This window comes from Pantoea sp. SGAir0418 (genome assembly GCF_043529865.1).
In genome coordinates, this window is sequence record NZ_CP027911.1 from 1,376,307 (window position 1) to 1,491,649 (window position 115,343).

General features: G+C 57.5%; 102 protein-coding genes, 1 tRNA gene, 1 pseudogene and 1 riboswitch (1 of these 105 only partly in view). Of the genes and pseudogenes, 56 read left to right on the top strand and 48 right to left on the bottom strand.

Annotated elements, in window-relative coordinates; genetic code table 11:
• Positions 1-121: the beginning of an MBL fold metallo-hydrolase gene (locus C1N84_RS06250; RefSeq protein ID WP_058769904.1), read on the bottom strand. 749 nt of this gene lie to the left of the window's left edge; 121 of the gene's 870 nt are visible here — the first part of the coding sequence; it begins with the start codon at positions 119-121; its stop codon lies beyond the left edge, outside the window.
• Between the two features lie 168 nt (positions 122-289).
• Between C1N84_RS06250 and C1N84_RS06255 the strand changes: the two genes are divergently transcribed.
• Positions 290-1,177 carry a LysR family transcriptional regulator gene (locus C1N84_RS06255; protein ID WP_211725180.1) on the top strand — a complete coding sequence of 296 codons (888 nt, stop codon included), beginning with the start codon at positions 290-292 and terminating at the stop codon, positions 1,175-1,177.
• Positions 1,178-1,194: 17 nt separating this feature from the next.
• Here C1N84_RS06255 and C1N84_RS06260 read toward each other — a convergent pair whose 3' ends face one another.
• Positions 1,195-2,091, bottom strand: a complete 897-nt coding sequence (locus C1N84_RS06260) for a TIGR01777 family oxidoreductase (protein WP_211725181.1) — start codon at positions 2,089-2,091, stop codon at positions 1,195-1,197.
• 204 nt (positions 2,092-2,295) lie between these two features.
• Here C1N84_RS06260 and yfcF point away from each other — a divergent pair, with 204 nt between their 5' ends.
• Positions 2,296-2,937, top strand: coding sequence for a glutathione transferase (yfcF, locus tag C1N84_RS06265; RefSeq protein WP_058758433.1), 642 nt, complete (start codon positions 2,296-2,298; stop codon positions 2,935-2,937).
• Between the two features lie 105 nt (positions 2,938-3,042).
• Positions 3,043-3,588 carry an NUDIX hydrolase YfcD gene (gene yfcD / locus C1N84_RS06270; protein ID WP_021509200.1) on the top strand — a complete coding sequence of 182 codons (546 nt, stop codon included), beginning with the start codon at positions 3,043-3,045 and terminating at the stop codon, positions 3,586-3,588.
• Positions 3,589-3,633: 45 nt separating this feature from the next.
• On the opposite strand, the gene C1N84_RS06275 is transcribed toward yfcD, so the two are convergent.
• The 3 genes from C1N84_RS06275 to ackA all read right to left on the bottom strand — a co-directional run bounded on the left by C1N84_RS06275 (position 3,634) and on the right by ackA (position 8,456).
• On the bottom strand, positions 3,634-4,893 hold the full coding sequence (locus tag C1N84_RS06275; protein ID WP_058769908.1) for a 4-aminobutyrate--2-oxoglutarate transaminase: 1,260 nt from the start codon (positions 4,891-4,893) through the stop codon (positions 3,634-3,636).
• Between the two features lie 146 nt (positions 4,894-5,039).
• Positions 5,040-7,184 (bottom strand): phosphate acetyltransferase, encoded by a 2,145-nt coding sequence (pta, locus tag C1N84_RS06280; RefSeq protein ID WP_176428128.1) that lies wholly within the window; start codon positions 7,182-7,184, stop codon positions 5,040-5,042.
• A gap of 69 nt (positions 7,185-7,253) precedes the next feature.
• Complete coding sequence (gene ackA, locus C1N84_RS06285) at positions 7,254-8,456, bottom strand: acetate kinase (RefSeq protein ID WP_021509203.1); 1,203 nt, start codon at positions 8,454-8,456, stop codon at positions 7,254-7,256.
• 339 nt (positions 8,457-8,795) lie between these two features.
• Here ackA and yfbV point away from each other — a divergent pair, with 339 nt between their 5' ends.
• From yfbV to C1N84_RS06300, 3 genes are all read left to right on the top strand, one after another.
• Positions 8,796-9,248 (top strand): terminus macrodomain insulation protein YfbV, encoded by a 453-nt coding sequence (gene yfbV / locus C1N84_RS06290; protein WP_021509204.1) that lies wholly within the window; start codon positions 8,796-8,798, stop codon positions 9,246-9,248.
• Between the two features lie 150 nt (positions 9,249-9,398).
• Positions 9,399-9,893, top strand: coding sequence for a YfbU family protein (locus C1N84_RS06295; RefSeq protein ID WP_021509205.1), 495 nt, complete (start codon positions 9,399-9,401; stop codon positions 9,891-9,893).
• 14 nt (positions 9,894-9,907) lie between these two features.
• Positions 9,908-10,567, top strand: coding sequence for a sugar phosphatase (locus C1N84_RS06300; protein WP_264442558.1), 660 nt, complete (start codon positions 9,908-9,910; stop codon positions 10,565-10,567).
• A 25-nt stretch (positions 10,568-10,592) separates the two neighbouring features.
• Here the strand turns inward: C1N84_RS06300 and yfbR are convergent, their stop codons facing one another.
• A complete protein-coding gene (yfbR, locus tag C1N84_RS06305) occupies positions 10,593-11,192 on the bottom strand; it encodes a 5'-deoxynucleotidase (RefSeq protein WP_021509207.1) in 600 nt (199 codons plus the stop codon).
• Between the two features lie 70 nt (positions 11,193-11,262).
• Positions 11,263-12,480, bottom strand: coding sequence for a pyridoxal phosphate-dependent aminotransferase (locus tag C1N84_RS06310; RefSeq protein WP_058769910.1), 1,218 nt, complete (start codon positions 12,478-12,480; stop codon positions 11,263-11,265).
• A 965-nt stretch (positions 12,481-13,445) separates the two neighbouring features.
• Here C1N84_RS06310 and lrhA point away from each other — a divergent pair.
• Complete coding sequence (lrhA, locus tag C1N84_RS06315; protein WP_021509211.1) at positions 13,446-14,369, top strand: transcriptional regulator LrhA; 924 nt, start codon at positions 13,446-13,448, stop codon at positions 14,367-14,369.
• A 48-nt stretch (positions 14,370-14,417) separates the two neighbouring features.
• Here the strand turns inward: lrhA and C1N84_RS06320 are convergent, their stop codons facing one another.
• Positions 14,418-14,552: a hypothetical protein gene (locus C1N84_RS06320; protein WP_021509212.1), complete on the bottom strand. Its 135-nt coding sequence runs from the start codon at positions 14,550-14,552 to the stop codon at positions 14,418-14,420.
• A gap of 477 nt (positions 14,553-15,029) precedes the next feature.
• Between C1N84_RS06320 and C1N84_RS06325 the strand changes: the two genes are divergently transcribed.
• The 14 genes and pseudogenes from C1N84_RS06325 to C1N84_RS06390 all read left to right on the top strand — a co-directional run bounded on the left by C1N84_RS06325 (position 15,030) and on the right by C1N84_RS06390 (position 30,809).
• Positions 15,030-15,473 carry an NADH-quinone oxidoreductase subunit A gene (locus C1N84_RS06325; RefSeq protein ID WP_021509213.1) on the top strand — a complete coding sequence of 148 codons (444 nt, stop codon included), beginning with the start codon at positions 15,030-15,032 and terminating at the stop codon, positions 15,471-15,473.
• A gap of 15 nt (positions 15,474-15,488) precedes the next feature.
• Entirely contained in the window at positions 15,489-16,166 is a 678-nt protein-coding gene (locus tag C1N84_RS06330; protein WP_021509214.1) for a NuoB/complex I 20 kDa subunit family protein, read from the top strand.
• A gap of 116 nt (positions 16,167-16,282) precedes the next feature.
• Positions 16,283-18,082, top strand: a complete 1,800-nt coding sequence (gene nuoC / locus C1N84_RS06335) for an NADH-quinone oxidoreductase subunit C/D (RefSeq protein ID WP_031280036.1) — start codon at positions 16,283-16,285, stop codon at positions 18,080-18,082.
• A pseudogene (gene nuoE / locus C1N84_RS06340) lies at positions 18,057-18,600 on the top strand (NADH-quinone oxidoreductase subunit NuoE). The gene nuoC and the pseudogene nuoE overlap by 26 nt, the downstream one beginning before the upstream one ends.
• A 2-nt stretch (positions 18,601-18,602) precedes the next feature.
• Positions 18,603-19,943 carry an NADH-quinone oxidoreductase subunit NuoF gene (gene nuoF, locus C1N84_RS06345; RefSeq protein ID WP_031280037.1) on the top strand — a complete coding sequence of 447 codons (1,341 nt, stop codon included), beginning with the start codon at positions 18,603-18,605 and terminating at the stop codon, positions 19,941-19,943.
• Between the two features lie 100 nt (positions 19,944-20,043).
• A complete protein-coding gene (gene nuoG, locus C1N84_RS06350; protein WP_058780305.1) occupies positions 20,044-22,767 on the top strand; it encodes an NADH-quinone oxidoreductase subunit NuoG in 2,724 nt (907 codons plus the stop codon).
• Positions 22,764-23,741 carry an NADH-quinone oxidoreductase subunit NuoH gene (nuoH, locus tag C1N84_RS06355; RefSeq protein ID WP_021509219.1) on the top strand — a complete coding sequence of 326 codons (978 nt, stop codon included), beginning with the start codon at positions 22,764-22,766 and terminating at the stop codon, positions 23,739-23,741. The genes nuoG and nuoH overlap by 4 nt, the downstream gene beginning before the upstream one ends.
• An 11-nt stretch (positions 23,742-23,752) precedes the next feature.
• Positions 23,753-24,295: an NADH-quinone oxidoreductase subunit NuoI gene (gene nuoI / locus C1N84_RS06360; RefSeq protein WP_021509220.1), complete on the top strand. Its 543-nt coding sequence runs from the start codon at positions 23,753-23,755 to the stop codon at positions 24,293-24,295.
• A gap of 10 nt (positions 24,296-24,305) precedes the next feature.
• On the top strand, positions 24,306-24,857 hold the full coding sequence (gene nuoJ / locus C1N84_RS06365) for an NADH-quinone oxidoreductase subunit J (protein ID WP_264442576.1): 552 nt from the start codon (positions 24,306-24,308) through the stop codon (positions 24,855-24,857).
• Positions 24,854-25,156: an NADH-quinone oxidoreductase subunit NuoK gene (nuoK, locus tag C1N84_RS06370; RefSeq protein WP_013509877.1), complete on the top strand. Its 303-nt coding sequence runs from the start codon at positions 24,854-24,856 to the stop codon at positions 25,154-25,156. The genes nuoJ and nuoK overlap by 4 nt, the downstream gene beginning before the upstream one ends.
• Entirely contained in the window at positions 25,153-26,988 is a 1,836-nt protein-coding gene (gene nuoL, locus C1N84_RS06375) for an NADH-quinone oxidoreductase subunit L (RefSeq protein WP_058775806.1), read from the top strand. Before nuoK ends, nuoL begins: the two co-directional genes overlap by 4 nt.
• A 208-nt stretch (positions 26,989-27,196) precedes the next feature.
• Positions 27,197-28,717, top strand: coding sequence for an NADH-quinone oxidoreductase subunit M (nuoM, locus tag C1N84_RS06380; protein WP_031280038.1), 1,521 nt, complete (start codon positions 27,197-27,199; stop codon positions 28,715-28,717).
• Positions 28,718-28,723: 6 nt separating this feature from the next.
• Entirely contained in the window at positions 28,724-30,181 is a 1,458-nt protein-coding gene (gene nuoN, locus C1N84_RS06385) for an NADH-quinone oxidoreductase subunit NuoN (protein WP_031280039.1), read from the top strand.
• 175 nt (positions 30,182-30,356) lie between these two features.
• Positions 30,357-30,809, top strand: a complete 453-nt coding sequence (locus tag C1N84_RS06390; RefSeq protein ID WP_021509225.1) for a GNAT family N-acetyltransferase — start codon at positions 30,357-30,359, stop codon at positions 30,807-30,809.
• Positions 30,810-30,837: 28 nt separating this feature from the next.
• Here the strand turns inward: C1N84_RS06390 and C1N84_RS06395 are convergent, their stop codons facing one another.
• Positions 30,838-32,496 (bottom strand): glucan biosynthesis protein D, encoded by a 1,659-nt coding sequence (locus C1N84_RS06395; protein ID WP_264442590.1) that lies wholly within the window; start codon positions 32,494-32,496, stop codon positions 30,838-30,840.
• Between the two features lie 288 nt (positions 32,497-32,784).
• On the opposite strand from C1N84_RS06395, the gene elaB reads away from it, so the two are divergent.
• Positions 32,785-33,093 (top strand): stress response protein ElaB, encoded by a 309-nt coding sequence (gene elaB / locus C1N84_RS06400; RefSeq protein WP_021509227.1) that lies wholly within the window; start codon positions 32,785-32,787, stop codon positions 33,091-33,093.
• A gap of 153 nt (positions 33,094-33,246) precedes the next feature.
• Complete coding sequence (locus tag C1N84_RS06405) at positions 33,247-34,443, top strand: nicotinamide mononucleotide deamidase-related protein YfaY (protein WP_264442593.1); 1,197 nt, start codon at positions 33,247-33,249, stop codon at positions 34,441-34,443.
• A gap of 363 nt (positions 34,444-34,806) precedes the next feature.
• Here the strand turns inward: C1N84_RS06405 and yfaE are convergent, their stop codons facing one another.
• From yfaE to ubiG, 4 genes are all read right to left on the bottom strand, one after another.
• Positions 34,807-35,067 (bottom strand): class I ribonucleotide reductase maintenance protein YfaE, encoded by a 261-nt coding sequence (gene yfaE / locus C1N84_RS06410; protein ID WP_059009141.1) that lies wholly within the window; start codon positions 35,065-35,067, stop codon positions 34,807-34,809.
• 2 nt (positions 35,068-35,069) lie between these two features.
• Positions 35,070-36,200: a class Ia ribonucleoside-diphosphate reductase subunit beta gene (gene nrdB, locus C1N84_RS06415; RefSeq protein WP_394541798.1), complete on the bottom strand. Its 1,131-nt coding sequence runs from the start codon at positions 36,198-36,200 to the stop codon at positions 35,070-35,072.
• Between the two features lie 74 nt (positions 36,201-36,274).
• Entirely contained in the window at positions 36,275-38,560 is a 2,286-nt protein-coding gene (gene nrdA, locus C1N84_RS06420; protein ID WP_021509231.1) for a class 1a ribonucleoside-diphosphate reductase subunit alpha, read from the bottom strand.
• A gap of 627 nt (positions 38,561-39,187) precedes the next feature.
• On the bottom strand, positions 39,188-39,913 hold the full coding sequence (ubiG, locus tag C1N84_RS06425) for a bifunctional 2-polyprenyl-6-hydroxyphenol methylase/3-demethylubiquinol 3-O-methyltransferase UbiG (protein WP_021509232.1): 726 nt from the start codon (positions 39,911-39,913) through the stop codon (positions 39,188-39,190).
• Positions 39,914-40,089: 176 nt separating this feature from the next.
• Between ubiG and gyrA the strand changes: the two genes are divergently transcribed.
• Together gyrA and rcsC are read left to right on the top strand one after the other, a co-directional pair.
• On the top strand, positions 40,090-42,729 hold the full coding sequence (gene gyrA, locus C1N84_RS06430; protein WP_021509233.1) for a DNA topoisomerase (ATP-hydrolyzing) subunit A: 2,640 nt from the start codon (positions 40,090-40,092) through the stop codon (positions 42,727-42,729).
• A gap of 167 nt (positions 42,730-42,896) precedes the next feature.
• The gene (gene rcsC / locus C1N84_RS06435) at positions 42,897-45,749 is read left to right on the top strand and encodes a two-component system sensor histidine kinase RcsC (protein WP_394541800.1); all 2,853 of its coding nucleotides are present in this window, start codon (positions 42,897-42,899) and stop codon (positions 45,747-45,749) included.
• 42 nt (positions 45,750-45,791) lie between these two features.
• On the opposite strand, the gene rcsB is transcribed toward rcsC, so the two are convergent.
• Genes rcsB through C1N84_RS06450 form a run of 3 tightly spaced genes read right to left on the bottom strand, consistent with a single transcriptional unit; the run spans position 45,792 to position 50,280 of the window.
• The gene (gene rcsB, locus C1N84_RS06440; protein ID WP_013509853.1) at positions 45,792-46,442 is read right to left on the bottom strand and encodes a response regulator transcription factor RcsB; all 651 of its coding nucleotides are present in this window, start codon (positions 46,440-46,442) and stop codon (positions 45,792-45,794) included.
• A 1-nt stretch (position 46,443) separates the two neighbouring features.
• Entirely contained in the window at positions 46,444-49,101 is a 2,658-nt protein-coding gene (rcsD, locus tag C1N84_RS06445) for a phosphotransferase RcsD (RefSeq protein WP_264443628.1), read from the bottom strand.
• A 24-nt stretch (positions 49,102-49,125) separates the two neighbouring features.
• Positions 49,126-50,280 (bottom strand): MFS transporter, encoded by a 1,155-nt coding sequence (locus tag C1N84_RS06450; protein ID WP_264442607.1) that lies wholly within the window; start codon positions 50,278-50,280, stop codon positions 49,126-49,128.
• Positions 50,281-51,172: 892 nt separating this feature from the next.
• On the opposite strand from C1N84_RS06450, the gene ompC reads away from it, so the two are divergent.
• Positions 51,173-52,282, top strand: a complete 1,110-nt coding sequence (ompC, locus tag C1N84_RS06455; protein ID WP_394541802.1) for a porin OmpC — start codon at positions 51,173-51,175, stop codon at positions 52,280-52,282.
• A gap of 22 nt (positions 52,283-52,304) precedes the next feature.
• Here ompC and C1N84_RS06460 read toward each other — a convergent pair whose 3' ends face one another.
• Positions 52,305-52,868 carry a TetR/AcrR family transcriptional regulator gene (locus C1N84_RS06460; protein ID WP_264442611.1) on the bottom strand — a complete coding sequence of 188 codons (564 nt, stop codon included), beginning with the start codon at positions 52,866-52,868 and terminating at the stop codon, positions 52,305-52,307.
• 97 nt (positions 52,869-52,965) lie between these two features.
• Between C1N84_RS06460 and C1N84_RS06465 the strand changes: the two genes are divergently transcribed.
• Positions 52,966-53,421 carry a nuclear transport factor 2 family protein gene (locus C1N84_RS06465; RefSeq protein ID WP_058758444.1) on the top strand — a complete coding sequence of 152 codons (456 nt, stop codon included), beginning with the start codon at positions 52,966-52,968 and terminating at the stop codon, positions 53,419-53,421.
• A 1-nt stretch (position 53,422) separates the two neighbouring features.
• Here the strand turns inward: C1N84_RS06465 and C1N84_RS06470 are convergent, their stop codons facing one another.
• On the bottom strand, positions 53,423-53,578 hold the full coding sequence (locus C1N84_RS06470) for a hypothetical protein (protein ID WP_164861051.1): 156 nt from the start codon (positions 53,576-53,578) through the stop codon (positions 53,423-53,425).
• Positions 53,579-53,979: 401 nt separating this feature from the next.
• Here C1N84_RS06470 and apbE point away from each other — a divergent pair, with 401 nt between their 5' ends.
• The 3 genes from apbE (at position 53,980) to C1N84_RS06485 (ending at position 57,409) form a co-directional block, all read left to right on the top strand.
• Positions 53,980-55,011: an FAD:protein FMN transferase ApbE gene (apbE, locus tag C1N84_RS06475; RefSeq protein WP_021509242.1), complete on the top strand. Its 1,032-nt coding sequence runs from the start codon at positions 53,980-53,982 to the stop codon at positions 55,009-55,011.
• A 17-nt stretch (positions 55,012-55,028) separates the two neighbouring features.
• Positions 55,029-55,670 (top strand): DNA oxidative demethylase AlkB, encoded by a 642-nt coding sequence (gene alkB / locus C1N84_RS06480; RefSeq protein ID WP_264442621.1) that lies wholly within the window; start codon positions 55,029-55,031, stop codon positions 55,668-55,670.
• Between the two features lie 86 nt (positions 55,671-55,756).
• Complete coding sequence (locus C1N84_RS06485; RefSeq protein ID WP_159378542.1) at positions 55,757-57,409, top strand: multidrug ABC transporter permease/ATP-binding protein; 1,653 nt, start codon at positions 55,757-55,759, stop codon at positions 57,407-57,409.
• Positions 57,410-57,562: 153 nt separating this feature from the next.
• Here C1N84_RS06485 and C1N84_RS06490 read toward each other — a convergent pair whose 3' ends face one another.
• Together C1N84_RS06490 and C1N84_RS06495 are read right to left on the bottom strand one after the other, a co-directional pair.
• Positions 57,563-58,288: a 4'-phosphopantetheinyl transferase family protein gene (locus C1N84_RS06490; protein ID WP_264442625.1), complete on the bottom strand. Its 726-nt coding sequence runs from the start codon at positions 58,286-58,288 to the stop codon at positions 57,563-57,565.
• A gap of 76 nt (positions 58,289-58,364) precedes the next feature.
• The gene (locus tag C1N84_RS06495) at positions 58,365-58,568 is read right to left on the bottom strand and encodes a hypothetical protein (protein WP_264442628.1); all 204 of its coding nucleotides are present in this window, start codon (positions 58,566-58,568) and stop codon (positions 58,365-58,367) included.
• Between the two features lie 394 nt (positions 58,569-58,962).
• Here C1N84_RS06495 and C1N84_RS06500 point away from each other — a divergent pair, with 394 nt between their 5' ends.
• Both C1N84_RS06500 and C1N84_RS06505 read left to right on the top strand, forming a co-directional pair.
• Positions 58,963-59,466 (top strand): hypothetical protein, encoded by a 504-nt coding sequence (locus tag C1N84_RS06500; protein WP_264442631.1) that lies wholly within the window; start codon positions 58,963-58,965, stop codon positions 59,464-59,466.
• Between the two features lie 142 nt (positions 59,467-59,608).
• Entirely contained in the window at positions 59,609-59,881 is a 273-nt protein-coding gene (locus C1N84_RS06505; RefSeq protein ID WP_031280046.1) for a hypothetical protein, read from the top strand.
• Positions 59,882-59,914: 33 nt separating this feature from the next.
• Here the strand turns inward: C1N84_RS06505 and C1N84_RS06510 are convergent, their stop codons facing one another.
• From C1N84_RS06510 to C1N84_RS06525, 4 genes are all read right to left on the bottom strand, one after another.
• On the bottom strand, positions 59,915-60,241 hold the full coding sequence (locus tag C1N84_RS06510) for a four-helix bundle copper-binding protein (RefSeq protein WP_159378540.1): 327 nt from the start codon (positions 60,239-60,241) through the stop codon (positions 59,915-59,917).
• A gap of 162 nt (positions 60,242-60,403) precedes the next feature.
• Positions 60,404-60,480: transfer RNA gene (locus C1N84_RS06515), tRNA-Pro, on the bottom strand.
• A gap of 72 nt (positions 60,481-60,552) precedes the next feature.
• Positions 60,553-62,301 carry an LPS biosynthesis-modulating metalloenzyme YejM gene (yejM, locus tag C1N84_RS06520; protein WP_021509248.1) on the bottom strand — a complete coding sequence of 583 codons (1,749 nt, stop codon included), beginning with the start codon at positions 62,299-62,301 and terminating at the stop codon, positions 60,553-60,555.
• A gap of 23 nt (positions 62,302-62,324) precedes the next feature.
• Positions 62,325-62,552 carry a YejL family protein gene (locus C1N84_RS06525; protein WP_021509249.1) on the bottom strand — a complete coding sequence of 76 codons (228 nt, stop codon included), beginning with the start codon at positions 62,550-62,552 and terminating at the stop codon, positions 62,325-62,327.
• A gap of 158 nt (positions 62,553-62,710) precedes the next feature.
• On the opposite strand from C1N84_RS06525, the gene yejK reads away from it, so the two are divergent.
• Entirely contained in the window at positions 62,711-63,715 is a 1,005-nt protein-coding gene (yejK, locus tag C1N84_RS06530) for a nucleoid-associated protein YejK (protein WP_021509250.1), read from the top strand.
• Between the two features lie 64 nt (positions 63,716-63,779).
• Here yejK and rplY read toward each other — a convergent pair whose 3' ends face one another.
• The gene (gene rplY, locus C1N84_RS06535; RefSeq protein WP_010618083.1) at positions 63,780-64,064 is read right to left on the bottom strand and encodes a 50S ribosomal protein L25; all 285 of its coding nucleotides are present in this window, start codon (positions 64,062-64,064) and stop codon (positions 63,780-63,782) included.
• A gap of 131 nt (positions 64,065-64,195) precedes the next feature.
• Positions 64,196-65,950, bottom strand: coding sequence for a DEAD/DEAH box helicase (locus C1N84_RS06540; RefSeq protein WP_394541806.1), 1,755 nt, complete (start codon positions 65,948-65,950; stop codon positions 64,196-64,198).
• A 225-nt stretch (positions 65,951-66,175) separates the two neighbouring features.
• On the opposite strand from C1N84_RS06540, the gene rsuA reads away from it, so the two are divergent.
• The 3 genes from rsuA to C1N84_RS06555 all read left to right on the top strand — a co-directional run bounded on the left by rsuA (position 66,176) and on the right by C1N84_RS06555 (position 68,761).
• Positions 66,176-66,898: a 16S rRNA pseudouridine(516) synthase RsuA gene (gene rsuA / locus C1N84_RS06545; protein WP_021509252.1), complete on the top strand. Its 723-nt coding sequence runs from the start codon at positions 66,176-66,178 to the stop codon at positions 66,896-66,898.
• Between the two features lie 11 nt (positions 66,899-66,909).
• The gene (locus tag C1N84_RS06550; RefSeq protein ID WP_021509253.1) at positions 66,910-68,103 is read left to right on the top strand and encodes a Bcr/CflA family multidrug efflux MFS transporter; all 1,194 of its coding nucleotides are present in this window, start codon (positions 66,910-66,912) and stop codon (positions 68,101-68,103) included.
• A gap of 331 nt (positions 68,104-68,434) precedes the next feature.
• Positions 68,435-68,761: a YejG family protein gene (locus tag C1N84_RS06555; protein ID WP_021509254.1), complete on the top strand. Its 327-nt coding sequence runs from the start codon at positions 68,435-68,437 to the stop codon at positions 68,759-68,761.
• Here the strand turns inward: C1N84_RS06555 and yejF are convergent.
• The 9 genes from yejF to yeiP form a co-directional block, all read right to left on the bottom strand.
• On the bottom strand, positions 68,755-70,344 hold the full coding sequence (yejF, locus tag C1N84_RS06560; protein ID WP_394541808.1) for a microcin C ABC transporter ATP-binding protein YejF: 1,590 nt from the start codon (positions 70,342-70,344) through the stop codon (positions 68,755-68,757). The genes C1N84_RS06555 and yejF overlap by 7 nt on opposite strands.
• Complete coding sequence (locus tag C1N84_RS06565) at positions 70,345-71,367, bottom strand: ABC transporter permease (protein ID WP_058757524.1); 1,023 nt, start codon at positions 71,365-71,367, stop codon at positions 70,345-70,347.
• Positions 71,367-72,458 carry a microcin C ABC transporter permease YejB gene (locus C1N84_RS06570; RefSeq protein WP_058757245.1) on the bottom strand — a complete coding sequence of 364 codons (1,092 nt, stop codon included), beginning with the start codon at positions 72,456-72,458 and terminating at the stop codon, positions 71,367-71,369. Before C1N84_RS06570 ends, C1N84_RS06565 begins: the two co-directional genes overlap by 1 nt.
• A gap of 10 nt (positions 72,459-72,468) precedes the next feature.
• On the bottom strand, positions 72,469-74,277 hold the full coding sequence (locus C1N84_RS06575) for an extracellular solute-binding protein (protein WP_336698129.1): 1,809 nt from the start codon (positions 74,275-74,277) through the stop codon (positions 72,469-72,471).
• Between the two features lie 65 nt (positions 74,278-74,342).
• Complete coding sequence (locus tag C1N84_RS06580) at positions 74,343-75,908, bottom strand: cyclic di-GMP phosphodiesterase (protein ID WP_058757525.1); 1,566 nt, start codon at positions 75,906-75,908, stop codon at positions 74,343-74,345.
• A 226-nt stretch (positions 75,909-76,134) separates the two neighbouring features.
• Positions 76,135-76,710, bottom strand: coding sequence for a bifunctional murein DD-endopeptidase/murein LD-carboxypeptidase (gene mepS / locus C1N84_RS06585; protein WP_031280047.1), 576 nt, complete (start codon positions 76,708-76,710; stop codon positions 76,135-76,137).
• Between the two features lie 514 nt (positions 76,711-77,224).
• Positions 77,225-77,932, bottom strand: coding sequence for a phosphatase PAP2 family protein (locus C1N84_RS06590; protein WP_058769930.1), 708 nt, complete (start codon positions 77,930-77,932; stop codon positions 77,225-77,227).
• A gap of 45 nt (positions 77,933-77,977) precedes the next feature.
• On the bottom strand, positions 77,978-78,952 hold the full coding sequence (locus tag C1N84_RS06595) for a CobW family GTP-binding protein (protein WP_021509262.1): 975 nt from the start codon (positions 78,950-78,952) through the stop codon (positions 77,978-77,980).
• Positions 78,953-79,051: 99 nt separating this feature from the next.
• A complete protein-coding gene (yeiP, locus tag C1N84_RS06600; protein WP_394541811.1) occupies positions 79,052-79,624 on the bottom strand; it encodes an elongation factor P-like protein YeiP in 573 nt (190 codons plus the stop codon).
• A 152-nt stretch (positions 79,625-79,776) separates the two neighbouring features.
• Between yeiP and C1N84_RS06605 the strand changes: the two genes are divergently transcribed.
• The 4 genes from C1N84_RS06605 to fruA all read left to right on the top strand — a co-directional run bounded on the left by C1N84_RS06605 (position 79,777) and on the right by fruA (position 84,097).
• A complete protein-coding gene (locus C1N84_RS06605) occupies positions 79,777-80,031 on the top strand; it encodes a YkgJ family cysteine cluster protein (protein ID WP_058757250.1) in 255 nt (84 codons plus the stop codon).
• A 277-nt stretch (positions 80,032-80,308) separates the two neighbouring features.
• Positions 80,309-81,439, top strand: a complete 1,131-nt coding sequence (gene fruB / locus C1N84_RS06610; protein WP_058769932.1) for a fused PTS fructose transporter subunit IIA/HPr protein — start codon at positions 80,309-80,311, stop codon at positions 81,437-81,439.
• Entirely contained in the window at positions 81,436-82,374 is a 939-nt protein-coding gene (fruK, locus tag C1N84_RS06615; RefSeq protein WP_021509266.1) for a 1-phosphofructokinase, read from the top strand. Before fruB ends, fruK begins: the two co-directional genes overlap by 4 nt.
• Positions 82,375-82,390: 16 nt before the next feature.
• Positions 82,391-84,097 carry a PTS fructose transporter subunit IIBC gene (fruA, locus tag C1N84_RS06620; RefSeq protein ID WP_132465072.1) on the top strand — a complete coding sequence of 569 codons (1,707 nt, stop codon included), beginning with the start codon at positions 82,391-82,393 and terminating at the stop codon, positions 84,095-84,097.
• A 70-nt stretch (positions 84,098-84,167) separates the two neighbouring features.
• Here the strand turns inward: fruA and nfo are convergent, their stop codons facing one another.
• Both nfo and C1N84_RS06630 read right to left on the bottom strand, forming a co-directional pair.
• The gene (gene nfo, locus C1N84_RS06625) at positions 84,168-85,013 is read right to left on the bottom strand and encodes a deoxyribonuclease IV (protein WP_058775787.1); all 846 of its coding nucleotides are present in this window, start codon (positions 85,011-85,013) and stop codon (positions 84,168-84,170) included.
• A gap of 56 nt (positions 85,014-85,069) precedes the next feature.
• Positions 85,070-86,116, bottom strand: a complete 1,047-nt coding sequence (locus C1N84_RS06630) for a YeiH family putative sulfate export transporter (protein WP_125309752.1) — start codon at positions 86,114-86,116, stop codon at positions 85,070-85,072.
• A gap of 106 nt (positions 86,117-86,222) precedes the next feature.
• Between C1N84_RS06630 and C1N84_RS06635 the strand changes: the two genes are divergently transcribed.
• From C1N84_RS06635 to C1N84_RS06655, 5 genes are all read left to right on the top strand, one after another.
• Positions 86,223-86,600, top strand: a complete 378-nt coding sequence (locus C1N84_RS06635; protein WP_058757253.1) for a YkvA family protein — start codon at positions 86,223-86,225, stop codon at positions 86,598-86,600.
• A gap of 9 nt (positions 86,601-86,609) precedes the next feature.
• The gene (gene yieE / locus C1N84_RS06640) at positions 86,610-87,476 is read left to right on the top strand and encodes a DNA-binding transcriptional regulator YeiE (RefSeq protein WP_264442667.1); all 867 of its coding nucleotides are present in this window, start codon (positions 86,610-86,612) and stop codon (positions 87,474-87,476) included.
• A gap of 136 nt (positions 87,477-87,612) precedes the next feature.
• Positions 87,613-89,079: an amino acid permease gene (locus C1N84_RS06645; protein ID WP_021509272.1), complete on the top strand. Its 1,467-nt coding sequence runs from the start codon at positions 87,613-87,615 to the stop codon at positions 89,077-89,079.
• Between the two features lie 270 nt (positions 89,080-89,349).
• Positions 89,350-90,429 carry a FecCD family ABC transporter permease gene (locus C1N84_RS06650; RefSeq protein WP_058757255.1) on the top strand — a complete coding sequence of 360 codons (1,080 nt, stop codon included), beginning with the start codon at positions 89,350-89,352 and terminating at the stop codon, positions 90,427-90,429.
• A complete protein-coding gene (locus C1N84_RS06655; protein ID WP_141495207.1) occupies positions 90,429-91,217 on the top strand; it encodes an ABC transporter ATP-binding protein in 789 nt (262 codons plus the stop codon). The genes C1N84_RS06650 and C1N84_RS06655 overlap by 1 nt, the downstream gene beginning before the upstream one ends.
• 47 nt (positions 91,218-91,264) lie before the next feature.
• Here the strand turns inward: C1N84_RS06655 and fghA are convergent, their stop codons facing one another.
• From fghA to C1N84_RS06670, 3 genes are read right to left on the bottom strand one after another with little or no spacing between them, the layout of a single operon-like run.
• Positions 91,265-92,107: an S-formylglutathione hydrolase gene (gene fghA, locus C1N84_RS06660; RefSeq protein WP_276557012.1), complete on the bottom strand. Its 843-nt coding sequence runs from the start codon at positions 92,105-92,107 to the stop codon at positions 91,265-91,267.
• A 12-nt stretch (positions 92,108-92,119) separates the two neighbouring features.
• Positions 92,120-93,244 (bottom strand): S-(hydroxymethyl)glutathione dehydrogenase/class III alcohol dehydrogenase, encoded by a 1,125-nt coding sequence (locus tag C1N84_RS06665; protein ID WP_021509276.1) that lies wholly within the window; start codon positions 93,242-93,244, stop codon positions 92,120-92,122.
• Positions 93,245-93,289: 45 nt separating this feature from the next.
• On the bottom strand, positions 93,290-94,201 hold the full coding sequence (locus tag C1N84_RS06670) for a putrescine utilization regulator PtrR (RefSeq protein WP_264442676.1): 912 nt from the start codon (positions 94,199-94,201) through the stop codon (positions 93,290-93,292).
• Between the two features lie 103 nt (positions 94,202-94,304).
• Between C1N84_RS06670 and C1N84_RS06675 the strand changes: the two genes are divergently transcribed.
• The 7 genes from C1N84_RS06675 to mglC all read left to right on the top strand — a co-directional run bounded on the left by C1N84_RS06675 (position 94,305) and on the right by mglC (position 102,547).
• Positions 94,305-95,435, top strand: coding sequence for an MFS transporter (locus tag C1N84_RS06675; RefSeq protein ID WP_264442678.1), 1,131 nt, complete (start codon positions 94,305-94,307; stop codon positions 95,433-95,435).
• 124 nt (positions 95,436-95,559) lie between these two features.
• Entirely contained in the window at positions 95,560-96,225 is a 666-nt protein-coding gene (gene folE, locus C1N84_RS06680) for a GTP cyclohydrolase I FolE (protein ID WP_021509279.1), read from the top strand.
• 54 nt (positions 96,226-96,279) lie between these two features.
• Positions 96,280-97,440 (top strand): DUF418 domain-containing protein YeiB, encoded by a 1,161-nt coding sequence (gene yeiB, locus C1N84_RS06685; RefSeq protein ID WP_159378523.1) that lies wholly within the window; start codon positions 96,280-96,282, stop codon positions 97,438-97,440.
• Between the two features lie 141 nt (positions 97,441-97,581).
• The gene (gene galS, locus C1N84_RS06690) at positions 97,582-98,622 is read left to right on the top strand and encodes an HTH-type transcriptional regulator GalS (protein WP_058757261.1); all 1,041 of its coding nucleotides are present in this window, start codon (positions 97,582-97,584) and stop codon (positions 98,620-98,622) included.
• Between the two features lie 308 nt (positions 98,623-98,930).
• Entirely contained in the window at positions 98,931-99,926 is a 996-nt protein-coding gene (gene mglB / locus C1N84_RS06695; RefSeq protein ID WP_021509282.1) for a galactose/glucose ABC transporter substrate-binding protein MglB, read from the top strand.
• Between the two features lie 71 nt (positions 99,927-99,997).
• Positions 99,998-101,518, top strand: coding sequence for a galactose/methyl galactoside ABC transporter ATP-binding protein MglA (mglA, locus tag C1N84_RS06700; RefSeq protein ID WP_021509283.1), 1,521 nt, complete (start codon positions 99,998-100,000; stop codon positions 101,516-101,518).
• An 18-nt stretch (positions 101,519-101,536) separates the two neighbouring features.
• Positions 101,537-102,547: a galactose/methyl galactoside ABC transporter permease MglC gene (gene mglC, locus C1N84_RS06705; RefSeq protein ID WP_021509284.1), complete on the top strand. Its 1,011-nt coding sequence runs from the start codon at positions 101,537-101,539 to the stop codon at positions 102,545-102,547.
• Positions 102,548-102,611: 64 nt separating this feature from the next.
• Here the strand turns inward: mglC and sanA are convergent, their stop codons facing one another.
• The 5 genes from sanA to C1N84_RS06730 all read right to left on the bottom strand — a co-directional run bounded on the left by sanA (position 102,612) and on the right by C1N84_RS06730 (position 107,416).
• The gene (gene sanA / locus C1N84_RS06710) at positions 102,612-103,331 is read right to left on the bottom strand and encodes an outer membrane permeability protein SanA (protein ID WP_104093252.1); all 720 of its coding nucleotides are present in this window, start codon (positions 103,329-103,331) and stop codon (positions 102,612-102,614) included.
• Between the two features lie 139 nt (positions 103,332-103,470).
• Complete coding sequence (locus tag C1N84_RS06715) at positions 103,471-105,168, bottom strand: NAD-dependent malic enzyme (protein ID WP_058757262.1); 1,698 nt, start codon at positions 105,166-105,168, stop codon at positions 103,471-103,473.
• 158 nt (positions 105,169-105,326) lie between these two features.
• Positions 105,327-106,223, bottom strand: coding sequence for a cytidine deaminase (gene cdd, locus C1N84_RS06720; protein ID WP_264442692.1), 897 nt, complete (start codon positions 106,221-106,223; stop codon positions 105,327-105,329).
• 124 nt (positions 106,224-106,347) lie between these two features.
• On the bottom strand, positions 106,348-107,040 hold the full coding sequence (locus C1N84_RS06725; RefSeq protein ID WP_021509288.1) for a CidB/LrgB family autolysis modulator: 693 nt from the start codon (positions 107,038-107,040) through the stop codon (positions 106,348-106,350).
• Complete coding sequence (locus C1N84_RS06730; RefSeq protein ID WP_264442695.1) at positions 107,033-107,416, bottom strand: CidA/LrgA family protein; 384 nt, start codon at positions 107,414-107,416, stop codon at positions 107,033-107,035. Before C1N84_RS06730 ends, C1N84_RS06725 begins: the two co-directional genes overlap by 8 nt.
• A gap of 151 nt (positions 107,417-107,567) precedes the next feature.
• Here C1N84_RS06730 and C1N84_RS06735 point away from each other — a divergent pair, with 151 nt between their 5' ends.
• Complete coding sequence (locus C1N84_RS06735; RefSeq protein ID WP_104188493.1) at positions 107,568-107,915, top strand: endonuclease domain-containing protein; 348 nt, start codon at positions 107,568-107,570, stop codon at positions 107,913-107,915.
• 482 nt (positions 107,916-108,397) lie between these two features.
• On the opposite strand, the gene metG is transcribed toward C1N84_RS06735, so the two are convergent.
• On the bottom strand, positions 108,398-110,431 hold the full coding sequence (metG, locus tag C1N84_RS06740) for a methionine--tRNA ligase (RefSeq protein ID WP_264442700.1): 2,034 nt from the start codon (positions 110,429-110,431) through the stop codon (positions 108,398-108,400).
• 162 nt (positions 110,432-110,593) lie between these two features.
• Between metG and apbC the strand changes: the two genes are divergently transcribed.
• Positions 110,594-111,706 (top strand): iron-sulfur cluster carrier protein ApbC, encoded by a 1,113-nt coding sequence (gene apbC, locus C1N84_RS06745; protein ID WP_058757266.1) that lies wholly within the window; start codon positions 110,594-110,596, stop codon positions 111,704-111,706.
• A gap of 3 nt (positions 111,707-111,709) precedes the next feature.
• Here the strand turns inward: apbC and C1N84_RS06750 are convergent, their stop codons facing one another.
• Positions 111,710-112,153 carry a GNAT family N-acetyltransferase gene (locus tag C1N84_RS06750; protein WP_058757267.1) on the bottom strand — a complete coding sequence of 148 codons (444 nt, stop codon included), beginning with the start codon at positions 112,151-112,153 and terminating at the stop codon, positions 111,710-111,712.
• 290 nt (positions 112,154-112,443) lie between these two features.
• Between C1N84_RS06750 and ahpC the strand changes: the two genes are divergently transcribed.
• Positions 112,444-113,007, top strand: coding sequence for an alkyl hydroperoxide reductase subunit C (ahpC, locus tag C1N84_RS06755; protein WP_010617942.1), 564 nt, complete (start codon positions 112,444-112,446; stop codon positions 113,005-113,007).
• A 70-nt stretch (positions 113,008-113,077) separates the two neighbouring features.
• Positions 113,078-114,646 (top strand): alkyl hydroperoxide reductase subunit F, encoded by a 1,569-nt coding sequence (gene ahpF / locus C1N84_RS06760; RefSeq protein WP_211727179.1) that lies wholly within the window; start codon positions 113,078-113,080, stop codon positions 114,644-114,646.
• Between the two features lie 52 nt (positions 114,647-114,698).
• Here the strand turns inward: ahpF and C1N84_RS06765 are convergent, their stop codons facing one another.
• Positions 114,699-114,896, bottom strand: coding sequence for a hypothetical protein (locus C1N84_RS06765; RefSeq protein ID WP_021509295.1), 198 nt, complete (start codon positions 114,894-114,896; stop codon positions 114,699-114,701).
• 345 nt (positions 114,897-115,241) lie between these two features.
• Positions 115,242-115,338: riboswitch (TPP riboswitch) on the top strand.
• Positions 115,339-115,343 lie beyond the last annotated feature (5 nt).

Here is a 115,343-nt window from a genome sequence, read left to right on the forward strand (position 1 = left end):
GGCGGATCGCGTTATCCTGATGAATATCTGTTAATAAACTCAGACTGGCCTGCATGGTGCCATCGCTGATGGCGCTGACCCGATATTTCCCGATGGTACGTGAATATATTTTCTGGCTCATGATGATCTCAGTGCGTTAATTATTCGCTCAGGTTAAAAGGGTAATTTCCGCAGCGACTTACTCTCTGCGCGATAATAATCATCTGTCGGTGGCTGTTAACGCGATAATGACGCTAAGATAGCGCACGTGCCTAGCGTCATTTTCGACTGATTTGAGACCAAAATTGTCATGGACATCAAAATTTTGCGCGCCTTTGCCACTGTCGCGGCGCTGGAGCATATTGGTCAGGCTGCGGAACGGTTACATATTTCGCCGTCACCGCTTAGCCGGCAAATTCAGCAGCTGGAAAGCGAACTGGGCATGGTGCTGTTTCACCGTGAAAAGAAACGTCTGCGCCTGACGGACGAGGGTAAGCGCTTTCTCACCGAGGTGACGCCCTTTTTGCAGCATCACGAACGGCTAAAAGAGTATGCGCAGCATCTGCAGCAGGGTGACGTCGGCCGGCTGGATATAGGATATGTGGAGGCGGCTATTCACTCGCGCCTGCTGCCCGCGGCACTGGCGCGGCTGGCACCGGGGGCGGGCATTGATGTCCGGCTGCATGCGTTACGTTCTGCACAGCAAATTGCCCGGTTAGAGGCGGGGGCGATCGATATTGCCATTGTGCATACGCTGCCGCACGATGACGCGGATTTTGTGCATAAGAAGATCGCGACCGAACCGGTGCTGCTGGCGATGCCGGCATCCAGTGCGCTGACCGCGCCCGTGGCGGCTGATTTGCACGGCCGGGCGTGGATTGCCGACCAGGAAAATCTCAACCCTGCCGCGCGGGCGCGATTGCTGGCAGCCTGCCAGCGCGCCGGCTTCCAGCCGGATATTCGTTTTGAAGTGAATGGTCCGCTGGCCGCGCTTGCCTGTGTCGAAGCCGGGCTGGGCTTCACCCTGATCCAGCATAGCCTGGCGCGCATCGTACCGGATAACGTTGTGCTGATGCCGCTACCCGATCTGGCGCTGGAGATCGTGCTGTATGCCGTCTGGCGCAGGCAGGATACCCGACCGTTAACGGCGCGTTTTCTGCAGCAGCTTTGCCACACGCCCGCCGTGGCGCCGCGGTAAGCCTGAGCGGAGATGCGTCAGCCGGCGACATCCTGCAGCGCTTCCTGCAAATCGTACCAGCGGAAACCAAAGCCGGACTCCTCCAGCCGCTTCGGCAGCACGTGCTGCCCGCCCAGCACCAGCACGGCGGATTCTCCCATCATCAGTTTGATGGCGCTGGCCGGGGTGCGCATAAAGGCCGGACGATGCATCACCTGGCCCAGCGTGGCGGCGAACTGCTCGTTGCGCACCGCGTAAGGCGCCACCATGTTGAACGGGCCCTGCAACTGATCGTTATCGATCAACCACAGGATGGCGTTGACCAGATCGTCCACGTGGATCCACGGCAGATACTGTTTGCCGCTGCCAATCGGTCCGCCGACGCCAAGTTTGAACGGCAGCTTCATTTTGCTCAGCGCGCCACCTTCGCGCGCCAGCACCACGCCGGTGCGCAGCAGGCACACGCGGGTGTGCTCGCTTTGCGCCTTCAGCGCCAGCTGCTCCCAGCGGGCGCACAGGGTGTGAGTAAACTCCTCGTGGCCCGGATCGTCCTCGGTCACCACCACATCGCCGGTATCACCGTAAAAGCCGGTGGCCGAGCCGGAAATCAACAGGCGCGGCGGATTGCTGCTGGCGTGGATCAGCGAGACGATCTGTTCAGTGATTTGCCAGCGGCTTTCGCACAGGCGCTGCTTCTGCTGCTCGGTCCAGCGCTTGTCGGCAATCGGTTCTCCCGCCAGATTGATGACGCCGTCAATAGCATTGAGATCGGACTGCTGGTTAATGCCCGACCACAGCATCACGCGCGCATCGAGTTTTTCCCGCGCGGCCGCCACGTCACGCGTTACCACATTCACCTGATGGCCCAGCTGCAGCAGGCGCGGAATTAAATGGCGACCTATCAAGCCGGTACCACCGGTAATAAGCAGGTGCATGTTTAGTCTCCCTGTCATTAATTATCTGCTCTGAATTGAGCATAGAAGAGAAGTGCCGCTGCGGCGTGACAGCGCTTACGCTTATGATGAAAAACCGCCAGTTTGCCGTGGTCCTGCGGCAAAACATCGGACCAGCGCGCCATTGCCTTAGCCGGCAAAAATCGGTAAACATGATGCACACCTGACGCTTAGCCGAGGCAGCTGATGAACTATCCCGCCATTACCTTGTGGTCCGATTCCTGTTTTTTTAGCCCGTATGCCATGTCAGTTTATGTTGCGCTTACCGAGAAGGGCATTCCTTTTACTGTCAGGCGCGTTGACCTGTCGCGCAATGCACAGCTTGACGAGGAATACCGCGGCCTGTCGCTGACCTGCCGTGTGCCCACGCTGCAAATTGATGATGTCAGCCTGAATGAATCCTCGGCCATCGCCGAATACCTCGAAGAGCGTTTTCCGGCGCCGGAGTTTGAGCGCCTCTATCCGCGCGATCGCGAAAAACGTGCCCACGCGCGCGAAGTGCAGGCGTGGCTGCGCAGCGATTTACTGGCGCTGCGCACGGAGCGACCTACCGAAGTGCTGTTTGCTGCTGAACGCTTTGCTCCGCTCACGCCCGCTGGCGAACAGGCCGCCAGTAAACTGATAGCCGCGGTGCAGCGCCTGCTGCCGGACGGCCAACAGAACCTGTTTGGCGAGTGGTCGATTGCCGACACCGACCTGGCGGTGATGATTAACCGGCTGGCGCTGCACGGCGATCCGCTGCCGGTGAAGCTGCAGCACTATGCAGAATTCCAGTGGCAGCGCGCCTCGGTGCAGCTGTGGCTGGCCGAGTCGGGTAAAGCACGCTAAAACCTTGCGGCGACGAAAAGAACGCTTTACCTTAGCGCTCATTCTAATAAAGCATCGCAAACAGGCGCGTGCTGGGCACGCCGAAAACAGAGAAAGGGTTACCGGATGGTGGATCAAACGGCAGGTGACGGTATCGAGTGGGTGGATATCGTTAGCGAAGAAAACGAAGTGATTGCGCAGGCCAGCCGTGCGCAGATGCGTGCGCAATGTCTGCGCCATCGCGCTACCTATATTGTGGTGCACGACGGCATGGGCAAGATTCTGGTGCAACGCCGTACCGAGAGCAAAGATTTCATGCCGGGTATGCTGGATGCCACTGCGGGTGGCGTAGTGCAAAGCGGTGAAGACCTGCTGGAATCCGCCCGTCGTGAAGCGGAAGAGGAGCTCGGCATCGCCGATGTCCCGTTCGCCGAGCACGGCAAATTCTACTTCGAAGACCAGCACTGCCGCGTATGGGGTGGGCTGTTCAGCTGCGTGTCGCACGGTCCGTTTGCCATGCAGGAAGAGGAAGTGGATGAAGTGTTCTGGATGACGCCGGAAGAGATCACCGCCCGCTGTGATGAATTCACCGATGATTCACTCAAAGCCCTGTCGTTGTGGCTGAGTCGCAACAGTGACGCGGTGCGCAGTAAGCAAAGCAGCGAAGCCTGATTCCTGCGCTTCCACAGCTAGGCACCCTAGGGGTGCCTTTTGTGTTTAATGCTGGCTGAGAATGCGGGTGAGAATGTTCAGCGCCGTACTGAACTGGGCGTCCGGAATGGTTAGCGGATAAAGAAAGCGGATCACGTTGCTGTGCACGCCGCAGGTCAGCAGAATCAATCCTTCGGCCAGCGCCTGCTGCTGAATCGCTTTAGCGATTTCCGCCGAGGGCCGGCCGCTGGCGTCATGAAACTCCGCCGCCATCATCGAGCCATAGCCGCGCACCTCGGCCAGCGCACGGCATCCGGCGCCATTCAACGCTTCCGCCAGCTGCGTACCGAGCCATTGCGCACGCTCGCACAGGTTTTCCTCACTGATAATATCCAGTACCGCATGCGCGGCGGCAATTGCCGGCGGATGGCCGGCATAGGTGCCGCCCAGACCGCCCGGCTCCGGTGCATCCATCACCGCGGCCCGGCCGCTCACCGCCGACAGCGGAAACCCGCCTGCCAGACTTTTCGCCAGTGTGATCAGATCCGGCTGCACCTCATAATATTCGCTGGCAAACAGCCTGCCGGTGCGCGCAAAACCGCTCTGTACTTCATCGGCGATCAGCAGGATGCCGTGGCGATCGCACAGCTGGCGCAGCGCCGTCACAAACTCTGGCGGCGCGACATAGAATCCGCCTTCGCCCTGAACCGGTTCAAAGATGATGGCCGCCACCTGCTGTGGCGCGATATCGCTGCGGAAAATCGTCTCCAGACTGTCGAGCGCATCGTGCACGCTGACGTTATGCAGCGCATTGGGGTAGCGCGCGTGAAACACCGGGCTGGCAAACGGGCCGAAGCCGGTTTTGTAAGGCAGCACTTTGCCGGTCAGCGCCATGGTCATATTGGTGCGACCGTGGAACGCGCCGCTGAAGGCGATAATCCCCGGGCGGCCGGTGGCTGCGCGCGCGATTTTCACCGCGTTCTCAACCGCCTCGGCGCCGGTAGAGAAGAAGGTGGTTTTCACGGCGCCTTCAATCGGCACCAGCGCATTCAGACGCTCCGCAAGGTGAATGTAGTTCTCATAGGGCACGATTTGAAACGCGGTATGGGTGAAGCATGTCAGCTGCTGCTGTACCGCCGCCAGCACTTTGGGATGCCGGTGTCCGGTATTGAGCACCGCAATGCCGGCGGCGAAATCAATATATTCCCGCCCCTGCTGGTCCCACAGCGTGGCGTTTTCGGCTTTCGCCGCAAAGAAATCACACATCACGCCCACGCCTCGCGGCGTGGCCTGTAACCGACGGCTGTGCACATCACTGTTGCTCATTGCTGACCTCGTAAGTCGCGGGAGAGTGTAATCAGTGTTAGCGCGCAGGCGGGATTTTGCCAGTGCGTTTATACGGGCAGGGTTGTGGCGCAGGATAAAAAAAAGCACGCCCGGGCGGGCGTGCTGATGCGGAGCGGGGAAGGGGATTAGCCTTCAGCCTGCTGCGACTGAATCGCCGTCAGCGCAATGGTGTAGACGATATCATCGACCAGCGCACCGCGTGACAGGTCGTTAACCGGTTTGCGCATGCCCTGCAGCATCGGCCCGATGGAGATCAGGTCGGCAGAACGCTGCACCGCTTTGTAAGTGGTGTTACCGGTGTTGAGATCCGGGAAGATAAATACCGTCGCACGTCCGGCCACCGCTGAGTTCGGCGCTTTAGACTTGGCGACGTCTTCCATGATCGCGGCGTCGTACTGCAGCGGGCCATCGATCACCAGATCCGGGCGTTTTTCCTGCGCAATGCGCGTTGCTTCACGCACTTTCTCTACGTCACTACCGGCACCGGAGTTACCGGTAGAGTAGGAGATCATCGCTACGCGTGGATCGATGCCGAAGGCTTTGGCGGAGTCGGCAGACTGAATCGCGATCTCGGCCAGCTGTTCCGGATTAGGATCCGGGTTGATGGCGCAGTCACCGTACACCAGCACCTGTTCTGGCAGCAGCATGAAGAACACTGAGGAGACCAGCGAGCTGTTCGGCGCGGTTTTGATCAGCTGCAACGGCGGACGAATGGTGTTGGCGGTGGTGTGAACCGCGCCCGAGACCAGACCGTCAACTTCGCCGCTTTCCAGCATCATGGTGCCCAGCACCACGTTATCTTCCAGCTGCTCCTGCGCGACCACTTCGGTCATGCCTTTGCTCTTACGCAGCTCAACCAGGCGCGGCACGTAGTTGTCACGCACCACCTGCGGATCGACAATTTCAATGCCTTTGCCGAGCTCAACGCCCTGCGCTGCGGCCACGCGCTGAATCTCATCCGGATTGCCCAGCAGCACACAGGTGGCGATGCCGCGCTCGGCACAAATCGCCGCCGCTTTAACGGTGCGCGGTTCGTCGCCTTCCGGCAGGACGATGCGCTTGCCGGCTTTACGCGCCAGCTCGGTGAGCTGATAACGGAATGCCGGCGGTGACAGACGACGGCTGCGTTCGGATGTGGCGGTCAGTGATTCAACCCAGTCAGCATTGATAAAGCCGGCCACGTACTCCTGCACTTTTTCAATGCGCTGCGTGTCGTCAGCCGGCACTTCCAGATTGAAGCTCTGCAGGCTGAGCGAGGTTTGCCAGGTGTTGGTTTTTACCATGAACACCGGCAGGCCGGTCTGGAAGGCGCGTTCGCACAGACGGGCGATCGGCGCTTCAATCTGATAGCCGCCGGTCAGCAGCACTGCACCAATTTCGATGCCGTTCATCGCCGCCAGACAGGCCGCCACCAGCACGTCAGGACGGTCGGCTGAGGTCACAAGCAGCGAGCCCGGACGAAAGTGCTCCAGCATATGCGGGATGCTGCGCGCGCAGAAGGTGACGGATTTGACGCGACGCGTGTGGATTTCACCTTCGTTGATGATCTCCGCGTTGAGATGGCGGCACATATCAATGGCGCGCGTCGCGATCAGATCAAAGCTCCACGGCACGCAGCCCAGCACCGGCAGCGGGCTGTTGGCGAACAGTTGCTTAGGATCGATGTTGGCGATGCTGGCTTTCGAGGAGTCGTCGAAAATTTCTGACAAATCCGGACGGGTGCGGCCCTGCTCATCCACCGGCGCGTTGAGTTTGTTGATGATGACGCCAGTGATGTTTTTGTTTTTGCTGCCGCCGAAGCTGCTCTGCGTCAGTTCGATGCGCTCTTTCAGCTGTGCCGGTGAGTCGTTACCCAGCGACATGACGAAGACGATTTCCGCGTTCAGCGTTTTGGCAATTTCATAGTTCAGCGCCGAGGCAAACTGATGTTTGCGCGTCGGAACCAGGCCTTCCACCAGCACCACTTCCGCATCTTTGGCGTTGGCGTGGTAGTTGGCGATGATCTCTTCCATCAGCACATCCTGCTGGTTAGAACCCAGCAGCGACTCAACGCGAGACATTGGCAGCGGAACCGCGGCCGGAATAGCGGAGTTTTTGCGAATGATGGTGGTGGTCTGGTCTGGCGCATCGCCGCCAGCGCGCGGCTGGGCGATCGGTTTGAACACGCTCAGGCGCACGCCTTTGCGCTCCATGGCACGAATCACGCCAAGGCTGACGCTGGTCAGGCCGACGCTGGTGCCGGTAGGAATAAGCATAATTGTACGTGACACTATAGAAACCTCGCGGTGTTACAGGGTGTCAAAAACAACACCGTCAGCCGAAGCTGACGGAGAGAAACATTACGCGGTGAGGCGCGCGGCGTCCTGGGCGATGACCCACTCTTCATTGGTTGGAATCACCACCGCCGGGCGGGTACCTTCTTTATTGATGAAGCCGGATTTGCCGAAGCGTGCAGCCAGGTTGCGCTCGTGGTCAACCTCGAAGCCAAGCAGACCCAGTTTGTCCAGCGCCAGCTCACGCACCATCGCCGCGTTTTCACCGATACCGCCGGTAAACACTACCGCATCCAGACGGCCTTCCATCAGCGCGGTGTAGCTGCCGATGTACTTCGCCAGGCGGTGACAGAACACATCCATCGCACGTTTGGCATCGTCTTTGGTGGCGTAGTTATCTTCCACGTAACGGCAGTCGCTGGTGACTTCGGTCAGGCCCAGCAGGCCGGACTCTTTGGTCAGCAGTTTGTTGATCGCATCGACGCTCATGCCCAGCGTATCGTGCAGGAAGAAGACGATAGCCGGATCGATGTCACCGCTGCGGGTGCCCATCACCAGACCTTCCAGCGGCGTCAGACCCATTGAGGTATCTACGCACTGGCCGTTACGGATGGCCGCCACAGAACCGCCGTTGCCGAGATGGCAGGTGATGATGTTCAGCTCGCTGACCGGCTTGTTCAGCATTTTGGCGGCTTCCTGCGTCACATAGTAGTGACTGGTGCCATGCGCGCCGTAACGACGTACGCCGTGCTCTTTATACAGGTTGTACGGCAGGGCATAGAGATAGGACTCTTCCGGCATAGTCTGATGGAAGGCGGTGTCGAAAACGGCGACATTTTTATCCGACAGGTGCGGGAAGTTTTTCATGGCTTCGTCGATGCCGATCAGGTGCGCCGGATTGTGCAGTGGCGCGAAGGACGACGCGTCTTTGATGCCCTGAATGACGGACTCGTCAATCACCACCGATTGCGTCAGCTGCTCGCCGCCGTGAACGATACGATGGCCGATTGCAGCGATTTGTGCCGAAAGCTCTGGTTTTTGTGCCAGAATAGTTTTAACGATGAAGTTCAGCGCTTCGCTGTGCGCTGCGCCCGCGCCGAGCGGGGCTTCCTGTTTGCTGCCGTCCAGTTTCCACTTGATGCGCGCTTCCGGCAGGTGGAAACACTCCGCCAGACCGGAAAGGTATTCGTCACCGCTGGCTGGATTGAGAATGGCAAACTTAAGAGAGGAGCTGCCGCAGTTGAGGACCAGTACTAACTTCGTCGACATGGAAGTACCTATTTTGTTAAATAGTGGCTAAAAATAACGCAATCAGACTAACAGCGTAGCCTATGAAAGCTGGTAGATTAATGATTAACATCATGCGCTAGTCAAAAAAGAAACGACACGCAAAAAATTTCGGTAATTTTACGCAGATTTTTGAAATCCACGAAGCGAAACATGGCTCCAGCGCGCTCTTTTATTGAGCTGCGGCTTCCGGTAATGTTGCAAAAACGGCGTCAGAATACCCACTGTGACCCGCAAAGACAAAATCTTTTGAAGGATGTCACGTAAAGTTGTGTAGTTATAAAATTTTTTTAAATGTTGCAGTAATAGTTGAGGTCTACCATGGCGAATGACGCAGGCAATCCAGGCTGGTTCGGCTTATTTCAGCGCGGCCAGCACTACATGAAAACCTGGCCCGCCGACAAACGTCTGGCGCCGGTGTTTCCTGAGAACCGTGTGGTGACGGCAACCCGCTTTGCGATTCGCTTTATGCCACCGCTGGCCATTTTTACGCTGACGTGGCAAATCGCGCTCGGCGGGCAACTCGGCCCGGCGATTGCCACCGCGCTGTTTGCCTGTAGCCTGCCGATGCAGGGATTATGGTGGCTGGGTAAACGTTCCGTCACGCCGCTGCCGCCAACGCTGCTGCACTGGTTCCACGAAGTGCGCGCCAAACTGGAAGAGGCCGGACAGGCCATTGCCCCCGTCGACGGCAAGCCGACTTACCAGGCGCTGGCGGATGTGCTCAAGCGTGCTTTTAAGCAGCTCGACCGTACTTTCCTCGACGATCTTTGATCAAATGGCGCTTTTCTCTGCCAGAGAATTTGCGCCCAATCCCGGTTCAAATCAAAGAATAGTGATGCGGACATACACGCATCGCTTTCGTTGTGTAATCATTTCTGCATTGTTTAAATCTTAAGCGGCCCTGCGGCCCGGGAGTAAACCATGGAAATGACCCATGCACAGCGACTGATTCTTTCTAATCAATACCAGATGATGGCGATGCTTGAGCCGGATAACGCCGAGCGCTATCGCCGCTATCAGACCATCATTGAACGCGGCTACGGACTGCAATTGCGCGAACTGGACAAAGAGTTCGGCGAACTGAGCGAGGCGACCTGCCGTACGCTGATCGACATTATGGAAATGCATCATGCGCTGCATGTTTCCTGGTCCAATCACAAAGCGCCGTGCAACATTGAAGAGCGTCGCCTGGCGTTTCTCGGCTTCGACGCGGCCACCGAAGCGCGTTACCTCGGCTATGTGCGCTTTATGGTTAATGTGGAAGGGCGCTATACCCATTTCGATTCCGGCACCCACGGCTTCAATGCGCAAACCCCGATGTGGGAAAAATACCAACGCATGCTGGCGGTGTGGCACACTTGTCCGCGTCAGTATCACCTCAGCGAGAATGAGATCGCGCAAATCCTCAATGCCTGAATAAGGAGCAACGTGTGAAGTACAGGGGTTTTCTGTTTGATTTAGACGGGACGCTGGTGGATTCACTGCCTGCCGTGAATCGCGCCTGGTCACGCTGGGGCGCGCGCCACGGCCTGGCCGCGCAGCAGGTGCTGGACTACATTCACGGCAAACCGGCGATCAACTCGCTGCGCCACTTTATGGCGGGCCAGTCTGAAGCAGCGATCCAGGCCGAATTTCGCTGGCTGGAGCAGCTGGAAGCAGAAGACACAGCAGGCGTGCAGGCGATTGCCGGTGCACACGCGTTGCTGGCCACCCTGAACGCACTCGACATTCCCTGGGCGATTGTGACCTCGGGATCGATCCCGGTGGCGCACGCCCGTCATAAAGCGGCCGGCTTACCGCTGCCGGAAGTGTTTATTACCGCCGAGAACATTAAATTCGGCAAGCCTAATCCTGAACCTTATTTACTGGGTGCTGAGCGGCTCGGGCTTTCTGCGCCAGAATGCGTGGTGGTAGAAGATGCCCCGGCGGGCATTATCGCCGGGCTGGAAGCGGGCAGCGCGGTGGTGGCGGTCAATCCGCCGGCCGATACTCCGCGCCTGAGCGAAGTGGCGCTGCAGGTGGAAAATCTGCAGCCGCTGCGCATCAGTAAACAGCCGGACGGTTATTTCAGCGTGACGCTCCGCGCCTGAAACAGTCTACGCTGAGCGGCGCAGGTTACAGCGGCGTATCCTGGGAAATTTCATCCAGCGACAGGCTGAAGCTGGGGATGAAGACTTCAACAAAGTAATCCATCTCCGGCGATCGCCGCTGCGCCAGCGTCTTCTCCAGACGGGCTTTGGCCAGCAGAAACTCGTTGTTGCCGGCCGACAGTTCTTCAAGGCACTTGAGGTAGGCGCACAGCGCATCAGCCTGTTTCACCACCGCCTGCTCGCTCTCGCTATGCAGGTGCTCATCCAGCAGCGGACGATACGCGTCCTGCAATTCAGGCGGCAGCATCTCAATCAGCTTGTGCTGCGCAATCTTTTCGATCTTCTTGTATTCATGGGCAATCTGCGCGTTGTAGTACTTCACCGGCGTGGGCAGATCGCCGGTCAGCACTTCGCTGGCATCGTGATACAGCGCCAGCATGGCGATGCGATCGGCATTCAGATTGCCGTTAAATTTTTTGTTTTTAATGATGGCCAGCGCGTGCGCCACCATGGCGACCTGCAGACTGTGCTCGGAGACATTTTCCGTGCGCACATTGCGCATCAGCGGCCAGCGGTTGATGAGTTTCAGGCGGGAGAGGTGGGCGAAAAAGTGGCTACGGGTCATGGACGGTTCCTGTTGCACGGCGGGGAGCTTGTGCGGCTCCCCGAAAGTCAAACAGTATACGCGTCACAGATTACTGGCGATAGCCTTGCAGGAAGCGACCAAACTTGTTGATCGCCATCTCGAGGTCGTCCACGCGCGGCAGGGTAACGATGCGCACGTGATCCGGCCACGGCCAGTTAAAGGCGGTGCCCTGCACCAGCAGCACTTTTTCCTGCAGCAGGAAATCCAGCACCATTTTCTGGTCGTCCATGATGTTGAACTTCTTCGCATCGATGCGCGGGAACATATACAGCGCGCCCTGCGGCTTCACGCAGCTGACGCCGGGAATATCGTTGATCAGTTCCCAGGCGCGCTGGCGCTGCTCGAACAGCCGTCCACCCGGCGCGATAAACTCGCTGATGCTTTGATAGCCGCCCAGCGCAGTCTGAATGGCATGCTGCGCTGGCACGTTAGCGCACAGACGCATCGAGGCCAGCATCTCCAGACCTTCGATATAGCCTTTGGCGTGCTTCTTCGGTCCGTTCAGAACCATCCAGCCCTGGCGGAAACCGGCCACGCGGTAGGTTTTGGACAGCCCGTTGAAGGTCACGGTTAGCAGATCCGGTGCCAGCGCGGCAATCGAATGATGCTGGGCTTCGTCATACAGAATCTTGTCGTAGATCTCGTCGGCGAAGATGATCAGGTTATGCTGGCGGGCGATCTCCACGATCTCCAGCAGCAGCTCTTTGCTGTACACCGCACCGGTCGGGTTGTTGGGGTTGATGATCACGATCCCGCGGGTACGCGGTGTGATTTTGCTGCGGATATCATCCAGATCCGGGAACCAGCCCGCGGATTCGTCGCACAGATAGTGCACCGCTTTGCCGCTCGACAGCGAAACCGCCGCCGTCCACAGCGGATAATCTGGCGCGGGCACCAGCATCTCATCGCCGCTGTTCAGCAGCGCCTGCATCGCCTGTACGATCAGTTCAGACACACCGTTGCCAATATAGATATCTTCTACCGTAACGTCGCGCATGTCGCGCGCCTGGTAGTGCTGCATGATGGCTTTACGTGCTGAATAGAGGCCTTTCGAGTCGCAATAGCCTTGCGCGCCCGGCAGGTTACGAATCACGTCTACCAGGATTTCATCAGGGGCTTCAAAACCAAACGGGGCAGGGTTGCCGATGTTGAGTTTGAGAACTTTGTTGCCTTCTTCTTCGAGACGTTTAGCTTCTTTCAGTACCGGGCCACGAATGTCGTAACAGACATTTTCCAGCTTGCCGGATTTATCAATTTGAAAATTCATCGTTACCGCCTTAATGGGCAGAGTCCTTTTAACCTGCCACTAAAATCAAACCTGCTCAATTTACTCCTCTCACCGTAACAAAAGAAGGGCAGCGCTGGGTTTTGGCGCGATAGCCAGGCTTTGCCGGATTCAGTGGCGCGAAACGCATTTTTAACTATTAAAACTGGTTTAATTATCTATTAAAATGGCAGGAATCAACATTAAATGCTTACGCTGATCGGGTCGCCTGTAAACCGGGATATCCAGCCGCGCGCCGCGCCATTCAGCAATTTTTCATTTAACTGCGGTCTGAGGAATGGTTAGCGACTTGATGAAATAGTTAAAGGAATCTTGTTAGATGCCGAAAAAATGTGCAGCAATGATTAAGCACTATCTGGCATGAGGCGATGACGACGGTTATTTGCTTTGCCAGGCGGTTGAAACCAGGCCCCGTCAGCCGGGGATAAAACCGCGTGGCAGCGGCTTAAATAGCATTTACGCTGTCACTTTAACGCTTATCATTCAGTTTAAGAACCAGGCGGGTTAAAAAATCAGCAGCGTTGTGGCAGGATGTGCCGGAAATGGCTTTTGGTCAAAAATTACGATGTTTTGAACAAAAACATTTCCATTTATAGCGTAAAAATGATTAAGTATAATTTATTATTTGATGCACTTTATCGCTTCGCATCAGCATAACAAGATGTTATTCCTTTTTGCCCCGCAGGACAGTTTGGCGGGAAACCAGGCAACTACACAGCTTCCAGCAACGTTCTACTGACGTCCCTGGCCCAGGAAGTTGTTCTGACTTTTACGACGCCATTGCCCGTTTTGCGGTGATGTGTTCGTCGGCATCCGCCTGACTCGATTTTTTCATGAGCGCCTTCACACAGGGCGATCATTAAGCACCATTACCACTTATCTCATTGATAAGTATGGTAATACACCAGGGTAGTAGTTTCAAAAAATCTTATAAGTGAAGAAATAACATGACTAATGCAAATCGTCCGATACTGAATCTCGACCTCGATCTGCTGCGTACTTTTGTCGCCGTTGCTGACCTGAATACCTTTGCAGCCGCTGCTGCAGCAGTATGCAGAACGCAATCAGCCGTAAGCCAGCAGATGCAACGTCTGGAACAATTGGTAGGTAAAGAGCTGTTTGCCAGACATGGACGTAACAAATTGCTGACTGAGCATGGCATTCAGCTGCTTGGCTACGCCAGGAAGATCCTGCGTTTCAACGATGAAGCCTGCACTTCTTTAATGTACAGCAATATCCAGGGCGTGCTGACGATTGGCGCGTCTGACGATACCTCTGATACCATTCTGCCGTTTCTGCTTAACCGCGTAACGTCAGTGTATCCGAAACTGGCAATCGACGTCCGCGTGAAGCGTAATCCGTTTATGATGGAGATGCTGAACCAGGGCGAAGTGGATCTGGTGGTGACCACCTCCAGTCCGGGTAACTTCACCTACCAGGTGCTGCGCACCTCACCAACACTGTGGTACTGCGCGGCAGACTATATTTTCCAGCGTGGTGAAGCCATTCCGCTGGTGCTGCTGGATGAGCCAAGCCCGTACCGTGACATGGCGATCGATCATCTCAACGAAGCGGGTATCCCGTGGCGTATCTCCTACGTGGCTTCCACGCTGGCGGCGGTACGTGCGGCGGTAAAAGCGGGGCTGGGTGTCACCGCGCGTCCGGTTGAAATGATGAGCCCGGAGCTGCGCGTGATGGGGGCGGCAGAAGGCCTGCCGGTGCTGCCGGATACGCAATATCTGCTGTGCCGTAATCCGGACAGCGATAATGAGCTGGCACTGGCCATCTTCAACGCGATGCAGTCCACTAACGATCCTTACAATCTGAGCGCGAATCCGGACGGTACGCTGCTGCTGGATGATGAAGAGTAAGGTTGACCGTTACTGGTAATCCGTCACAACCGGCATGCCAGATAATTGTTAAAAGTTAGAGAAAAGAGCCTTAGCCTGATGAAAATCAGCTAAGGCTTTTTTTATGGCGGTTATTTCCGCTTTTTTAGCACGATTAGCACCTGATAATTTCACTAACTTCCTGAAAAGTGAAATGTGTTTCATTTTCATCCTGCGCGGAATTTATTTATCATTTCGTGCCAACTTTATCTCCGTCTTTCGTCAGACCGCCTGCCGGTTTTTCCAGCAAAAAACGTCAATATGTGTTCTGGATCAAAAAAATACCCCCGATAAGGGGGGGGAAATCCGCGCAAGACCTGTCAAACTATGATTGTTAAACGCACGATCCATGCATGTGAATACCCGCTACACTGAAATTAACCGTACAAACTGAAGCGATTTAGCTGGCGCTCAGGGGTGCATATGTTAATAATATGATGCGGGTGTAAATTAATGTTTGGATACTTTTGTCAAAGTTGACAAAAGGTTATAGAAAGGAGTAAAAAACCCCATAAAATTGCTGCTTAATTGATAAAGACAGCAAAGTTTATAAGGTTTTTTATCCTTCCCTTGAATCGATGTGGTGTGTTTGCTGCGACAGTGCAGGATGCCATCGCCACTTTTGATGAGTAAGCAAAGAGTATGTCAACAACCACAGAAGTCATCGCTCATCACTGGGCGTTTATTGTTTTCATTGTTATCGCGTTTGGCCTGTGTGCCTTTATGTTAACCGGTGGCTGGTTGTTAGGTGGACGTGCACGCGCGCGCCATAAAGACACGCCGTTTGAATCCGGTATCGAATCCGTCGGTGATACCCATATCCGCCTCTCGGCAAAATTCTATCTGGTTGCGATGTTTTTCGTCATTTTCGACGTCGAAGCCCTCTATCTATACGCATGGTCGACCTCCATTCGCGAAAGCGGCTGGGTCGGCTTTGTCGAAGCCGCAATTTTCATTTTGGTGCTCCTGGCAGGCCTGGTTTATCTGGTGCGCATCGGTGCGCTGGATTGGGCGCCTGCGCGTCGTCGCGTAGTCGTCAAATCGAGCCCGGTCAGCCACAGTCACACCAACCCTCATAAGCAGTAAAAGCGAGGCAATAAGATGGACTACACGCTGACACGCGTAGACCCGAACGGGGGCGATAACGACCGTTATCCCCTGCAGAAACAGGAGATTGTTACCGATCCTCTGGAGCAGCACGTTCATCGCAGCGTCTATATGGGCAAGCTCGAGCACGCCCTGCATGACATGGTGAACTGGGGTCGTAAAAACTCTCTCTGGCCGTATAACTTCGGCCTTTCCTGTTGCTACGTGGAAATGACCACGTCATTCACCGCAGTACATGATGTGGCGCGTTTCGGTGCGGAAGTAATGCGCGCCTCGCCACGTCAGGCTGACTTTATGGTGATCGCCGGTACGCCGTTTACCAAAATGGCGCCGGTGATTCAGCGTTTGTATGATCAGATGCTGGAACCAAAATGGGTGATTTCGATGGGGGCCTGCGCCAATTCCGGCGGCATGTATGACATCTATTCGGTGGTGCAGGGTGTGGATAAATTCCTGCCGGTTGATGTGTATATCCCGGGTTGTCCGCCACGTCCGGAAGCTTACATGCAGGCGCTGCTGCTGCTGCGTGAGTCCATCGGCAAAGAACGTCGTCCACTCTCGTGGGTGGTTGGCGATCAGGGCGTGTATCGCGCCAATATGCAGTCTGAGCGTGAAAGAAAGCGCGGTGAGCGTATTGCCGTCACCAACCTGAGAACCCCAGACGAAGTTTAAGCACCCCGTACACGGATGGAGCCACGGCCGCAGCAGATAATGACAACGTAGTGTGTGCCGCCATCCTGACGCCTTCTTTTGAGTGCCTGATTACAGGCCGGAATGGTGAGTAACGTATGACAGATTTAACCACGCAAGATCTCGCTCAGCCTGCATGGCAAACCCGGGATCACCTGGATGATCCGGTGATCGGCGAGCTGCGTAACCGTTTTGGGCCGGATGCCTTTACCGTTCAGGCCACCCGCACCGGCATTCCGGTCGTCTGGGTGAAGCGTGAACAGCTACTGGAAATTATTGAATTCCTGCGTAAGCTGCCGAAGCCGTACGTCATGCTCTATGACCTGCACGGTTTCGATGAGCGTTTACGTACCCACCGCGCCGGTCTGCCCGCCGCGGATTTTTCCGTTTTCTATCACCTGCTGTCGATTGAACGCAACCGCGACATCATGCTCAAGGTGGCGCTGTCTGAAAACGATCTGAATGTGCCCACCATCACCAAAATTTTCGCCAACGCCAACTGGTACGAGCGCGAAACCTGGGAGATGTTTGGTATCACCTTCAACGGCCACCCGCACCTGACGCGCATCATGATGCCGCAGACCTGGGAAGGGCACCCGCTGCGTAAAGACTACCCGGCGCGCGCCACCGAGTTCGATCCTTTCACGCTGACTAAGCAGAAAGAAGATCTGGAGATGGAGTCACTAACCTTCAAGCCGGAAGACTGGGGCATGAAGCGTGGCACCACCAATGAGGACTTCATGTTCCTCAACCTCGGTCCGAACCACCCTTCAGCGCACGGTGCGTTCCGCATCATTCTGCAGCTGGATGGCGAAGAGATCGTCGACTGCGTTCCGGACGTGGGTTACCACCATCGCGGCGCGGAGAAGATGGGCGAGCGTCAGTCGTGGCACAGCTATATTCCGTATACCGACCGTATCGAGTACCTCGGTGGTTGCGTAAACGAAATGCCGTACGTACTGGCGGTGGAAAAGCTGGCGGGCATCACCGTGCCGGATCGCGTGAATGTGATTCGCGTGATGCTGTCAGAGCTGTTCCGTATCAACAGCCACCTGCTGTACATCTCCACCTTTATTCAGGACGTCGGTGCCATGACACCGGTGTTCTTTGCCTTTACCGACCGTCAGAAAATCTATGACGTAGTGGAAGCGATCACCGGTTTCCGTATGCACCCGGCGTGGTTCCGCATCGGCGGTGTGGCGCACGATCTGCCGAAAGGCTGGGAGCGTCTGCTGCGCGAGTTCCTAGACTGGATGCCGAAGCGTCTGAAAGAGTACGACAAAGCTGCGCTGCGCAACACCGTGCTGATGGGCCGTTCGCAGGGCGTGGCCGCCTATAACATGGACGAAGCGCTGGCGTGGGGCACCACCGGTGCCGGTCTGCGCGCCACCGGTCTGGACTTCGACGTGCGTAAATGGCGTCCCTATTCCGGCTATGAAAACTTCGACTTCGAGGTGCCGGTCGGCGCCGGTATCAGCGACGCTTACACCCGTGTGCAGTTGAAGATGGAAGAGATGTGGCAGTCGCTGCGTATCCTTGAGCAGTGCCTGAAAAACATGCCGGAAGGGCCGTTTAAAGCCGATCATCCGCTGACCACGCCGCCACCGAAAGAGCGCACGCTGCAGCACATTGAAACCCTGATTACGCACTTCCTGCAGGTTTCGTGGGGCCCGGTAATGCCGGCCAACGAATCGTTCCAGATGATTGAAGCGACGAAAGGGATCAACAGCTACTACCTGACCAGCGATGGCAGCACCATGAGCTACCGCACCCGCGTGCGTACGCCGAGCTTCCCGCATCTGCAGCAGATCCCTTCGGTGATCCGCGGCAGCCTGGTATCCGACCTGATCGTGTACCTCGGTAGTATCGATTTTGTTATGTCAGACGTGGACCGCTAATTATGCACGATCAAAAAATTGCCATTCAAACCATCGACCCGACTGAGGTCTTTGTGCTGAGCGAGGCCGAGCACCACGCTATTGAGCATGAAAAACATCACTATGAAGATGCGCGCGCGGCGTCGATTGAAGCGCTGAAGATCGTGCAGAAGCAGCGCGGCTGGGTGCCGGACGGTGCCATCAACGCGATTGCTGAGGTACTGGGCATTCCGGCCAGCGACGTAGAAGGTGTGGCGACGTTTTACAGCCAGATCTACCGTACGCCGGTTGGCCGCCACGTGATTCGCTACTGCGACAGCGTGGTGTGCCACATCACCGGTTACCAGGGCATTCAGGCGGCGCTGGAGCAAAACCTGAACATTAAGCCAGGACAAACCACGCCGGATGGCCGCTTTACGCTGCTGCCAACCTGCTGCCTCGGCAACTGTGACAAAGGCCCGACCATGATGGTGGATGAAGATACCCACGTTCACCTGACGCCGGAAGGCATCGCCAACCTGCTGGAGCAGTATCAATGACCATTAAACAGATCATTCGTACTGCGGAAACCCATCCGCTGACCTGGCGTCTGCGTGACGACAAACAGCCAGTATGGTTCGATGAATACCGCAGTAAAAACGGCTACGTTGGCGCCGATAAAGCGCTGAAGGGCATGAGCCAGGACGAGATCGTCGCTGCAGTGAAGGATTCCGGCCTGAAAGGGCGCGGCGGTGCGGGCTTCAGCACCGGCCTGAAATGGAGCCTGATGCCCAAAGATGAATCCATGAACATCCGTTACCTGCTGTGTAACGCCGATGAGATGGAACCTGGCACTTATAAAGACCGCCTGCTGATGGAGCAGTTGCCGCACCAGTTGGTGGAAGGCATGCTGATCAGTGCGTTTGCGCTGAAAGCCTACCGTGGCTACATCTTCCTGCGCGGTGAATACATCGAAGCCGCGGAAAATCTGCGTCGTGCCATCGCCGAAGCTACTGCCGCGGGCTATCTCGGTAAAAACATTCTCGGTACCGGCTTCGATTTCGAACTGTTTGTTCACACCGGTGCGGGCCGCTATATCTGCGGCGAAGAGACCGCGCTGATCAACTCGCTGGAAGGGCGCCGCGCTAACCCTCGTTCCAAGCCGCCGTTCCCGGCCAGTGCTGGCGTCTGGGGCAAACCGACCTGCGTCAACAACGTTGAGACGCTGTCCAACGTGCCGGCGATCTTCCTGAATGGCGTGGAGTGGTACAAAAACATCTCCAGCAGTGAAGACACCGGCACCAAGATGATGGGCTTCTCCGGCCGGGTGAAAAATCCGGGCGTATGGGAGCTGCCGTTTGGTACCACCGCACGCGAAATCCTTGAGGATTATGCCGGCGGTATGCGCGATGGCCTCAAGTTCAAAGCCTGGCAGCCGGGCGGAGCCGGTACCGACTTCCTGACCGAGCAGCACCTCGACCTGCCGATGGAATTTGCCAGCATCGGCAAAGCCGGCAGCCGTCTGGGTACCGCGCTGGCGATGGCGGTCGACCACGAAATCAATATGGTGTCGCTGGTACGCAACCTCGAAGAGTTCTTTGCGCGCGAGTCGTGCGGCTGGTGTACGCCGTGCCGTGACGGTCTGCCGTGGAGCGTGAAGATCCTGCGTGCGCTGGAGCAGAAAAAAGGCCAGCCGGGGGATATCGAAACCCTGCTGCAGCTGTGCCGCCAGCTCGGTCCGGGCAAGACGTTCTGCGCCCACGCACCGGGTGCCGTTGAGCCACTGCAGAGCGCGATTAAATATTTCCGTGACGAGTTTGAAGCTGGCATTGCGCCGCAGGTGTTTGGCAATACCCGCGCCATTGGCGGGATTCAGCCTAACCTGCTGAAAGCGCGCTGGTAAGCCGCCGTCGTACACGGAATAGCCCGGGCCTGAGGCTGCGGGGCAGGAATTAGATGTTTAACGCTCGTCTGCGGACGAGCCTTACGGAAGCATGTTCACTATGGCTACAATCCATGTAGACGGTAAAGAATATGATGTGAACGGAGCGGACAACCTGCTGCAGGCGTGTCTGTCTCTGGGCCTTGATATTCCTTATTTTTGCTGGCATCCGGCGCTGGGAAGCGTGGGAGCCTGCCGCCAGTGCGCGGTGAAGCAATTCCAGAATGCCGAAGATACCCGTGGTCGTCTCGTCATGTCCTGCATGACGCCTGCGTCTGACGGCACCTTTATCTCCATCGACGATGGCGAAGCGAAAGAGTTTCGTGAAAGCGTGGTGGAGTGGCTGATGACCAACCACCCGCACGACTGTCCGGTGTGCGAAGAGGGCGGTAACTGTCACCTGCAGGATATGACGGTAATGACGGGACACAGCTTCCGTCGCTACCGTTTTACCAAGCGTACCCATCAGAATCAGGATCTCGGGCCGTTTATCTCGCATGAGATGAACCGCTGTATCGCCTGTTACCGCTGCGTGCGCTACTACAAAGATTACGCCGATGGCAAAGATCTCGGCGTGTACGGCGCGCATGACAACGTCTACTTTGGCCGTCCGGAAGATGGCACGCTGGAGAGCGAATTCTCCGGTAACCTGGTAGAAATCTGCCCGACCGGCGTGTTCACCGATAAAACCCACTCTGAACGCTATAACCGTAAGTGGGATATGCAGTTTGCGCCCAGCATCTGCCAGCAGTGCAGCGTGGGTTGTAACACCAGCCCGGGCGAGCGCTATGGCGAGCTGCGTCGTATCGAAAACCGCTACAACGGATCGGTGAACCACTACTTCCTGTGCGACCGTGGCCGTTTCGGCTATGGCTACGTGAACCGTAAAGATCGTCCGCGTCATCCGGAACAGCTGCGCGGCACTGACCGTATCACGCTGAACGCAGAACAGGCGGTTAATGCCGCCGCGGATATCCTGCGTCAGGCGAAGAAGGTGATCGGTATCGGTTCGCCACGCGCCAGTATCGAAAGCAACTTCGCGCTGCGCGAACTGGTGGGCGCGGAAAACTTCTCAACCGGTATGCCGGCAGCTGAGCAGGCGCGGGTTGAGCTGATGCTGAAAGTGCTGCAGCAGGGCGGCATTTACACGCCATCGCTGCGTGAAATTGAAAGCTATGACGCCGTGCTGGTGCTGGGTGAAGATCTGACTCAGGTCGGTGCCCGCGTGGCGCTGTCGGTGCGTCAGGCCGTTAAAGGTAAAGCACGCGAAATGGCCGCCGCTCAGAAAGTCGCGGACTGGCAGATCGCCGCCATCCTCAACATTGGTCAGCATGCCAAACATCCGCTGTTTGTCACTAACGTTGATGAAACCCGTCTCGATGATATCGCCGCATGGAGCTATCGCGCACCGGTGGAAGATCAGGCGCGCCTGGGCTTCGCCATCGCGCATGCGCTGGATGACAGCGCACCGGCGGTTAGCGACTTTGACAGCAGCCTGAATGGCAAGCTGGACGTGGTGGTACAGGCGCTGGCCGGCGCGAAAAAACCGCTGATCATTTCCGGCACCCACTCAGGCAGCACGGCAATGATTGAAGCGGCAGCCAACGTGGCTAAAGCGCTGAAAGCGCGCGGTGCCGACGTGGGTATTACCTTCCTCGCCGGCGCGGCCAACAGCTTTGGTCTCGGCCTGATGGGCGGCCAGTCGCTGGACAGCGCGCTGGAGCAGCTGGACAAAGGCGAAGCGGAAGCGCTGGTGGTGCTGGAGAACGATCTCTACCGTCACGCACCGAAAGCCACCGTCGATGCAGCACTGCATAACACCGCGCACGTGATCGTGGTTGATCATCAACGCACGGCCACGCTGGAGAAAGCCGGTCTGGTGCTCTCCACCGCCAGCTTTGCCGAGAGCGACGGCACCTCCATCAACCATGAAGGTCGCGCCCAGCGCTTCTTCCAGGTTTACGATCCGGCCTACTACGACGATAGCGTGGTGATGCTGGAGAGCTGGCGCTGGCTGCATTCGCTGCACAGCGCTGTCGAGAGCCGCCAGATTGACTGGACGCAGCTCGATCACGTGATTGATGCCGCGATTGTGGCGCTGCCGCAGCTGAAAGGGATTAAGGACGCGGCGCCGGACGCCAGCTTCCGTATTCGTGGCCAGAAACTGGCGCGTTCACCGCATCGTGCCAGTGGCCGTACCGCCGCGCGCGCCAACATCAGCGTGCACGAACCGCGTCAGCCGCAGGATAAAGACACCATGTTTGCCTTCTCCATGGAAGGTAACAACCAGCCGTCGGCACCGCGTTCGCAGATTCCTTTTGCCTGGGCACCAGGCTGGAACTCACCGCAGGCGTGGAACAAGTTCCAGGCGGAAGTGGGCGGTAAACTGCGTCATGGCGATCCGGGCGTGCGTCTGTTTGAAGCCAGCGAAAGTGCACTGGACTGGTTCAGCCAGGTTCCGGCACGCTTCGTGGGCGGCAGCCAGTATCGCGTGGCACCTTACTATCAGCTGTTTGGTAGTGAAGAGATGACGCAGCGCTCGCCAACCTTCCAGAAACGCATGGCACCGGCCGCGCTGGTGATCAACCCGGCAGATGCTGAGAAGCTGGGCGTTAACAACGGTGCGTCCGTGGAACTGGTTTGCGCCGGTGAAACGCTGCGTCTGCCGGTGCGCTTCTCTGCGGCACTGCAGGCGGGGCAGGTGGGTCTGCCGCTCGGCATGCCGGGTGTACCGCCGTTCCTCGCGGGTGCGCAAATTGACAAACTGCAGGAGGCAGCGCAATGAGCTGGCTGACACCGGACGTTATTGACATCATCCTGCAGGTGGTGAAAGCCATTGTGATCCTGTTGGTGGTGGTGGCCTGTGGTGCCTTCATGAGCTTTGCCGAGCGTCGTCTGCTCGGCCTGTGGCAGAACCGTTATGGACCGAACCGTGTAGGCTGGGGCGGCTCGCTGCAGCTGGCGGCGGACATGATCAAAATGTTCTTTAAAGAGGACTGGGTTCCGCCGTTTACCGATCGCTTCATCTTTACCCTGGCACCGGTCATCGCCTTCGTTTCGCTGCTGCTGGCGTTTGCGATTGTGCCGGTTTCGCCGAGCTGGATGGTCACCGACCTGAACATCGGTCTGCTGTTCTTCCTGATGATGGCGGGTCTGGCGGTATACGCCGTACTGTTCGCGGGCTGGTCGAGTAACAACAAATACTCGCTGCTCGGTGCAATGCGTGCCTCCGCGCAGACCCTGAGCTACGAAGTGTTCCTTGGCCTGTCACTGATGGGCGTGGTGGCGCAGGCAGGTTCCTTTAACCTGAACGCCATCGTTGAGAGCCAGACGCACCTGTGGAACATCATCCCGCAGTTCTTTGGCTTCGTGACCTTCTGTATTGCCGGCGTCGCGGTGTGCCACCGTCATCCGTTTGACCAGCCGGAAGCGGAACAGGAACTGGCCGACGGTTACCACATCGAATATGCCGGGATGAAGTTCGGCCTGTTCTTTGTCGGTGAGTACGTGGCCATTACTACCGTATCGGCGCTGATCGTCACCCTGTTCTTCGGTGGCTGGCACGGTCCGTTCCTGCCGCCGTTCATTTGGTTCGCCCTGAAAACGGCGTTCTTTATGGTGATGTTTATCCTGATTCGTGCTGCGCTGCCGCGTCCACGCTATGACCAGGTGCTGTCGTTCGGCTGGAAAGTATGTCTGCCGTTGACGTTATTGAACCTGCTGGCCACTGCCGCAGTGATTCTGTACAACGCGCAGTAAGGGGTTTTGAGATGACTTTAAAAGATATTGTCGTTGGCTTCGGCACGACAGTGCGCAGTATCTGGATGATTGGCATGCATGCCTTCGCCAAGCGCGAAACCCAGATGTATCCGGAAGAGCCGGTTTATCTGCCGCCGCGCTACCGTGGCCGTATCGTGCTGACGCGCGATCCGGACGGCGAAGAGCGCTGCGTGGCCTGTAACCTGTGCGCCGTTGCCTGCCCGGTCGGCTGTATTTCGCTGCAGAAAGCGGAGATGCAGGATGGCCGCTGGTATCCGGAATTTTTCCGCATCAACTTCTCGCGCTGCATCTTCTGTGGTTTATGTGAAGAAGCGTGCCCGACCACCGCGATTCAGCTGACGCCGGACTTCGAACTCGGTGAGTTCAAGCGTCAGGATCTGGTGTATGAGAAGGAAGACCTGCTGATTTCCGGTCCGGGTAAATATCCGGAGTACAACTTCTACCGCATGGCAGGTATGGCGATCGACGGTAAAGACAAAGGCGACGCGGAAAACGAAGCCAAACCGATCGACGTTAAAGGCTTATTACCTTAAGGAGCCAGGTATGGAATTTGCGTTTTATCTTTGCGGACTGGTGGCGGTGCTGACGACATTGCGCGTCATCACCCACACCAATCCGGTACATGCGCTGCTGTACCTGATTGTTTCGCTACTGTCGATTGCCGGCGTGTTCTTTTCAATGGGTGCCTATTTTGCCGGTGCGCTGGAGATCATCGTCTATGCCGGTGCCATCATGGTGCTGTTTGTGTTCGTAGTGATGATGCTCAACCTGGGCAAAACCCAGCAGGATCAGGAGCGCGAATGGCTGAAGCCGTCGCTGTGGATCGGTCCGGGCATTGTCTCGCTGCTGCTGCTGGTGGTGATGATCTACGCCATCCTGACCGCAACCGATCAGGGTATTGACGGCACCGTCATCGATGCCAAAGCGGTGGGCATCAATCTGTTTGGCCCGTATGTTCTGGCGGTTGAGCTGGCGTCAATGCTGCTGCTGGCCGGTCTGGTGGTGGCGTTCCATATCGGACGTGAAGATCGTCAGGGCGAAGTGCTGAGCAACCGCGTGTCAGACGCGGCGGCCAATAAGGAGGAGCACGCATGATCCCGTTACAACACGGCCTGATTCTGGCTGCTGTGCTGTTTGTTCTCGGCCTGACCTCGCTGGTACTGCGCCGCAACCTGCTGTTTATGCTGATCGGTCTGGAGATCATGATCAATGCCGCGGCGCTGGCGCTGGTGGTGGCAGGCAGCTACTGGGGACAAGCCGACGGTCAGGTGATGTATATCCTGGCAATCAGCCTCGCGGCGGCGGAAGCCAGTATTGGTCTGGCGCTGCTGCTCCAGCTCTATCGTCGTCGTCAGACGCTGAACATTGACACAGTGAGCGAGATGCGCGGATGAATCTTCTCTATTTAACCGTATTATTTCCGCTGATTGGCTTCCTGCTATTGGCGTTTTCCCGTGGTCGCTGGTCGGAGAACCTGTCGGCTGCGGTGGGGATGGGTTCAGTGGGCCTTGCGGCGCTGACCACCGTATTTGTGGGTGTGGACTTCTTTAGTCATGGCCAGCAGCCATTTACTCAGGCGCTGTGGACCTGGATGCACGTGGGTAACTTTGACATCAAAGTGAACCTGGTGCTGGATGGTCTGTCGCTGACCATGCTGTCGGTGGTCACCGGCGTCGGCTTCTTCATCCACATGTTCGCTTCGTGGTACATGCGCGGTGAAGAGGGTTATTCACGCTTCTTCGCTTACACTAACCTGTTCATCGCGAGCATGGTGGTGCTGGTGCTGGCCGATAACCTGATGCTGATGTACCTGGGCTGGGAAGGGGTAGGGCTGTGTTCCTACCTGCTGATTGGCTTCTACTACAGCAATCCGGAAAACGGCAAAGCGGCGATGAAAGCCTTCATCATCACCCGTGTCGGTGACGTGTTCCTCGCCTTTGCGTTGTTCATTCTCTACAACGAACTGGGTACGCTGAACTTCCGTGAGCTGATGGAGCTGGCCCCGGCGCACTTCGCGGCGGACAACCACATGCTGCAGTGGGCGACGCTGATGCTGCTGGGCGGTGCCGTGGGTAAATCGGCACAGCTGCCGTTGCAGACGTGGCTGGCCGATGCGATGGCCGGTCCGACGCCGGTCTCCGCGCTGATCCACGCTGCCACCATGGTAACCGCAGGCGTCTATCTGATTGCCCGCACCCACGGTCTGTTCCTGCTGACGCCGGAAGTGCTGCATCTGGTGGGTATCGTTGGTGCGATTACGCTGGTGCTGGCGGGCTTCGCCGCGCTGGTGCAGACCGACATCAAACGCGTGCTGGCTTACTCCACCATGAGTCAGATCGGCTACATGTTCCTGGCGCTGGGCGTACAGGCGTGGGACGCTGCGATTTTCCACCTGATGACCCATGCGTTCTTCAAGGCGCTGCTGTTCCTCTCCTCCGGTTCCGTGATTCTGGCCTGTCATCACGAGCAGAACATTTTCAAAATGGGCGGTCTGCGTAAGAGCATCCCGCTGGTGTATGTCTGCTTCCTGGTGGGCGGTGCTGCGCTGGCCGCGCTGCCGCTGATTACCGCCGGCTTCTATAGTAAGGACGAGATTCTGTTCGGTGCGCTGGCTAACGGTCACATCAATCTGATGGTCGCCGGTCTGGTGGGTGCATTCCTTACCTCAATCTACACCTTCCGCATGATCTTCATCGTGTTCCACGGCGAAGAGAAAATTCATGCGCATGCCGGTAAAGGCATTACGCATCATCTGCCGCTGATTGTGCTGCTGGTACTCTCGACCTTCGTTGGCGCGCTGATTACGCCTCCGCTGGCGGGCGTGCTGCCACAGAACGAGTTTGGTGAAACCGGCAAAGTGGCGCTGGAAATCACCTCGGGTGCCGTGGCGATTATCGGAATCCTGATTGCCGCCGCGCTGTGGCTGGGCAAACGTCAGCTGGTCACCCGCATCGCCAACAGCGCGCCGGGCCGTTTCTTCGGCACCTGGTGGTTTGCGGCCTGGGGCTTCGACTGGCTGTACGACAAGGTATTTGTTAAACCGTACCTTGGCATTGCCTGGCTGCTGCAGCGCGATCCGCTCAATTCACTGATGAACCTGCCGGCGCTGCTGTCGCGCATCGGTAATAAAGGTCTGGTGGTGAGTGAGAACGGCTATCTGCGCTGGTATATCGCGTCGATGAGCGTCGGTGCCGTGGTGGTGCTGGCGCTGATGCTGGTGATTTAACGATTGATGAGCGGGGCGCGCGATGGTTTAGCGCCCCACGTAAGAATGTTCAAAATTGTCTGATGCACGGGTGAGATCAACGCAGTCAGTTTGGTGTTCGTCAGCGCAGCAACCGGCGCGTAGTAATACGTGAACGTTGCCCGCGCGGGCGAGGCGAAACAGGCGCGTCCGATAGCCTGAACGAAGACGAAAATAGGGAATGTACGCCGTGTTATTACCTTGGCTAATAATTATACCCTTTGTTGGGGGCTTGCTTTGCTGGCTGGCTGAGCGCCTTGGCGCGAAGGTGCCGCGCTGGATTGCCCTGATCACCATGGGGCTGACGCTGGCGCTGGGCCTGCAGCTGTGGCTGCAGGGCGGCTATTCGCTGACGCAGGCTGCGGGCCTGCCGCAGTGGCAGTCGACTTTCCTGGTGTCGTGGATCCCACGCTTTGGCATTAATTTCCATCTGGCGCTGGATGGCCTGTCGCTGCTGATGGTGGTGCTGACCGGCCTGCTGGGTCTGATGGCGGTTCTCTGCTCGTGGAATGAAATCGAAAAGTATCAGGGCTTCTTCCACCTCAACCTGATGTGGATTCTCGGCGGCGTGATCGGCGTGTTCCTCGCCATCGACATGTTCCTGTTCTTCTTCTTCTGGGAAATGATGCTGGTGCCGATGTACTTCCTCATCGCGCTCTGGGGTCACAAAGCGTCTGACGGGAAAACCCGTATCAGCGCGGCAACCAAATTCTTCATCTACACCCAGGCGTCAGGTCTGGTGATGCTGATTGCCATTCTGGCGCTGGTGTTCGTGCACTACAACGCCACTGGCGTCTGGACGTTCAGCTATGAAGAGCTGCTGAAAACGCCGATGTCACACACCGTTGAGTATCTGCTGATGCTCGGCTTCTTCATCGCCTTTGCGGTGAAAATGCCGGTGGTACCACTGCACGGCTGGCTGCCGGATGCCCACAGCCAGGCACCGACCGCCGGTTCGGTTGACCTTGCCGGTATCCTGCTGAAAACTGCGGCTTACGGCCTGCTGCGTTTTAGCCTGCCGCTGTTCCCGAATGCCTCGGCGGAGTTCGCACCGATCGCCATGTGGCTCGGCATCATCGGTATCTTCTACGGCGCCTGGATGGCGTTCTCGCAGACCGATATCAAACGCCTGATCGCCTACACCTCGATTTCGCACATGGGCTTCGTGCTGATTGCCATCTACACCGGCAGCCAGCTGGCGTTCCAGGGCGCGGTGGTGCAGATGATTGCGCACGGCCTGTCGGCCGCGGCGCTGTTCATCCTGTGCGGTCAGCTGTATGAACGTCTGCATACCCGTGACATGCGCCAGATGGGCGGCCTGTGGTCGCGCATCAAGTGGATTCCGGGCCTGTCGCTGTTCTTTGCCGTGGCCAACCTCGGTATGCCGGGCACCGGTAACTTTGTGGGTGAGTTCATGATTCTGACCGGCAGCTATCAGGTGGTGCCGTTGATTATCGTGATTGCCACCTTCGGCCTGGTATTTGCCTCGGTGTACTCGCTGATCATGATGCAGCGCGCTTACTACGGCGAAGCCAAATCAAAAGAGCCGCTGGCTGGAATGTCGCCGCGCGAATTCCTGACCATCGGTGTACTGGTCGTGCTGCTGGTGCTGCTGGGCGTTTATCCGCAGCCAATCCTCGACACGTCCCATGCTGCGATGAGCAATATTCAGCAGTGGTTTACCGCTTCAATTTCAACTACAAGGCCGTAATTCGCCATGACAATAACTCCTCAACAATTGATCGCGTTGCTACCGCTGTTAATCGTCGGATTGACGGTGGTGGTTGTGATGCTGTCCATTGCGTGGCGACGCAACCACTTTGTTAATGCCACGCTGACGGTCATCGGTCTTAACCTCGCGCTGCTGTCGCTGTGGTTTGTGGGCCACGTGGGCGCCATGGATGTCACGCCGCTGCTGCGCGTGGATGGCTACTCGATGTTCTATACCGCGCTGGTGATGCTGGCGAGTCTGGCAACCTGCACCTTTGCTTATCCGTGGCTGGCCGGTTTCCCGGACAACAAAGATGAGTTCTATCTGCTGGTGCTGATTGCGGCGCTGGGCGGGATCGTGCTGGCCAGCGCCAACCATCTGGCGGCGCTGTTCATCGGTATCGAACTGCTGTCGCTGCCGCTGTTTGGTCTCATCGGCTACGCCTTCCGTCAGAAGCGCTCGCTGGAAGCGGCGCTGAAGTACATGATTCTGTCGGCTGCGGCTTCTTCATTCCTGATCTTCGGTATTGCGCTGGTCTACGCCGATTCCGGCAGCCTGAGCTTTGTGCAGCTCGGCAAGAGCCTGAATGACAGCATGATTCAGCAGCCGCTGCTGCTGGTCGGGCTGGGCATGATGATCATCGGTCTTGGCTTTAAGCTGTCACTGGTGCCGTTCCATCTGTGGACGCCAGACGTTTATCAGGGCGCGCCGGCTCCGGTCTCGACCTTCCTCGCCACCGCCAGCAAAATCGCTATCTTTGCGGTCATCATGCGTCTGTTCATGTACGCACCGGTAACCGACAGTGAAGCGGTGCGCACCGTGCTGGGTGTGATTGCCTTCGTCTCGATCCTGTTCGGTAACCTGATGGCGATTTCGCAGAGCAACATCAAGCGTCTGCTCGGCTATTCATCTATCGCGCATCTTGGCTATCTGCTGGTGGCGCTGATTGCGGTGAAAACCCATCAGCTGTCGCTGGAAACCGCCGGTGTCTATCTGGCCGGTTACCTGTTCAGCAGCCTCGGCGCCTTCGGTGTAGTCAGCCTGATGTCGAGCCCGTACCGTGGTCCGGATGCGGATACGCTTTACTCGTATCGCGGTCTGTTCTGGCATCGTCCGATTCTCTCCGCCGTGATGACGGTGATGATGCTGTCGCTGGCCGGTATCCCGATGACGCTGGGCTTTATCGGTAAGTTTTACGTCATCGCGTCTGGTGTTAACGCGCATCTGTGGTGGCTGACCGCAGCGGTTGTCGCCGGTAGCGCCATTGGTCTGTATTACTACCTGCGCGTTACGGTTAGCCTGTACCTCAGCCCGCCGGAACTGCACACCCGCGATACCCCGGCCAACTGGGCGTTCACCGCCGGTGGTGTGGTGGTGCTGATCTCCGCCATCCTCGTGTTGCTGCTCGGTGTTTATCCGCAGCCGCTCATCACGCTGGTGCAGCTGGCTCAGCCGCTGATGTAAACAGTGCGTCATCTTCACAATCAGGCCTGCGGGCCTGATTTTTTTTGCCTGCAATTTGAGAGTTTGATCACATAGCTCCGCGTGCCCGCCCCTGTTACGTGCTGCCCACTGCGTTTAGCGCATGCGCTGTGATAGGCTGTGAAGATCACTTTTTTCGCTCAGACAAGGAAGCACGATGGATATGCAATGGCTTGATTGCCACCACAGTGAACTGACCGCGCAGCAGCTGTATACCGTGCTGGCGCTGCGCAATCAGGTGTTTATCGTCGAACAGGCCTGTCCGTATCAGGATATAGATGGCCAGGATTTGACGGCTGATAACCGCCATCTGCTGGGCTTTCTTGATGGCAAACTGCTGGCGTATGCGCGTCTGCTGACGCCCGCGCTGGCTTCTTCGCCGGTGACCATTGGTCGGGTGATTGTGTCGGAAGAGGCGCGCGGCCTGAAACTGGGCTATCGGCTGATGGAGCAGGCGCTGAACAGCTGCGAACAGCACTGGCCGCAGCGGGCGGTGTATCTGTCCGCGCAGGCGCATCTGGAAGGCTTTTATGGTCGCCTGGGCTTCCGGGCAGTCACGGACGTTTATCTGGAAGATAATATTCCGCACGTCGGCATGCAGAAAAACTAACGGCGAGGTGTTGGCCTCGCCGTGCAGGTTAGCCCGGCGTCATCTGCCGGTCGTCGGTGTACTTGCGCTGATCGGGCGGTGGCGGGAAGTACTGATACAGCCAGGTTTCGCTCAGCGTCTCATCTTTGGTGCGCAGGAACAGGCGCATATCCACCGGTTTGGTTGAGTCGCTGTTCGGATACCAGTCAAACAGGATACGGTAACCTTTCAGCGGTTCGACGTAGAGAATCTCCACCTGTTTGAAGGTGCCGGACGACACGGTGATCACCGGTTCGATACCTTTCGGCGCGGCCGCCTGCAGGTCGCCGCCAATGAAATCGATAGCAAAGCGGCGGCACCACTGGTCCGGGAAGTGTTCGCCCGGTGCCCAGCCTTCCGGGAAGCCACCAATACCGGTGCGCGTGGCGTCAACGCGGGCCAGACCGCTGCGGACTGGCGGCAGCTGGCTCCAGTAGAGTTTGTACTGGAAATTAAACTCGCTGCTAGCTTTGACCGGCTCGGCCGGCTGCCAGAAGCAGACGATGTTATCCAGCGTTTCCCCGGTCGTCGGGATCTCCATCAGGTTGATGGCGCCTTTACCCCATTTACCGATCGGCTCAACCCACAGGCTGGGTCGTTTGTCATACCAGCCAATCACGTCCTGATAATCTTTGAAATCATGATTCAGCTGCAGCAGACCGAAGCCGCGCGGGTTTTCATCCTGATAGGCATTAAATTGCAGGCGCTGCGGGTTATTCAGCGGACGGGCAATCCACTCGCCGCTGCCGCTCCACATCGCCAGGCGATCGGAGTCATGAATCTGCGGATGATAGGTATTGCACATGCGGCGTTCGTTGGTGCCGCAGCTGAACATGCTGGTCATTGGCGCAATACCGAGCTGACGAATCTCGTTGCGCGCAAACAGGTGGTTTTCCACCTCCATCACCACGCGTTTTTCTTCGCAGTGGATGGTGAACTTGTAGGCACCGGTGACGCTGGCCCCGTCCAGCAGTGCATACACCACAAAGGTGGTGTCTTCAGCTTTTGGCGTCTCGAACCAGAAGGCGGTGAAGTCGGGAAACTCTTCCTGGCCATTGCTGAAGGTGTTAACCGCGACGCCACGGGCTGACAGGCCATATTGGTAGGTTTCATCTACCGCGCGGAAGTAGCTGGCACCGAGGAAAGAAACGATGTCGCGTCGCGCCAGCTCCGGTTTTTTAAAGGCGCGGAAACCGGCAAAGCCGAGGTCGGTTTTACCCACCAGCTGCTGGGTATCCACGTTGGCGTTGTGATAATTAAACAGTTCCGGACGGAAGTGGATTTCCCGCGCCTCGCGGCTGGCGGCGTCAACGGAGAACATGCGAATGCGGCGCTTAAAGCCCATGCCAACGTGGAAGAACTGCACATCCAGCTCGCGGTCGGCGATGTTGTTCCACAGTGAGTGGTTAGCGTCGTACTGAATTTCGTTATACGCCTGCGGTGTCAGATTGGCCAGGGTCGCGGGCAGGGGGCCGGGCGCGCCGCCCCAGGGCTGTTTGGCCAGCGCCGCGGCTTTCTTTTTCAGCACATCGAAATCGAAGCGCACGGCGGTTCCGTCGGCGATGCCATCATCGGCCCAGGCGGACTGCGCAAACAGCGAGGAGAGCCCGGTCATGCCGCTAACGGCAGAGAGGGCCATGGACGCTTTCATAAATTTTCTACGATTCATGCCGGAAATCTTTTCCTTAGCTGCTCGGGTGTATTGAGGCTGTCGCAAGACATTTAGCGTCAGGCTACAGGGGGTTACGACAGTGGCGAAAATAAAAAATTCAGTCCGCTGAAAATTTATCAGATTAATCAAATAAACGAAGCACAATTCCGCGTGCAACGCCCCGGATGACATAACTTTGCGTTCAGCGCGGCAAAAAGCGTAGTCAGCGGATGACGGCGCGGCGCAAAAACGCAATTTATGACTATAGTTAATCGACACCGCATTTAAACATGGAGGATTGTGAACATGTCATCTACCGATCAATTTGAAACCCGTCTTGATGACGATCTGGCGCTGCTGACGGAAACGCTGGAAGAAGTGCTGCGCTCCTCGGGCGATCCGGCGGACCAGAAATATATCGAACTGAAGCAGAAAGCCGAGCAGGCGCTGGAAGACGTGAAGAATCGCGTGAGCCAGGCGTCCGACAGCTATTACTATCGTGCCAAACAGGCAGCGTATCGTGCCGACGATTACGTGCATGAAAAACCGTGGCAGGGCATTGGTATCGGTGCGGCTGCCGGTCTGTTTGTTGGCCTGCTGCTGGCGCGCCGTTAATCCCCGTGGGCGCGATGTTCGTCGCGCCCGATTCCTGCTTTCCCGCTGTTTCCTTTCCGCATCGCGATTAACCCGCTATTTCGCACCGGTGGCGATTGTGTTTCGCCTGCGCGCTCCCTACAGTGAAAGCCACAGGGATAAGGAGAAGAGATCGTGATACGTGTCGAAATGCTCTCAACGGGCGATGAAGTGTTACATGGGCAGATTGTCGATACCAACGCCGCGTGGCTGGCCGATGTGCTGTTTCAGCACGGCCTGCCGATGACCAGTCGCAGCACGGTCGGCGATGCGATGAGCTCGCTGGTTGAAGCGCTACAGAGTCGCAGTCAAATTGCCGACGTGCTGATCGTAAACGGCGGTCTCGGGCCGACCAGCGACGATCTCAGCGCCCAGGCAGCGGCCACCGCCAGCGGCAGCGAATTGGTGCTGCAACAGGCGTGGCTGGAGAAGATGGAAGCCTGGTTTGCCAGCCGCGGGCGGCTCATGGCACCCAGTAATCGCAAGCAGGCGGAGATTCCGGCCAATGCCGAATTGATCGATAACCCGGTCGGCACCGCCTGTGGGTTTGCCCTGCAGCTTAATCGCTGCTGGATTTTCTTTACGCCCGGCGTGCCGTCAGAATTCAAAGTGATGGTTGAGCAGCAGATTATTCCGCGTCTTAAGGCGCGTTTTACGTTGCCAGAACCCCCACTGTGCCTGCGTCTGACCACCTTTGGTCGCGGCGAGAGCGATATCGCCGCCGAGCTTGAACCGCTGCCGCTGCCGGAGGGCGTAGTGATGGGCTACCGTTCGTCGATGCCCATCATTGAGATCAAACTAACCGGCCCGGCCAGCAAGCGCGTGGCGATGGAGCAGGTGTGGCAGCAGGTTAAGTTACTGCTGGCCGAGTGCACCATTTTTGATGGCTTTGAAGGATTGCCCGCCGTGCTGGCGCGGGAACTGCAAGATCGCGGCTTCCGCCTTGCTCTGAGCGAACAATACACAGCCGGGTTGCTGCACTGGCAGCTGGCCGCCGCGCAGGTGCCGCTTAGCGCCGCTGAGCTGCTGCCGGCTCGTGAGGAGTCGCTGGAAGCGCAGGTTACGCGCACGCTTCAGTTGGCCGCTCAGCAGGGCACGGTGCTGGCTTTGTCGGTTGGTGATTTGCAGGAAGGGGAAGTGTCGATTGCGCTGCACACCCCGGAAGCCAGCTGGGGCCAGCGGGTGAAATTTACCCACGGGCGGCACAATCTGGAAACCCGGCAGAAAGTGGTAGCGATGATGGCGATGAATATGCTGCGCCGCTGGCTGCACGGCAGTGAAGTCAGTACCGGTCACGGCTGGATTGATGTTCTGGAGACGGTGAAGAGCTGACTCAATTGTGCTGGCGGTCATCATCAGCAAGGTCAGAGGGGAAGTTGAGCACGCCCGGAACGGCAAAACCCGCTCCCTGCGGGCCTCGTCACGCGGCATCCTTGCCGCGTGACGTCCGGCTTAGCTCAACATCCCCTCTTCCCATTAGCATTAGTGTCGCTGCAGGGTGACGTTCTGTTACCGCAATGAAGAAGCCTGATAGGGCGTGGGGGAGGTTGCCGCTTGCAGCAGCCTCCGCGCCAGGACGGCGCGGCGGCAGGCTCCAGGGATGGATTTACGCCGGTGCAGCAAGCGGCAACCTCTCAGACGACCTGTATGGATGTTGCAGCATTAAAGGACTTTTGCGTTTGGTGTAGCGGCAGGTTACAGCTCGATCTCAATCTCCCCTCTGGCCTTACAACAGCAGGGCAGAATCTCGCCCTGCTGAATAAACGCCAATGGGGTTTCCGCATAATCCACTTCGCCTTTCAGCAGACGCATGCGGCAAGAGCCGCAGTAGCCTTCGCGACACTGAAACTCGACGCACACATTGTGTGCTTCCAGCGTCGTCAGCAGATTAGGGTGTTCGTCTGCGCACTCCAGCCGGGAGCCGGAGCTGCGCAGGATTATCACGGAACGGCTCATGCTTACAGCTGGAAATCGTTGAAGTCGTCTTCGCCCACTTCGGAGTCGATCTGACCCACCAGATAGGAGCTCACTTCAACTTCCTGCGGCGCCACCTGCACGTTATCTGACACCAGCCACGAGTTAATCCATGGAATCGGGTTCGAACGCGTCTGGAACGGCAGATCAAGGCCCACCGCCTGCATGCGGATATTGGTGATGTACTCAATGTACTGGCACAGAATGTCCTTGTTCAGACCAATCATTGAGCCGCCGCTGAACAGATACTCAGCCCACTCTTTTTCCTGCTCGGCCGCTTTCTTAAACAGGTCGAAGCACTCGTCGCGGCACTCAGCGGCGATCTCTTTCATTTCAGGATCGTCTTCACCGGTAAGCATCAGATTCAGCATATGCTGAGTGCCGGTCAGGTGCAGCGCTTCGTCACGGGCAATCAGACGAATAATCTTGGCGTTGCCTTCCATCAGTTCGCGCTCGGCGAAGGCGAACGAGCAGGCAAAGCTGACGTAGAAGCGAATCGCTTCCAGCGCGTTAACGCTCATCAGGCAGATATACAGCTGCTTCTTCAGCGCACGCAGATTCACGGTCACGCTCTTGCCCGCCACCTGATGCGTGCCTTCACCCAGCAGATGCCAGTAGTTGGTCATCTCGATCAGATCATCGTAATACTTCGAGATATCCTGCGCGCGCGCCAGAATCTGCTCGTTAGTCACGATGTCATCAAACACCAGTGACGGATCGTTGACGATATTACGGATGATGTGAGTGTACGAGCGTGAGTGGATGGTCTCGGAGAACGCCCAGGTTTCCACCCAGGTTTCCAGCTCGGGAATCGAAATCAGCGGCAGCAGCGCTACGTTCGGGCTGCGGCCCTGAATGGAATCCAGCAGCGTCTGATACTTCAGGTTACTGATGAAGATGTGCTTCTCGTGCTCCGGCAGCGCCTGATAGTCGATGCGATCGCGCGAGACGTCAACCTCTTCCGGACGCCAGAAGAAAGAGAGCTGCTTCTCGATCAGCTTTTCAAAGATGTCGTATTTCTGCTGGTCGAAACGGGCAACGTTCACTGACTGGCCGAAGAACATCGGCTCTTTCAGCTGGTCATTTTTGTTCTGTGAGAAAGTAGTGTAAGCCATGACTAAGTCCAAAAGTGAAACGGGCCAGCCGCTGCTGGCCCAGACACGATAAGGCGCCCGCAGGCGCCTTTCGATCAAATTTTACAGGCGCCGCTTTCGCAGCCATCGTCCTGAATAGACGGCGCCAGATCGTCCTGCGCATCCTCGGCACCGTCACGGGTGTTTTGGTAGTACAGGGTCTTCACGCCAAATTTGTACGCGGTCAGCAGATCTTTCAGCAGCTGCTTCATCGGCACTTTGCCATTGGCGAAACGGCCTGGATCATAGTTGGTGTTCGATGAAATCGCCTGATCGATAAACTTCTGCATCACGCCCACCAGCTGCAGATAGCCATCGTTTGATGGCATCTCCCACAGCAGTTCGTACTGATCTTTCAGACGCTCATACTCCGGTACCACCTGGCGCAGAATCCCGTCTTTCGACGCTTTGATACTGATGTGACCGCGCGGCGGCTCGATACCGTTGGTGGCGTTCGAAATCTGCGAAGAGGTCTCAGACGGCATCAGTGCAGACAGTGTAGAGTTGCGCAGGCCGTGGGTTTTAATCGACTCACGCAGCGCTTCCCAGTCAAGGTGCAGCGGCTCATTGCATACGCTGTCGAGATCCTTTTTGTAGGTATCGATCGGCAGAATGCCCTGCGAATAAGTGGTCTCTTTAAACCACGGGCAGGCACCTTGCTCTTTCGCCAGCTCGTTGGAGGCTTTCAGCAGCCAGTACTGAATGGCTTCAAAGGTTTTGTGCGTCAGGTTGTTGGCGCTGCCGTCGGAGTAGCGCACACCGTGTTTCGCCAGGTAATAGGCGTAGTTGATCACGCCAATACCCAGGGTACGACGGCCCATCGCACCGCGTTTTGCCGCCGGAATCGGGTAGTCCTGGTAATCGAGCAGGGCATCCAGCGCACGTACTGCCAGCGTCGCCAGTTCTTCCAGATCGTCCAGGCTTTCAATCGCACCGAGGTTGAAGGCGGACAGGGTGCACAGCGCGATCTCGCCGCTTTCGTCGTTGACGTCTTCCAGCGGTTTGGTCGGCAGCGCAATTTCCAGGCACAGGTTAGACTGACGCACTGGCGCAATGGCCGGATCGAACGGGCTGTGAGTGTTGCAGTGGTCAACGTTCTGTACGTAGATACGGCCGGTTGAGGCACGTTCCTGCATCATCAGCGAGAACAGGTCGACGGCTTTCACGCGCTGCTTGCGGATGCTGTCGTCCTTCTCATATTTGGTATACAGACGCTCAAACTCATCCTGATCGGCGAAGAATGCGTCATAAAGGCCTGGCACGTCGGACGGGCTGAACAGGGTGATGTCTTCGCCTTTCAGCAGGCGGGTGTACATCAGCTTGTTGATCTGCACGCCGTAGTCCATGTGACGCACGCGGTTGCCTTCGACGCCGCGGTTGTTTTTCAGTACCAGCAGGCTTTCCACTTCCAGATGCCACATCGGGTAGAACAGCGTTGCCGCACCGCCGCGCACGCCGCCCTGCGAGCAGGATTTCACCGCCGTCTGGAAGTGCTTATAGAACGGGATACAGCCGGTGTGGAACGCTTCACCGCCGCGGATCGGGCTGCCGAGCGCACGAATGCGACCCGCGTTGATGCCGATACCGGCACGCTGTGACACATATTTCACAATAGCGCTGGAGGTGGCGTTAATGGAATCCAGGCTGTCGCCGCACTCGATCAGTACGCAGGAGCTGAACTGACGGGTCGGGGTGCGCACGCCGGACATGATAGGCGTAGGCAGCGAAATCTTGAACGTGGAGATCGCATCGTAGAAACGCTTGATGTAATCCATGCGCGTATCGCGCGGATAGCCGGAGAACAGGCAGGCGGCGACCAGAATATACAGGAACTGGGCGCTCTCGTAGATTTCACCGCTGACGCGGTTCTGCACCAGATATTTGCCTTCCAGCTGCTTCACTGCCGCGTAGGAGAAGTTCATGTCGCGCCAGTGGTCGATGAAGCCGTCCATCTGCTCGAACTCTTCGGTGCTGTAGTCTTCCAGCAGATGGCGATCGTATTTGCCCATCTCGACCATTTTCACTACCTGGTCGTACAGCTTCGGCGGCTCAAACTGACCATACGCTTTTTTACGCAGGTGGAAGATCGCCAGACGCGCGGCCAGGTACTGGTAATCAGGCGCGTCACGGGAGATCAAATCGGCCGCTGCTTTGATGATGGTCTCGTGAATGTCCGAGGTTTTGATGCCATCGTAAAACTGGATGTGCGAACGCAACTCAACCTGCGAGACGGAGACATTGTTCAGCCCTTCAGCTGCCCAGTCCAGCACCCGGTGAATCTTATCGAGGTCGATGCGCTCCTGGCGGCCATCGCGTTTCGTAACGAGCAGACTTTGGTTCATGTCGCGTGTTTACCTGTCCATGAAATACAAAATTATCCCCCGTCTATTCACAGGCGGCTCATTGTGAGTAAGCCTGTGGATAAACACTATATATAGGGGGTGCGGAAAGTTTGAACAACAATATGGTGAGTATTCTAGTCAGCAATCGGATCATCACAAGAGTTGATTTTCACAAAATTTTACGCCCTGGGGGGTGGCGAAAATCCTGGATCCCCACGCCACAAGGCCTGCACCTGGTGTCAACGGATAACAGGTTTTTTTTCAATTTTTGATCGAGCGCGTGTTTATTGCTCAACCGCTGCGATTCGGGAAATTTCCCAGGCGAAAAAAGCCCGCGCCGCTCCGTCAGCAGCGAACTTATCTGCGTTTGCTTATGAATTTTTTATGACCTTTTCACCTTACAAAAAGCGCATCGCAGCGTCTAAAAGGAAATTGATCTGGATAGGGCCAGCGCGTGATAAACCGGGGGCGGTCGGAAGTGAAAGGAGGACTGGCAGTTTGTAGAGCGTTATGCCGTTCAGTTGGGTAAATTGCTAGTCGTAGATTCCATAGCGGCGCGATTTTTCGCGTAATACATCGCGCCGCTACAACAGCGCTGCCCACGGGCAGGCAGGCGAAACAGGTCGTTTACGCCTGACGGTGGGTATGCACCATATAATTGACGTCCACCCCACGGCCAAGACGGAACTGATTAGTCAGCGGATTGTAGTGCAGGCCAGTCATATTGCGTTCACGCAGGGCGGTCTCATCCACCCAGTTCAGCAGCTCGGCAGGACGAATAAATTTTTTCACGTCATGGGTACCGCGCGGCACCATGCGCAGCACGTATTCAGCGCCAAACACCGCCAGCAGCCAGGCTTTAGGGTTACGGTTGATGGTGGAGAAAAACACCTCGCCGCCCGGTTTCACCAGCTGCGCGCAGGCCAGCACCACGGAACGCGGATCCGGCACGTGTTCCAGCATCTCCATACAGGTTACCACGTCGTACTGACCGGCATGGCTGGCCGCATGCGCTTCAACCGTCTGCTGCACGTAATTGACGCTCACACCGCTCTCCAGCGCGTGCAGACGCGCGATCTCCAGCGGCTCGGCGCCCATATCCAGACCGGTGACTTCCGCCCCTTCACGCGCCATGCTCTCGGCGAGAATGCCGCCGCCGCAGCCGACATCCAGCACTTTCTTACCGAACAGCCCATGGCTGTGCTGGGCAATCCAGCCAAGACGCAGGGGATTAATGCGGTGCAACGGCTTAAATTCACCCTCTAAATCCCACCAGCGTGATGCAACCGCCTCGAACTTGGCAATTTCGGCGTGGTCAACGTTCTGGCGGCTTTCCTGCGGTTGTTCATTCATTGAATCATGACTCCTGACAAAATATGCCACCAGTATAAACGTATAAACCCTGCGAGGCATCTCTCAGCGCAAAGGAAAAGCGCCACAAAACCCTGCTTTACGTTCACCGCACGCAAGCGATGTGATATACTTTCGCACCTTTAAAATCCGGGATTATGTAGAGGGATAGCGGCTCCATGAGCGACCTTGCGAGAGAAATTACACCGGTCAATATCGAAGAAGAGTTGAAAAACTCCTACCTCGATTACGCCATGTCGGTCATCGTTGGCCGAGCCTTACCCGATGTACGTGATGGCCTGAAGCCGGTGCATCGCCGTGTGCTTTTTGCCATGAGCGAACTGGGTAACGACTGGAACAAACCCTATAAAAAATCTGCCCGTGTGGTCGGTGACGTTATCGGTAAATATCACCCACACGGTGACTCCGCTGTGTACGAAAGTATCGTGCGCATGGCCCAGCCGTTCTCCCTGCGCTACATGCTGGTCGACGGTCAGGGTAACTTCGGTTCGGTCGACGGCGACTCCGCCGCAGCGATGCGTTATACCGAAGTGCGCATGGCGAAGATCTCCTCTGAACTGCTGGCTGACCTGGAAAAAGAGACGGTCGACTTTGTGCCGAACTATGACGGCACCGAGCAGATCCCAGAAGTCCTGCCGACCAAAATTCCTAACCTGCTGATCAACGGCTCCTCCGGTATTGCCGTCGGCATGGCGACCAATATTCCGCCTCACAACCTGACGGAAGTGATCAACGGCTGTCTGGCGTTTATCGAAGATGAAAACATCAGCGTCGAAGGGCTGATGGAGCACATTACCGGGCCGGATTTCCCGACCGCCGCCTTTATCAACGGTCGTCGTGGCATTGAAGAAGCCTACCGCACCGGGCGCGGTAAAATTTACATCCGCGCGCGCGGCGAGATCGAAACCGACGCCAAAACCGGTCGTGAAACCATCATCGTCAATGAAATCCCGTATCAGGTGAACAAAGCGCGCCTGATCGAGAAAATTGCCGAGCTGGTGAAAGAGAAGCGCGTTGAGGGCATCAGCGGCCTGCGTGACGAATCTGACAAAGACGGCATGCGTATCGTCATTGAAGTGAAACGCGATGCGGTCGGCGAAGTGGTGCTCAACAACCTCTACTCGCTGACGCAGCTGCAGGTCTCTTTCGGCATCAACATGGTTGCCCTGCATCAGGGCCAGCCGAAGATCATGACGCTGAAGGAGATCATTGAAGCCTTCGTTCGCCACCGCCGTGAAGTGGTGACGCGTCGTACCATCTTCGAACTGCGTAAAGCGCGCGATCGTGCGCACATCCTTGAAGGTCTGGCGATTGCGCTGGCCAACATCGATCCGATTATCGAGCTGATTCGTCGGGCTCCGACGCCAGCCGAAGCGAAAAGCGGCCTGCTGGCGCAGTCGTGGGATCTCGGCAACGTCGCCGCCATGCTGGAACGAGCCGGTGACGACGCCGCGCGTCCGGAGTGGCTGGAAGCCGAGTTTGGTATTCGCGACGGTCGCTACTACCTGACCGAGCAGCAGGCACAGGCCATTCTTGATCTGCGTCTGCAGAAACTGACCGGCCTTGAGCATGAAAAACTGCTCGACGAGTACAAAGAGCTGCTGGACCAGATCGCCGAACTGATTCACATCCTGCAGAGCGCCGAGCGCCTGATGGAAGTGATCCGTGAAGAGCTGGTGGCGATGCGCGATCAGTTTGGCGATGCGCGCCGTACGGAAATCACCGCTAACAGCGCTGACATCAACATCGAAGACCTGATCAACCAGGAAGATGTGGTGGTCACCCTGTCGCATCAGGGCTACGTCAAATACCAGCCGCTGTCAGACTATGAAGCCCAGCGTCGCGGCGGTAAGGGCAAATCGGCGGCGCGCATTAAAGAAGAAGACTTTATTGATCGTCTGCTGGTGGCCAACACCCACGACACCATTCTGTGCTTCTCCAGCCGTGGCCGCCTCTACTGGATGAAGGTCTATCAGCTGCCGGAAGCCAGCCGTGGCGCGCGCGGTCGTCCGATCGTCAACCTGCTGCCACTGGAAGCCAACGAGCGTATCACCGCGATTCTGCCAGTGCGCGAATATACCGAAGGCTTCAACATCTTCATGGCGACCGCAGACGGTACCGTGAAGAAAACTGCGCTGCAGGAGTTCAGCCGTCCGCGCAGTGCCGGCATCATTGCCATCAACCTGCGTGAAGACGATGAGCTGATTGGTGTGGCGCTGACCAACGGTAACGACGAAGCGATGCTGTTCTCTGCCGCCGGTAAAGTGGTGCGCTTCGCGGAGAGCGCGGTGCGCGCCATGGGCCGTTCGGCTTCGGGCGTACGCGGCATCAGGCTGGCCGAAGGCGACAAAGTGGTGTCGCTGATTGTGCCACGTGAAGAGGGCGCGATTCTCACCGTAACGCAGAACGGCTACGGCAAGCGTACTGCTAACAGCGAGTATCCGACCAAATCGCGCGCCACGCAGGGCGTGATCTCGATTAAAGTCACCGAGCGTAACGGGCCAGTGGTTGGCGCGGTACAGGTGGTGGATAGCGATCAGATCATGATGATCACCGATGCCGGTACGCTGGTGCGTACCCGCGTGTCGGAAGTCAGCGTGGTGGGCCGTAATACGCAGGGCGTGATCCTGATTCGTACCGCGGAAGATGAAAACGTGGTCGGCCTGCAGCGCGTCGCTGAACCGGTGGAAGAGGAAGAACTCGACGCCATCGACGGCAGCGTGGCAGAAGGCGAAGACGATATCGCGCCGGAAGTCGACAGCGACGACGACGCACCGGAAACAGACGACGAAGAGTAACCGTTCGTTGTCTGTCACAAGCGGCAGGTCAGGGCAACCGACCTGCCGTTTTTTTTGTCTGACTTTCACTCCCAAAGTCGCGTGCCAACTGGCTTTTTCGCCCTGATAAAGCTAGTGTATGAGAACTTTTCAACGTCCCGATAACCCTTGCCGCCAGTGAGTCTCTTTTGAAATATCTCGTCTCCTTTCGCACCACGCTTCGCATCTCGCGCTACCTGTTTCGTGCGCTGGCACTGCTGCTCTGGTCGCTGGGTGCGCTGTTGACCACTTTCTACATCATCAATGTGCTGCACGAGAAAGAGAACGCGGTGCGCCAGGAGTTTGCCACTAATTATGGTCAGGCCGAATGGTATGTGCGCCACTCCGCGGATGTGATGCGCGAGCTGAAATACATCACTGAGAATCGCCTGAGCAGCAGCGTCAACGGGCTGGATATGCTCAACGGCATGCCGGGCGGCAAAAGCACGCTGCCGCAGTTTACGCCGCTGTTTACCGACGGTGACTGCACGTCAATGAGCAACACCTGGCGTAACTCGCTCGATTCCCTGAGCTATTTCATTAACTACTGGAAAAGCAATTTTGCCTCAGCCTATGAACTCAATCGGGTGTTCTTTATCGGCGGCGAAAATCAGTGCCTGGCAGACTTCACCATCGGTAACAATAATCCGGTCGATCGCGAACGCAGCCTGAAGGCGCTGCGCGAAAACGTGCTGCACTACCGCAGCGGCAACGAGGAAGAGCGGCGTAATCCGATGTACTGGATTACCAACAGCAGCCAGCCAGGCATCGGCAACTTCTACATGGTGGTGCCGGTTTACGTCGCCAACAAACTGCAGGCGCTGCTCGGCGTGGAACAGAACATTCGCCTGGATGAATTTATTCAGCCCGGCGGGCTGCCGCTGGTGGCCACCATCACCGATGAAAACTATCGTCCGCTGATCAGCTCACGACGCGGCGGACCCGGTTATTCGCTGGACGATCTGCCGGATAACAGCGCCTGGTTTGGTTATCTTGACGGCTATCGTCAGCTGGTGCTGAAAAAGCCGCTGCCGCCGTCCAGCCTCAATGTGGTGTGGTCGCTGTCGACCGATGTGCTGATGGATCAGCTCAAGCTGATGCTGATCAACGCGCTGCTGCTCAATATTCTCATCGCGCTGATTCTGTTTACCCTGGCATGGGTGTTCGAACGCCGCATGTTCCTGCCGGCGGAAGACAACGCTCATCGGCTGGAGGAGCACGAGCAGTTCAACCGCAAGATTGTCGCGTCAGCGCCGGTCGGCATCTGTATTTTGCGAACCAGCGATGGCACCAACATCCTCAGTAATGAACTGGCGCATAACTATCTGACGCTGCTGACGCAGGAAGATCGCCTGCGGCTGAATGAAATCATCGGTGGCCAGCAGGTTAATTTTGTCGATATGCTGACCGGCAGTAACACTAACCTGCAAATCAGCTTTGTGCATTCGCGCTACCGCAACGAGAACGTGGCGATTTGCGTGCTGGTCGACGTCTCGGCGCGCGTGCGCATGGAGCAGTCGCTGCAGGAGATGGCGCATGCCGCCGAGCAGGCCAGCCAGTCCAAATCGATGTTCCTTGCCACCGTCAGTCATGAACTGCGGACGCCGCTGTACGGCATTATCGGTAACCTCGATCTGCTGCAGACCAAATCGCTGCCGAAGGGCGTGGATTCGCTGGTCACGGCGATGAACAACTCATCCAGCCTGTTGCTGAAAATCATCAGCGATATTCTCGACTTCTCAAAGATCGAGTCCGAGCAGCTGAAGATTGAGCCGCGTCCCTTCTCGCCGCGTGAGGTGGTCAACCATATTGCCAGCAACTATCTGTCGCTGGTGGTGCGCAAGCGCCTGACGCTGTATGTGTTCATCGAGAACGATGTGCCGCTGGCGCTGGATGGCGATCCGCTGCGCCTGCAGCAGGTGATCTCCAACCTCTTGAACAACGCCATCAAATTCACCCACACCGGCTGCATTATCCTGCACGCCTATGTTAAAGAGGGGTATCTGGCGTTTCGCGTGCGCGACACCGGCGTGGGAATTCCGGCAAAAGAGATCACGCGCCTGTTCGACCCGTTCTTCCAGGTCGGCTCCGGCGTGCAGCGTAATTTCCAGGGCACCGGGCTGGGACTGGCGATCTGTGAAAAGCTCATCAACATGATGGATGGCGACATCGAAGTCGACTCTGAACCGGGCATGGGCAGCCAGTTCGTGGTGCGTATTCCGATCTACGCCGGACAGCAACCCGCGCCGCCGCTGCTGGATGGTCTGCAGGAAAAAGCCATCTGGCTCGACCTGCGCAACGACTATCTGGCGGCCTTCCTGCTGCGTCTGCTCCAGCAGCAGGGCATCCAGGTTGCGCACTATCAGGGGCGGGCTGGGGCGGACGATGTGATGATCTGCGATCACCACGACGCGCCAGCGCAGACGGTACGCGCGCGCATCCGTATCTGCGGTGAACATATTGATATGCCGCAGGAAACGACGTCGGGACAGTGGGTGCACAGCAGCGCGACGCTGCACGATCTGCCGCTGCTGCTGGGCCGGATTTATCGCATTGCCATCGACAGCGAAACGGCGACCACGCTGGAGCTGCCGGTGCCGCAGCAGGCCTCCAGCTATGAAGACATCATGGTGCTGATCGTTGATGACCATCCGATTAACCGGATGCTGCTGTCTGAACAGCTCGGCACGCTGGGCTATCAGACCAAAACGGCGCAGGACGGCGTGGATGCGCTCAACGTGCTCAGCCGCAACCATATCGATATCGTGCTGAGCGATGTCAACATGCCAAACATGGACGGCTACCGGCTGACGCAGCGTCTGCGCCAGCTGGGGCATGCTTTCCCGGTGATTGGGGTGACCGCTAACGCACTGGCGGAAGAGAAACAGCGCTGTATGGATGCCGGCATGGATAACTGCCTGTCAAAACCGGTGACGCTGGATGTGCTGAAAACCACGCTGGCGCTGTATGCCGAACGTGTTCGCAAAAGCCGGGAAGGGTAAGCAGGGCAGAGGGGAGGCGGTGCCGAAGCACCGCCGCAGGGATTACTCTTTGTCGACCTGAGTGGCGCTGACGGAAGAGAGGTAGTTCAGCAGCGCGATATCGTTATCCACGCCCAGCTTCATCATTGCTGATTTCTTCTGGCTACTGATGGTTTTGATACTGCGGTTCAGCTTCTTGGCGATCTCGGTGACGAGGAAGCCTTCGGCGAACAGACGCAGCACTTCGCTCTCTTTCGGTGACAGACGTTTGTCGCCGTAGCCGCCGGCGCTGATTTTCTCCAGCAGTTTGGCCACGCTTTCTGGCGTGTACTTTTTGCCTTTCTGCAGGGCTGCCAGCGCTTTTGGCAGGTCAGTTGGTGCACCCTGTTTCAGCACGATGCCTTCGATATCCAGATCCAGTACCGCGCTCAGGATCGCTGGGTTATTGTTCATGGTCAGAACAATAATGGAGAGATCCGGATAGTGACGCTTGATGTACTTGATCAGCGTGATGCCGTCGCCGTATTTTTCGCCCGGCATCGACAGATCGGTAATCAGGACGTTGGCATCCAGTTTGGACAAGCTATTGATCAGTGCTGTTGAGTCTTCAAACTCACCTACCACATTCACCCATTCGATCTGTTCCAGAGATTTACGGATACCGAACAGAACGATTGGATGGTCATCGGCAATAATTACATTCAGGTTATTCATCTTATTGGTTACCTTGCTGCAGCAGTTGGTTGACGTACGCGTCAATTTCACTGGTGGTATTTTTAATGGTTAAATCGTCGCACAGTTTAATGTGCTGTTCTAACTCTTCACAAAGCTGTTTACCCGGCATTAAATTGAGCATGGCAAACACGCCTTTCAGGCGATGCGCTGTCTGAGCAAGCGAGGGATAGTCCTTCTCCGCCGACTCAGTATACAGTCTCTTCACATCTGGCGGTACTGTCTCCGTAAACAGCTGGAAATAGCCGCCGCTCAGCAGCGGCGTAGCAGCCTCATCGTCGTCGCTCTCCTCTATCGAATCGTGAGCCAGTTGCTTCTCAATCAGGGCCAGCAGCGCATCAAGCAGCGCATTGCTGAGATTGAAATTGACCCGGAATTGCTGGTCGTTGAGGGCGTGATGCCCCATTTCGTCGCCCGCCAGCAACAGCGCCCAGCCCTGCAGGCGCGCCGGATCGTCCGTCACCAGCACATCATGCTCCTGCCCGGACAAGCGTTCGTCCGAGGTCAGGCAATTTGCCCCCCAGTTCTCGAGGTGGCGGCAGACAATTTTGTGTACGTCTTCGACCGCGATATCCACCAGCGCCGTCACGCCTTCCAGCAGTTTCTCTTCCTGCTCGCTCTGCTGTTCCAGCGCCAGCGGCAGCTGAATGTTGTAGCGCGTGCCGATATCCGGTTTGGCGATAATCTCCAGCTGGCCGCCCATCTGTTTGCACAGCTGCTTACACAGGAAAAACGCCATGCCGGACGCCTGACCGTAACGATCCTGCGTGGTTTCGCCAAGGTAAGGGAAATCGACGTTGGCCAGCTCGTCGCCGGTCAGGCCTGAGCCGGTATCCACCAGCTGGAACAGCACGCTGTTGACTTTGCTGTCGCTGGCTTTGATATCGAGGGAAATCTTGCCCCACTGCGTGGTGGTGAGCGCGTAGTGCATCAGCGTGGTCAGGACTTTACGCAGCGCGCGGCGATCGCCAAAGCGCATCTCGTCGTTGGCCAGCTGATTGTTGACCACCAGCGTCAGCCCTTTGCGCCGCAGCAGCGGCAGGCTCTCCAGCGCAATCTCATCGAGCAGATCCTGCAGGTTAAACACGCCCGCATCCGGCGACCAGTCGTGGGCTTCCAGCCGGTTGAGCAGGACGATATCGTCCACCAGCCGCGCCAGACCCTGGCTCTCATCCAGCAGATCCAGCACGCTCTCGTCGTCATCGCGCTGGCTGAGCTGCACCAGCTGCGTCACCATGCTCTGCAGCGGACGATTAAGCGCATGGCCAAGATTCTGCATCAGCTGCTGGCGCATCTGGTGGTTGCGATCCAGCACCTGCTGCGCTTTTTGCAGCTTCTTATTCACCAGCAGCTCGCGATCCTGATCGCGCATCATAAACAGCTGGGTGTGCGGCGACAGCATGCTGCGCGCGTGGCGAATCTCATACACTTCGTTGTTAATGGTAGCCTGCAGCACGCCCTGATGCTGATCGGACATATTGATGATCTTCTGCAGATTGAGATGCGGCAGCAGATGCTCAGCGATTTTGTTGCTCAGCAGCGTGCGATTGGTACCAAAGTCATACACCAGCAGCCCGACCGGCAGGCTGGCGACGATCTCCTCATTCAGCATACGCAGCGAATCAAGCTCAGCGCTCTGGTTCTCATTCGGTCGCAGTGACTGCTGGCGCAGCAGCGTAATGCCGGCGATAGACAGCAGGAACAGTACCAGGTTGATCAGCAGCGGCCACATCAGGTTATGCAGGGTATCCATCGCCAGGCTGGCGAGCGGCACCCGGTATACCAGCTGGAGCGAGGTGCTGGGCAGCGTGGCGGCAATCTCCAGGTTCGGGTTAACCAGCGTCACCGTGGTGCTTTCGCTGCTGGCGTCATCGCTGGTGGCGCTGCCGGGCTGGCTGGCATCCTGACGCAGCTGGAAGTTCTCCAGCGGCATACTGCGTGGAATCAAATCGTTAACCGGCAGATCGAACGCCACCACCGTGGCTAAATGACCTGGCTGGTTAAACGTGGTGCGCAGCGTGAAGTAGTGATCGTTCTGCCAGGCAAAGTGGCGCAGCGGCGAGAAGCTTTCGCGTTCGTCGAGCGCATTGGCCTGCTGCAGCATTTCGGCGCGGCGGCTGTCCACCAGCGTATTGATGGCGCTCTCTTTATAGCGCGTCGCCATATCCTTGAGCGGCAGGGTCGAGATCATGATCAGGCTGTTGTCCTGACCATTGAGGAAGTACATCGACCACGCCGGATTTTCAGCGCCCCACAGCGTATCGAGATAATTGGACATGCGCAGCGTCATATCCAGCGTGCTGCTGTCGTGCGAGCCAAAAATCAGCGCTTCGGTCTTGCGGCGGGTTTTCTCCAGATAGTAAACATCCGGGCGCAGGCGCGTCTCCTGCAGGCTACTGCTCGGCGTCGAGCCCGCGGCGCTGGTGGCGAGATTTTCATAGATTTGCCAGGTGGCAAAGCGGTAAGCATCAATGCGTTTTTGCATCGCGCGCGCCAGGTCGGTCATGGCGTAGCGCTTTTCCATGATCCACGCATTCACACTGTTATGCACCATGGCACCGAGCGCGAGAAACAGCACCAGGTTAAACACCACGAAAAAGCGCGTTACGTTGCCGGAGGTCAGCGGAAATTTATAAGGCAGCATAGGTGTCTCAGGATCCTGCAATTAACGCGCGACCAGCCGGGCGCTGGCGGCAACCGCCAGCAGCAGCAGGGCGATAAGTAAAAACGCGCCGCTCAGGCTGAGCCACTGGGAAATAAAGCCGATTAAAGCCGGGCCTGAAAGAATACCCGCATAGCCAAGCGTTGTCATGGCGGAAATCGCCAGATTGGCCGGCATATCCTGTTGATTACCGGCGGCATTAAACAGCATCGGCACGGTATTGGCCAGGCCAAAGCCAACCAGCAAAAAGGCCAGCAGCGCCGCCTGCGGCCACGGCAGCAGCACCGCCAGCGTCATGCCGGCTGCCGCCGCCAGCGCACCGGTCAGCATCACCGGATAGCGGCCAAAGCGCTGAATCACTTTATCGCCCGTCAGGCGACCTATGGTCATGGCGATGGAGAAGATGGCGTACCCCAGACCGGCGTGCGCCACGCTCATGCCCGGACTTTGCAGCAGCAGCAGGGCGCTCCAGTCGAGTACCGCGCCTTCCGCAAGGAACAGAATAAAGCACAGGCAACCGAGGAAGGCGACCCAGCCGCGCGGGATCACCAGCCAGGGTTGATCGGGCTGATGCAGCCGCTCTGTCATCAGCGTCGGCAGGCTGCACAGCAACAGCAGCACCATCAGCAGCATGATAACGCCCACTGCCTGCAGCGGTGTCAGACCCGCGCCAAGTAACAGGCTGACCGCGCCGGCGCCAAGAATACCGCCAAGGCTGAAGAAACCGTGGAAACCGGACATCATCGGCTTCGCCGCCGCTTTCTCAACCTCAACCGCCTGCACATTCATGGCCACATCCAGCATGCCGAGCCCGGCACCGAACACCATCAGCATGGCGGCCATCAGCCACATCACATCCAGCGTTGCCAGCAGCGGCAGTACTGCCAGCACCACCAGCGTGGAGCACAGCATAACGCGGCGGCAGCCAAAGCGTGCCACCAGCGCACCGGTCACCGGCATTGCCGCCAGTGAACCAATGCCGAGACACAGCAGCAGGCCGCCCAGCGACGCGCCCGTCAGCTGGAGACGCTGACTGGCAAACGGCACCAGCGGCGCCCACGCAGACATGCTTAAACCGGCGATGAGAAAAACGAGGCGTGTTCCCAGATTGACACGCTGATGCAATTTGTTGGGCTGTGCGGCGTCCAGTGCTGTCATAAAGGTGTCGTTGTCATAAGTCGTTCGAGCGACGAAGTTTAGCATTAAAGCTGGCGTGGCACCGCTCAATGAAGGCGAAGAGCAAGGCAAAAATGGTCGCCAGAAAACAGCATATTACCGATCTTTTGCAAGGCGCTGCGCTTTTCCAGACATTTCCTGGACTTCATAAGCTCTCTGGCTCTGAGTAAACCGACAGATTCAGTGAAAATTTGGCTTAAGTTGGGGTGAAAATCGATTACTGCGGCAGCGCTAACTTACTGAATAGTGGTAAAGAATATTCCGCAAACGGTTGGACAAACGCATCGGCTATATTTTTGTGTAACTTTATTACGCCCGGAAATTAACATTGCGCAATCATGGCTAAGTAATGAACAAAAAGTGCGAAAACGAACAAATAATGGCGTCCTGAGTGGCGGTTAATTTAACCTCAGTAAACAGGTTTACATAAAATTACACAGCGGAAGAAAAATGGCAGGCAAAAAAATGCCGGACAATCATGTCCGGCGGGAATTAGGGTAAATCTCTCATTCGGGGTGAATGAAGGTAATAATGAAATAAATGATGATAGCGAGAGTAATTGTATGCGCTGAGTGGCGTTAAGTTTTATCATTCAGTGCGGCAGCTTATCTCATCTTATCCCTATGTATTTAAATGAATAAAATTCGGTTTATCAATTAGTGCGATATTTTTTGCCGATGTGTGCTGATTATTAGTTCCGCGAAATTTACATTTAGAAATAACTATTTAATACAATGAAACACTTTCGGAAATTTAGTATCATTTTCGTGATAGATTATTGCTCTCCATAAAATAACAATGGCTTGCCGGCTGAATTTTTAAGCATTCAGTTAGCAGTGGCACATATAAAAGGCACATTACAGAGGGTAATAAAATGAAACGTCGCGTTCTCTCCCTGATGATTCCTGCATTGCTGGTGGCAGGCTCAGCAAGCGCAGCTGAAATTTATAACAAAGATGGCAACAAATTAGACCTCTACGGCAAAGTAGACGGCCTGCACTATTTCTCGGACAACGATGGCCAGGGCGGTGACCAGTCTTACCTGCGTTTTGGTTTTAAAGGTGAAACTCAGGTGACCGACCAGCTGACCGGCTACGGTCAGTGGGAGTACCAGGCAGCGCTGAACACCGCAGAATCGCAGGGCACCGCCAACAGCTACACCCGTGTCGGCTTCGCCGGTCTGAAATTCGGTGATGCGGGCTCGTTCGACTACGGCCGTAACTACGGCGTACTGTATGACATCGGCGCCTGGACTGACGTGCTGCCGGAGTTTGGTGGTGACACCTACGGCGCGGACAACTTCATGTTCCAGCGCAGCAACGGCCTGGCGACTTACCGCAACAGCAACTTCTTCGGGCTGGTGGATGGCTGGAACTTTGCCGTGCAGTATCAGGGCAAAAACGACAACCCAACCGAATCCTCTTCCGGTCGTGATGTCCTGGGTGAGAACGGCGACGGATGGGGCCTGAGCACCACCTACGATCTCGGCTCCGGCTTCGGTCTGGGTGCGGCGATGTTCCAGTCTGACCGTACCAACAATCAGAACGGCAACGCGCCAGGCATTCTTGGTCGCGGTGATAAAGCCGAAGCCTACACCGGCGGTCTGAAATATGACGCTAACAACGTGTATCTGGCGGCGATGTACACCCGTTCTTACAATGCAACCCGCTTCGGCGCGGTGGATTCCGCTGCGTACGGCTATGCCAACAAAGCGGACAACTGGGAACTGGTGGCACAGTATCAGTTTGACTTCGGTCTGCGTCCGTCGCTGGCCTTCGTCTCCTCACGCGGCAGCGATATCGAAGGTTACGGCAGCCAGAACCTGAAAAAATATGTCGACGTGGGTGCGACCTATTACTTCAACAAAAACATGTCGACCTATGTTGATTACCAGATTAACCTGCTGGACGACAACAACTTCACCGATGCGGCCGGTATCAACACCGACGACATCGTTGCGCTGGGCCTGGTTTACCAGTTCTAAGCCGGAGAGCGTGGCCTGCGGGTCACGCTCTGATCTCCAGCAGCGCGTTCAGCGCCGCCTGCAGCGTTGCCGTCACCTGCTGCGCCGCTTCCCCCATCTGAACCTGCACGATTGCGCCATCTACCAACAACACGATCTGCCCGGTTTTATCCTGCTGCGCTGTGCTGAGTCTTTCGGCAATGGCGGCCGCCATCTCACGCTTGTGCTGGCGAATCAGTGCGCTCGCTTCCGGCAGGGTATCAGTCAGTTCTGCCGAGCTATTAATAAACGCACAGCCGCGGAAATCCTCCTCCTGAAACCAGCTCAGTAACGCCGCCGGCAGCGCCACGTTGATGGCAGGCTGCTGCGCCAGCGCGCTGCGAAAGCCGCTCATCCAGCGCTGATGGCGCTGCTGCAAAAACGCCAGAATTAAGTCATTTTTAGCCGGAAAGTGGCGGTAGAAGGTCACTTTGGTCACGCCAGCCGCGGCAATCACTTTATCAATGCCGGTAGCACGGATGCCTTGCGCATAAAACAGCTGTTGCGCGCTGAGCAGGATGCGGTCACGCGCGCTGGCGCTGGCATCAAACAGCAGGGGTGCGAGCATAAGAAAAAATTCCTGTTTTCGGGGGTAGACAGAATTGTCTACATACGGCAGGATGAATCAAGTAGACAGACCTGTCTACATCATCAGGAGATAAAAAATGCTCATCCCTCCGTTCGATCATCAAAGTGCCTTAGAAAAAGTGCGTATGGCGGAAGATGCCTGGAACAGCTGCGATCCGCAGCGCGTGTCGCAGGTTTACAGTGAAGATACCCGCTGGCGCAATCGCAGCGAATTCGTTAACGGCCGCGCGGACGTCGTGACCTTTCTGCAGCGCAAATGGGCCCGCGAGCTGGATTATCGGTTGATTAAAGAGTTATGGGCGTGGCACCACGATAAGCTGGCGGTGCGTTTTGCCTATGAGTGGCGTGATGACAGCGGCAACTGGTTTCGCAGCTATGGCAATGAAAACTGGCACTTTGGTGCCGATGGTCTGATGATTCAGCGCTTCGCCTGCATCAACGATTTGCCGATTAGCGCTGAAGCGCGGCTGTTTCACTGGCCGGCTGGCAGACGCCCGGACGATCATCCGGGCCTGAGCGAGCTGGGTCTGTAATTTACGGCGCGTTGCGCCAGCGTCTGGCCTTTGCCGCCTGCTGCGGGGATGTGGTGGCAGGCGGCAGGCTGCCTTCCAGCGCCACCCCCGCCAGCGTAAAGGCGGAAAAGCTCAGCCAGCGCTGCCATTTATCCTGTTGTTCTGTTGCCTTACTCATCTTGCACCTCGCTGATGTTCAACCCACCATCAACGCTGCACAATTCATGCCATGCCACCGCTCTCAGCGCCACGCGCCCCGTGGCCGCTTTGTTACACTGCGCCAGCGCTGAAGCGGTGCAGGATGCACGACGCTGGTGCAATGCCTTAACGTCGGCGCGACGGATAGTGCTGAATCAGACGGTGGCGATAGTGCTGCCAGCAACGGAAGCTTCCGTAAGCAAATAACCCGGCGGTAATAGCAAGAATCATATAAATCATCTGTCGCTCCTGTAAGGATTCTCGTGCAGGAACGCAGTATGCTGTGCCAGCCAGCGATCAACTTCAAGCAGCTTTAGACGGTTTTACAAGCGAGTTATGCTTTGTAATAGGCTGTAGTAATGAGTTACAGACGAGGAATTGATGAATTTTCAGAACATTCTGCTGACAGGCATGGTAGCACTGCTGCTGAGCGGGTGCGAGCAAAAACCGGCGCAGCAGGCGCTGGTGCTGGAAGGCAAAACCATGGGAACGGTGTGGCGCGTGAGTCTGGCGGGCGTGGATGCTCAGCGTAAAGCCGCGCTGCAGCAGGCGATTCAGCAGCAGCTCGATCGCGACGATGGCGAACTCTCCACCTGGAAAAAGGACTCGGTGCTGTCGCGCTTCAACCAGTATCAGGGGCAGGATCCTCAGCCGGTCAGTGCCGATATGGCCGATATCGTCACCCGCGCGCTGCGCATCGGTCAGCTGACCGGCGGCGCGATGGACATTACCGTCGGACCGCTGGTGAATCTGTGGGGCTTTGGCCCGGCGCAGCAGCCGGCGCATACGCCATCGGATGCCGCTATCGCCGCCGCCAAAGCGCAGACCGGCCTGCAACACCTGCGTGTGATTGAAACGGTGAACGGCCAGTGGCTGCAGAAAGATCTGCCTGGCCTGTATGTCGATCTCTCCACCATGGGCGAAGGCTACGCCACCGATCACCTGGCGCGGCTGATGGAGCAGCAGGGCATTACTAATTATCTGGTGTCGGTGGGCGGGGCGGTGCTGAGTCGCGGCCTGAATGCCAGCCAGCAGCCGTGGCGGGTAGCCATCCAGAAACCGACCGATCGCGAGAACGCGGTGGAGGCACGCGTCGATCTGCAGGGGCACGGAATCAGCACCTCCGGTAGCTATCGCAACTATTATGAACTGGATGGCAAACGCATCTCGCACGTGATCGATCCGGCCAGTGGCCGACCCATCGATCACCGGCTGGTCTCAGCCACGGTGATAGCCACCACCGCGCTGGAAGCCGACGGCTGGGACACCGGGCTGATGGTGCTCGGCACCGAGCGTGCCAAAGCGCTGGCGCTGAAACAGCATCTGGCGGTGTATCTGATTACGAAGCAGGGCGACGGTTTCAGCCACTGGATGTCGCCACAGTTCAAATCGTTTCTTATCGATCAGCCCTGACCTGACAGGAGGTAACTGTGCTGGATCTATTTAGTGAAGACGCGCCATGGCAGGAGCCGCTGGCCGAGGGCGCGGTGATTCTGCGGCGCCGGGCGCGCGAGCAGGCCGATGCGTTGCTGGCGGCAATTCATGACGTCGCGGCCCTTAACCCGTTTGCCCATCGCATCACGCCGGGTGGACATCGCATGTCAGTCGCCATGACCAACTGCGGCGATTTCGGCTGGTCGACCGATTCGCGCGGTTACCAGTACACCGAACAGGATGTCAGCAGCGGCCGTAAATGGCCACCGATGCCTGCGTTGTTTCGCACGCTGGCGCAGCAGACCGCGCAGGAGGCCGGCTTTGCCGGTTTCAATCCGGACGCCTGCCTGATTAACCGTTATGAGCCCGGCGCCAAACTAACGCTGCATCAGGATAAGGATGAGAAGGACTTACGCCAGCCGATTGTCTCGGTATCGCTTGGCCTGCCAGCCATTTTTCAGTTTGGCGGTTTTGAGCGCGGCGATGCGACCCAGCGCGTGCTGCTGGAGCACGGCGATATCGTAGTGTGGGGCGGTCCGTCGCGCCTGCGCTATCACGGCATTTTGCCGCTAAAAGCGGGCATCCATCCGCAGGCTGGCGCGTTCCGTTACAACCTGACCTTCCGCCGCGCCCAGTAACCGTAAAACGGATGAGAATTATTCTTGCCTTCACCCGAGGCGCCATTAAACTGCAGGCTGCCTGGTTGACCTCTGGATAATTTTTAATGGCATTGCTTCAGGTTGTTTTTCGTCAGTACCGCTGGCCGTTTATTGGCGTGATTGTGCTGACGCTGCTCAGCGCCGCGCTGGGTATCGGGCTGATCGCCTACATCAATAATGAACTGATCGTGGCAGTTAATACCTCGCTCACCGTGCTGCCGGGCTTTCTCGCCCAGCTGTTTCTGCTGATGGCGGTGACGCTGGCGTCGCAGCTGGCGCTGACTCAGCTCGGCCACCATTTTGTCTGGCGGCTGCGCGGTGAGTTTATCAAGCGTATTCTGGATACCCGGGTTGAACGCATTGAGCAGATTGGTAACGCTCAGCTGCTGGCCGGCCTGACCAGCGACGTGCGTGCCATCACTATCGCGTTTGTGCGCCTGCCGGAGCTGATTCAGGGCATCATTATTACGCTGGGTTCCGCGATCTATCTGGCGTGGCTGTCACCGCAAATGCTGTTGATCACCACGCTGTGGCTGGTGGTGACGCTGATCGGCGGCTGGCTGCTGGTGTCGCGTGTTTATCAGCACATGGCGAAGCTGCGCGACATCGAGGACGAGCTGTACCGCGATTTTCAGACCATCATTGAAGGGCGCAAAGAGCTGCAGCTTAACCGCGAGCGCGCCCGGCTGATTTACGACACCGTGTATCAGGAAAATGCCACGGATTATCGTCGTCACATTGTGCGCGCCGATACCTTCCATCTCAGCGCGGTGAACTGGTCGAACATTATGATGCTCGGCGCGATTGGTATTGTGTTCTTCATGGCTAATGGTCTCGGCTGGGCCAATACCGCTGTCGCCGCGACCTATTCGCTGACGCTGCTGTTCCTGCGCACGCCGCTGCTGGCGGCAGTAGGCGCGCTGCCGACGCTGCTCAGCGCACAGGTGGCGTTGCGGAAAATTAATACCTTCGATCTGGCCCCTTATAGCGCCGGTTTCAAAGCGCTGCCGACGGTGAGCGACTGGCAGACGCTGGAGCTGCGCGACGTCTGTTTCCATTATGGCGAGCACGGTTTTGCCGTCGGGCCGATCAACCTGACGCTGCGCCGCGGTGAACTGGTGTTTCTGATTGGCGGTAACGGCAGCGGTAAATCCACGCTGGCGATGCTGCTGACCGGCCTGTATCAGCCGCATTCGGGCCGCCTGCTGCTGGACGGTAACGAGGTGGACTGGCATAACCTTGATGCTTATCGCCAGCACTTCTCGGCGGTGTTCACTGACGTGCACCTGTTTGATCGTTTGATTCGTCGCGGTGGTGAGCCGGCTAATCCGGCGCTGGTGCAGCAGTGGCTGGAACGGCTGAAAATGCAGGACAAGCTGAAGCTGGAAGGCAACCGGGTTCTTAACCTGCAGCTGTCGAAAGGGCAGAGCAAGCGGCTTGCTCTGCTGCTGGCGGCGGCGGAGGAGCGCGATATCCTGCTGCTTGATGAGTGGGCGGCCGATCAGGACCCGCATTTCCGCCGCATCTTCTACCGCGAGCTGCTGCCGTGGCTTCAGGCGTCCGGCAAAACCGTGTTCGCCATCAGCCATGACGATCACTACTTTATTCATGCCGATCGGCTGCTGGAAATGCGCGATGGGCAGTTAAGCGAGCTGACCGGCCGCGAGCGCGAAATGGCTACGCTGGACGCCGTCAAACGCACCGATACCGGCCATTGACGGCTGGCGGCAAAGCTTAGCAAAAACCCTTATTGGGCAAGACGTTGTCAGCGGGATACAGTGAATGGCAGCAGAGATCCTCGTCTCTGCCTCCCTGGAACACTTCTGTCGTCTTGTGTTGTCACCGGCCCGGGCTCATTCCGCGCCGGTTTTTTATTGCGTGCAGGCCGGGTGAGTGAGCAGTGTGACCACGCGCGCCGGCTGCAGCCAGAAGCGTGCGTCCAGCACGGTGCTGCGGGTAAATTCCGCGCTGAAATCCTGACACAGCTGCAGCCTGGCGCGCTGCTGCGGCAGGTCGAGCTCAATCAGCGCAGCCTGATGAAACGCCATGGGCTGATGCAGCCGCGGCCATAGCGCCTTATAAAGACTCTCTTTCAGCGAAAACAGCAGCGTTGCCGCCTGCGCAAAGGGCAGCGGCTGGCCCTCAAGCAGCGCGCGCTCCTGCGCGTTCATCAGCAGTTCCGCCGTGTCCTGCGCGGTTTGCTCTGCCATCACCTGCTCAACATCAATGCCCACATACAATGCCTCGCGCGTCGCGGCCATCACCACGCAGTCATGGCTGTGTGACAGCGAAGCGCGGATGCCTGCCGGCCAGCACGGTGAACGGTCCGGTGCGTTGTGCAGCACAAAATCAGTGATTCCCAGCTGCGCCAGCTGTTGCCGCACCAGCCAGCGGCTGGCGAGATATTCAATTTTGCGTTTGCTGGCTGCCTGCTGTAGTGCAGACGGCAGCGGCAGTTGCCACTGCGCAGGTAAAGCGGCGTGCCACTGTTGCCGATCAAAGCGGCACCACGCCAGCGATAGCGATTCAGCGGTGTGGCCAGCGGCGGTGATAAAACCACAAGCGGGCAGCGGCAGGGATGTTTCGGCTGAGAACATAACGAGTAACGGCTGATGGAAAAGCGTGTTTTACCAGTCAGCCGCGGGCAGAGCAAGCCGAAAAGGCTGCTGCGGGTTAGCGATTTGGCGGGATAGCGAAGCTCTTCATCTGCACCACAAAATGGTGGTGGCCTTTGGTAATGCGTGCACCACGGTCACACCAGTGGCTCGCCAGGCGGAAGAAATCATCGCTGCCAATATCATACGCCAGCTCCACTTTGCTGATGCCTGAGTGCAGGAGTTTTTCCGCATCCTGCAGGTTTTTTGCTTTGATGACCATAACGAGATTCCATCAAATAAACGGGAGCTTTAGGGTAGGGGAAATCTGTGACAGTTTTGTTTCACTTTAATGAATTGCTGTCACAAATCAGTAAAAACGTGATCCCGGTCGGCTTTGCTGACTTCAGTTAAGTACCTGATTCGCAGCATGAATGAAGTGTGATGCAAGATTATGCTGCAGGATTTAGCACCCTGAACAGTAAGGTCAGGGCCTGTCGCAGTGGTGACGAATAGCCGCGTCTGGCGCGGTAATGACGTCGTCATTTTCCATCTCTATCCTTCCTGTGGTGGCTGTATTATGAAGCCCATCACACATCGATAGCCGCTTCGTTTAACCGGGGTAAAGCGTGGGCGTAACATGCTGGTGGCTGACGAAAGAGGCTAAGGAGCGAACGATGCAAAAACTGGCTGGCATAATGTTACTGGGTTGCATGAGCGTAGGCGCTGCACAGGCAGCAGATCTCAGCTTCCAGAATGCGCAGGGCAATATTGAAGTGGTGCCTGGCAAACCCACCTTTGTGCATAAACTGCACTACCGCAAACTCTATGATGAAAAGCCGTTCCCGGATGCGGTGATTTATTACTACAGCAACGGGGTGTATAAAATCCTGTCGCAGGGCGAAAATCATTATGGCCTCTACGTGATGCAGGGCAGCGTTGAGGACCAGAGTTACACCATCCGCTATATTTCAGCGCCGTCAAAAGACTGGGGCAACAAAACCGCCTTCCATCAGCTCACCTTTGTGAATGGCGCGCAGGCAAAGGTGTTTATTCAAAACGCGATTACGGATACCGGTGAGCAGATCGCCCAGCAAAACGGCGAGTTTTTGCTGCAGGATCACGATCCCGCGCACGCGGCGGCAGACAGCTGGGACGATGATTTAAAAATCAAACGCTGACGGTTTCGCCCTTTATCTGTGCCGCGACCGTCGCGCATTTGGTGGCGGCACCCGATGCATTGTCCACAGCAAAGATTTTTCCTATCCCAGCGAGAATTGTTTCCGGCTGGCAACGCAGCGGAAACTCGATAATTATCAGGGCATGACTAAATATCGTGTAAGAGTGGGTTTTCACAACCCCTCAGCCCTGACCTTCAGGCAGCTGGATGAAATACTGGAACCGCAACGCTTCTGGCGCAGTGACACGCGCAGCGGTACGTTTCGCTACTTCATGGAGTATGAATATGAGTCGGACGTGCGCGATATCTGCGAAGTGTGCGAGCTGGCTTACTCGCAGGCGTGTAAGGTGAAGAAATGTCCGCTGATTCTGGTACAGCCCTGCGAGGCAGAGGTTTCACTCAGCGTTAACGATTGAGACTCGCCGCAGCGAATCTCAATCCTGCTGGCATCATGCCGCCATTTTACGGCACTCTTCTGCACAGCGCTGACAGGCCTGAGCGCATTGCTGGCAGTGCTGGTGTTGATGCTGCTGGCACGCCTGCGCGCACTGCTGGCAGATGTCGGCGCAGAACTGACAGAGCTGCTGCACCGATGCACTGTTTAGCGCCATGAACTGCGCCGTGAGGCGACAGGTATTGGCGCACTGCATATCCAGCCTGATGCATTCGCGCATCATCTCCACATTTTCCTCATCCAGACAGGATGTTGCGCAGTGGTCGCACGCGGCTGCGCACAGATAACAAGCCTCCACGCAGCGTTTATATTCATCAAGCATGTTTCCTCCTTGCATTGGTGATTAACCGTTTAAGCCTGGAAAGGATTGGTCATTATGCAATGAAGGAAAGCGTTAGGATTTATTACCGCGCTGTGCTTAACGCCGCGATTTTACAGCAGAAAATAAAAAAGCAGCCATAAAGGCTGCTTTTCTTTGGGATTTTGGTCGGCACGAGAGGATTTGAACCTCCGACCCCTGACACCCCATGACAGTGCGCTACCAGGCTGCGCTACGTGCCGAACGTGGAGGGTTATACTACTGGTTCCGTTGGCGATTGCAATATGCCGGCAGCTTAACTGCCTCATAATTAATCAGTTTGCCGTGAACCGTTTCTCTTCCGTCAGCACTTGCAACAGTAGCGCCAGCTGAGGTTTATGATCTTTCAGCTCTTTGCCCTGGGCATCGTACGCGCTGTAGTTACCGTTGTTGCTGAGCACCAGCGTCACCGTTGGCGTAGTCACCACCAGTTTGCCATCTTCACTGCTGGCGACCCAGTTATGGCTGCGCTGCGCGGCAAACAGATCTTCACCCTGTGAATAGTTAACCGGATTGGTGCGCACGTGCAGCAGGCGCTGCATCAGCGTGGTCATCACATCCTGCTGATCGGTCAGGCGATCGATGCTCTGCGCCGGGGTATTCGGCCAGTGCACCACCAGCGGCACCTGCAGCGTCGCGCGGTTGCCCGGATTATCGCTGTTGTCGAAGGTAATGGCGCGCTGCGCCGTGATCACCACCACGGTATTCTTCAGCGCATCATTCTGCTGCAGCGTATGCAGCACCGTTGCGATTTGTTCATCCACGCCTGTCGCCTGGCGCATATAGCTGCGCTGGCGCGCTTTGGTGCTGTCGCCGGTTACCGTCACGCCGTTGAGCGCGATCCATGAGAACCAGGGCGCGCCGCCTTTCTGACCATTGAGCCAGTTCTGCCACTGCGTCACCGTGGTGCTGTTGGGCTGGGTATCAGCCTGCGGCAGGCTGTAATCCGCCAGCAGCGCCTGACGGTACAGCGGCTGGCTAAAGCCATCGGAAGAGAACAGGCCGAACTGATAACCCTGGCTGTTCAGCGCGCCGAGCAGGGCAGAGGGCATGCGCGCCGCCAGCACGCCGTCCATGTAGCTGGAGGAGATACCATAGAACAGGCCGAACAGGCCTTTTTCCGGCTGCAGTCCGGCGCTGTAATGCTGGGTAAAGCGCACATTTTCACTGGCGAACTGATTGAGCGACGGCAGCGCTTTATCCACCGTGGCATTGTTCAGTCCGTCCACCGTCAGAATCAGCAGGTTGTGGCGCGTTCCGCCATCGCGGAACGTAATATCGCTGAGCGGATACTGCACCGACAGCGCTTCCGGATCGCCCTGTTGCACCAGACGGCGCTGATACTCCTGCGCATCCAGCAGGCCGTGTCGCTCCAGAAAGCGCCGTGCGGTCATCGGATAGGAGAGCGGCAGGTTGGCACGCTGCATGGTAATCGGCCGGTAGAAGTTGGCGTCGGCCCAGATATACAGCAGATGACTGGCAAAGAAGGCGCTGATAAACAGCGCGGCCAGCGGCTTGCCAAACGAACGCCGGTTAAGGCTGCGCAGCTTTTGCCAGCTCCAGGTGGCAAATAGCATCTCAACGAGGAAAATCAGCGGTACGCTGATAAACATCAGCTGCCAGTCGCGCGCCATCTCGCTTTGATCGGGGTTGACCACCAGTTCCCACACCACCGGATTGAGGTGCAGATGGAAACGGTTGAACACCGCGCTGTCGACCATAATCAGCGTCAGCCCGGCCGTGGCGACCACGGCGGAGAGCACGCGCAGCAACCGCTGCGACATGGCGACAAACGTCAGCGGGAAGATAATCAGCAGATAAGCGGCAAACACGATAAAGCTGAAATGGCCAATCCAGCTGGTAAACGCATAAATACGGCCGGCGAGGGAAGAGGGCCAGTCGGCGACCAACAGGTAGCGGCTGCCTAAAATAAGCGCAAACAGAATATTAAACAGGGCAAACCAGTGCCCCCAGCTGATCATCTGGGAGACTTTTTCACGGTAGCGCTGCCGGTTGGTTACCATATTTATGAGGTCAAATCTGCAATTTAGTGGGCGTTGTCATCGCGCACGGAAGACTGCAGCGCTTCCGCAAACGAGCGGGCGAGGCTGCGGCGCTGGGCCGGTGCGATGTCGGTGTTGATCAAATTGGTCACCATGTTCCCCAACACCATCAGGGAAAGATCGGTTGGCGCTTTGTCTTTTTCAAGAACCTGCGCCAGCTGCGCGAGAAGCTGTTCGACGCGCGCGTCGCTGTAACGGGATGATTGTGGCATATCGTCGACTAATCAAGTGTGAAAACGCGGTATATTACCGTAACAACGCACTTTTTTCCGCAATTTTATCGCAAGCAGAACGATCAGTTTGTGCGCGCAGTTGAAAGCGGCTGCGGGCGGTGTTTGAATACGCGCCTGAGCCAAAAGGAGAGTCTACCATGAGTCTGGATATCGACCAGATTGCCCTGCATCAGTTAGTCAAACGTGATGAAAACCAGCTGGAACTGGTGCTGCGCGATACTCTGTTACCTGCCACGCAGGCGGTAGAAGAGATGGCGGAAGAGTTACACCGCGTCTATAGCGCCAAAAGCAAGGCTTACGGCCTGTTTAATGAAGACAGCGAGCTGGCGGAAGCGCTGCGCAACTGCCGTAAAGGGCAGGATGACTTCCTGGCGTTCAGCCGTGCGGCTACCGGACGCCTGCGCGACGAGCTGAGCAAATACCCGTTCGCCGAAGGCGGCGTGGTGCTGTTTCTGCACTATCGCTATCTGGCGGTGGAGTATCTGCTGGTGGCGGTGCTGAACAGCCAGTCGAGCATGCGCGTTAATGAGCAGCTCGACATCAGCAGCACGCACTATCTGGATATCAACCATGCCGATATCGTGGCGCGTATCGATCTCACCGAGTGGGAAACCAACCCGGAATCCACGCGCTACCTGACCTTCCTGCGCGGACGCGTGGGGCGCAAAGTGGCCGATTTCTTCATGGATTTCCTCGGCGCCAGCGTCGGTCTGGATACCAAAGCACAGAACCGCGGGCTGCTGCAGGCGGTAGATGATTACTGTGCCGAGTCGAGCCTGGATAAAAATGAGCGCCAGAACTATCGCCAGCAGGTCTACAGCTACTGCAATGAACAGCTGCAGGCGGGCGAGGAGATTGCGCTGGAAGATCTCTCCAGCGAGCTGCCGCCGCTGGGCGAAAAAACCTTTCAGGCGTTTACCCAGGAGCAGGGTTATGAGCTGGAAGAGCATTTCCCGGCCGACCGCAGCACCCTGCGTCAGCTGACGAAATTTGCCGGTAGCGGCGGGGGATTAACGCTTAACTTTGATGCCATGCTGCTGGGCGAGCGCATTTTCTGGGATCCGGCCACCGATACGCTGACCATCAAAGGCACGCCGCCGAATCTGCGCGATCAGCTGCAGCGTCGTACCGGCGGCCAGTGATCGCCGGATTTGCGCCATAAAAAAACGCCGCAGATGCGGCGTTTTTTCGTCAACCCGTTAGCGATTAAGCGCGAACGAAGTCGATGTGGTGCAGTTTTGGCTTGAACGGGTGACGCTGAACAGCCTGAACTTTAACTTTGGTTTCTTTACCGTCAACAACCAGAGTCAGCACGTCGCTGTAGAACTCAGGCTTAGCCTGCATGTTCATCACAGCGTCGTGGTCCAGTTCGATAGAAACCGCAGCGTCTTTACCGCCATAGATGATGGCCGGGAATTTGTTCGCTGCGCGCAGGCGGCGGCTCGCACCCTTACCCTGCTCTTTACGTACTTCTGCATTAATAGTGAACATCTTAAGATCTCTTCTATAGTTCCTGCTACAGGCGACCCAGCAACAGGACGGTTATTCAATACGCTTTTACGGATGCAAAAGCGGGCGGCATTATAGCCGGATTGCCACAGCGGGGCAAATGATTCCGCCGTTTAGCGCAGCTCGTTGGCGCGGCGATAGCGTCCCTGATAATCGAACATTTTTTCCCGCACCTGCCAGAAGTGGCCTTTGGCGCGCGCCACCACAAAATCGGGATGGCGCAGCAGCGGCTGCAACGCCACCACATCGGCGGCGGTCTGCCAACCGAGCTCCACGCCGGGCGCACGCTGATGTGGCCGCATAAACAGCTGCTCAAAGGCGGTGCGCTGCGCCGGGGTGCGCAGGCGAAAGCGCTCGCTGACGCTGGTGCCATCCTCATCAAAATAGGTGGCTTGCAGCCACTCGCCTTTATCATCGCGTCCGTGCGCCAGCGTCATACCACTGCAGCGCAGTACGCGCGCGTCTTTCAGCTTCAGCGCCGCTTTCAGCATATCATCGGGGTCGACCAGCACCTTGTCGCACTGCTGGCAGCGGCGTGCGGCGATATCATTTTCTGCACCGCAGTCCGGGCAGCTTTTAAAGCGGAAACGGTAGTCGCACTGCGCGCGATTGCCCTCGTCATCGTCGATCACGCCCTGACAGCGGCGGCCAAAGTGCTCAATGATGTGGCCATCTTCGGTCGCCTTGCCCCAGAAGGTGTTGGCAAAGCCGCAGGCCGGACAAAACACCTGCACCGGCTGGTTATCGCTGGCGCCTTTCGGTGCGCCGACTTCGGGCGTAAAGAGATCGTGCGGGTTTCCGGCGTAATCAAGGATCAGGCAGTCGGTTTTGCCCGGTGCCAGCCGCAATCCGCGACCGACAATTTGCTGATACAGGCTGACCGATTCGGTCGGGCGCAGAATGGCGATCAAATCGACGTGCGGCGCGTCAAAGCCGGTGGTCAGCACCGCCACGTTAACCAGAAACTTAAGCTGCTGCGCTTTGAACTGCTGAATCAGCCGGTCACGCTCTTTCACCGGGGTTTCTGCCGATACCAGCGCACTGTTTTCCGGCAGCAGGCTGAGGATTTCCCGCGCGTGTTCAACGGTTGCGGCAAACACCATCACGCCGCGGCGCGTCTCAGCGAACTCGATAATCTGTCGCATGATCTGCGGCGTGACGCGCTGCTGCTGTTTCAGTTCGCGGTTAAGATCGGCCTCACTGAACAGGCCATTATTCTGCGGGATCAGCCGACTGAAATCATACTGCACCACCGGCATATCCAGCCGCTCGGGCGGCACCAGAAAGCCATGTTTGATCATGTAGCGCAGCGGTAATTCGTAGATGCAGTCGCGGAACAGCGCATTATCATCGCCGCGCACCATGCCGTGATAGTGGTACTGGTAAATCCAGCCTTTGCCCAGACGGAATGGCGTGGCGGTCAGCCCCAGCAAACGCAGCTGCGGATTGTGCTGGCGCAGATGGGCGAACAGCTGCTGATACTGGCTCTCCTCGTTGTCGCTAATGCGATGGCACTCATCGACAATCACCAGCGAAAAGGCGCTGTCAAAACTGGCCAGATTGCGCGCCACCGATTGCACGCTGCCGAATACCACTTTACCGTCGCTCTGCTTGCGCTGCAGGCCCGCGGCGAAGATGTCCGCCTGCAAACCATACGCCTGATATTTACTGTGGTTCTGCTCCACCAGTTCTTTGACGTGAGCCAGCACCAGCACGCGACCACGCGCCAGCCGCGCCAGTTCGGCGATCACCAGGCTTTTGCCGGCGCCGGTCGGCAGCACAATCACCGCTGGCGTGGCGTGGCGGCGAAAATGGGCAACGGTGGCATCAACGGCTTCTTGCTGATAGGGGCGCAGGGTAAACGACATGGGAACCGGCTTTTTCTGGAACGGACGCGCATTATGCCATGAAAGTGGCTGAAACGCAGGATCGGCACTATTAGCAGGCGAAGGTTCAGGCTATACTGCCCACACTTTTTCAACGGTTAACCCTGCTCTCAATTATGCCGTGGCCGCCGCGCTACGCTGTAAATGATTTACCGGGCAAACGCCGTTTCAGTTCCCCTCCGCAGTAACAGGCAAAAAAGCGAATTCATGCGACTCGACAAATTCATATCTCAGCAACTGGAAGTTAGCCGTGCCATCGCCGGCCGTGAAATACGTGGCAGAAAGATCACCATCAATGGCGAAGTGGTGCGTGACACCGCGTATAAAGTCCTGCCGGACGATGCCGTAGAGTACGACGGCAATCCGCTGACGGTGCAGCAGGGCCCGCGCTATTTCATGCTGAATAAACCGCAGGGCTATGTCTGCTCCACCGACGATCCGGATCATCCCACCATTCTCTATTTCATTGAGGAGCCGGCGGCGTTCAAACTGCACGCGGCAGGGCGGCTGGATATTGATACCACCGGGCTGGTGCTGCTGACCGATGATGGTCAGTGGTCGCATCGCATTACCTCTCCGCGCCATCACCTGGAGAAAACCTACCTGGTGGAACTGGAGCAGCCGCTTGACGCGGGGCTGATCGAAAAATTTGCTGCCGGCATTCAGCTGCACAATGAGAAAGATCTGACCAAACCGGCGCAGCTGGAAATCCTCGATGAGAAAGCCGCGCGCCTCACCCTCAGTGAAGGGCGCTATCACCAGGTGAAACGTATGTTTGCGGCGATGGGCAACCACGTCACGGCGCTGCATCGCGAAAGCATCGGTGAGATTGTGCTGGATGAGGAGCTCGGTGAAGGCGAATACCGTGAACTGACCGAGGCGGAAATCAACAGCATCGGCCTGCCGGACGAACTGAAACAGCGCAAATAGCGGGAGACAGCGTGCGTAAGGAAAAAAATTCACCGGTGGGATTAGTGGTGATTCTGGGATTGCTGGCGATGCTGATGCCGCTCTCCATTGATATGTATCTGCCGGCAATGCCGCAAATCGCCCGTGAATTCGCGGTGTCGGCCGGCAGCGTACAGATGACGCTGAATCTCTACATCCTCGGCTTCGCCATTGGTCAGCTGGTGTATGGCCCGCTGGCCGACAGCTACGGACGTAAACCGGTGATTGTGCTCGGCACGCTAATTTTTGCCTGCGCGGCGGCAGCCTGTGCGCTGTCGCAATCCATTGACCAGCTGATTCTGATGCGTTTCCTGCACGGGCTCTCCGCCGCCGCGGCCAGCGTGGTGATTAACGCCCTGATGCGCGACAGTTATTCGAAAGAAGATTTCTCGCGCATGATGTCGTTTGTCATGCTGATCACCACCATTGCGCCGCTGCTGGCCCCGATCATCGGCGGCTGGCTGCTGCTGCTGTGGAACTGGCACGCCATCTTCTGGACGCTGGCGTTGGCCGCACTGATTACCACCGTGCTGGTGGTAACGCAGATCCGCGAAACGCTTAAGCCCGAGCAGCGGCAGCGTTTTCACCTGCGCACCACGCTGAGCAATTTTGTCGCGCTGGTGCGGCACAAACGCGCCTTCAGCTATATGCTGGCAAGCGGCTTCTCGTTTGCCGGGCTGTTTACCTTTCTTAACGCCGGGCCGTTTGTTTACATTGAAGTGAACCATGTGTCGCCGCAGAATTTCGGCTACTACTTTGGCCTCAACGTGGTGTTTCTGTTTGTCATGACGCTGATTAACAGCCGCGCGGTGCGCCGTTTCGGACCGCTGGCGATGTTCCGCCTCGGTCTGCTGATTCAGTTTGCCATGGGCATCTGGCTGCTGATTGTCAGCGCGCTCAACCTCGGTTTCCTGCCGCTGGTGTTTGGCGTGGCAATGTTCATTGGCTGCGTATCGACCGTCTCCTCCAATGCGATGGCGGTGATCCTTGACGAATTTCCCCATATGGCCGGCACCGCATCCTCGCTGGCCGGTACGCTGCGCTTTGGCGTCGGTGCGCTGGTTGGCGCGCTGCTGTCGCTGGTCAGCGTCAACAGCGCCTGGCCGATGGTCGCCACCATCGCGCTGTGCGCTACCGTCTCAATCGTGCTGTTCAGCTACGCCGCCCGTCCGCGCCACACCGCGTGATGGCGGCGGGTCGATCCTTAACCTGCTGTTATTTCACCTCCTGATTTGCCCCTCTCCGCGCTCTCGCTATGCTTAATGTTTCCATATTGTGAAAATTAATTGATAAAAAAGTAACGAAATTGCGTCTAAAATGATTGTTAAGCGCCGCGTAACGCGGTAAACATAGGCATAAATGCGAGAAAGCTCGCAAATAATAAAGTTGCATCACGCTTTGTGCTTAAAACGAGAAGGCTATCCTTGACGTCCGTATGCTGAGCTTGCCAGGTGGGGATTCACCGCGATGAAGCCGTCCGTTGTGAATAACGTTACTGTCTCTGGGAACCGAAACACTATGCTGCAACTCTCGGTTGTGCATCGTTTACCACAACTTTACCGCTGGTCGCTGGAACATGCCGGCGCCATTGAACGCCAGGAAGCAGCGAACGGCGCGCATGACGGGGATCTGGTCGCGCTGCGCCTGCTGAGCCATGATGGCCATCCGGCGCTGGAGATCCTGCAGCAGCTACAGGAAACGCTGGCGCAGATTCAGGTCGAGTGCAAAATTGCCGAATGTGAAGGGCAGCCGTGTTTGCTGATTCAGCGCGGTGACGAGAGCGCCACTAACTGCTGTCTGAAAAATCAGGGCGTGGCGATCGCCGAAACCTTTGACGGTCACTGAGGCCCGATCTCGCCCTGCGCGGAGGCCAGCAGCTGACGCGTATACTCTGCTGCGGGCGCGTTGAACAGCGCTTCGCATTCACCCTGTTCCACCACTTCACCCTGGCGCAACACTACCAGCTGATGACACAGCGCGCGCACCACCTGCAAATCGTGACTGATAAACAGATACGCCAGCTGATGCTGCTGCTGTAAACGGCGCAGCAGGGTGAGGATCTGCTTTTGCACCGAGCGGTCCAGCGACGAGGTGGGTTCATCCAGCACAATCAGCTGCGGCTGCAGGATCAGCGCGCGGGCAATGGCGATGCGCTGGCGCTGACCGCCAGAGAATTCCGCCGGGTAGCGGCTGCGGCTCGCTGCCTCCAGACCAACCTCTTCCATCACCGCAATGACTCTGGCTTCCTGTTCGGCAGCACTAAGCTGCGGCTGGTGCACCGCCAGCCCTTCGGCAATCACCTGCTGTACCGTCATGCGCGGATTGAGTGAAGAGTTGGGATCCTGAAACACCACCTGAATGCGCTGGCGCAGCGGCAGTAGCTGCTTCGCGCTCAGCTGATGCAGCGGCTGGCCGTCGAACCAGATCTCGCCGCGCGCAGCAATCAGGCGCAGCAGCGCCAGGCCGGTGGTGCTTTTGCCTGACCCGGATTCGCCGACTAACCCGAGGCTTTCGCCGCGCCGCAGGGTAAAACTGAGATTGTGTAGCGCGGTTTTTTCCGCCACGGTGCGCTTCAGCAGTCCACGGCGAATCGGGAAACCCACCTGCAAATTAGTTACCTGCAACAGCGGCGGCGCGTCGATCAGCGGCACCGGTGCGCCGTCCGGCTCGGCGGCCAGCAGCTCGCGGGTATAAGGCTGCTGTGGCTGGCGAAACAGTGCGTCACAGCGGTTGTGTTCCACCTCGCGCCCGTTGCGCATCACCGTCACGCTGTGGGCCAGCTGACGCACAATGTTCAGGTTGTGGGTAATGAACAGCATGCCCATGTTCAGTTCACGCTGCAGTTCGCGCAGCAGCTGTAAAATCTGTGCCTGCACCGTGACGTCCAGCGCCGTAGTAGGCTCATCGGCAATCAGCAGTTTGGGCTGCGTCAGCAAGGCCATGGCGATCATCACGCGCTGGCGCTCACCGCCGGACAGCTGGTGCGGAAAATCATGCAGGCGCGTCGCGGCCTGGCGGATGCCCACGCGATCGAGGCAGCTGAGAATTTCAGCGCGCGCCGCTTCACGCCGCATGCCACGGTGCAGCGACAGCACTTCATACAGCTGCTTTTCCACGCTGTGCAGCGGATTGAGTGACACCATCGGCTCCTGAAAAATCATCGCCATCTGGTTGCCGCGCAGCCCGCGCATTTCACGTTCGCTGGCCTGTAACACATCGCGCCCGTCAAACAGGATCTCGCCCTGCGGATAACTCACCGGCGGCTGCGGCAGCAGACGCATAATCGACAGCGCCGTCACGCTCTTGCCCGATCCCGATTCGCCCACCAGCGCCAGCGTTTCGCCGGCGTCGATACGCAGCGAGATATCTTCCACCACGCGGCGCGGCCCGAACGCCACCGCCAGATGATTCACCGTTAACAAACTCATTTAGCGCCCCCGGCTCGGATCAAAGGCATCGCGCACCGCTTCGCCGATAAAAATCAGCAGCGACAGCAGCAGGGCGAGGGCGAAGAAGCCAGAAAGGCCAAGCCACGGTGCCTGTAAATTGTTTTTTCCCTGCAGCAGCAGTTCGCCCAGCGACGGCGAGCCCACCGGCAGGCCGAAGCCGAGAAAATCCAGTGAGGTCAACGTGGTGATCGAACCGCACAGGATAAACGGCAGAAAGGTGAGCGTGGCAACCATGGCGTTGGGCAACATGTGGCGCAGCATGATGCGGCTATCGCTCACGCCCAGCGCGCGTGCGGCGCGGATATAGTCAAAGTTACGCGTGCGCAGGAACTCGGCGCGCACGACGCTCACCAGGCTCATCCAGCCGAAGATCACTGTCAGCAGTAACAGCCACCAGAAGTTGGGCTGAATCACGCTGGAGAGCAGAATCAGCATGAACAGCGTCGGCATGCCGGACCACACTTCAATCAATCGCTGACCGATGAGGTCAACGCGGCCGCCAAAGTAACCCTGCAGGGCACCCACCACAATACCAATCACGCTGGAGAACAGCGTTAACAGCAAACCGAACAGCAGCGAGATGCGCGTGCCGTACAGCAGACGTGCCAGTACATCGCCGCCGTTAGCATCGGTGCCCAGCCAGTTTTGCGCGGACGGCGGTGACGGGAAGGGCACGTCGGTGGCGAAATGAATGGTGCTGTCGCTGAAGCGGATGGGAGCCCACAGCGCCCAACCCTGCTGATCAATACGTTGTTTCAGCCACGGATCCTGATAATCCGCCGCCGTGGCAAACTGGCCGCCTAAATCGCTCTCGCTGTAGTTAAACAGCAGTGGTGCGTACCAGCGCTGCTGATAGTGCACCAGCAGCGGTTTGTCATTGGCTAATAATTCCGCGCCCAGCGACATCACAAAGATGAGCAGAAACAGCCACAGCGACCAGTAGCCGCGCCGGTTGTGACGAAAGCGCTGCCAGCGCTGCTGGTTAACGGGAGATAAACGCATCATCGGCCCTCAAAATCAATGCGTGGATCGACCAGCGTATAGGTCAGATCGCTGAGAATATTCATCAGCAGGCCAATCAGCGTAAAGATATACAGCGTGCCGAACATCACCGGATAGTCGCGCTGAATGGTGGCATCATAGCCGAGCAGCCCCATGCCGTTAAGTGAGAACATCACTTCGATCAGCACCGAGCTGGTGAAAAACATACTGATAAAGGTGGCGGGAAACCCGGCGATCACCAGCAGCATGGCGTTGCGGAACACGTGGCCGTACAGGATGCGCTTCTCATCCAGGCCCTTGGCGCGCGCCGTGACGACGTACTGTTTGCGCACCTCATCAAGGAACGAATTTTTCGTCAGCATGGTCAGGGTGGCAAAGCCGCCAATTACCGTAGCCAGCACCGGCAGGGTGATATGCCACAGATAATCGCTGATTTTGCTGTACCACGGCAGCGTATCAAACTGCGGCGAAGTGAGGCCGCGGAGCGGGAACCAGTCGAGATAGCTGCCGCCGGCAAACAGCACAATCAGCATGATGGCAAACAAAAACGCCGGAATTGAGTAGCCGATGATGATAAAGATGCTGCTCCAGATATCAAACGCGCTGCCGTTGCGCACCGCTTTTTTGATGCCCAGCGGAATCGACACCAGATAGATGATCAGCGTGCTCCACAACCCGAGGCTGATCGACACCGGCAGGCTCTCTTTAATCAGCTGCAGCACCGAGGCGTTACGAAACAGGCTGTCGCCAAAGTCAAAACGCAGGTAATTCCACAGCATTTCGCCATAGCGCTGCAGCAGTGGCTTATCGAAGCCGTAGCGATGAGTTATTTCTGCCACCACCTCCGGATCCAGCCCGCGCGCGCCGCGGTACTGGCTGTCGCCGGGATTGTCGCGCACCAGCGCACCGCGCGCGCCGCTGTCACTGCCGCCGCCGCCAGGCAGACCGGTGCTATGACCAAACTGGATGTTGGCCAGCGCCTGATCGACCGGACCGCCCGGCGCAATCTGTACGATAAAGAAATTCAGGGTGATGATGGCCCACAGCGTGGGAATAATCAGCAACAGCCTGCGCAGGAAATAAGCACCCAAACCGCTCTCCTCAGCGTCGATCGGCCGGTAAACGACCGGCTTTGTTCACATCGTACCACCAGTTTTCCAGCCCGGTGGCAAACGCCGGTTTAATCTGCGGATGGGAAAACTTGTCCCACCAGGCCAGCCGCTGTTCGGCGTTGTACCACATCGGAATCATGTAGGCGTTCCACAGCAGCAGGCGATCCAGCGCCTGACCGAGCGGCAGCAGCGCTTTTTCATCGCCCTGATGCGCCACGATCTGCTGCACGAAATGGTCGACCAGCGGATCTTTTACCCGCGCGGTGTTCCATGAGGAGCTGATGTAATCCGACTGCCAGACATATTGCAGGCTGGTGGAGGGCCACGGCATCGCCTGATAAAGCGACGGAATCATGTCGTAATCGCCTTCGCGCAGCCGGCGCAGATATTGCGAACTGTCCACCTGACGCAGCGTCATCGTAATGCCAAGCCGTGCCAGGCTGTGCTGGAACGGCAGCGCCCAGTCGTTCTGAGAACCGCTGCGCAGCAACAGTTCAAACTGAAACGGCTGGCCGGTTTTCACGTTCACCAGCTGCTGATTTTTGATCTGCCAGCCGGCCTGCTTCAGCAGCGCCATCGCCCGCAGCAGATTGTTGCGGTCAAAGCCGCTGCCGTCAGAGTGCGGCGGCGCGTAGGCGTTGTTAAAGACCTCGGCAGGCAGCTGCGCCTTGTAGGGCGCGAGCAGGACCAGCTGAGCGGCGTCAGGATAGCCTTTGGCGGCATAAGCGGTGTTCTGGAAGTAGCTGTCGGTCCGCTTGTAAGCGCCGTAGAACAGCGCTTTGTTCATCCACTCAAAATCAAACGCCAGCGTCAGCGCCTCGCGCACGCGGCGGTCGGCAAACAATGCTTTCTCGTTATTGAACGCCAGCCAGCGCGTGTCGGTGGCGACGTCATTCGGCGTGGTGGCTTTCACAATGGCGTGGCTGGTGAAGTTGCGCCCGCGATATTGTGTGGCCCATTTCTTCGCCGAATTCTCCTCGCGCAGGTCATAGGCACCGGCCTTAAACGCTTCAAAAGCCACGTTGTCATCAAGATAGTAGTCGTAGCGCAGGGTATCAAAATTAAAGCGACCGCGATTCACCGGCAGATCGGCCGCCCAGTAGTTCTTCACCCGACTATATTGAATGAACTGGCCGGATTTGTACGAAGTGACGCGGTAAGGCCCGCTGGCGAGCGGCGGATAGCCAATCGGCTCATTGAATTTTTTGTTCTGCCAGAATTTTTCCGGCAGCACCGGCAGCGTGATCCAACTCAGCACCAGGTCTTTATCTGGTTTGGGCATCTCAATGCGCACCGTCAGCCGGTTCAGCGCTTTCACCTGCACGCCACGAAACGCCACGCGAAACTGCGGCACGCCTTCGGTCATGAATTTGCCGAAGGTGAAGGCGACATCCTGCGCGGTGATCGGTGTACCGTCCTGAAACTGCGCGTGCGGATTGATCGACACCTCCATCCAGTGATAATCGCTGGGATAGCGTGCTGATTCGGCGATCAGCGGATAGTAGCTGCCGGGCTCATCGTCTGAGGTGGTAAACAGGCCGTCGTACAGCGTGTCAGTGCCGATACCGGGATTGCCGCGCGACGCATAGCGGTTGAAGTTGTCGTAAGTGCCCACCACGGCGAGAGTGATCTTGCCACCTTTTGGCGCCGCCGGATTGGCGTAATCATAATGGCTGAAGTTAACCGCGTATTTCGGTTCGCCCAGCTTCGCAAAGGCATAGCTTTCATGGATAGTGACCGCGTGCACCGGCGCAATGGCGCTGCACATCAGTAGGGCTGTGGCAAGACGAAGCAGCATAAGTGGGGCGCTCTCCTGTGGTAATCCGCACTGTATGGTAGCAGTTTCATGCGCGGTACGTGACGTTAACCCAAACTGGCCTGGCTCTGATAGTAGCTGATCAGCTTTTCCGGGCGCAGCGGGCGGCTAAACAGATACCCCTGCAGATGCGTGACGCCCCGATTAACCAGCCAGGCCGCCTGGTCGCCGGTTTCAACGCCTTCCGCCACAGTTTTCAGGTTGAGTTTCTTTGCCAGCAGCAACACGGTGTCAAGCACCGGCGAAGTTACGGTTTCGGTGCCGATACTCTGCACAAAGCCGCGATCGATTTTCAGGTAGTCGAACGGATATTTTTCCAGGTAGATCAGCGCGCTATGGCCAGTGCCGAAATCATCGATGGCAATCTTGAAATTGTGTTCATGCAGCCAGGCGAAGATTTCGCCGGCGTTCTTCTCCCGCACCATGGTGCGCTCGGTGATTTCAAAGACATAGTTAAAATGATCGGCGGGCATACTGGCGATCCACGCCTGGACGTCGCGGCGAAAACTGGCCGATGCCAGATGCTGCGGTGACATATTCAGACTGAGACGGGTGCCGCGCGGCAGTTGCTGACAGAGAAAACGCGCGTCGCGCGCTACCAGGCTGAACAGATGTTGGGTAAGAGGAATAATCAGGTTTTGCGCTTCGGCGTGGCTGATAAATACATCGGGTGGGATCATGCCTTCAACCGGGTGGGTCCAGCGCAGCAGCGCTTCAACGCCATAGGGTTTGCCGTTGTGTGCCGTTACCAGCGGCTGATACTCAACGTGAAACTGACCGCGCCGGATGCCGAGCAGGATTTCACGTCCCGGTCGCTGATGCAGCGACAGCAGCAGCCAGCTGATTGCGGCAACCAGCAGCGCCAGCAGCAGGCCGGTCAGCAAAGCCAGCGTGTAATCGCGTGAGGCCAGCGTGCTGCCGTAAAGCACAAAGCGCATGCTGCCGTCATCAAGCGTCAGGTCGGTGAGGGCGGGCGGCAAATCGCGGCTGCGCACCACCTGGCTGGTGCCGCTGAGCAGCGCGCTGTCGCCTGCCACCAGCGCCATGCGCGTGATTTCGGGATGGTAAGAGGCCAGCAGCTGGTAAGGCGTCATGCTGAGGTTCATGGTGGCGAGGATGCCGGTTTCGTTCGCTCCCGGACTTTTCAGCCACAGCGCCAGCGCTGGTTTGGCGGGCTGCAGCGGCGTGCCGGGCAGCAGGCGGACATCACGGTCGCGCTCCAGCTCTGAATCGGGTGAAATGGCGCTGGCGGCCAGCAGAAATGCGCCGGTAGCCGAGGAGCAGTAAGCGTTGCCGTCGCGTACCAGTAATATCGCGCGAATGTTGCCGGCAAAGGCGGCGCGAGAGGTCAGCTCACGGTTGACGCTGTTGCAGCTGAGTTGAGTGTATTGCTGCAGTGGATAAAGGCTCTCGACCAGGGTTGACATCACCTGTTGCAGATCGTCACGGCTGTGAGCCAGCAGCTGCTGGTGTTGCTGGACGCGTTTTTGCCAGGTCAGCGTGAGCAGGACGGTGACAAACAGGATAAAAAACGCGACCCCAATAATTACGCTACTCCAGGCGATGCGCCGCGAGTAGCTGGCATGACGATTTAACGTCCCCGACAGTGGCATGGAGTTGGTTCCCCTGATCTTGCCCTTTTTATTATAAAAACGCATACAACTGTGCTGGTTCAAGGCAACGAGAATATAACGAGGCTGCGCGAAAAGTCTCGTTATATTTTTGATTCACAATTACTTTTTCCGCCATGGATTTGGCTTAAGCAACCGCAGACGAAAAAAACGCTGCCGGGGCAGCGTTTTCAGATTCTCTGGCTGAGAACATCAGGAAGGAAGGGGGTTAACTGGGGTTTTTTGCCAGTACCCGACGCGCTTCGCGGTAGCGGTTTTTCCAGTAACTGTCGTTAAGGCTGGAAATCATCACGCCGCTGCTGGTAGACGCGTGTACAAAATTGTCGTTGCCGAGATAGATGCCGACATGACGACCGGTGGAGCCGGCGCGGAACAGCACTAAATCACCCGGACGCAGTTTACTGCGTGAAATCTCTTTACCGCTGTCCTGCTGTTCCGAGGTGGAACGCGGCAGCTCTAAACCAAACTGTTCGCGAAAGGTGCGCTGAACAAAAGCAGAACAGTCAATGCCGCGTTTGGTGTCGCCGCCTAAGCGATAACGCACACCTTTCCAGTCACTGTACTGCTCCATGATGCGGGACTTAACGTCCACGTTCTGCACCATTTGTTCAAATTCGTCCTGAGACGCCTGAAGTAAAAAACCATTCTGGTTGTTAACTTCATGATTCTCGTTATTCGCGTTCTGACCGTTATGGGTACTGCTACATGCCGATAAGAGGGTTGCTAATGCTACTGCGGGAATAATCCGCCTGAGGTATCTCAGAATTGGTTGAGACTTGACCATTGTACGTGTTTTCCTTCGATGTCCTTACGACAGAATGTCGCCAGCCAGATGACAAAACGGGTTGAGATTAATAAGTGCGACCCTCTAAGACAATTCCTTAATTACTAAAATGTGTTAATGCACACATTTTTGTTGCTTAAGGTACCGAATTTTATGCTGCACGGTAGTAATCGGAGTTGAGGTTAACCGATTACAGACCGCGTGGCGAGTGCTTTTATATAAATTTTTATAGGTTTTTTTGATGTGAAATCAATCTGTAACACAACGGTTACTTTATCAACAACTGGTAGCGATTTAAGCGTCAATTAACGGCAGGAACAGCGGCTAATTCTGGCGCTAAGGGAGATTTTAAGAGGGTTCTGACTGGACAGGCCAGGAATAACGCCATTGTCAGACGATTTGACGCATAGGTTTTTCTTTTATCAGAAAACGCTTAGTTAGCTAATAATTTATTGCAGGATTAAATAAGCGCAGGCGATCTTAAAAACAGGAAATAATCGCCCGCGCTAAACAATTACGCCTGGGGTTTATATTTTCCGGGCAGCGAACGATAGAGCCAGTTCACCAGTTTGTCGCTGGCCGGTGTTAATAACCACCAGCTCAGGCCCACCAGCACCACCGACAGCGAACCGACCGCGATATCGGTAAACCAGTGCGCGCCTGCCATTACGCGCGGCAGGGAAAAGAGCACCACAATCAGCAGGCCCATCAGGAAGGCGCGGAAGCCGAAATAGCGCCACATAAAGCAGGCGAAGATAATCAGCATCATGCCGTGGTCGCCGGGGAAGCTGTCTCTGGACGCATCTTTTGCCGGAATACCGGTCAGTTCGCTGACGCGATGCACGTTATCAAAGAACAGCGTCGGGCTGGCATGCTTAACCGGCAGCAGGTGGCCCAGCTGGTTAAGAATCACCGCCGTCAGCAGCATGGTGATACCAATCGCCAGCATACGACGTCGGCCCTGCGGCGTTTCGCGGCGCCAGAACCACAGATAGAGCAGGCCCATCGCCAGCAGCGACACCGCATCAAAACCGCGGAAATTGGTGATCGCCACCAGCAGCGCAAAGCCGTGATGGTCGACCATCTGGTCGTTAAAGCCAAAAAAGATGCCTTTGTCGAGAGCGAACCAGAACCCGTGCTCTGGCGGCAGATACCACGACATAAATAGCATCACACCCAGTGCATTCAGCAGCAGGATGGTGATCAAACGAGTAGTGCGCATAAAAGTAACTCAAAAAGAAAAAAATAACGGGCAAACCTACCGCAGCTAATTTAAACGAATCTTCAACAGGGCAGTCTGCAAGGCGTTCCAGTCGGTGGCCTGATGGTGGATCAATTCGATACGGCTATCCGGCGGCGTGACCGGGCGCGTTTCGATGAACAGGTCTTCGCCCTGACGATTAATGCTGACCAGACCGTCAGCGGTACGCAGCACGCCTTTCACGCGATCCACCGGCGCAAGCCGCGCCCACTCTAAAGCCGGAATGGTATCGAACACCGTGTCACCATCGAAAATCCAGCCACAGGAAGCATAGCCCTGACCTTCATTTAACGCACGACGCCAGCGCGCTTCGCCTTCCAGTTTCAGCGCCGCCAGCCCCTGCGGGCGTGGCGAATGATGATGATGCGCGGCATCGGGTACCGCACGATCCGCCAATGCCGGCTGACTCAGCAACGCCGGATCAATGTTGCCCCAGCTGGCTTCCACCAGTTGACGGTCGCCCAAATGCTGCTGCTGCCAGCTCGCCAGCCGCTGACGATCTTCCGCATCCCATTTGTCGCTCTTGTTGGCGATGATGATGTCTGCGGCGATCAGCTGGTCGCGAAAGTTTTCATTCTCCGTGACGCGCGTATCGGCTAACTGACGCGGATCGAGCAGCGTCAGCGTGGCGTCCACGCGGATCCACGGCTGATAGACCGCCGCACGCAGCATATTCAGTAACTGTTTGGGATGGCCAAGGCCGGTGGGTTCGATAATCAGGCGGTCCGGCTGAGTCTGCTTCAGCAGCATATTCAGCCCAACCTGCAGCGGCAGGCCGTTAACACAGCACATGCAGCCGCCGGGGATCTCTTTCAGCGTGGCGCCGCGGTCGGCGAGCAGGGCGCCGTCAATGCCGATCTCGCCAAACTCGTTGACCAGAATGGCCCACTTTTCATTGGCCGGTTTGTGCGCCAGCAGATGTAACAGGGTGGTGGTTTTACCGCTACCGAGAAAACCGGTAATCAGGTTCACGCGCGTCATGATTTACTCCGTTAAAATAGCCGCGCCGGACAACCGCATCCGGCGCGCAGGCTGTTGTTATACTATAACAATCAACCGCCGCCGGAGAAAATCGTGCGCTTAATCGGCGCGTCCCATATAACGACGCTCGGCAATATGGATACGGATGCGATCGCCATTGCTCAGGTACTCCGGCACCTGAATCGACAGCCCGGTGCTCATGCCCGCCGGTTTGGTGCGCGCACAGGCGGATGCCCCTTTGATGCCAGGTGAGGTATCAACAATCTCCATGTCTACCGTCTGCGGCAGTTCCAGCGCCAGCACCTGACCATCCATGGTGAGCACCTGGATACCGGGAATGCCGCCTTCCGGAATAAACAGCAGCTCTTCTTCGATCTGATCTTTTTTAAAGCTGTACGGCGTGTAATCTTCGTCATCCATAAACACGTATTCGTCGCCGTCGATGTATGAGAAGGTCACCGCGCGGCGGCTGAGCTGGATGGCATCAATAATGTCGTCACCCTTGAAGCGCTCTTCTACTTTCAGGCCGGTGCGCACATCGGTGAAACGCATCTTGTACAGCGTGGCGGCACCGCGCGCGCTCGGGCTCTGGACATCGATATCCTTCACCAGCAACAGTTTACCGTTCCAGGTGACGGCCATTCCTTTTTTGATTTCGTTTGCCTTTGGCATAATGCTTGACTCGCTATAACCAGGTAGATGCGCGCCAACTTACTCGCGCGGTGAAAAACAGGCAAGTGAGGCCGGTGAAAATTGTTGGTCGCGCATAGAATTCCGCGGTGCAGACTGCTATTGTCGGCCGCTAATCTTTGCAGGAGCGCATGATGTTATGTCGAGACCAGTGCGGTGCCTGCTGCACAGCCCCCTCCATCTCTTCCCCCATTCCGGGTATGCCTGACGGCAAACCGGCCAATACCCGCTGCGTTCAGCTTGACGAACAGCAGCGCTGCAAAATTTTTGGCTCGCCGCTGCGTCCGGCGGTGTGTGCCGGTTTACAGCCACAGGCGGAGATGTGCGGCAACAGCCGTGCCGACGCCATGATCTACCTGCTGCAGCTGGAAGCCGATACCGCGCCCTGAGTTTAAGCTGATGCGAGCTGAACAGAACGCTCGTCGCAGGTGCCGCGTTACAGCAACCCGTCAGCGCGCCCGCTGTGAAAAATCCTAAATCCGCCGCGAAGTGTGCGGAGCATCAAAAATCTGCTACGCCGATTGCGCATTTTCTTGCCTGTAATCGGGTGCTGTACCATATTCCCTGAAACGTTTCAGCGTTGTCCTCCCGGCTAAGTCCGTGTCGCACAGCGTATTTTTTCGCCATCAGGCTGAAACGATTCACTTTCAGCAAGCGAGGAGAAATATGTTCCAGCTCGAAGTTCAGGCCATTCACACCGGCGCCAGCGCGTCCGATAAAGAACAGGCCATTCGTCAGGTTGCCGCTGCGCTTACCGCGGCCGGAAATGTGGCCGAAGGCTACGTCGACGGCATGCTGGCGCGCGAACAGCAAACCACCACCTTTCTCGGCAACGGCATCGCCATTCCGCACGGCACCACCGATACCCGCGATCTGGTGCTGAAAACCGGTGTGCAGGTTTATCAGTTCCCGCAGGGCGTGGACTGGGGCGATGGCCAGACGGCGTACGTCGCCATCGGCATTGCCGCCAAATCTGACGAGCACCTCGCGCTGCTGCGCCAGCTGACCCACGTATTAAGCGATGACAGCATCGCGGAGCAGCTGAAATCTGCCTCTGCTGAAGAGCTGCGCGCGCTGCTGATGGGTGAAAAGCAGGCCGCTGAATTCCAGTTCGATACGTCGCTGATCGCCACTGACGTGGCCGCCAGCGATCTGATGACGCTGCAGGCGCTGAACGCTGGTCGTCTGCAGGCGGCCGGTGCCGTTGACGCCAGCTTTGTCGCGGACGTCGTCTCGCACGCGCCGCTCAGCCTCGGTCAGGGCATCTGGCTGAGCGACAGCACGCACGGCAACCTCAACAGCGCGGTGGCAGTGAGCCGCAGCGCGACGCCGCTGACACATCAGGGCGAACCGGTAGCGCTGCTGCTGACGGTCGCCGCCACCGATCAGCGCCCGCTTGAGGTGTTGGGTTACCTCAGCAATCTGCTGCTGAACAAGCAGGCTGAACGCCTGCTGAAGGCGGACGCGGCAGGCATTCTCGCGCTGCTGACCAGCGAAGTGGATGAAGCTGCGGACGTCTTAACCGCGGAATTCACCATCCGCAACGAGCACGGTCTGCATGCGCGTCCGGGCACCGCGCTGGTGAGCGTGATCAAGCAGTTCAACAGCGATATCACCGTGACCAATCTCGACGGCAGCGGTAAGCCGGCTAACGGGCGCAGCCTGATGAAGGTGGTCGCGCTGGGCGTGAAGAAAGGCCATCGTCTGCGTTTCACCGCCAGCGGTGACGATGCGCAGCAGGCACTGCACGCTATCGAAGAAGCCATTAATAGCGGTCTGGGCGAGGGGGCAGCATGAGTCGTCGCGTTGCCACTATCACCCTGAACCCGGCGTACGATCTGGTCGGCTACACGCCGGAGATCGAGCGTGGCGAAGTTAACCTGGTCAAAACCACCGGGCTGCACGCTGCGGGTAAAGGCATCAATGTCGCCAAAGTGCTGAAAGATCTCGGCATCGACGTCACCGTCGGCGGCTTCCTCGGCAAAGAGAATCAGGACGGCTTTCAGCAGCTGTTCAGCGAACTCGGCATCGCTAATCGTTTTCAGGTGGTGCAGGGCCGTACCCGCATTAACGTTAAGCTGACGGAAAAAGACGGCGACGTCACCGACCTCAACTTCTCGGGCTTTGACGTCACGCCACAGGACTGGGACCGCTTCACCGCCGACTCGCTGACCTGGCTGGGTCAGTTCGATATGGTGTGCGTCAGCGGCAGCCTGCCAGCCGGCGTTGCGCCGGACGCGTTCACCAAATGGATGAGCGATCTGCGCACCCACTGCCCATGCATCATTTTTGACAGCAGCCGTGAAGCGCTGGTGGCCGGTCTGAAAGCGGCACCGTGGCTGGTAAAACCCAATCGCCGCGAGCTGGAGATCTGGGCCGGCCGCAAGCTGCCGACGCTGCAGGATGTGATTGACGCCGCGCACCAGCTGCGCGAGCAGGGCATTGCCCACGTGGTGATCTCCCTCGGTGCGGAAGGCGCGCTGTGGGTCAATGCCTCAGGCGAATGGATCGCCAAACCGCCTGCGTGTGAAGTGGTCAGCACCGTAGGCGCCGGAGATTCGATGGTTGGCGGCCTGATTTATGGCCTGCTGATGCGGGAATCCAGTGAACACACGCTGCGTCTGGCGACGGCGGTGGCGGCCATGGCCGTCAGCCAGAGCAACGTCGGCGTGACCGATCGTACCCAGTTGGCCGCGATGATGGCGCGCGTCGACTTACAACCCGTTAACTAACAGCAGGAGAGCGATAATGAAAACGCTGCTGATAAAAGATTCGTCACTCGGCCTGGCATCGGGCCATTTAGCCTCGGAACGTCTGCAGGCGGCGGCAGGGCAGGCAGGACTGACGCTGGTCGACAGCGCCGCGGACGCCGAACTGGTGCTGGTGATTGGCCAGCAGGTTACCGACAACGCGCAGCTCGCCGGCAAGTCCGTTGCCCTCGTGGACGTGCAGCAGGCGCTGCGCGATCCGCAGGCGGCGCTGGCGCTGGCTAAAGATGCGGCGCAACCGTGGCAGCCGGCTGCGGCAACCCCGGCGACACCGGCGGCAAGCGCACCGGCGCAGAGCACCGGGCAGAAACGTATTGTGGCCGTCACCGCCTGTCCGACCGGCGTGGCGCACACCTTCATGGCAGCCGAGGCGATTGAGGCGGAAGCCAGCAAGCGCGGCTGGTGGGTAAAAGTGGAAACCCGCGGCTCAGTCGGCGCTGGCAACCCGATCACCCCGGAAGAAGTGGCTGCGGCCGATCTGGTGATCGTTGCGGCGGATATCGACGTTGACCTGGCGAAATTTGCCGGCAAGCCGATGTACCGCACCTCCACCAGTCTGGCGCTGAAGAAAACCGCACAGGAGCTGGATAAAGCGCAGGCGGAAGCCAAAGTCTGGCAGCCTTCCGGCAACCAGGCGGCAGCCAGCCAGAGCGACAGCAAAGAGAAAGCCGGTGCCTATCGGCATCTGCTGACCGGCGTATCTTATATGCTGCCGATGGTGGTCGCCGGCGGTCTGAGCATTGCGCTGTCATTCGCCTTTGGGATTACCGCGTTTAAAGAGCAGGGCACCTTAGCCGCGGCGCTGATGCAGATCGGTGGCGGCAGCGCCTTTGCGCTGATGGTGCCGGTGCTGGCGGGCTTTATCGCCTTCTCGATTGCTGACCGTCCGGGCCTGACGCCAGGTCTGATTGGCGGCATGATCGCCACCAGCATCAACGCCGGTTTCCTTGGCGGCATCATCGCCGGTTTCATCGCCGGTTACGCCGCGAAACTGCTGAGCAGCAAAGTGAAGCTGCCGCAAAGTATGGAAGCGCTGAAGCCGATTCTGATCATTCCGCTAGTGGCCAGTCTGATTACCGGCCTGCTGATGATTTACGTGGTAGGCAAACCGGTTGCTGGCATCATGAGCGGCCTGACCAGCTGGCTGGCGAACATGGGCACTGCTAACGCGGTCCTGCTGGGCGCGATTCTGGGCGGCATGATGTGTACCGACATGGGCGGTCCGGTGAACAAAGTGGCTTACGCGTTTGGTGTTGGTCTGCTGAGTTCGCAAACCTACGCGCCGATGGCCGCGATCATGGCGGCCGGTATGGTGCCACCGCTGGCGATGGGGCTGGCAACGCTGGTAGCGCGTCGTAAGTTCAATAAAGGTCAGCAGGAGGGCGGCAAAGCCGCGCTGGTACTCGGCCTGTGCTTTATCTCCGAAGGTGCCATTCCGTTTGCGGCGCGAGATCCGATGCGCGTGCTGCCATGCTGTATCGTGGGTGGCGCAGTGACCGGTGCGATCTCTATGGCGATGGGGGCCAAACTGATGGCGCCGCACGGCGGACTGTTCGTCCTGCTGATTCCAGGCGCCATTACGCCGGTGCTGGGTTACCTGCTGGCGATTGTGATTGGTACGCTGATTGCGGGTCTGGGCTATGCGATTCTGAAACGTCCGGAAGAGGAACTGGCCAAAGCCGCGTAACGGCAGCCAGGGACAACAAAGGGAGCCGCGGCTCCCTTTTTTTATTGGCGACAGGCCCCGGTGAAACCCGTTACGCCTGCTGCTCGGCCTTCAGCCAGGCAATTTCATCCTTCCAGATATCCGGATTGATGGTTTCGAGAATCATCGGGATACCGTCAAAACGCGCATCCTTCATCAGCCAGCTAAACGCGGTCTTGCCAATGTTGCCCTCGCCGAGGCTGTGATGGCGATCCACGCGGCTGCCGAGCGTGCTTTTGGCATCGTTGAGGTGCATGCCGCGCAGATACTGAAAGCCCACCACGCGCTCAAACTCGGCAAAGGTGGCTTCACACGCAGCTTCGCTGCGTAAATCATATCCGCCAGCGAAGGCGTGGCAGGTGTCGATGCATACGCCGACGCGCGATTTATCCTCGACGTGGTCAATAATCGCCGCGAGGTGTTCAAAGCGGAAACCGAGGTTGCTGCCCTGGCCGGCGGTATTCTCAATCACCGCTACCACGTTGTGGGTTTTATCCAGCGCAATATTGATCGACTCGGCGATGCGCTTCAGGCAGGCATCTTCATCAATCTGCTGCAGGTGGCTGCCGGGATGGAAGTTGAGCAGCGTCAGACCAAGCTGTTCGGCGCGCTGCATCTCATCGATAAACGCCTCGCGCGATTTCTCCAGCGCGTCCATCACCGGGTGGCCGAGGTTAATCAGATAGCTGTCGTGCGGCAGGATTTGCGCGGCACTAAAGTTGTATTGATCGCAGGCGGTTTTAAAAGCGTCGATCACCTGCGCAGAGAGCGGCGCGGCTTTCCACTGGCGCTGATTTTTAGTGAACAGCGCAAAGGCTGTGGCTTCGATTTCATGGGCACGGATCACTGCCTGGTCTACGCCGCCGGATGCGCTTACGTGTGCGCCGATATATTTCATGCCGCTCTCCTGAATGGGCGATTGCTGATGCAAAACGCCCATGATAGCGGATGCGCTTACGCCATGAAATGTTGCACCAGCACATTCAGTGCGCCGCCGCCGAGAATCAGCCAGATAAACATCAGCAGACCAAGCAGCAGCGGTTTGACGCCCGCCTGCTTCAGCGCGCCGAAACGGGTGGTTAAGCCCAGCGCCGCCATCGCCATCGCCAGCAGCAGATTCGCCAGCTGATTCAGTCCCGCTACCACCGGCGGTGGCAGCAGATGCAGCGAGTTAAACAGCGCCACCACAATAAACAGCAGGGCAAACCACGGAAAGCGGATCGGCTGCTGTGCCTGACGCTGGTGGCTGCGCTGGCGCTGCAGCCAGCTGCCGAGGATCAGCAGAAACGGTGCCAGCATCATCACCCGCAGCATCTTGGCGATCACCGCGGTGTTCTCCGTTTCCGCGCCCATCGCATGGCCGGCCGCCACCACCTGCGCCACTTCGTGCAGCGTCGAGCCGGTAAAGACGCCAAAGTGCTGCGCGCTGACCTGCGGCAGCAGCGTCCAGAGAAACGGGTACAGCACAATGCCGACGGTGCCAAACAGCACCACGGTGGCTACCGCGACCGCCACTTTCGACGGTGCGGCTTTGATCACCGGTTCACTTGCCAGCACCGCTGCCGCACCGCAAATGCTGCTGCCGGCACCAATCAGCCACACGGTTTCGCGATCCATTTTCAGTACACGGATGCCGATCAGGCAGGTGATCAGAAAGGTTGAGCTTAGCACCAGCACATCAATCAGCACGCCGCTGACGCCGACATCGGCGATCTGCTGCACGGTGATGCGGAAGCCGTAAAGAATGATGCCGAGTCGCAGCAGTCGCTGTTTGGCCAGCAGCACCCCACTGTCGCACGGGGTCGCAACGCGGGGATACAGGCTATTACCCAGCACGATGCCGATAATGATGGCCAGCGTCAGCGCGCCGAATCCCGCGCCAGCCAGCCACGGCTGACTGGCCAGCCACGCGGCACCTGCGGCGATGGCGGCGGTCAGCAGCAGTCCCGGCAGCCAGCGATGAACATGAAAAGGGGTTTTGTTGACGCTTAGTTCAGCCATAATACGCTTCTCCTCAGTGAGGCTTTAGCGTGCGCCTGGCTGGCTTAAAAGTGAAATTGATAATATATTTATAATCAACCGGAATAAGTGATAAGGAAGGGCAACAATGTTCATGCGCTTGCGCCGCTGGGCGAAGCTCATCAAACGGGACGTGCTGACGCTGTGGTTTGCCTGTCGCGATCCGCGTACGCCGTGGTGGTTTAAGCTGCTGGCGTTTGGCATCGTCGCTTATGCGCTCAGCCCCATCGATCTGATTCCGGACTTCATCCCGATTATTGGCCTGCTGGATGACGCGATTATCATCCCGCTTGGCGTGATGATCCTGCTGCGTCTGCTGCCGCGCGACGTGCGCATCAGCAGCGCCGAACGCGCCGAGGTGCAACGGGCGCGCGGCAAAAAGATCGTCAGCTGGAGCGGCCTGATTCTGATGCTGCTGATCTGGCTGGCGGTGGTGATCTATCTGGTGAAGCGGTACGCCATGTAAGGAGCACGCATGCACATTACGCTGCGTCAGATTGAAGTGTTTACCGAGGTGCTGAAAAGCGGCTCCACCACTCAGGCCTCGCAGGTGCTGGCGCTGTCGCAGTCGGCGGTCAGCGCGGCCCTGGCCGATCTGGAAAGTCAGCTCGGTGTACAGCTGTTCGACCGCGTCGGTAAACGGCTGGTGCTCAACGAGCACGGCCGGCTGCTCTATCCGCGTGCGGTCGGGCTGCTGGAGCAGGCGATTGAGATCGAACAGCTGTTTAAAGAGGACAACGGAGCGATTCGCCTGTTTGCCAGCAGCACCATCGGCAACTATCTGCTGCCGGGGATGATTGCCGCGTATCGCCGCGATTTTCCCATGCTGCCGCTGGAGCTGAGCGTTGGCAACAGCCAGGACGCCATCAATGCGGTGGCCGATTTTCGCGTCGACATTGGCCTGATTGAAGGGCCGTGCCATGAGCCGGATATCATCAGCGAACCGTGGCTGGAAGATGAACTGGTGGTGTTCGCCGCGCCGGATGCGACACTGTTACAGCAGCCGGTGACGCTGGCGACGCTGGCCGCTGCGCCGTGGATCCTGCGCGAGCGCGGTTCCGGTACGCGTGAGATTGTCGATTACCTGCTGCTGTCGCACCTGCCGCAGTTTCAGCTGGGGATGGAGTTGGGCAACTCGGAGGCGATTAAACACGCGGTGCGCCACGGCATGGGCATCAGCTGCTTATCGCGCCGGGTGATTGCCGATCTGCTGGAGGCGGGTACGCTGACGGAAGTGCCGGTGCCTCTGCCGCGCCTGACGCGCACCCTGTATCGCATCCATCACCGGCAGAAACATCTGTCGAAAGCGCTGAGCCGCTTCCTCGCCTATTGCCGGGAATAGCTGCGGTCTGCCCTGTGCTGTGGCTAATAATTCCCGGCCGATTATGAAGGTAACTAATAACCCGAGGCGAATGCTATACAGTGCAGGCTTTGCTGCTACAATCGCGCCTTATTTTTATCCAGCATAGCGTTTACACATGCATAATGACTCAAAAACAACACAACAACCTGGGCTGCGCCGTGAATTAAAAGCGCGCCATCTCACCATGATCGCCATTGGCGGTTCTATCGGCACCGGCCTGTTTGTCGCCTCGGGTGCCACTATCTCTCAGGCGGGTCCTGGCGGTGCGTTACTCTCCTACGCGCTAATCGGCCTGATGGTCTACTTCCTGATGACCAGCCTCGGCGAACTGGCGGCGTTTATGCCGGTCTCCGGTTCCTTTGCCACCTACGGCGCCAAATATGTCGAAGAGGGCTTTGGCTTCGCGCTGGGCTGGAACTACTGGTACAACTGGGCGGTGACCATCGCCGTTGACCTCGTCGCCTCACAGCTGGTGATGAACTACTGGTTCCCGGACACGCCAGGCTGGATCTGGAGCGCGCTGTTCCTTGGTCTGATGTTCCTGCTCAACTACATTTCGGTCAAAGGCTTCGGCGAGGCGGAATACTGGTTCTCACTGATCAAAGTCGCCACCGTTATCATTTTTATTGTGGTCGGTGTGCTGATGATTACCGGCATCCTGCGTGGCGCAGAAAATGCAGGCTGGCACAACTGGACGGTGGGAGATGCGCCGTTTGCCGGCGGGTTTGCGGCGATGATTGGCGTGGCGATGATTGTCGGCTTCTCCTTCCAGGGCACCGAACTGATCGGGATTGCCGCCGGTGAATCAGAAGACCCGGCGAAGAATATCCCGCGCGCGGTGCGCCAGGTGTTCTGGCGTATTCTGCTGTTCTATGTGTTCGCGATCCTGATCATCAGCCTGATTCTGCCGTATACCGATCCGCAGCTGCTGCATAACGATGTCACCGATATCAGCGTCAGCCCGTTCACGCTGGTGTTCCAGAATGCCGGTCTGCTGTCCGCGGCGGCGGTGATGAACGCGGTGATCCTGACGGCGGTGCTGTCGGCGGGTAACTCCGGCATGTACGCCTCAACGCGTATGCTGTTTAACCTGGCGCAGGAAGGCAAGGCACCGCGCATTTTTGCAAAACTGTCGAAAGGCGGCGTACCGCGCAATGCCCTGCTGGCGACCACGGTGGTGGCAGCGCTGTGCTTCCTGACCTCGAAATTTGGCAATCAGGAAGTGTACCTGTGGCTGCTGAATACGTCAGGGATGACCGGTTTTATCGCCTGGCTCGGCATTGCTATCAGTCATTATCGCTTCCGCCGCGGCTATGTGGCGCAGGGGCTGAATCTGGCCGATCTGCCTTACCGCTCCGGCTTCTTCCCGCTGGGTCCGATGTTTGCGTTCGCGCTGTGTCTGATCATTACGCTGGGGCAGAATTATCAGGCATTCCTCGCCGATCGCATCGACTGGTACGGCGTAGCCGCAACCTATATCGGCATTCCGCTGTTCCTGGTGATCTGGCTGGGCTATAAGCTGACGCGCGGCACCCGCTTCGTGAAATACAGCGAGATGGAATTCCCTTCCTTTAAGCAGTAATGCCTGACAACGCTGCCTGGAGGCGTTTTTGCGCGATGAATCGCGCCGCTACAAACCGGTGTAACCCTCTGTAGCGGCGCAATTTATTGCGCTGGCAAACAGGCTGTAATGCCTGACAACGCGGCCCCGGCCGCGTTTTTTTTGCGATCTATTACGCTATGCAAACCTGGCGCAAACCATTCGGGCTTTGTTACAGAGACAGCATTGATAATTATTATCACCTGCTCTATTGTGGCAGCCGTTATAAGGCGACAGGAAACAGGTAGAACAATGCGTAGTACGGACTCCGCGCTGGTGGCGGAACATGGCACCGAAGCCGATACCCTGACCCGTTATCGTCAGGTTCTGCGTCAGCGACTGCTGCTGATTGGTGTGCTGGTGCTGGCGATCCTCGCTTCAGTTATCCTCGATTTCACCCTTGGCCCGGCCGGCCTGACTCTCGACACGCTGTGGCAAACGCTGCTCCATCCCGCAGCGGTGGACGCCGGCACGCGCGTGATCGTCTGGGACATCCGTCTGCCGTATGCGCTGATGGCGGTGGTGGTCGGCTTCTCACTCGGCCTCGCCGGTGCTGAAATGCAGACCATCCTCAATAACCCGCTGGCCAGCCCGTTTACGCTCGGCGTCTCGTCGGCAGCGGCGTTTGGTGCCGCGCTGGCGATCATTCTCGGCATCGGTATTCCCGGCGTGCCGGACCAGTGGCTGATCTCCGCCAATGCCTTTGTCTTCGCCTTGTTTGCCGCGCTGATGCTGGATGGCATCACGCGCTGGACCAAAGTCTCAACCTCCGGCGTGGTGCTGTTTGGCATCGCGCTGGTGTTCACCTTTAACGCCCTGGTTTCGATGATGCAGTTCATCGCCAGCGAAGATACGCTGCAGGGCCTGGTGTTCTGGACCATGGGCAGTCTGGCGCGTGCTTCATGGGAAAAACTGGGCGTGCTGAGCGCCGCCTTTGCCATTCTGCTGCCGTTCTCAATGCTCAGCAGCTGGAAACTCACGGCGCTACGCCTTGGTGAAGATCGCGCGGTGAGCTTCGGCATTGATGTGCGGCGTCTGCGGCTGGCGACGCTGTTGCGCATCAGCATTCTCTCAGCGCTGGCGGTGGCATTCGTCGGCCCAATCGGCTTTATTGGCCTGGTCGCGCCGCACATTGCGCGCATGATGTTTGGTGAAGATCACCGCTACTATCTGCCGGCCAGTGCGCTGACCGGCGCGCTGGTGCTGTCGCTGGCGTCGGTGGCCTCGAAAAACCTCATTCCCGGCGTTATCATTCCGGTCGGCATCGTCACCTCGCTGGTGGGCGTGCCGTTCTTTCTCAGCATTATTCTGCGGCATCGGGGGACAGTGTGATGGAGCAGGGCTTACGCGTCAGCCACTTTTACGCCGGTTACCCGAAGCGGAACGTCATCGAGGATCTCAATGTCACGCAGCTGCCACGCGGCAAAATCACCGTGCTGCTGGGGCCCAACGGCTGCGGCAAATCGACGCTGCTGCGCGCGCTGGCCGGTCTGAGCAAAGGGCAGGGCGAGCTGTGGCTCAATGGTGAAGAGCTGATGAGCCAGCCGTTTGCCCGGCGCGCGCAGCGCGTGGTCTATCTGCCGCAGACGCTGCCAGCCGGTGTGCATCTGCACGTGCTGGAGTCGATCATCGTGGCGCAGCGTGCCTCCGGCGGATTACACAGCGCCGCCAGTGAAGCAGAAATCATGCACCTGCTGGAGCAGCTGGGCATTGCCCATCTGGCGATGCGTTATCTCGATCAGCTGTCCGGCGGCCAGAAGCAGCTGGTCGGGCTGGCGCAGTCGCTGATTCGCCGTCCGGAACTGCTGCTGCTGGATGAACCGCTCAGCGCGCTGGATTTGAATTATCAATTCCACGTAATGGATTTGGTGCGGCGCGAAACCCGGCTGCGCAACATGGTGACGGTGGTGGTGGTGCATGACATCAATATCGCGCTGCGTCATGCCGATCACGCGCTGATGCTGAAGCAGGGGCAACTGCTGGCCGACGGTGTGCCGTCGCAGGTGATTACGCCGGAGACGCTGGCGCAGGTGTATGGCGTGCGCGGCCGCATTGAGCACTGCTCACAGGGCATGCCGCAGGTAATGATTGATGGGCTGGTGGCGGAATCGCTGGCCTGACGCCAGACACGTTCTGCCCCTCAGCATCAGAGGGGCAGAGAAGTGCACTACGCCAGTAAATGCTGCGCGTGGAACCGCAGATGGTCCTCCACAAAGCTGGCGATAAAGAAGTAGCTGTGGTCATACCCCGGCTGGATTCGCAGCTCCAGCGGGAAGTTCCGCTCGCGCGCCACCGCTTCCAGCCGCTCCGGGCGAAGCTGATCGGCGAGGAACTGATCGCTATCGCCCTGATCGATCAGCACCGGCAGGCGATGTTCAGCGTTCTGCATCAGCAGGCAGCTATCCCACTCGCGCCACGTCTGGCGATCGTCGCCCAGATAGGCGGCAAAGGCTTTCTGTCCCCACGGCACTTCGCTCGGGTTGACGATTGGCGCAAACGCGGACGCCGACGCAAAGCGCCCGCCGAGGCGCAGCGCCAGCACCAGCGCGCCGTGGCCGCCCATCGAATGCCCCATTACCGACTGGCGATCGCTCAGCTTGAAGTTATCCGCCACCAGTGCCGGCAGCTCCTCGCTGAGATAATCGAACATGCGATAATGTGCCGCCCACGGTTGCTGCGTGGCATTGAGATAAAACCCGGCACCCTGGCCCAGATCGTACCCGCTGTCATTGGCCACTGCATCGCCGCGCGGGCTGGTGTCCGGCATAATCAGCACCAGACCGAGTTCGGCCGCCACGCGCTGCGCACCGGCTTTGGTGGTGAAGTTCTCATCGTTGCAGGTCAGCCCGGCGAGAAACCACACCACCGGCGGTGGCGCGTCGTCGCGCGGCGGTGGCAGAAAAATGCTGAACGTCATCGGGCAGTTGAGCACGGCCGACTGATGACGCCAGCGCTGCTGCCAGCCGCCAAAAATACGGTGTTCTTCCAGCAGCTCCAGAGTGGATGCCATGTCGCCTCCTGCTTATTTATTAAAATGCACCACGGAACGGATCGATTTGCCTTCATGCATCAGCTCAAATGCCTCGTTGATCTCTTCCAGCGGCATGGTGTGGGTGATGAAATCATTCAGCGCAAACTTACCGTCGAGGTAATCCTGCACGATGCCCGGCAGCTGAGTGCGTCCTTTCACGCCGCCAAACGCCGACCCGCGCCATACGCGACCGGTAACCAGCTGGAATGGTCGGGTAGATATCTCTTCGCCGGCACCGGCAACGCCAATAATCACTGATTCGCCCCAGCCTTTATGGCAGCACTCCAGCGCGGAACGCATCACGTTGACGTTACCGATACACTCAAACGAGAAGTCCACGCCGCCGTCGGTCATCTCGACGATAACCTCCTGAATTGGCTTAGCAAAATCTTTCGGATTAACCAGGTCGGTTGCGCCCAGTTTGCGCGCCAGGTCAAACTTGCTGGTATTGATATCAATACCGATGATGCGACCGGCCTTCGCCATTTTCGCCCCAATGATCGCCGACAGGCCAATACCGCCGAGGCCGAAAATCGCCACGGTGTCGCCTTCTTTCACTTTGGCGGTATTCATCACCGCGCCCATGCCGGTGGTTACGCCACAGCCGAGCAGGCACACTTCTTCCAGCGGCGCTTCTTTGCTGATTTTCGCCAGGGAGATTTCCGGTACGACGGTGTACTCAGAGAAGGTCGAGGTGCCCATGTAATGGAAGATTGGCTTGCCGTCTTTGAAGAAGCGGGTGGTGCCGTCGGGCATCAGCCCTTTGCCCTGCGTGGTGCGGATTGCCTGACACAGGTTGGTTTTGCCGGAGAGACAGAATTTACACTTGCCGCACTCTGGCGTGTACAGCGGGATCACGTGATCGCCGACCGCCACGCTGGTAACGCCTTCGCCCACCGCTTCAACCACGCCGCCACCTTCGTGACCGAGGATCGCCGGGAATACGCCTTCCGGATCTTTACCGGACAGGGTGTAAGCATCGGTATGGCACACGCCGGTGGCAACGATGCGCACCAGCACTTCCCCTTTCTGTGGCGGCATCAGATCCACTTCTTCAATCTTCAGCGGTTCGCCAGCAGCCCAGGCCACGGCCGCGCGGGTTTTAATCATGTTCATGCAATCCCTCTTCCTGTGATGTCGTGATTGGATAAAAAATAACGCTTACTCAGCGGCCTGCAGCGGATGCAGCAGTTCATCGTTGAGCGGGCGGTCATCAAACATTTCAATAATCAGATACTTCAGCGCCTCAACGTTGGGCGTAAAGGCGTCGCGGCGCCACATCAGCCAGGTGGCCGTGTCGCGCCAGGTCGGCGGCAGGCTGTGCTGCTGCACGCGCGCGCGGGCCGGCATCTGCGCCAGCACCGAGGCGGGAATCATTGCCACGCCGCCGCCGCCGGCTACGCAGGCGACCATGGCGTGATAAGACTGAATCTCCATAACGCTGTGCGGTGCGCTCTGGCTGTCGCGATACCAGGACTCCAGCCGGGTGCGGTACGAGCAGCTGTTGCCAAAGGCAAACAGCGTATCGCCCTGCGTATCGCGGGCGCTGTGAATCGGCGCGTGTTCGAGGCTGGTGATTAGCACCATCTCTTCACGAAAGGCAATGCAGCCATTCAGATCGTCATGACTGGCCGGACCGTCCACCAGCGCCGCCGCCAGCGTGCCGGCACGCACTTTATCGATGATATCGCCTGAGGTGCCGGTCACCAGCGACAGCGCGACGTTGGGGAAGCGCTGATGGTAGGCGGCCAGCAATCCCGGCAGGCGAGTGGCGGCGGTGCTCTCCATCGAACCGAAGGCAAATTTACCACCGGGTTCACCGGCGCGCGCCATGTTCAGCGCCTCGTCGCTCAACGCCAGAATGCGCTGCGCATAATTGAGGAAATTGTGGCCCATCGGCGACAAACGAATGCGCTGCTTCTCACGAATAAACAGATCGACGCCGATTTCTTCTTCCAGCTGTCGCAGTCGCGTGGTGAGATTAGACGGCACGCGATGCAGCATTTCGGCGGCGCGCGCCAGTGAGCCGGTTTCGGCCACGGAACAGAACATGCGGAGCTGTACTAAATCCATATTCTCTTCTCGTAAACAACTTGGTTAATATTATTCACTTTTCGTGAGTCTAAACGTCATGCATGCTGCTGACAAGTGATAATCCAATCGATCCGGAGTCAGAATGGCGTGGCGAGTCGCGCTTAGCGCGTTTTTAAGTTTAGTGGTTGCAATGGGGATTGGGCGATTTGCGTTTACCCCGCAGGTGCCGCTGATGATTCACGACGGTCAGCTCACGCTCGCCAGCGCCAGCCTGGTCGCGGCGCTGAACTATCTCGGTTATCTGGCCGGATCGTTTGACGCGATGCGCGCGCAGCGGCGCGTGGAGTGGCGGCTGCAGCTGGGCGTCTGGGGTGCCGTCGCGCTGACGTTGCTGTCCGCCTGTATCAGCGGGCCGTGGCTGCATGCGGTGGTGCGTTTCCTGATCGGCGTCGCCAGCGGCTGGGCAATGGTGCTGGTGGCAGCATGGAGCAATGAGCAACTGCTGCATCACAGCCGGCCGGGCCTGTCGGCAGCGGTGTTTGCCGGTCCCGGCACCGGCATCTTCATCAGCGGCATGCTGGCGGTAATGCTGCACGCCAGCGGCGTGAGCGCGGCGTTTGCCTGGGCGGCGTACGGTGTGCTGGCGCTGCTGCTGATTGCCGCGATTGCGCGTTTCCTGCCGCGCAGCGGACAGCTGCATCGCCCGCAACAGGCCGCTGAGCCGCTGCTGCTGACGCGTGACCTGAAGCGTCTGATCCTCAGCTACAGCCTCGCCGGCTTTGGCTATATTCTGCCCGCCACCTTCCTGTCGCAAATGGCGGCGGCGCGCTTCCCTGATAGCGCTTTTGCGCAGTTTGTCTGGCCGGTGTTTGGCGGGGCGGCGGTGATCGGCATCGTGCTGGGGATCGTGACGCGCCAATGGGGCAGCAGCCATCGGCGGCTGGCGCTGGTGCTGTGGGCGCAGGCGCTGGGCGTAATCGCGGCCATCGTACTGCCGGGCATCAACGGTCTGCTGCTGGCGGCGCTGCTGATTGGCGGCGGCTTTCTCTGCGTGGTGCAGCTGTCGCTGCAGTACAGCCGGGAGCTGGCGCCGCACCACGCGCGCTATCTCGCCGGCCTGCTCACAACCGGTTATGCCATCGGACAGCTCGGTGGACCGCTGCTGTCCTGGATTTCCAGCCTGCTGTGGCACCGGCTCGATCCGGCGCTGTGGGTGGCCGGAGGCGGGTTGCTGCTGGCGGGGGCGCTGGTGATGCGGCGATCGCCCACCTGAAACGCTTTCATTTCCAATCGGATTGATTGCTGGATTAAGCGCGCGTTGTGTTTCACAATACGCGCTCAGAATTTCCCCCGCAGGCGCAGACCTGCGGGCGCATCACCTGCCGGAGAAGAGTACGATGAGCACCTTAAGTCAGGAAGCCGCCCTGGTTCACGAAGCACTGCTGGCGCGTGGCCTGGAAACGCCATTACGCGCCCCGGTGCGCGACATGGACGACGCGTCACGCAAGCGTGAGATCGCCGGCCACATGACCCAGATTATGCAGCTGCTGAATCTGGACCTGGAAGACGACAGCCTGATGGAGACGCCGCACCGCATCGCCAAGATGTACGTCGACGAAATCTTTTCAGGTCTGGATTACGCCAACTTCCCGAAAATCACCGTCATCGAAAACAAGATGAAGGTGGACGAAATGGTCACCGTGCGTGATATCACCCTGACCAGCACCTGTGAACACCACTTCGTGATCATCGACGGCAAAGCCACCGTGGCCTATATCCCTAAAGACAAGGTAATTGGCCTGTCGAAGATCAACCGTATCGTACAGTTCTTCGCCCAGCGTCCGCAGGTGCAGGAGCGTTTAACCCAGCAGGTGCTGGTGGCGCTGCAAACCCTGCTGGGCACCAATAACGTGGCGGTGTCGATCGATGCGGTGCACTACTGCGTGAAAGCGCGCGGCGTCAAAGATGCGACCAGCGCGACCACCACCACTTCACTCGGCGGATTGTTCAAATCGAGCCAGAACACGCGTCAGGAGTTTCTGCGCGCGGTACGCCACAGCTAAGCAGCGCGGGCGGCGTCGTTGTCGCCCGTGTTCCTCTCACCGTCAGGGCACTCGATGCAACGCTATCTCGCGCTGGATTTCATTCGTGGTTGCGCCATTCTCGGCATATTGCTGCTGAATATCGTCGGCTTTGGTCTGCCCTCGGCGGCCTATCTCAATCCGGCTTGGCAGGGTGAAGCCTCCGTTTCTGATGCCTGGACCTGGGCAATCATGGATGGTCTGGCGCAGCTAAAATTCCTGACGCTGTTTGCGCTGCTGTTTGGTGCCGGACTGGCCCTGCAGGTGCCGCGCGGCAGCCGCTGGATCTCCTCGCGCTTAACGCTGCTGGTCTTCATCGGGTTCATCCACGCGGTGTTCCTGTGGGAAGGCGACATCCTGCTGGATTATGGCCTGATTGGGTTGATTGTCTGGCGCATGCTGCGTGACGTGCCGTCGGAGCGGGCGCTATTACACACCGGCGTGCTGCTCTATCTGGTGGGCTGTGCCGTGCTGCTGGTGTTTGGCGTCATTTCCAGTCCGCAGCCGACGCGCTCATGGCTGCCGGGCGCGGCAGATCTGGAGTATGAGAGCTACTGGAAACTGGTCGGCGGCTGGGAAGCGGTGCAGAATCGCCTCGAACACCTGTCATCCGGCCTGATGGCGCTGGCTTCGCAGTATGGCTGGCAGCTGGCCGGGCTGATGCTGATCGGTGCCGCGCTGATGCGCAGCGGCTGGCTGAGCGGCCAGTTTAGTCTGCAACACTACCGACGCGCGGCGGCGCTGTTACTTACCATCGGCTGGCTGATTGCCATACCCGGCGTGCTGGCACAGTGGCTGCTACAGTGGGAATTTCGCTGGAGCGGCTTTTTCCTGCAGGTGCCACGCGATCTCGCCAGTCCGTTTATCAGCCTTGGCTATGCTGCACTCTGTCTCGGTTACTGGCCGGCCATCGCCGCCACGCGGATCAGTTACGCCATTCAGTGCGTCGGCCGCATGGCGCTGAGCAATTATCTGCTGCAGACGCTAATCTGCACCACGCTGTTCTACCGCTTCGATCTGTTCCTCAAATTTGACCGCCTGCAACTACTGGCTTTTGTACCGGCTATCTGGCTGGTCAATATTCTGTTCTCCGTGCTGTGGCTGCGCGTCTTCCCGCAGGGACCGATGGAGTGGCTCTGGCGCCGGCTGACGCAGCTCGCCGCCGGAAAAGCGGATAACGCGTCCGCCGGCAGATAATGATGTTCATCACAAAGGTTGCATAATTGTATGTAACCGTTTTCATCCGTGTGACGTAATTCACGCAGCTGTTTCCGATGCCCTGACAGAATAGCGCCGTTACGCGCCAGTCGCGCATTTTCTCCTCTGTGGAACAACTGCATGATAACGATTCGTGATGTCGCCCGTCAGGCCGGGGTTTCCGTTGCCACCGTGTCGCGGGTGCTCAATAACAGCAGTGCAGTCACCTCTGATACCCGCGAAGCCGTGCTGCAGGCGGTTGAATCGCTCGGCTACCGGCCGAATGCCAACGCGCAGGCGCTGGCTACCCAGGTGAGCGATACCATCGGCGTAGTGGTCATGGACGTTTCCGATCCCTTCTTTGGTGCGCTGGTTAAAGCGGTGGATACCGTGGCGCAGCGCATGCACAAGCATGTGCTCATCAGCAATTCGTGGCATCAGGAAGAGAAAGAACGTCATGCCATTGAGGTGCTGATCCGCCAGCGCTGCAACGCGCTGGTGGTGCACGCGAAAACGCTTACAGACGCGGAACTGGCGCAGTTTATGGATCAGGTTCCCGGTATGGTACTGATTAATCGTACTATTCCCGGTTACGAGCACCGCTGCGTCTGCCTCGACAATGTTACCGGGGCGCAGGTAGCGACGCGCATGCTGTTACAGCAGGGCCATCAGCGCATTGGTTACCTCAGCTCCAGCCATCCGATTGAGGACGTGGCTCAGCGCCGCGACGGCTGGCTGCAGGCACTGGCGGAGCAGGGCATCCGCCCGCCGGAGGGCTGGATTGCGCATGCCGAACCGGACATGCAGGGCGGTGAAGCCGCGATGGTGGAGCTGCTGGGGCGTAATCTGCACCTCACTGCGGTGTTCTCCTATAACGATGGCATGGCGGCCGGTGCACTCACCGCGCTGAAAGATAATGGTATTCAGGTACCGCAGCATTTCTCTGTCATCGGCTTCGATGACATTCCCATTTCCCGTTACACCGACCCGCAACTGACCACGGTGCGCTATCCCATTGTTTCTATGGCGAAACTGGCGACTGAGCTGGCCCTGCAGGGCGCAGCGGGCACGCTCGATCCGCACGCCGCGCACTGCTTCATGCCTACGCTGGTGCGGCGCCATTCGGTGGCGCAGCGGCAAATTGTGGAGTCGGTCACTAATTCAGGCGATAGCGCCGTGTAACCGTTTCCAATCTGTGATTGTATTCACAGTTAATTAACATGGCGCTCACTATGATGGCAGCGTCTTACCGGACTGAAACATTATGTAACGCCGGGCTTTCCTTCCCCGGTCTGGTTTCAGTAGCCGATTGAAATGGTTCACAACACACTTCAGGAAGCGTTTACCTACAGGGAAGTCAGGATAGCGATGGTGGTCCGGCTTGGTAGCAGCGCCTGCCCCATAAAAAATAGCGTTTCAACCGACTGCGCTGTCTGCCCGCAGGCAATACGGCGCGATGAAATACCCTGCATAAAAAAACCGGAGATACCATGAATAAGAAGGTTTTCACGCTCACAGCACTGGTTGCCAGCATGATGTTTGGTGCAACTGCGCACGCCGCCGATACCCGCATTGGCGTGACAATTTATAAATATGACGACAACTTCATGTCGATGGTGCGCAAGGACATCGAAAAAGAGGCGAAAGCCGTTGGCGGCATTCAGCTGCTGATGAACGACTCACAGAACGACCAATCCAAACAGAACGACCAGATTGACGTGCTGATGGCGAAAGGCGTGAAAGCGCTGGCCATCAACCTGGTGGATCCGGCTGCTGCGGCAGTGGTGATCGACAAAGCGCGCTCGAACGACGTGCCGGTGGTGTTCTTCAACAAAGAGCCTAACGCGAAAGTGCTGGCCAGCTACGACAAAGCTTACTATGTCGGTACCGACTCCAAAGAGTCCGGCATCAAGCAGGGTGAGCTGATCGAGAAACACTGGAAAGCCACGCCAGCCTGGGATCTGAACAAAGACGGTCAGATTCAGTTCGTGCTGCTGAAAGGTGAACCGGGCCATCCGGATGCCGAAGCGCGTACCAAATACGTTATCGAAACCCTGAACAAAGACGGCATCAAAACCCAGCAGCTGGCGATGGATACTGCAATGTGGGATACCGCGCAGGCGAAAGACAAAGTGGACGCCTGGCTGTCTGGCCCGAACGCCAACAAAATTGAAGTAATCATCGCGAACAACGATGCGATGGCGATGGGTGCGGTTGAAGCGCTGAAGGCGCACAACAAAACCAGCATTCCGGTGTTTGGTGTTGACGCCCTGCCAGAAGCGCTGGCGCTGGTGAAATCCGGTGCGATGGCCGGTACCGTGCTGAACGATGCGGAAAACCAGGCGAAAGCCACGCTGGACATTGCTAACAACCTGGCCAATGGCAAAGAGCCAACCGCAGGTACCAACTTCAAGATGGATGGCAAAGTAGTACGTGTACCGTACGTACCGGTTGATAAAGAAAACCTGTCGCAGTTTGTGAAGTAATTCGTCCCGGGCGCGGCTTTTCTGCCGCGCCTTATTGCATCTGACCAACGCTTTTTTTAGCCAGGTAAATTATGGCCAGTGAGAATCCGACCACACAGCGAGAATATCTGCTGGAGATGACGAATGTCTCGAAATCATTTCCAGGGGTGAAAGCCTTAGATAATGTGAATTTAAAAGTGCGGCCGCACTCCGTCCATGCCTTAATGGGTGAAAACGGCGCCGGTAAATCCACTTTATTAAAATGCCTGTTTGGGATTTATAAAAAGGATACGGGGAGCATCCTGTTTCAGGGTGAGGAAATAGATTACAAATCCTCCAAAGAGGCGCTGGAAAATGGCGTTTCAATGGTGCATCAGGAATTAAATCTGGTGCTGCAGCGCAACGTGATGGACAACATGTGGCTGGGGCGCTATCCGCGCAAAGGTCCGTTTGTCGATCAGGATAAAATGTATCGTGATACCAAAGCGATCTTTGATGAATTAGATATTGATATCGATCCGCGTGATAAAGTCGCGACGCTTTCGGTATCGCAAATGCAGATGATTGAAATCGCCAAGGCGTTTTCCTATGACGCGAAAATCGTCATTATGGATGAGCCCACGTCATCGCTGACCGAAAAAGAAGTTAACCACCTGTTCACCATTATCCGTAAGCTGAAAGATCGCGGCTGCGGTATTGTTTATATTTCGCATAAAATGGAAGAGATTTTCCAGCTGTGCGATGAGATCACCATTCTGCGTGACGGCCAGTGGATTGCCACTCAGCCGCTGGAAGGGCTGGACATGGACAAGATCATCGCCATGATGGTCGGCCGTTCACTCAACCAGCGCTTCCCGGACAAAACTAACGTGCCGGGTGAAGTGATTCTTGAGGTGCGCAATCTGACCTCGCTGCGCCAGCCATCGATCCGTGATATCTCGTTTGACCTGCACAAAGGCGAGATTCTCGGGATTGCCGGTCTGGTGGGCGCCAAGCGTACTGACATTGTGGAAACCTTATTTGGTATCCGTGAGAAGTCGGGCGGCACCATTAAACTGCACGGCAAAGCGATTAATAACCACAGCGCCAACGAGGCCATCAACCATGGTTTTGCGCTGGTGACGGAAGAGCGGCGTTCCACCGGGATTTATGCCTACCTGGATATTGGTTTTAACTCGCTCATTTCCAATATCAAGAAATATAAATCCAGTATGGGTCTGCTGGATAATAAACGCATGAAAAGCGATACCCAGTGGGTCATTGATGCCATGCGGGTGAAAACGCCCGGCCATCATACCCAAATTGGATCGCTCTCCGGCGGTAACCAGCAAAAAGTCATTATTGGTCGCTGGTTATTGACGCAGCCGGAAATACTGATGCTTGATGAACCGACGCGCGGTATTGACGTCGGCGCTAAATTCGAGATTTATCAGCTGATCTCGGAGCTGGCGAAAAAAGAAAAGGGCATCATTATTATCTCTTCTGAAATGCCAGAGCTGCTGGGCATTACCGACCGTATTTTGGTAATGAGTAATGGTCAGGTAGCGGGCATTGTCGATACTAAAACGACCTCGCAGAATGAAATCCTGCGTTTAGCGTCATTACACCTTTAATGAAGCAAGGGCTTTAACATGAAAGCGACTACTAAAAAGAATGCGCTAACCTGGTTAAAAGAGGGCGGCATTTATGTTGTCCTGTTGGTACTGCTGGCGATTATTATTTTCCAGGATCCGACCTTTTTAAGCCTGATGAACCTGAGTAACATTCTGACTCAGTCATCGGTCCGTATTATTATCGCACTCGGCGTAGCCGGTCTGATCGTGACCCAGGGCACCGACCTGTCGGCAGGGCGCCAGGTGGGTCTGGCGGCGGTGGTGGCGGCAACGCTGCTGCAGTCGATGGATAACGCCAACAAGGTGTTCCCGCATCTGGAAACCGTGCCGATTCCGCTGGTGATTCTGACCGTGTGCATCATCGGTGGCGTGATTGGTCTGGTTAACGGCGTGATCATCGCTTACCTGAAGGTGACGCCGTTTATCACCACGCTGGGCACCATGATCATCGTTTACGGCATCAACTCGCTGTACTACGACTTCGTGGGCGCTTCACCGATTGCCGGATTTGACGCTGGCTTCTCGAAGTTTGCCCAGGGCTTCCTGCGCTTCGGCGACTTCAAGCTGTCGTTCATCACCTTCTATGCGATTATCGCCATCGTGTTCGTCTGGATCCTGTGGAACAAAACCCGCTTCGGCAAAAACATCTTTGCTATCGGCGGTAACCCGGAAGCGGCGAAAGTCTCTGGCGTTAACGTTCCGCTTAACCTGATCCTGGTGTATGCGCTGTCCGGCGTGTTCTATGCCTTCGGCGGGATGCTGGAAGCGGGCCGTATCGGCAGCGCCACTAACAACCTCGGCTTTATGTATGAGCTGGATGCGATTGCGGCCTGCGTGGTGGGCGGCGTGTCGTTCGCCGGTGGGGTAGGTACCGTCGCGGGTGTGGTGACCGGTGTGATCATCTTCACCGTCATCAACTACGGTCTGACCTACATCGGCGTGAACCCGTACTGGCAGTACATCATCAAGGGCGGCATCATCATCTTCGCCGTGGCGCTTGATTCACTGAAATACGCACGTAAGAAATAGCAGAGAACAAGTTTAACCATCAGGGCTGCGGCAACGCGGCCCTTTTTGTTTTGTTTCGCTTCTGCTATTTCCGCAGCTTCTCTTCCAGCTCAAGCAACTGTTCCGGTGTGACCGCCGGGTAGCTCTGCGCATCTTCCGGCACTTCATGCACCGCCGGAATCGGCACCAGCGGGCCAAGGAAACGCGGCTCACGCTTCATCAGATAGAGATCCGCCAGCGCACCGAGGCGCGCACCCACCTCGCGGAACCGCACCGACAGCATATTTTTGGGCGACGGCACGGCGTAGCACTGCGCCTGAATGCCAAGATGCTGGGCGATATACAGCGCGCGTTCGCAGTGGAAGCGCTGGGTAATGATGATGAAGTCGTTGGTGTCGAAGACTTTGCGTGTGCGCACAATCGAATCCAGCGTACGGAAACCGGCATAATCCAGCACGATGTCCGAGGGATCGACGCCGGCTTTGATCAAATCGCGTCGCATGGTCATCGGCTCGTTGTAGCTCTGCAGCGCATTATCGCCGCTCAGCAGCAGATAATTCACCTTGCCGCTGTTGTAAGCGTTGAGCGCGCCCTGAATGCGATACAGGTAATACTGATTGATGACGCCGGTGCGGTAATACTTGGCGGTGCCCAGCACCACGCCGACCTGGCGATGCGGCAGCGAAGCGACATCTTCATAAATAAACGGCGCGGTTCGCCAGCTAATCCAGCGATCGAGGCCGAGCGCGGTCGCCATCACCAGTAAGATGATGATAAACAGACCAAAGAAAACGCGTTTAAGTATGCGCACGGGCACTCGGTTGACGAAAATTCAGATGGGTCAAGGCTACTTGAGGCGGCACGGCTAAGCAAGTTCGCGCCGGTCGGCTGGCGTTTTTTTAAGCGCTGCCGCACCTGAAGCGTGCGGCAGCGTCGGTCGGCAATTAAATCGAGGTACGGCGGTAGTGACGATACTGCGGCAGCCAGAAGTTGTTGTTGATGGCTTTCGACAGCACGTCCTCGGAGGTGACCACCGCCACGCCCGCCAGCTGCGCCGCTTTGCCCACTTCCATGGCGATAACTTTGGAGACGCCCTGGATGTCCTTAATCTCTGGCAGTACCGGGCCTTCACCGTCGTTAACCAGCGGTGAGCAGTCAGCCAGCGCGCGGCTGGCGGTCATCAGCATCGAATCTGTTACGCGGGTGGCGCCGGCAGCGATCACGCCGAGACCGATGCCCGGGAAGATATAGGAGTTGTTGCACTGGGCAATCGGGTAGGTTTTGCCTTTCCAGGTGACCGGTGCAAACGGGCTGCCGGTGGCGACCAGCGCGTCACCGTCGGTCCAGGCGATGATATCTGCCGGGGTCGCTTCCACACGTGAGGTCGGGTTCGAGAGCGGCATCACGATCGGGCGTTTGCAGTGCTTGTGCATCTCGCGAATGATCTCTTCGGTGAACAGTCCCGGCTGGCCGGAAACGCCGATCAGGATATCCGGCTGGGCATTACGCACCACGTCGAGCAGTGAGATCGAATCGCTGGTGACATCCCAGTCTTTCAGATTGTCGCTCTTCTGCACCAGTTTGCTCTGGAAATCGAGCAGGTTAGGCAATTTGTCAGTGAGCAGGCCGAAACGGTCTACCATCATCACGCGCGCGCGCGCTTCATCATCGCTCAGGCCTTCGGATTTCATCTGTGCGACGATCTGCTCGGCAATACCGCAGCCGGCGGAACCGGCACCGAGGAACACCACTTTCTGCTCGCACAGACGGCTGCCTGCGGCGCGGCTGGCGGCGATCAGCGTGCCCACCGTGACAGCGGCCGTGCCCTGAATATCATCATTGAAGCAGCAGATCTCATCGCGGTAACGCTCCAGTAGCGGCATGGCGTTTTTCTGCGCGAAATCTTCAAACTGCAGCAGCACGTTTGGCCAGCGGCGCTTCACCGCCTGAATGAATTCATCAACGAAGGCTTCATACTCTTCGCCGGTGATGCGCGGATGGCGCCAGCCCATGTAGAGCGGATCGTTCAGCAGTTGCTGATTATTGGTGCCGACATCCAGCACCACCGGCAGGGTGTAGGCCGGGCTGATGCCACCGCACGCGGTGTACAGCGACAGCTTGCCGATAGGAATGCCCATGCCGCCAATGCCCAGGTCGCCGAGGCCGAGAATACGCTCGCCGTCGGTGACCACGATGACTTTGACATTCTGCTTGGTGGCGTTTTGCAGCATGTCTTCAATGCGGTCGCGGTTGTTGTAGGAGATAAACACCCCGCGCGCGCGACGGTAAATTTCAGAGAAGTGCTCGCACGCCGCGCCAACCGTTGGGGTGTAGATGATCGGCATCATCTCTTCCAGGTGGTTGTCCAGCAGGCGATAGAATAGCGTTTCGTTGGTGTCCTGGATGTTGCGCAGGTAGACGTGCTTGTCGTTATTGTTTTTGAAGTCCAGGAACTGACGCCAGGCGCGCTCGGCCTGCTCTTCGATGGTTTCTACGGCGTCTGGCAGCAGGCCATTGAGGTTAAATTCGTTACGTTCTTCCAGCGAGAAGGCGCTGCCTTTGTTCAACAGCGGAAATTCCAGCAGGATCGGACCCGCGTAAGGAATATACAGCGGACGTTTACTTTCGTACTCGAGTTCCATGCAGTGTTTGCTCCGGTTGCAGTGTTTTCTGACGTGTCGCCAGCAAGAAGGTAACGCCAGACCCGTTTATTGTGAAGTTCTGGCGCCCGATCCTATGAAAATTCCTGCAGATGTACAGCTTTTGTTAATAGAAGGTCACAAAAGCGGTAAAAGGATCACTAAACTGTTGGTTTCGAAACTAAAGTAACTGAGAAATTGCTGCAGCCGAGCGCGGCGAGGGTGGTGCGGGTGGCATCAAACTGGCTCAGCGTGGCGTCGGCGCTTTCTGCCAGCACTGCCTGCTGAATCTCTTCCAGCGCTTCGTTGTGCATGTTCATCAGAATCAGCGCGGCCTGTAATGGCGGCAGGCTCGGGTTAAAGGCGGCATTTTCGGCATAGCGCCCGGTGTAAATCTGGCCGCTGCGGCTCTGCAACGCCACGCCGCTATAACTCTGGCTATAAGGTGCATGGCTGCGGCTGGCGGCATCAATCGCGGCCTGCTGCAGCGCATCGCCCTGCGGCAGGAAACCGTGGTCGACCGGCGTCAGCAGCCGTTCGCTGATATTGAGATCGGCCGGGCCAAAGGCATCCGGTAAATAGTCGGCCAGCGTGCTGACCGCGCGGCCCGGCAGGCTGATGCGAATCGCCGTACCGCTATTCAGTTCATTCATAAACTGGCGGCAGTGCCCGCACGGCGTGTAGTTGACGGTAATGGTCGCCAGCTGCGCTTCGCCCCGCAGCCAGGCATGCGTGACTGCGCTCTGCTCGGCGTGGACCGTTTGCTGCAGCGGCGCATGTAAAAACTCCATGTTGGCACCGAAATACCAGTGGCCACTGATGCCGCGCGCAATAGCGCCCACGTTAAAGTGCGAAACCGGTGCCACGGCACAACAGGCGGCAATCGGCAGCAGTGCGAGTGCCAGCGCATCATCATCCAGACCGGTTGCCTGTTGCAGCTGAGCCACTTCCTGCGGTCGCAGCACGCCATGAAAATCAGCAGCGTCCAGCAGCGGCTGAAGCGCGCTCTGCAGCGCAGCGGGCAGGGCAGAGAAAGCGGAAGTGAATCGTGCATGCATGATGTTATGGCCTCATTAACTCGTCAGCGGCGGAGCGCCGCCTCAAGGTTTATATGTGATCCATGTCGCTATGACAATGCAAGCTGATTGGCTTGTTTCAACTTTGCGAGATCTCTCGCAAGTTTTACCCCAGTAAGCGCATCAGCAAAGGAAAAATGAAAGGCGCCAGTAACGAGGTGATGATGCCGCAGATTACCAGCGCCAGTGAACTGAAGGCGCCTTCCTGATAGTCAATCTCCGCGGCGCGCGCTGTGCCGAGCGCATGTGACGCGTTGCCAATCGCCAGCCCGCGTGATGACTTGCTGCGCACTTTAAACAGATTCAGCAGCATGTGACCAAACACCGCGCCCAGCACGCCAGCAATCAATACACAAATGGCGCTGATGGCGGGAATACCGTGTAGCGAGCCCGACACTGCCATGGCGATGGGCGTGGTCACCGACTTCGGCAGGATGGTGGCTGCGATTTCCGGCGTCGCCCCCATCCACAGCGCGATCGCCGTGCCGGACACCATGGCGGTAATGCTGCCGATAAAACAGACGCTGATGATGGTTTTCCAGCGCGCGCGAATCTGGTGCATTTGCTCATACAACGGCAGCGCCAGCGCCACCACGGCGGGCTGTAGCAGCTGATTAAGCAGCGCGCTGCCAGCAAAATAGCGCGCGTAGGGCAGGTGCGTCAGCAGCAGCAGTGGAATAATGATCGCCATGGCCACCAGCAGCGGATTGACGATGGAGAGGTTGATTCTGGCTGCCAGACGGCGTGCCAGCAGATACGCCACCACAGTAAGCGGCAGTGACCACCAGGCGTCACTCATGGCCGGACTCCTTCGGACGCTGCAGGCGCTCGGCGCTCAGGCCGACAATCAGCAACACCAGCAGGGTGCTGACCATACAGGAGACGACAATCGGGCCAAACTGTGCGCTGAGGATATCGGTGTAGCCCATCACGCCAACGCTGATCGGCACAAACAGCAGCGCCATGTAGCGGATCAATAGCTGACAGCCGGGTTTCACCCACGTTACCGGGATAATCTGCAGCGCCAGCAGGGTAAACAGTAACAGCATGCCAAGGATGCTGCCGGGAATGGTAAATGGCAGCAGGGCAGCAAGGCCGTTGCCGGCGTACAGCGCGGCATAGACGATGGCAAAGGCGCGCAGATAGCGCCAGCAGGCAGATAGCACGGTGGGCATGTCAGGCTCCTGTTTTCGTGGCGCTTCATCATACGCATTAAGCGCTTAGCGTGCTAGCGATCACACTGGAATGCAGATTCAGGATTTCAACACCTTTGCTTTGAAGCTGCGCAAAGCGGCGTAAGCTGGTGGGCAGAGCGAAGGAGCAGCGATGAACCACACCGTGCAACCGCAGCGCGCGCTGCGAAAGGCGATGCCGCAAGCGGAGCAAAAACTATGGCGCTATTTACGCAACCGAAATGTGTGTGGCGCGAAGTTTCGCCGCCAGCATCCAGTAGGAGGGTACATCGTTGATTTTGCCTGCGTTGAGCAATCGCTGATCGTGGAACTGGATGGTGGACAGCACAATGCGCCTGAAGATCAGGCTTACGATGCCCGGCGCACGGCGTATTTACAGCGCTGCGGCTGGCGCGTAATTCGTTTCTGGAATCACCAGGTGTTTAATGAATTTGAGGCGGTAATGGCGGAGATTTATCGCTGTCTGATGTTGGCGCGATAAGCGCGGTGCGGTTTTCCCCTCACCCCAGCCCTCTCCCGCAGGCGGGAGAGGGTTAGGGTGAGGGCCAGCGCGCACCAACCCTTACTACACCGGCATAGCCGGCTGGGCACCGCTATCCACTGTCAGCACAAAGCTGCGCTTCTGGAATCATCAGGTGTTTAATGAATTTGAGGCGGTGATAGCGGAGATTTATCGCTGTCTGATGTTAGCGCGATGAGCGCGGTGCGGTTTTCCCCTCACCCCAGCCCTCTCCCGCAGGCGGGAGAGGGGGTAGTCTTATACGGGGTTTTGCTATGTGCAGGTCTGGCTCTGAACCCAACCCCCGCACTCAGCAGTTCCCTCTCCCGCTTGCGGGAGAGGAGGTAGCCTTGTGTGGTGTTTTGCTATGTGCAGGTCTGGCTCTGAACCCAACCCCCGCACTCAGCGGTTCCCTCTCCCGTAAGCGGGAGAGGGTTAGGGTGAGGGCCAGCGCGCACCACCCCTTACTTCACCGGCATACCCGGCTGGGCACCGCTATCCACTGACAGCACAAACAGATCTTTGCCGCCAGGGCCGGCAGACAGCACCATGCCTTCGGACACGCCGAAACGCATTTTGCGCGGAGCCAGGTTAGCGACGATGATAGTCATCTTGCCCACCAGCACCGACGGGTCCGGATAAGCGGCGCGAATGCCGGAGAAAATCTGGCGCTTCTCGCCACCCAGATCCAGCTGCAGACGCAGTAGCTTATCGGAACCTTCTACCAGCTCAGCCTGCTCGATCAGCGCCACACGCATGTCGACTTTGGCGAAGTCATCAATGGTGATGGTCTCGCCAATCGGTGCATCGGCCAGTGGACCGCTTGCCGCCGGCTGGTTCGCCGCCGCTGCGTCCTCTTTCGAAGCCGCAATCAGCGCCTCCACTTTTGCCATCTCAATACGACCATACAGCGCTTTAAACGGCGCTACGCTGTGGTTGAGCAGCGGCTGCGCAATGCCATCCCAGCTCAGTTCGCTTTGCAGGAAGGCTTCTGTGCGTTCGCTCAGCGACGGCAGCACCGGCTTCAGCCAGGTCATCAGCACGCGGAACAGGTTGATACCCATCGAGCAAATCGCCTGCAGGTCGGCATCGCGGCCTTCCTGTTTCGCCACCACCCACGGTGCCTGCTCGTCAACGTAGCGGTTGGCCAGGTCGGCCAACGCCATGATCTCGCGGATCGCACGGTTGTATTCGCGGCTGGCCCAGGCTTCACCGATTTTCTCTGACGCATCAACAAAGGTCTGATACAGCGCCGGATCTGCCAGTTCGCTTGCCAGCTGGCCGTTAAAGCGTTTGGTGATAAAGCCGGCGTTGCGCGAGGCGAGGTTCACCACCTTATTAACGATTTCAGCGTTCACGCGCTGGACGAAATCTTCCAGATTGAGGTCAATATCGTCGATGCGCGAAGAGAGCTTGGCCGCGTAGTAGTAGCGCAGGCTGTCGGCATCAAGATGCTGGAGCCAGGTGCTGGCTTTGATGAAGGTACCGCGCGATTTCGACATCTTTGCGCCGTTCACCGTGACATAACCATGCACAAACAGGTTGGTCGGCTTGCGGAAATTGCTGCCTTCCAGCATCGCTGGCCAGAACAGGCTGTGGAAATAGACGATGTCTTTGCCGATGAAGTGATACAGCTCGGTGCTGGAATCTTTCTTCCAGAACTCGTCGAAATCGATGTCGCCGCGTTTGTCGCACAGGTTCTTGAACGACCCCATGTAGCCGATGGGCGCATCCAGCCAGACGTAAAAATATTTGCCCGGCGCACCAGGGATTTCGAAGCCGAAGTACGGCGCATCGCGGGAGATATCCCACTGTTGCAGACCGGCTTCAAACCACTCCTGCATCTTGTTTGCCACCTGCTCCTGCAGCGCACCGGAGCGCGTCCACGCCTGCAGCATCGCGCTGAAGGATGGCAAATCGAAGAAGAAGTGTTCAGAATCGCGCATCACCGGCGTCGCACCTGACACCACCGATTTCGGCTCAATCAGCTCAGTCGGGCTGTAGGTCGCGCCGCACACTTCGCAGTTATCGCCGTACTGATCGGGCGATTTACATTTCGGACAGGTGCCTTTGACGAAGCGGTCAGGCAGGAACATGCCTTTTTCCGGGTCGTACAGCTGCGAAATGGTGCGGTTTTTAATGAAACCGTTCTCTTTCAGGCGCGTGTAAATCAGCTCAGACAGCTGGCGGTTTTCGTCGCCGTGCGTGGAGTGGTAATTGTCGTAGCTGATGTTGAAACCTGCGAAATCGGTCTCATGCTCCTGCTTCATTTCCGCAATCATCTGCTCCGGCGCGATACCCAGCTGCTGGGCTTTCAGCATGATCGGCGTGCCGTGGGCGTCGTCCGCACAGATGAAGAACACCTGATTGCCACGCATTCGCTGGTAACGGACCCACACGTCAGCCTGAATGTGTTCAAGCATGTGACCTAAGTGGATAGAGCCGTTTGCGTACGGCAGGGCGCACGTTACCAGTAGTTTTTTAGCGACTTGAGTCATAATTTGCGTAGCATTCCGTGAATAAAAAATCGGGCTTAGATGTTAACCGAAGCACCCTCTGGCGTAAACACAGCAGCTCGGCCACGTCACTTTTAGCGCCTATCTGATATGATTGATGGCACACCGCCATCGTCTGGCGTCATGACTAAATAAGGAGTTGGGATGACCGCACAATCCCGGGACCATCATTCACCTGAAGCGTTGCGCGCCGTGGTTATCGGCGTGCTGAGCGAATTTGAGCATCCGACGCTGCAACACAATCTGACTACCCTCAAAGCGCTGCGCCACGTGGCGCTGCTCGACGACAAGCTGCACATTGAACTGGTGATGCCATTTGCCTGGGCCAGCGCGTTTGAGGCGCTGAAAGCCCAGACCAGCGCGGAGCTGCTGCGCCTGACCAACACGCGCGCCATCGACTGGCGGCTGCGTCATGACATCGCCACCCTGAAACGCGTGAAAAATCAGCCGGGCGTCAATGGGGTGAAAAACATCGTCGCCGTCAGCTCCGGTAAAGGTGGCGTGGGCAAATCCAGCACCGCCGTGAATATGGCGCTGGCGCTGGCGGCCGAAGGCGCGCGCGTCGGTATTCTTGATGCGGATATTTACGGCCCGTCGATCCCGGACATGCTCGGCACCGAAAAGCAGCGTCCCACCTCGCCGGATGGCACGCACATGGCGCCGATCATGGCGCACGGTCTGGCAACCAACTCTATCGGCTATCTGGTGACCGACGATAACGCCATGGTGTGGCGCGGACCGATGGCCAGCAAGGCGCTGATGCAGCTGCTGAACGAAACGCTGTGGCCGGATCTCGATTACCTGATTCTGGATATGCCGCCGGGCACCGGTGACATTCAGCTGACGCTGGCGCAGAACGTGCCGGTGACCGGCGCGCTGGTGGTGACCACGCCGCAGGACATTGCGCTGATTGATGCGCGCAAGGGCATGGTGATGTTCGAAAAAGTCAGCGTGCCGGTGCTGGGTGTGGTGGAAAACATGAGCATGCACATCTGCAGCGAATGCGGCCATCACGAGCCAATCTTTGGTACCGGCGGTGCGCAGAAGCTGGCTGAGGATTATCACACCCGCCTGCTGGCTCAGCTGCCGCTGCACATTAATCTGCGCGAAGATCTCGACGATGGTGAACCGACCGTGATTCGCCGTCCGGAGAGTGAATTCACCGCGCTGTATCGTGAACTTGCGGGCCGGGTTGCCGCCCAGCTTTACTGGCAGGGTGAGGTGATTCCGGGCGACATCGCCTTCCGCGCGGTTTAAGCCTTAGCTGCCGCTGGTGCGTGACGCCAGCGGCAGGTGCATCAACACGTACTGACCCTGTTCGCTCTCTCCCAGCGCTTCGCGCTGCCAGCCGTGCTGCTGATAAAACTGCAGCGCCGCTTCGTTCTGGAGCAGACATTTCAGCGCGCCGGTGGAGGTAAAACGCTGCTGCACCGCGTTCAGCAGCGCACTGCCGACGCCCTGGCCCTGAAAGGCCGGATCGACATACAAACTGTGCAAAAAATTATCGTTATCCATCACGCCGGCAAAGCCTGCACGGTGGCCGTCGATCTCCGCTACCAGTACCGTTTCACCGGGGATAATCGCGTCGAAATCTTCCAGCTGCCAGTCGTCGCCGGCCAGCCATGTCCAGTTATGACGGCGCGCCGCGAGATACAGCGTGCGTAAAAAAGGGCGGTCGGCTTCTTCAAAAAGACGAATTTTCACTTCCAGACTCCATGACGAGTAAGCGGGCACGTTTTGTAGCGGCGTTGTGCACGCAGTTGAATCGTGCAGCAAAGATGATTGAATGTTTATAAAAAAATAGCAGTTGCCGCGCGTAAAGATAAAGCCTGTTAACTCTGCAGCTTTTCTGTGTAGAATGCCGCGGCAAGCCGCATCAAATCTGGCGTCGGCACTTTGATAGCTTTTGATTATCTGATTGATAACGTCTGCATATTAGAAGTTGGCCCGAAAATTATGTAGCCTGCATCACATCTTTTTAACGGAGGTCACCCATGTCTATCATCAATACCAAAATCAAACCGTTCAAAAACGCTGCATTCAAAAACGGCGAATTCATCGACGTAACCGAGAAAGACGTTGAAGGTAAATGGAGTGTTTTCTTCTTCTACCCGGCTGACTTCACCTTTGTATGCCCGACTGAACTGGGTGACGTGGCAGACCACTACGAAGAGTTCCAGAAACTGGGCGTAGACATCTACTCCGTTTCAACTGACACGCACTTTACCCACAAAGCCTGGCACGGTTCTTCAGACACCATCGCGAAAATCCAGTATGCGATGATCGGCGACCCGACCGGTGCTCTGACCCGTAACTTCGAAATCATGCGTGAAGCAGAAGGTCTGGCTGACCGCGGTACCTTCATCGTTGACCCGGAAGGCATCATCCAGGCCATCGAAATCACTGCAGAAGGCATCGGCCGTGACGCGTCTGACCTGCTGCGTAAAGTGAAAGCGGCTCAGTATGTGGCTTCTCACCCAGGTGAAGTTTGCCCGGCTAAATGGAAAGAAGGCGACGCAACGCTGGCTCCATCACTGGACCTGGTTGGCAAAATCTAAGTTACCAACGCCCTTTGATCTTTCTTCCATCGGGTGCTGCGGCACCCGATTTTCTTCACAGGAACTCACTATGCTCGACACCAATTTAAAAACCCAGCTCAAGGCCTACCTTGAGAAACTAACGAAACCGGTTGAGTTGATTGCCACACTGGACGATGGCGCAAAATCCGCAGAGATCCGTACTCTGCTGACCGATATCGCGAGTCTGTCTGATAAAGTCAGCTTCCGTGAAGAGAACGATCAACCGGTACGTAAACCATCATTCCTGATTACTAACCCAGGCAGCCACAGCGGTCCGCGCTTTGCCGGTTCGCCAATGGGCCACGAATTTACCTCACTGGTGCTGGCACTGCTGCAGACCGGTGGACATCCGTCGAAAGAGGCGCAGAGCCTGCTGGATCAGGTTGTTGCGCTGGACAGCGACCTGCATTTCGAAACCTATTACTCTCTGTCGTGCCACAACTGTCCGGACGTGGTTCAGGCGCTGAACCTGATGGCGGTGCTCAACCCGCGCATCCGTCACACCGCCATCGACGGTGGCATGTTCCAGAATGAAATCACCGAGCGCAACGTGATGGGCGTGCCGGCGGTTTACCTCAACGGCAAAGAGTTCGGTCAGGGCCGCATGAGCCTGGCAGAAATCGTCGGTAAGGTAGACACCAACGCGGACAAACGCGCGGCAGAAGAGCTGAACAAGCGTGATGCGTATGAAGTGCTGATCGTCGGCAGCGGCCCGGCGGGCGCTGCGGCGGCCATCTACTCGGCGCGTAAAGGCATCCGTACCGGCCTGATGGGCGAGCGCTTTGGCGGCCAGGTGCTGGACACGGTTGACATTGAAAACTACATCTCCGTGCCAAAAACCGAAGGGGCGAAGCTCGCCGGTTCCCTGCGTGCGCACGTTGATGACTATGACGTTGACGTGATCGACACCCAGAGCGCCATCAAGCTGATTCCGGCAGCGAAAGAGGGCGGTCTGCACGCCATCGAAACCGCGTCCGGCGCGGTGCTGAAATCACGCAGCATCATCATTGCTACCGGCGCACGCTGGCGCAACATGGGCGTTCCGGGCGAAGAGCAGTATCGCACCAAAGGTGTGACCTACTGCCCGCACTGTGACGGCCCGCTGTTTAAAGGCAAACGCACGGCGGTGATCGGTGGCGGTAACTCCGGCGTTGAAGCGGCCATCGACCTGGCCGGTATTGTCGAGCACGTTACGCTGCTGGAATTCGCCAGCGAAATGCGCGCCGATAAAGTGCTGCAGGATAAACTGCGCAGCCTGAAAAACGTGGATGTAATCCTGAACGCGCAGACCACCGAGGTGACAGGCGACGGCAGCAAAGTTACCGGTCTGACCTACATCGACCGCAATAACCAGACCAGCCACGAACTGGCGCTGAGCGGTATCTTCGTCCAGATTGGTCTGCTGCCCAACACCAACTGGCTGGAAGGCGCAGTCGAGCGCAACCGCATGGGCGAGATCCTGATCGACGCCAAAGGCGAAACCAGCCTGAAAGGCGTATTCGCCGCCGGCGACTGCACCACCGTGCCGTACAAGCAGATTATCATTGCCAGCGGTGAAGGGGCCAAAGCGTCACTGAGCGCGTTTGATTACCTGATCCGCACCAAACCGGCTGAATAAGTTTTGCGATAGCCACGCAAGCGCCCCGCAACCTGTGTTGCGGGGCTTTTTTTTATCCCAGCCAGCGACGCGCCTGTTCATCGCTGATATCGCGATAATAGATTTTATGGATACGTTCGCCGCAGCGTTTGCATTCGGCTTCGAGGTACGTGGAGTACCTGTAGCGGCCGCCGGGGGCGACGGCGCCCTGACGGGAAATGGTGATATTGTGCCAGTGATGCGCGTGCGGAAGAAAACTGAATAAAGTCATTAGCGATTCCGGGTGAAGGTGAAATAGCGATCTTCAAATCCGGAAGGGAATTAGGCCGTGTTACGCTGCCGGCCGGTTTGATATTAATCAAGTTGCGCGCTTTCTTCTGTTTATTTCCCGCCTACTGCCCCGGCAGATTAAATTAACTATCCTGATGAATTTTAGGGCTTTTAGGAAAATTGATCTCCGTCGATTTGTTTATATTTTCCTGATGATCAAAAAATCATGAAAATTGATGGCGCACGTATTTTTGCTCATCGTTGCCCGGCAAAAAAAGCGCACCCGCCGCAGGATTTACAACTTTAAGCTGACCCTTTATGCTGTGAAGGCATGTCTGACATGGACGTGCATGACTCGGGGTGCCCTTCTTTGTGAAGGCTGAGAAATACCCGTAATACCTGATCTGGATAATGCCAGCGTAGGGAAGTCAGATGCCTGACCGCATTC

Excerpts from the sequence above, each read along its gene's own strand:
- C1N84_RS06255 (WP_211725180.1), top strand. The coding sequence starts at position 290 with ATGGACATCAAAATTTTGCGCGCCTTTGCCACTGTCGCGGCGCTGGAG.
- C1N84_RS06260 (WP_211725181.1), bottom strand. The coding sequence starts at position 2,091 with ATGCACCTGCTTATTACCGGTGGTACCGGCTTGATAGGTCGCCATTTA.
- yfcF (WP_058758433.1), top strand. The coding sequence starts at position 2,296 with ATGAACTATCCCGCCATTACCTTGTGGTCCGATTCCTGTTTTTTTAGC.
- yfcD (WP_021509200.1), top strand. The coding sequence starts at position 3,043 with ATGGTGGATCAAACGGCAGGTGACGGTATCGAGTGGGTGGATATCGTT.
- C1N84_RS06275 (WP_058769908.1), bottom strand. The coding sequence starts at position 4,893 with ATGAGCAACAGTGATGTGCACAGCCGTCGGTTACAGGCCACGCCGCGA.
- ackA (WP_021509203.1), bottom strand. The coding sequence starts at position 8,456 with ATGTCGACGAAGTTAGTACTGGTCCTCAACTGCGGCAGCTCCTCTCTT.
- yfbV (WP_021509204.1), top strand. The coding sequence starts at position 8,796 with ATGGCGAATGACGCAGGCAATCCAGGCTGGTTCGGCTTATTTCAGCGC.
- C1N84_RS06295 (WP_021509205.1), top strand. The coding sequence starts at position 9,399 with ATGGAAATGACCCATGCACAGCGACTGATTCTTTCTAATCAATACCAG.
- yfbR (WP_021509207.1), bottom strand. The coding sequence starts at position 11,192 with ATGACCCGTAGCCACTTTTTCGCCCACCTCTCCCGCCTGAAACTCATC.
- C1N84_RS06310 (WP_058769910.1), bottom strand. The coding sequence starts at position 12,480 with ATGAATTTTCAAATTGATAAATCCGGCAAGCTGGAAAATGTCTGTTAC.
- lrhA (WP_021509211.1), top strand. The coding sequence starts at position 13,446 with ATGACTAATGCAAATCGTCCGATACTGAATCTCGACCTCGATCTGCTG.
- C1N84_RS06320 (WP_021509212.1), bottom strand. The coding sequence starts at position 14,552 with ATGAAACACATTTCACTTTTCAGGAAGTTAGTGAAATTATCAGGTGCT.
- C1N84_RS06325 (WP_021509213.1), top strand. The coding sequence starts at position 15,030 with ATGTCAACAACCACAGAAGTCATCGCTCATCACTGGGCGTTTATTGTT.
- C1N84_RS06330 (WP_021509214.1), top strand. The coding sequence starts at position 15,489 with ATGGACTACACGCTGACACGCGTAGACCCGAACGGGGGCGATAACGAC.
- nuoC (WP_031280036.1), top strand. The coding sequence starts at position 16,283 with ATGACAGATTTAACCACGCAAGATCTCGCTCAGCCTGCATGGCAAACC.
- nuoG (WP_058780305.1), top strand. The coding sequence starts at position 20,044 with ATGGCTACAATCCATGTAGACGGTAAAGAATATGATGTGAACGGAGCG.
- nuoH (WP_021509219.1), top strand. The coding sequence starts at position 22,764 with ATGAGCTGGCTGACACCGGACGTTATTGACATCATCCTGCAGGTGGTG.
- nuoI (WP_021509220.1), top strand. The coding sequence starts at position 23,753 with ATGACTTTAAAAGATATTGTCGTTGGCTTCGGCACGACAGTGCGCAGT.
- nuoJ (WP_264442576.1), top strand. The coding sequence starts at position 24,306 with ATGGAATTTGCGTTTTATCTTTGCGGACTGGTGGCGGTGCTGACGACA.
- nuoK (WP_013509877.1), top strand. The coding sequence starts at position 24,854 with ATGATCCCGTTACAACACGGCCTGATTCTGGCTGCTGTGCTGTTTGTT.
- nuoL (WP_058775806.1), top strand. The coding sequence starts at position 25,153 with ATGAATCTTCTCTATTTAACCGTATTATTTCCGCTGATTGGCTTCCTG.
- nuoN (WP_031280039.1), top strand. The coding sequence starts at position 28,724 with ATGACAATAACTCCTCAACAATTGATCGCGTTGCTACCGCTGTTAATC.
- C1N84_RS06390 (WP_021509225.1), top strand. The coding sequence starts at position 30,357 with ATGGATATGCAATGGCTTGATTGCCACCACAGTGAACTGACCGCGCAG.
- C1N84_RS06395 (WP_264442590.1), bottom strand. The coding sequence starts at position 32,496 with ATGAATCGTAGAAAATTTATGAAAGCGTCCATGGCCCTCTCTGCCGTT.
- elaB (WP_021509227.1), top strand. The coding sequence starts at position 32,785 with ATGTCATCTACCGATCAATTTGAAACCCGTCTTGATGACGATCTGGCG.
- yfaE (WP_059009141.1), bottom strand. The coding sequence starts at position 35,067 with ATGAGCCGTTCCGTGATAATCCTGCGCAGCTCCGGCTCCCGGCTGGAG.
- nrdB (WP_394541798.1), bottom strand. The coding sequence starts at position 36,200 with ATGGCTTACACTACTTTCTCACAGAACAAAAATGACCAGCTGAAAGAG.
- nrdA (WP_021509231.1), bottom strand. The coding sequence starts at position 38,560 with ATGAACCAAAGTCTGCTCGTTACGAAACGCGATGGCCGCCAGGAGCGC.
- ubiG (WP_021509232.1), bottom strand. The coding sequence starts at position 39,913 with ATGAATGAACAACCGCAGGAAAGCCGCCAGAACGTTGACCACGCCGAA.
- gyrA (WP_021509233.1), top strand. The coding sequence starts at position 40,090 with ATGAGCGACCTTGCGAGAGAAATTACACCGGTCAATATCGAAGAAGAG.
- rcsB (WP_013509853.1), bottom strand. The coding sequence starts at position 46,442 with ATGAATAACCTGAATGTAATTATTGCCGATGACCATCCAATCGTTCTG.
- C1N84_RS06450 (WP_264442607.1), bottom strand. The coding sequence starts at position 50,280 with ATGACAGCACTGGACGCCGCACAGCCCAACAAATTGCATCAGCGTGTC.
- ompC (WP_394541802.1), top strand. The coding sequence starts at position 51,173 with ATGAAACGTCGCGTTCTCTCCCTGATGATTCCTGCATTGCTGGTGGCA.
- C1N84_RS06460 (WP_264442611.1), bottom strand. The coding sequence starts at position 52,868 with ATGCTCGCACCCCTGCTGTTTGATGCCAGCGCCAGCGCGCGTGACCGC.
- C1N84_RS06465 (WP_058758444.1), top strand. The coding sequence starts at position 52,966 with ATGCTCATCCCTCCGTTCGATCATCAAAGTGCCTTAGAAAAAGTGCGT.
- C1N84_RS06470 (WP_164861051.1), bottom strand. The coding sequence starts at position 53,578 with ATGAGTAAGGCAACAGAACAACAGGATAAATGGCAGCGCTGGCTGAGC.
- apbE (WP_021509242.1), top strand. The coding sequence starts at position 53,980 with ATGAATTTTCAGAACATTCTGCTGACAGGCATGGTAGCACTGCTGCTG.
- C1N84_RS06485 (WP_159378542.1), top strand. The coding sequence starts at position 55,757 with ATGGCATTGCTTCAGGTTGTTTTTCGTCAGTACCGCTGGCCGTTTATT.
- C1N84_RS06490 (WP_264442625.1), bottom strand. The coding sequence starts at position 58,288 with ATGTTCTCAGCCGAAACATCCCTGCCGCTGCCCGCTTGTGGTTTTATC.
- C1N84_RS06495 (WP_264442628.1), bottom strand. The coding sequence starts at position 58,568 with ATGGTCATCAAAGCAAAAAACCTGCAGGATGCGGAAAAACTCCTGCAC.
- C1N84_RS06500 (WP_264442631.1), top strand. The coding sequence starts at position 58,963 with ATGCAAAAACTGGCTGGCATAATGTTACTGGGTTGCATGAGCGTAGGC.
- C1N84_RS06505 (WP_031280046.1), top strand. The coding sequence starts at position 59,609 with ATGACTAAATATCGTGTAAGAGTGGGTTTTCACAACCCCTCAGCCCTG.
- C1N84_RS06510 (WP_159378540.1), bottom strand. The coding sequence starts at position 60,241 with ATGCTTGATGAATATAAACGCTGCGTGGAGGCTTGTTATCTGTGCGCA.
- yejM (WP_021509248.1), bottom strand. The coding sequence starts at position 62,301 with ATGGTAACCAACCGGCAGCGCTACCGTGAAAAAGTCTCCCAGATGATC.
- C1N84_RS06525 (WP_021509249.1), bottom strand. The coding sequence starts at position 62,552 with ATGCCACAATCATCCCGTTACAGCGACGCGCGCGTCGAACAGCTTCTC.
- yejK (WP_021509250.1), top strand. The coding sequence starts at position 62,711 with ATGAGTCTGGATATCGACCAGATTGCCCTGCATCAGTTAGTCAAACGT.
- rplY (WP_010618083.1), bottom strand. The coding sequence starts at position 64,064 with ATGTTCACTATTAATGCAGAAGTACGTAAAGAGCAGGGTAAGGGTGCG.
- C1N84_RS06540 (WP_394541806.1), bottom strand. The coding sequence starts at position 65,950 with ATGTCGTTTACCCTGCGCCCCTATCAGCAAGAAGCCGTTGATGCCACC.
- rsuA (WP_021509252.1), top strand. The coding sequence starts at position 66,176 with ATGCGACTCGACAAATTCATATCTCAGCAACTGGAAGTTAGCCGTGCC.
- C1N84_RS06555 (WP_021509254.1), top strand. The coding sequence starts at position 68,435 with ATGCTGCAACTCTCGGTTGTGCATCGTTTACCACAACTTTACCGCTGG.
- yejF (WP_394541808.1), bottom strand. The coding sequence starts at position 70,344 with ATGAGTTTGTTAACGGTGAATCATCTGGCGGTGGCGTTCGGGCCGCGC.
- C1N84_RS06565 (WP_058757524.1), bottom strand. The coding sequence starts at position 71,367 with ATGCGTTTATCTCCCGTTAACCAGCAGCGCTGGCAGCGCTTTCGTCAC.
- C1N84_RS06575 (WP_336698129.1), bottom strand. The coding sequence starts at position 74,277 with ATGCTGCTTCGTCTTGCCACAGCCCTACTGATGTGCAGCGCCATTGCG.
- C1N84_RS06580 (WP_058757525.1), bottom strand. The coding sequence starts at position 75,908 with ATGCCACTGTCGGGGACGTTAAATCGTCATGCCAGCTACTCGCGGCGC.
- mepS (WP_031280047.1), bottom strand. The coding sequence starts at position 76,710 with ATGGTCAAGTCTCAACCAATTCTGAGATACCTCAGGCGGATTATTCCC.
- C1N84_RS06590 (WP_058769930.1), bottom strand. The coding sequence starts at position 77,932 with ATGCGCACTACTCGTTTGATCACCATCCTGCTGCTGAATGCACTGGGT.
- C1N84_RS06595 (WP_021509262.1), bottom strand. The coding sequence starts at position 78,952 with ATGACGCGCGTGAACCTGATTACCGGTTTTCTCGGTAGCGGTAAAACC.
- yeiP (WP_394541811.1), bottom strand. The coding sequence starts at position 79,624 with ATGCCAAAGGCAAACGAAATCAAAAAAGGAATGGCCGTCACCTGGAAC.
- C1N84_RS06605 (WP_058757250.1), top strand. The coding sequence starts at position 79,777 with ATGTTATGTCGAGACCAGTGCGGTGCCTGCTGCACAGCCCCCTCCATC.
- fruB (WP_058769932.1), top strand. The coding sequence starts at position 80,309 with ATGTTCCAGCTCGAAGTTCAGGCCATTCACACCGGCGCCAGCGCGTCC.
- fruK (WP_021509266.1), top strand. The coding sequence starts at position 81,436 with ATGAGTCGTCGCGTTGCCACTATCACCCTGAACCCGGCGTACGATCTG.
- fruA (WP_132465072.1), top strand. The coding sequence starts at position 82,391 with ATGAAAACGCTGCTGATAAAAGATTCGTCACTCGGCCTGGCATCGGGC.
- nfo (WP_058775787.1), bottom strand. The coding sequence starts at position 85,013 with ATGAAATATATCGGCGCACACGTAAGCGCATCCGGCGGCGTAGACCAG.
- C1N84_RS06630 (WP_125309752.1), bottom strand. The coding sequence starts at position 86,116 with ATGGCTGAACTAAGCGTCAACAAAACCCCTTTTCATGTTCATCGCTGG.
- C1N84_RS06635 (WP_058757253.1), top strand. The coding sequence starts at position 86,223 with ATGTTCATGCGCTTGCGCCGCTGGGCGAAGCTCATCAAACGGGACGTG.
- yieE (WP_264442667.1), top strand. The coding sequence starts at position 86,610 with ATGCACATTACGCTGCGTCAGATTGAAGTGTTTACCGAGGTGCTGAAA.
- C1N84_RS06645 (WP_021509272.1), top strand. The coding sequence starts at position 87,613 with ATGCATAATGACTCAAAAACAACACAACAACCTGGGCTGCGCCGTGAA.
- C1N84_RS06650 (WP_058757255.1), top strand. The coding sequence starts at position 89,350 with ATGCGTAGTACGGACTCCGCGCTGGTGGCGGAACATGGCACCGAAGCC.
- C1N84_RS06655 (WP_141495207.1), top strand. The coding sequence starts at position 90,429 with ATGGAGCAGGGCTTACGCGTCAGCCACTTTTACGCCGGTTACCCGAAG.
- fghA (WP_276557012.1), bottom strand. The coding sequence starts at position 92,107 with ATGGCATCCACTCTGGAGCTGCTGGAAGAACACCGTATTTTTGGCGGC.
- C1N84_RS06665 (WP_021509276.1), bottom strand. The coding sequence starts at position 93,244 with ATGAACATGATTAAAACCCGCGCGGCCGTGGCCTGGGCTGCTGGCGAA.
- C1N84_RS06670 (WP_264442676.1), bottom strand. The coding sequence starts at position 94,201 with ATGGATTTAGTACAGCTCCGCATGTTCTGTTCCGTGGCCGAAACCGGC.
- C1N84_RS06675 (WP_264442678.1), top strand. The coding sequence starts at position 94,305 with ATGGCGTGGCGAGTCGCGCTTAGCGCGTTTTTAAGTTTAGTGGTTGCA.
- folE (WP_021509279.1), top strand. The coding sequence starts at position 95,560 with ATGAGCACCTTAAGTCAGGAAGCCGCCCTGGTTCACGAAGCACTGCTG.
- yeiB (WP_159378523.1), top strand. The coding sequence starts at position 96,280 with ATGCAACGCTATCTCGCGCTGGATTTCATTCGTGGTTGCGCCATTCTC.
- galS (WP_058757261.1), top strand. The coding sequence starts at position 97,582 with ATGATAACGATTCGTGATGTCGCCCGTCAGGCCGGGGTTTCCGTTGCC.
- mglB (WP_021509282.1), top strand. The coding sequence starts at position 98,931 with ATGAATAAGAAGGTTTTCACGCTCACAGCACTGGTTGCCAGCATGATG.
- mglA (WP_021509283.1), top strand. The coding sequence starts at position 99,998 with ATGGCCAGTGAGAATCCGACCACACAGCGAGAATATCTGCTGGAGATG.
- mglC (WP_021509284.1), top strand. The coding sequence starts at position 101,537 with ATGAAAGCGACTACTAAAAAGAATGCGCTAACCTGGTTAAAAGAGGGC.
- C1N84_RS06715 (WP_058757262.1), bottom strand. The coding sequence starts at position 105,168 with ATGGAACTCGAGTACGAAAGTAAACGTCCGCTGTATATTCCTTACGCG.
- cdd (WP_264442692.1), bottom strand. The coding sequence starts at position 106,223 with ATGCATGCACGATTCACTTCCGCTTTCTCTGCCCTGCCCGCTGCGCTG.
- C1N84_RS06725 (WP_021509288.1), bottom strand. The coding sequence starts at position 107,040 with ATGAGTGACGCCTGGTGGTCACTGCCGCTTACTGTGGTGGCGTATCTG.
- C1N84_RS06730 (WP_264442695.1), bottom strand. The coding sequence starts at position 107,416 with ATGCCCACCGTGCTATCTGCCTGCTGGCGCTATCTGCGCGCCTTTGCC.
- C1N84_RS06735 (WP_104188493.1), top strand. The coding sequence starts at position 107,568 with ATGAACCACACCGTGCAACCGCAGCGCGCGCTGCGAAAGGCGATGCCG.
- metG (WP_264442700.1), bottom strand. The coding sequence starts at position 110,431 with ATGACTCAAGTCGCTAAAAAACTACTGGTAACGTGCGCCCTGCCGTAC.
- apbC (WP_058757266.1), top strand. The coding sequence starts at position 110,594 with ATGACCGCACAATCCCGGGACCATCATTCACCTGAAGCGTTGCGCGCC.
- ahpC (WP_010617942.1), top strand. The coding sequence starts at position 112,444 with ATGTCTATCATCAATACCAAAATCAAACCGTTCAAAAACGCTGCATTC.
- ahpF (WP_211727179.1), top strand. The coding sequence starts at position 113,078 with ATGCTCGACACCAATTTAAAAACCCAGCTCAAGGCCTACCTTGAGAAA.
- C1N84_RS06765 (WP_021509295.1), bottom strand. The coding sequence starts at position 114,896 with ATGACTTTATTCAGTTTTCTTCCGCACGCGCATCACTGGCACAATATC.